The following is an 81,715-nucleotide window of genomic DNA, read 5'->3' as shown; positions in this document are numbered from 1 at the left end:
TGAACGTTTGGATGAATCGGCGACAAGAATTTTTAAGGAGCTGACAGGATTAGATGATGTTTATAAGAAGCAGTTTCGTACGTTTGGAAATCCGGAGCGAATAAAAAATGAGAAAGATTCTCTGTGGTTGAAAAGTTCGGGAGTTGATCCTCGTGTAATGTCGGTGGCCTACTACTTTCTATTGCCAACCGAAATGGTCGATTTGAGAAATGAAAATATCAATTGGTTTCCCATTAATGAGTTGCCAACTTTAGGCTTCGATCACCAAGAAATTATTGCTTTTGCTTTGGAAGATTTGAAAAATAAAGTAATGAGTGAAGCTGTGATCTTTGAATTTTTACCCGATAAGTTTACTTTGAATGAGTTGCAATTGGCCTATGAATCGGTACTAAATATCGAAATCGATAATCGAAATTTCCGAAAGAAGGCCATGAGTAAAACCTATATTGTTCCGCTAGATGAGAAACGAGTTGGAAATTCTAAAAAACCAGCTCGCCTTTTCATGTTTTCAAAAGATATTTATGAGAAAACCAGTAGTAAAAATCATATTATCAATATCTAAATCATTGACAAATAGCATTTTTTTTATTAAATACTATGAGTAGGTTCTAAAACTTCTAGTTTTAATTCTTCTGAGATTTCGTTAGCTAATTGACTAATATATTGGTCTTCGCCGCTAAGTAATTCAATTTTTTTCTGAGGCAGTACAAGAATGAGTTTGTAAACTAGATTGCTTTCGTTTCTAGCGATGGAAAGTACGGCCATTCCCGTGGTTTCACGCACCCGAATAATTTGAAGATATTTGGCTTGATCGATCGCTATCCATTTTCCTCTTTTAAAAACAAATAGTTGGATACAAGTTCGTAGTAATTTTCTTTGGCCATCAATTTGAAGGCCTGATCGTGTAAAAAGCAAGGGTGTTGCCAAAAGTAATGCTATAATGCCAATTGCTCCTTCCGTAAATAATGCGACTAAGCCTAGTAGCAATAAAAGAATGCCAAGCACGAAAAAATTGAGTGGTAGTTTTCCTGTGGTGTATTGTAGCATCGTTTGTGTATGATTTTATGCTGAAAAGGTAATTAATATATAAAAATTTCACCTAATGTAGTACAAACTATTTTCGGGATTAATTCGTTCGATGTTATCACAAAAGAATAACCCACCTCTTGGATTGAAACCAAAAGATCAAGTTAGATAAAGAGTAAACTGCGTGGTGACAAAGTAGATAAAGTCTACCGAAGTTATCTAAATTGAAAAGATAATTAATCGATTATCGATTTCGACTTTAGAAAATCCGAATTCTTTACCAATCCACTCCAATGTTTGTTTCTGATAGATAAAAACATGAGTAGGATCATTTTTATAGTACCAATTCGAAAAAGGAATGCTTTCATTGTAAACATGAGTCATACAATACAATTTACCTTTCGGGTGCAGTAAATTTTTTAATAGAGTGAATTCTTTATGTGGATGGTAAAAGTGTTCAATTACTTCACAGGATCCGATGTAATCGTATTTTTCTTGTAATAGTTTAGGATAATTGTGAAAGTAAGGATCGTATGTGAAGACTGAATATCCTTTGTCGCGCAACATTTTACTGAGTACCGGACCAGTTCCTGCACCAAAATCGAGCCCTTTGTGTTTGGTATTGAAATCGCGGAGAATGGAATCGGTGATGGGTGAAACAAAATTTTGATAGCCTTTGTCTTCAATATTGTTTTGATGTTGCTGATAATGCTTAACTTCATCTTCTTCACTGGGTCTTGAGTCAGTTGCAACAAAGATTCCAAAGCAGGTTTGACACTGATAATGTGCGTGGTTGTTGCTCTTGTGAAAAAGTGAAGATGTGTTGTTGCATAAAGGACATAAGTTTTGCATTTCTATCTTCTTTATTGATTTTATTTCAAAAAAAAACCTGAATTTGAAGAAACAAGCTATGGATGAAAAATTAGTGTTTTCGAACGCATTTTAAGTAAAGATCTTCTACTTTTTCGCGAGCCCAAGGGGTTTTACGAAGAAATTTTAAGCTCGATTTTATGGATGGATCGCTAGTGAAGCAGTTGATTCTGATCATGCTGCCCAATTCTTCCCAGCCATAGTAAGCCACTAAAAACTCTAAAATATCTACTAGCTTAACACCATGCAAAGGGTTATTTATTTGCTCTCTGCTGTTTGTATTTTCTTTGTTCGATTCCATATTTACTTTCTGTAAATTAACGACTACAAATTGGTAATTAATAATTTTTAATTCTTATTTCGATTTAAAGAACCAGCAATGAATGTTCGCGTAATTCATTAATTGGTTTCGAGTGCCAAAAAGGCTCAAAATCATCGAATTGAGTTTCAAAATCCTTTTTTAAATCAGCTAAAGTCAGTAATTTTTCTTTCTTTACGGATATTTTTTGCAGTACTTCCAATAGCCAATCTCCCTTTTCTTTTTCGAGTGATATTTCATAGCTTTCTGTTTTTTCATGAAAATACATTTTATAGAGTTCCCAGCTTCTACCTTTCTTCGATTTTTTGAGTCTGATTACTTCTGGTGTGCCACCTAGCCACACAATGTTAGCAGAATCTTTCGTTTTGCTATAATTTTCCATTTCCAAACAGTTCTGAATAAAATCAGATTTAATCTTGGTATTGGGGAGTCGAATGCCATCAGGAAGCGGATGAAACCAATCTCGCAGAGGAATCTCGAATCCGAGTCCGTGCATGAAATTGAAAAGGGATTTTTTTAATCCGTAGCTAAATAAATCATGATCGATGCCAGTTTTATCGGTAAATTCCACATCATTATTGGCAAAGGAGATCTCCTTGTGTTTGGGAGTTATGCCATATGCCGATGGGTTCAATCCAACTGGGCTATGAGCGGTGAGCGAAAATTGATGCCAATAGGCCGACTGCACAATTCCCAACTCGAAAATTTGGCGAACAACTTCCAGGCTATCAATTGTTTCTTGTACTGTTTCTGAGGGAAAACCATACATTAAATAGGCATGAACCATAATGCCTGTTTCGGTGAGATTTCGGGTTACTTGGGCTACTTGTTCGAGGCTTACTCCTTTGTTAATGAGTTTTAGTAATCGATCCGATGCAACTTCTAATCCTCCCGAAACAGCTATACATCCAGATGCTTGCAGAAGAGTGCAGAGATCTTTGGTAAAGCTTTTTTCGAAGCGAACATTCGTCCACCAGGTAATGTTCAGCTTTCGCTTGAGGAGTTCCAAAGCGAAAGATTTCATGAGGGCAGGAGGAGCTCCTTCATCTACAAAATGAAAGCCTTTTTCACCTGTTTGGGCGATAATCTCTTCCACTCGGTCTACCAGAAGTTTTGCGCTATTGGGTTCGAATGATTTGATGTAATTTAAAGAACCATCGCAAAAGGTACATTTTCCCCAGTAGCAACCGTGTGCCATGGTCATTTTGTTCCATCGTCCATCACTCCACAAGCTGTGCATTGGGTTGGCAATTTCAATCACCGAAATGTATTTGTCGAGTAGCAAATCTGAGTAATCGGGCGTACCCAATTCATGTTGTTTGTAATCAGCTTGCTTAGTTGTGTTTTTGTATATTACTTCGCCTTTTTCGCAAACAAATGTTCGTTTTAAAGCGGGCGTTTCCTTGGTCGGATGTAAAATATGATTCGCCAAAAGCTCCACTGGCAATTCTCCATCGTCAAGGGTAATGAAATCGATAAAGTCGAATACTCTGGCGTCGGTCAGGCTGCGAAGTTCGGTATTGGGAAAGCCGCCACCCATTACTATTTTTATGTGTGGATATTCTTTTTTTAGGAATTGTGCACAACGAAAAGTACTGTATAAATTACCCGGAAAAGGAACCGAAAAGCAGACTAGTTTGGGTTGGTGAGTTTTAATTTGCTGGTCGAGAAGCTGAATGCTCACTTCATCGACATGAGTTAGTTCTTTCTGTAAAATGTCATGCAATTCGTCGAAAGAGTTAGCGCTTCGTCCTAGTCTTTCCGCATAGCGACTAAAACCAAAATGTTCATCAATACATTCGGTTATAAAGTCTGATAAATCTTCCAGGAAAAGTGTGGCCAAATGTTTGGCTTTGTCTTGCATTCCCATCAAACCAAATGCCCAATCTAAGTCTTCAGGCTGATCGAAGCGAGAGGCTTCAGGAAGAAAATTCTCGGTGCAAATTTGTCGAGCCAGAGTCTGATTTTTCCCTTGCAGGAATTCAACTACATCATTAATAACCAATAAATAATAATCGCGCAGAGCATAAATTCTCTGAGCATTCTCCGAAATAATCTGGTTTTTTTGAAGGGCAATTTCAAATATTTTTTCCAGTCCTTTTTTAGAGAAAAGCTCCAGAATCACCTCTATTCCCAAATCCATTTGATGGGCGTTAATATTTTTCCGAGTTAAAAAGCCTTTGAGATAGGCAGTTGCCGGGTAAGGTGTATTTAGCTGTGTAAATGGAGGCGTTACCAGAAAAAGATCTTTCACAAGTTTTGGTTTAATGAATTGTTGTTTGTTGAGTAAATATACGGCTGCTTATTTTTTAAGCGCAATTTCGCTGTCGATAAGCTGAAGTCTTGTACCTGCTTTTTTCTGAATTACTTTAAAATGATGTTCGTCATTTTCAGTCACAAATGAAATTGCTTCTCCAGGAGACTCGGCACGACCAGTTCGTCCAATTCTGTGAATATAGTCCTTAGGTGATCGAGGTAGGTCGTAATTGACTACGTAAGGTAAAAATTCAATGTCAATACCTCGGGTTAGTAAATCAGTGGCTACTAAAACACGAAGTTTTCCAGTTTTAAACTTGCGTAGATTTTCAGTTCTGGCACCCTGACTTTTTTTGCTGTGAGTACTAGTGGCCTGAATTCCATTCTTGCTCAATTTGTAGGCAACAGCATCGGCTCGATGAGCCGAGGATACAAAAACTAGGACTTGTTCTAATTTATTGCGTTTTATAATATTGCGAAGGAGGGGGCCTTTTTTTTCTTCGGCAACCGAGTAGGCAATCTGATCAATTAAATCGAGAGTGTTTTCTTTGGCTTCTATTTTTATCACCAAAGGATCGCTCAACAGAACCTGTTTCACATCTTTTATGTCTTTGCTAAGTGTTGCTGAGAATAAAAGATTTTGTCGTTTTTTGGGTAGAAGTGCAAAAATGCGATTCATTTCATCCTGAAAACCCATGTTTAGCATCTTATCGGCTTCATCTAGCACTAGGCATTCAGTATCCGATAAGTGAACAGCATTTGAATCAACCAATTCCAATAATCGTCCGGTTGTAGCAATCAACACATCTACCTTGTTCATTGCTTTCATTTGCGGATTGATGGAGACTCCACCATGCACTGCTAAGCATCGAATAGGCACGGGGAGAGCGGACGAAAACTGTTGAAATACCTCTGCAATTTGCATGGCCAATTCGCGTGTTGGTACCAAAACCAAAGTTTTGATGTGTCTGTTTTTGGAAATACTTCCGCCTTGAAGCTTGCTGAGAATAGGCAAAACGTAACTGGCTGTTTTTCCTGATCCGGTTTTTGCAATTCCTAAAATATCTTTGCCATTTAAAATGGCTGGAATAGCTTCTTTTTGAATGGGATAGGCTTCGGTGTAATTTTGATCGGCCAAAGCTTTTTGCAAAGATGAGGATAATCTTAATGATGTAAACGACATATGTTTTGGTTCTGATTCTGTTTTTGAATGGTTTTCGGTTGTAAAGATAAGGGAAATAAAGCTCAATTACCTATTGCTGGGATAAACTCCATGTTTCAGGTTTGCCCGAGAACCATTGCTTTACCGTATTCCAGTTGCCTCGAAAAAAATCGGAATTGCGGTAATGGTTTAAAGCATTTTCCGAACTCCAATGGCTTAGGGTGAAGAATACAGAAGGATTGGATACATCCTGCATAACTTCCAAATGGGAACAACCCTCGAAATTTAGAATATCATCTTTTTCATTTGCAGTAAGATGTTTGAAATCCTGAATGTGATGCTTTTGTATTTCTAGTTTTACAATTCTAATGATCATGAAATTTTATTCTAATATCTGAGTTTATATCCAATTGCAACAGTTCGGCTAAATTTCCTTTGTTAATTGCTATTTCGAGCAAGCCAGAAGAATTGAATAAGGCTAAAAAATCACCTTCGGAGTTTTCGTGGTAATTTTGATTGATTTTGGAGATGCGGTATTGGTTGCTTTGTATCAAAATCTCAAAATTTCTTTCCTGACGGGCAGATTCGAATAATTCCTTGGAAATATTAGTGGTTGCATTTCCATAGGAATCAATGTAAATAATTTGTCCAGTAATGGTTTTTTTCTGGATTAAGGCTCGAATGGGTACCAATCGGAATAAAGATTTTTGTTTCGATCCCAATCCATCAATTCCATTGTTCTCGATAATGTAAGCAGCCGCTTTGGCAAAAACATTAAGTTCTGGAAAAGTATGATAGTTTTCTTCCTTCTCAATATTTTCGATGCGTACGATTTCTTCTGGATCACATTTCATTACCAAACTAAATATGCCATTATCGGCACCAATGAAATATTGATCTTTATATTTTACGGCCACATGAGGATGTTCGGCAGTTTCTTCCGATTTAACTCCTATGATATGAATCGTATTTTTTGGAAAATGAATAAAGGCATTTTTAATGATAAAAGATGCCTGTGATATATTGTAGTTGTCAACATTGTGACTTAGGTCGACCAATTGCACTTCTGGACAGATAGATAGCAATCGCCCTTTAATTGCACCAAGGTAGTAGTCGCGATGTTGCCAATCCGTAGTTAAACTGATAATTGCCATAGTTCGATTTTAAAATAAAAGAGAATTGAAATTATTAAATAGACTCGAAATCAGATTTCTCCTATTACTGTATTACAAATCAGAATTAATAATTAATTTGTAGCCTCAAAAGTAATGAATATTGAATGGAATATATGATCGAAAAGTGCATATCTTTAGGGGTGATTGATCCTCTTGAATTTTATGGGATTAATAATTCAAAATTGACGGTCCTAAAAGAGATGTTTCCTAAATTAAGTATCGTTGGCAGAGGGAACGAAATACTTGCCAGTGGCGAAAAAAAGATGCTTGAATTGTTTGAAAACAAAGTAAATCTACTTATTCAACATTATAATCAGTACAATGTTTTAACGCTAGCTAATTTGAAACGTATTGTTTTGGAAAATGCTACGGATATACAGAATCCTGATGATCCTAAAAGTGTGATTTTGTTTGGAAACAGTGGGAAGATTATTCGTGCACGAACCCCTAATCAGAAAAAATTGGTTGAAAAATCGGCTAAAAACGATATGGTTTTTGCTGTAGGACCAGCTGGTTCAGGAAAAACTTATACCGCTATTGCTTTGGCTGTTAAAGCATTGAGGAATGCAGAGGTGAAAAAGATCATTTTGAGTCGCCCTGCGGTAGAAGCAGGGGAAAACTTAGGCTTTTTACCTGGTGATTTAAAAGAAAAAATTGATCCTTATTTGCAACCACTTTATGATGCTTTGCTTGATATGATTCCTGCTCGTAAGCTGGAAGATTATTTGGAGCTGGGAATCATTCAAATAGCACCATTAGCGTATATGAGAGGAAGAACCTTGAATGATGCTTTTGTAATTTTAGATGAGGCTCAAAACACCACAACCAAACAGTTAAAGATGTTCTTAACACGAATGGGAACTAGTGGTAAATTTATGATTACGGGCGATATTACTCAAATTGATTTGCCTAGAAAACAGCAATCGGGATTGACTCAGGCCTTTCGAATTTTAAAAGATATCAAAGGAATTGCCATGGTTAAGTTTGATAAATCGGATATTGTTCGTCATCGATTGGTAAAGGAGATTGTGTCGGCCTACGAAATTGAGGATGAAAAGCAAGAAAAAAAGAGAGAGAAAAAGGAATAAAACAATTAACTTTGTTCAAAATATGAAAACATAAGGTTTACTATCTTTCTTATGAAAAGTAAGCTTATGTAAAAAGATGATTGGCTGTGAGTTATCAGCATAGTTGAATGAACCGTTTTATAAATTAGTAGAATTTTTGGAGCAATGAAAGAAGCAATTGTTAAAACAGATTTTAATTTCCCAAATCAAAAAAGTGTCTACGTAGGAAAAGTAAGAGACGTCTATAATATTAATGATGAATATCTTGCCATGGTTGTTTCCGATCGTATTTCGGCTTTTGATGTTGTATTACCAGAAGGAATTCCTTTTAAAGGACAAGTGTTGAATCAAATAGCAACTCGTTTTTTAGATGCAACTTCGGATATCGTTCCAAATTGGAAGATTGCAACGCCAGATCCAATGGTAACTGTTGGTCATTTAGCAGAACCATTTATGGTCGAAATGGTGATTAGAGGATATTTAACTGGTCATGCATGGAGAGAATACAAGGCAGGAAAACGAATGCTTTGTGGAATGCCAATGCCCGAAGGAATGAAGGAAAATCAGAAATTTGAAAAGCCTATCATTACGCCAACAACTAAGGCAATGGAAGGTCATGATGAAGATATCTCGAAAGAAGAAATTTTAAAGCAAGGAATCGTATCTAAAGAAGATTATGAAATGCTTGAAAAATATACTCAGGCATTGTTCGCACGAGGAACAGAAATTGCAGCCGAAAAGGGTTTAATTTTAGTGGATACTAAATATGAATTCGGTAAAAAAGATGGCAAGATTTATTTGATTGATGAGATTCATACACCAGATTCTTCTCGTTATTTTTATTCGGATGGATATGCAGAGCGTTTGGCTAAAGGTGAGCAGCAAAAGCAATTGTCGAAAGAGTTCGTTCGCGAATGGTTAATGGAAAATGGTTTTCAGGGTAAGGATGGACAGAAAATTCCAGAAATGACTGACAATAAAGTGAATGAAATCTCGGAGCGTTACATTGAATTGTATGAGCAAATTATTGGTGAAAAATTTGTGAAAGAAGATGCGAAAAGTGTAAATGCTAGAATAGAGAAGAATATTGCAGCTTGTTTAAAAGCATTATAAAATAAATCTTTACAAAGAGATTTAGAGGAATAAAAACAAAACCGAAATCTGTGATGGATTTCGGTTTTGTTTTTTGTAAATCTGCGTAGCAGACCTACTGCTGTTCGTTTTCAAACTTATTAATCATCCACCAACACGTTTTACTTGATAACCTTCAGCTTTTAAAAGATCCATAATTTTATCGCGATGATCGCCTTGAATTAAGATTTCTCCATCTTTGGCAGATCCACCGCCACCACATTTGGTTTTCAGTATTTTGCCTAATTCTTTTAGGTCATCTGAACTGCCAATAAACCCTTCAATTAGAGTCACAACTTTTCCTTTTCGCTGCTTTTTATCCAAAAGAACTCTTAGTTTTTGTTGCTTATTCGGAATTGTTTCCTGTTCTAATTCTTCGTCGTATTCGTAATTGTAATCAGGATTCGTTGAGTAAACGATATTTTTTTTCTTTTTTGCCATTTCTAATTGTTGTAATTCAATTTTATCTTTCAAAGATACCTATTTTCTGTATTTTATGCGATCGTAAAAATAGATAATAGAGCCAATGAATGGAACAAAGGCTACTAATAGTATCCAAATTAGCTTGTCTATCGCTAATAGTTTTCTTTTTAAGATGTCTATAATTGCAATTGCAGGGAGTAAAATGGCTACTATTTTTGTTAGCAGCCAAATGTCAAATATCATCGATGATATCATAAAGATTTTTTAATTTGTGATTGGATGTTCGCAAACTTAAATTAACGATTGGCGCAATTTACACATTTCTTACTTTCAGGCATAATCATGATTCGTCCAATGGGAATCATTTTCCCACATTTTATGCATTTGCCAAAATCATCAGAATCAATATTTTTCAGAGCATTTTTTAGAGCTGTGTATTGACTTTCTTTTTTCCGTAAAGCAGCCTCGTTCACACTTTTATTGTTTATCGCATCCATTCTGCTCACTCTACCAATGGCACAATCAGGAGAAATGGGTTGTGTTAAGTCTTTAAGAACAATAATTTCAGCCTTTAGTTTTTCTATTTTTTCTTTGATCTGATTTTTAAGATAGATTTTTTCGTCCTGTTTCATTTTTTGTTTGTCATTTTGGGATAATCAAAGATAATAGAAAATCTGAGGTTTGTTTATTTTGCGTTTAGGCAAGAAGATGCTGATCAATTTACTTTTTTTGTTCTCAAAATTAAGAGCTGTGGTTCAAGTTATTTGTTGTAATATCCAGACGCAATGGGGATTCTGAGTACCTCAATTCTTCAGTGTGGCTTTTAGTAAAAAAGTTGTTTTGGCAGATTTACTTTAGTTATACCTACACTTAAAGATTGCCAATAATCAGTGCACAAAGAATGAGAAATTGAAGTCACTAGTTTCAGTTGCGTCTTAATATATGTAAATCAATAAAACTAACAAAGTATTAGAAAACTACCCTTTTGCATATTTTTTAATTACATATTTGTAGTTCTATTTAGATTGATCCTAAAGTAATAGTTGAAGCTAATTTATATGTATTTGACTAGGCTAGCTACATACTTCTTTTTACATTTGAAGTGTTAAAGGTTGCTATATAATTAACGTGCAACCGATTGCACAAAATCGGTGCATTTCGAATAATCTTGATATAATTATATAGTATTTTATTCATTTATATTGCTGAAAGTAATGAACAAGATAGTTGAAAAAGAATATTTTTCAGAAAAGATAGTGAAAATGGTGGTAGAGGCTCCTTTAATTGCCAAAGCCCGTAAGCCTGGTAACTTTGTAATTGTAAGAGTTGGCGAAAAAGGGGAGCGTATTCCGCTTACCATATCTGGTGCAGATATTGCAAAAGGAACGATCACTCTTATCGTTCAGAAAATGGGAGTGTCTTCTACTAAATTATGTGATCTCGAAGTAGGTGAACACATAACCGATTTAGTTGGCCCTCTCGGAAAACCAACAGAAATACACAATGTTGGCACTGTGCTTTGTTGCGGTGGTGGTGTTGGTGTAGCACCTTTGTTTCCTATTGTTGAGGCTTATAAAAAAGCAGGTAATCGTGTTATTACTATTTTAGCAGCCCGATCTAAAGAACTTATCATCTTGGAAGATGAAATGCGCAAAAATTCCGATGAGGTGATCATTATGACTGATGATGGATCGCATGGGAAAAAAGGCTTGGTAACCGAAGGCATGGAAGAGGTAATTAAGCGTGAAAAAGTTGATGAGTGCATCACCATTGGTCCTGCTATTATGATGAAATTTTGTGCTTTATTGACCAAAAAATACGAAATCCATACTATGGCAAGTTTAAATAGTATTATGGTTGATGGTACAGGAATGTGTGGTGCATGCAGAGTAACTGTCGATGGGAAAACAAAGTTCACTTGCGTGGATGGTCCTGAGTTCGATGCTCATAAAATTGATTTTGATGAAATGATGTCAAGATTAGGTGGTTACAAAGAGGAAGAGAATGATAAAATGGATCATTTTCACGAGTAAATAGAGAATGATCATTGAGATTTTAAAAAGTAAGATGTGAAATTTTGCTGTTTAGATCTCTGCTGCAATATCTAAAAAAAAAAGACAATGGAAAGGTCTGAAGAATATATAAAGAACGAACGTAAAAAAGAGTGGAGAGTCGAACTCCAAAAAAAGACAAAAGCCAAAGATCGCATGTCGATTGAAAGGGTGGTGATGACAGAGATGGCTCCCGAAGAGCGAATTAAATCACAACGTGTTGAGGTGAATATGGGGTTAAGTAAAGAGCAGGCCATGTTGGAAGCAACACGTTGTATGGATTGTGTAAATCCAACTTGTATGGAGGGTTGTCCTGTAAGTATCAACATCCCAAAATTCATTAAAAATATTGAGCGAGGAAACATATTGGAAGCAGCATCGGTTTTAAAGGAAACCAGTGCTTTGCCTGCTGTTTGTGGTCGTGTATGTCCTCAGGAAATACAATGTGAGAAAAGATGTTTTTACGTTGAAAAATTGAATCTTCCTGCAGTGGCAATAGGTCATTTGGAGCGTTTTGCTGCCGATTTTGAAAGAGAGTCTGGCGTTATTTCAGTGCCTAGATTGGCTGAAGCAAATGGTGTTAAAGTAGCGGTAATTGGTTCTGGTCCTTCAGGCTTGTCTTTTGCTGGTGATATGGCAAAATCAGGCTACGAAGTAACAGTTTTTGAAGCTCTTCATGAAATTGGAGGAGTGCTTAAATATGGTATTCCTGAATTCAGATTGCCCAATGCAGTGGTTGATGTAGAAATTGAAAATCTACGCAAAATGGGTGTCAAATTCATCACCAATTACATTGTAGGTCAAACGGCAAGTCTTGAGGATTTAAAAAACGAAGGTTTCAAGGCATTTTACGTAGGTAGTGGTGCCGGTTTGCCTCGATTCATGAATATTCCCGGTGAAAATTCAAATGGAATATTATCTTCCAATGAATATTTAACTCGTGTAAATTTAATGGGTGCAGATTCTGAAGAATCGGATACTCCAATTTTGCGAGGTAAAAATGTGGTAGTTGTTGGAGGTGGAAATACAGCAATGGATTCGGTTCGTACTGCCAAACGCTTAGGGGCTGAAAGAGCAATTATTGTTTATCGTCGTTCCGAAGAAGAAATGCCAGCTAGAGGAGAAGAAGTTCACCATGCCAAACAAGAAGGCATAGAATTTCTTACCTTAACAAATCCTATTGAGTATATTGCTGATAAAAATGGACGAGTGCAGAAAATAAGAGTCCAAAAAATGGAATTGGGTGAGCCTGATGCTTCAGGTAGAAGAAGACCAATTCCTATGGAGGGATCGGAATATACAATTGATGCAACGGTGGTGGTTGTAGCTGTAGGAGTTTCTCCAAACCCATTGATTCCGAATTCAGTAGAAGGATTAGAGGTTTCGAAATGGGGAACCATTGAAGTTGTTAAAGATAAAATGCAATCTTCTATTCCTGAAGTGTTTGCAGGAGGAGATATTGTTCGTGGTGGTGCCACGGTTATTCTGGCAATGGGAGATGGTAGAAAGGCTGCTAAAAATATGAATCTCTATTTACAAGAAAAATATTTATCAAATAAGGTGGAACACTAAAAACTAGAAAAAATGAAAGAGTTTAATTCACTTGAGGATATTTTAGATTTTGCCATTAATGAAGAGCAAATGGCTGCTGATTTTTATACCGAATTGGCCGGTAAAATGAAGAATCAGGAGATGAAAAATACTTTTGAGCAATATGCTTTGGAAGAAATTGGACACCGAACCAAACTTGAAGCCATTAAAAATGGGAAAAAATATCAAGTTTCCGAACGTAAAATTGCTGATTTGAAAATTGCAGACTATCTAGTAGATGTAGATATTGAGAAGTCGAATATGACCTATCAGGAAGCATTAATTTTGGCAATGAAAAAGGAGAAAATTGCTTTCCGTTTGTATAACGATCTTGCCAAAGCGACGACTGATGAAGCCTCAAAAAAATTATTTTTGATGCTTGCTCAGGAAGAGGCAAAGCACAAACTTCGTTTCGAGGTGGAATACGATTCTAATATTCTTACAGAAAATTAGTGGGTAAATTTATTTTGAAAAGAGTCTTGAATGTTCGAGGCTCTTTTTTTTGTTTTAAAATTCTTTTGCGTTGATCCATACTATTTTGTAACTTTTATGGTTGAGCTGATAAGCATAGAATTGATGCTTTATTGACTAAACTGTTAATAAATAAAATAGGCGAAATGAAAATTTTTAGGACGTTTGAGGAAGTTATCGATTATGCTATTGACAAAGAGATGGATGAAATTAAGTTTTATTCGGATCTTGCAGATCGAATGAATAAGGTAAATTTAAAAGGACTTTTACGTAACATAGCCTTGGAAAAAACGGGTAGAATGCTCTGTTTAGAAAAAATGAAGGATGTAAATGTTGGTTTAAACTTAGATGAAATAGGTAATATGCCTTATGAGTTTTCCTCTTTAAATCAGGAAGATTCCCAAAAGAATTTAAGCGATCAGGATGTTTTGATTCTTGCTATGGAGAAAGAAAAAGTAAAATTTAAATTTTATATTGATATGGCTAATAGTGCTACTGATATAGAATGTAAAGAAACTTTTTTGACCCTTGCCGATGAGGAAGCTCGCCAAAAATTGAGATTTGAGCTCATGTATGATGAACATGTTTGTGTGGAAAATTAACAAAGAAAAAAGATTTGCTTTTGTCGTTTCGAGAAAGAACAAAATTAAAGTTCCTGGCAAGAATTTTAATTTTGTTTTTTTTATGGTTCAATTATTGTAGATATTTTGTTTTCCAAGCGGACTTTAGTATTTTTGTTAGCTATTGTGTGTAAACTATAAATATTTGAAATACAGATAATTAATGAATTATTTTTTTCGAAGTATTCTTCTAATAAGTCTCTTTTTAGGGACCGTAAATTTTACGAATGCTCAAACTTCTTCGATTGAGCTATCTAATAATAAGGTAGTTGTAGGTGGACAAACCTGCTTTCTACATCTTGTAAAAGAAAAACAAACTTTGTTTTCAATAAGTCGAGCCTATGGAGTCGATCTTGCAGTAATTATGCAAGTAAATCGAAAAACTGAGGCGAGTGTAAAAATTGGTGAGATTCTTAGGATTCCAGTAGTAGAGTCTGATGCTACTCTTTCCCCGGTTTTAGTGAAAAAAGAGGATGCGAATTTCTTCTACCATGTTGTGAAAAAAGGAGATACTTTGTATTCTTTGTCTAAGATATATGAAGTTGATATGTCTATGATTACGACTTCAAATCCTAATATGGGACCTAGTTTACGTCTGGGTACTATCATTAAAGTTCCTAAAGTCGAAAAAAAGAAAGTAATTAGCCAAGTGCCCAAACATGATAAAAAATATTACTATCATATCATTCAAAAAGGAGATACAGAGTCATCTATAGCTCGAAAGTTTTTCATGAATCTTCGTAAATTCAGAAAGCTTAATCCTCAAATTAAAGGAAAAGCTCTGAAAATTGGTGATTGGGTAAGAATTCCCCGTTATTTGGTGCCTCCGGAATATTTTGTGGAGAAAAAACCCATAAAGGATACCGTTGATCAAAAGCCGTTTGTTGATACTTTGTTTAGTAAATTGGTTGCAAAACCTGTTTCTCAGAATAAAATTCGAATAGCCTTGTTTTTACCTCTTTATTTAGAGGCGAATGATTCCATCAACAAAATACTAAGTCGCAGAGATACAATTACGATTATTAAAGAGCGTAATCCGAAAATCCTTTTCAATAAATCTCATGATTTTATTCGGTTCTACCAAGGCATACTTCTGGCTGTAGATTCTCTTCAAAAGGAAGGTCTATCAGTAGATCTGCATGTTTTTGATACGGAAAAAAATAGCACAACCGTTCGGTCTATTCTTTCAAGATTAGAAACAACTGAACTCGATTTTATTATTGGGCCAGTTTACCCGAATACTTATTCGCTTGTTGCTGATTTTGCCAAACGAAAAAGAGTTCCAGTAATTTCACCTCTTTCGCAAAGAAATTCCGATTTACAAACCAATCCTTTTGTCATTCAATTGAATACATCCATTCAATCAATTTGTAGAAAGATATCCGATTTTGTGAGTTACGATTTAGATGTAACAAATTTAATTGTAGTTCATCCCGATCGTTATGAGCATTTGAGTGAATATTCCTTGGTTACCGATATTGAACGAAATATGTTTGAAAAGGGAAGGTATTGGGAAAATGAAGGGATATCTTACCAAAAGATTTCCTTTGATGAATACGGAATTTTTGGGATAGAGCGATTGTTGCGCGATACTTGTGAGAATGTAATTTTGATTCCTTCAACATTACAACCATATGTCGAAAATATTATATCGAATTTAAATGTGTTAAGTCAGCATTATGATATTCGTTTAATGGGATTTCCGGTTTGGCAGCGCTACAACAGTTTGGATGCGGAATTATTCTACAATTTAAATTTGAGTGTAATAACGCCATACAATATAGATTATAAAGAGGATAAGATTGTCGATTTTGTAGCTGATTTTAGAGGTGAATTTAGTTGTGAACCAAACGATTTTAGTTTTAGAGCCTACGATATGTGTCGTTTCTTTTCTATAGCTGTAAGTAAATTTGGTACTAGTTTCCCAGATCATTTAAATGAAATCAAATTGGATCTTTTGCAATCGAATTATTCATTTAAAAGAGTGAATGCATTTGGGGGGATTGAGAATCAGGGGGTTCATCTTGTAAATTATTCTCGAGACTTTAAAATTAGACATTTCATTCCTAAATTTCAGGATACAACATCTTCCCATTAAAATTAGGAAGAAGTAGAATAGAATTCAGAGCCGAATCAAAAAAAATTCGGCTTTTTTATATCCGATTACGTAGATTATATCCATTATGGGATGTAGATTTTTGATTCTTTCAGACGGCCTAATGATCCAGACTTTCATGTAATTCTTGAAGATTTTATCCGTAATCGTAGATGTGTTCTACAATTTGACATGTTTGTATCAATCAGTATAGTAGCGTGTTGGAGGTGTTGGTGTGGATTTTGTTTGTAACTAGTTGTTAGTTACCTAAAGTCCTATCATTATGAAAAAATATTTACTCTTGGGAATCCTATGGGGTTTCTCTTTTTCTTTTTTACATGCACAAACTGCACCTCCTTCAATAGGTTCTCCTAGTAATGTAAGTGTTGACAATCCTTTTAGTTTGGAATTTGAGGATGTTGGAACTTGGCAAGATAGTATTTCTGAAATCCAATTTGGAGCTGATATTATTGATCCAATAGCTTATGCAGAAGATTCTATTGTTAATCAGATTTTCTTTTATCCATCTCAAACTGTTTATTTTCAAAACGACACAACTTTGGATTTAACCATTATTTCTAGTGGTTATTCAGATGCGGTTGTAGCAATTGAAATTAAGCATGGTATAGCTAATAAATTGGTTATTCAAATTCAGCCAACTGCACCTACTAGTAATGGAGCCGTTTTAGAAACTCAGCCTGTTGTGAATTTGCAGGATCAATACGCTAATCTTTGCACTGGTATTGATACTATTGATTTGGTGGCCAGCGAGTCTGGAGGAACTTGGTATTTAGATGGGGACAAGGAGATAAACGCATCTGCAGGAAAATTTATCTTTGTTGATCTGCAAGCTCGAAGCGATGCTGAAATTACAACGGCAACCATTACTTTTTCAAGTAGTGGTTTTGTTGATGTTGTTTCAAATGCTTTCACAATAGCAGCTTTGAAATCAGCTCCTGATTTGCTTGCCTCTTCAACGGCTACTGTTGATGCTCCATTTTCGATCAATTTTACAGCCGATTCGGAATGGCAATTAGCCATCGATTCAATTGCCTACGGAGATGAAATTCTTGATCCTGCGGCTTACGATGCAACTCAGTCGGGTGAAATTATTTTTGATCCAAGTCTTGATTCCAATTTACAAATTTCGGGAACAGCCACAATAATTGTTTATTCCAGAGGATATGAAAATGCTAGTGTTTCATTGGAAATAGGACATGGGGCGGCAAGTAGTCTACATATTTTATTGCAACCAACTGCTCCTGCCGAAAATGGTGGATTGCTGGCCAACCAGCCAGTTGTCAGCCTAAAAGATCAATACGATAATGATTGTAGTACCGAGAATGCAATAGTAATTTCTGCAGCAAAAGGGGATGATAACAATTGGACACTTGGTGGAAGTGTCGATCATCAGGTGGTAAATGGATCGGCTAGTTATTCTGATTTGACTGCATCAAGTAGTGTTGCTATAACGGGTGCTTTTATCGCCTTTTCGGCGGATGGTTTAGATACTCTTAATTCAAACACTTTTGATATTCCTGACCTTAATGCAGCTCCAATTTTGACAGCTGCAAGTGCTGCAAGTGTAGATGCTGATTTTGAAATTACTTTTACAGATAATTCAGAATGGAGAGACCAAATTACAAAGATAACTTACGGAGCAGACACTCTACCTTCCGAATCTTACGATACTTCGGCAGAAGGTGTAATAACTTTTAAACCAAGTGAATCTGTAATTTTACAAGTGCCAGCAAATGATTATTTGTATATTGAATCTACTTCTTTTCTTAAAGATTCTGTGCTTCAGGCAATTGGACATGGAGCAGCAGCATCAATAGTAATAACAGAACAGCCACAGGAACCTGAAAATAATGCAGGTTTATTGCAAACTCAACCAAGTGTAAAAATTCAAGATCAGTATTTAAACGATTGTTCTACTAATAATGAACAAACAATAATTGCAAGTGCAACAGGAGGAAGCTGGGTAGTAGAAGGAACTACTTCGTTAATGGTAACTAATGGGATTGTTGATTTTACCGATTTGACTGCCAGAAGTACAGATTCGGTTACCGATGCAACAATAACATTTTCTGGTACAGGACTAACAAGCCAGGAGTCTGAGATATTTACAATTCCAGCTCCTCTTCTTGCACCCTCTTTAATCGCTTCAACAACAGCCACTATAGATTCTTTGTTCGAAGTTGGTTTTACCGAAAATTCAGAATGGCGAAACGCAATTGATTCAATTTTCTATGGAGGAATTATTTTGAGTTCGGATGTTTACGATGCCAGTCAGTCTGGAAAACTTGTTTTTGATCCTTCGCAAAGTGGAGAATTGCAACTTGTTGGGACAAGTGAAATTTTGGTGTATTCTCGCGGCTACGAAAATACTGCTGTCGATCAGGAAATTAAACATGGTATTCCAGATACAATTGTGATTGAAACACAGCCAACAGCTCCTTTGGTAAATGGAGGAAATTTGGAAACACAACCGCAAATATCTGTTCGCGATCAGTATAACAATATCTGCACAAGCAATGATTCTTTTGAAATTGTTGCAGCAAAAGGAGATAGTCAGGATTGGTTATTAGGTGGAACTTTAACTCAAAATGTGACTTCTGGGGAACTAACATACACCGATTTAAATGCTTCTAGCGAATCAGCAATAAGTGGAGCAGTATTGCAATTTTCAGGAGAAGGAATTAGTTCTGCGAATTCTGATTCCTTCGATATCGTTGAATCGACTGAGGCACCAACCCTTACTTCGGATTCTCAGGCTAGTGTTGATGCGGATTTTGTATTGACCTTTACTTCTGATGATGATAATTGGTTGAATGGCATTACTCAAATCACTTATCAGGGAGATACCCTTCCAGCTTCCGCGTATACGCTTAGTACTGATACCATTGTTTTTCATGTTTCGGAAGAGGTGTTATTGCAGAAATCGGGAACTTTCGATATTCTGATTTTTTCCTTGGGCTATGCTGATGCTTTTGTGGAACAGGAGGTTGAGCATGGAGAAGTTTCTAGTATGGAAATAACTCAGCAACCCACTGCGCCTTTAACCAATGGCGATACACTTGCTCAACAACCTATCTTGCAATTTCTAGATCAATATGCGAATGTGTGCACTAGCGAATACGATAAAAGTATTAGTGTTGCTAAAAATGATAGTAGAGATTGGAATATTGCGGGAAGTACCGAAAAAAGTGCGTTTGATGGTATGGTAATATTTACCGACTTGTCAGTATACAGTTCAGGTCCGATTGATGGTGCTGAACTCTTATTTTCTTCAGATGAAATAGCAGATGTTGTTTCGGTATCGTTCGATATACCAGATGCTGGTGAAGCTCCCATATTAACAGCAGCAAGTAATGCAACGGTTGATAATTCATTCATATTAAGTTATACTGAAGACTCAATTTGGAGAAGTCGGATAAATGCAATTACTGTAAATGATAGTTTGCTAGTTGCCGATAGCTACAATGCAACACAGGAGGGTGAGTTGGAGTTGATTCCATCTGCCTCCAAATTTTTGCAAGCAAGCGGAACCTTTCAAATTATTGTTCAGTCTCGTGGTTTTGTGAATGACACAGTTCAACAGGAAATTTCTCATGGAGTAGCAGATAGTCTGTTATTTGTAAACCAGCCTTCAGCACCATTAGATAATGGCGAATTATTGGCTCAGCAACCAGAATTAAAATTGAGTGATCAGTATTTAAATGATTGCACAACAGACAATACAAGTATGGTGAGCGTTCAAAAGTACGATCAAAAAGCATGGGAATTAGGAGGAACTCTAGAACTGCAATCGCAAGGTGGTTCGCTATTTTTTACCGATTTAACCGCAAGTAGTGAAATTGCTATCGACTCGGCTTATCTTCAGTTTTCCTTTTCAAGAGATACAGTTATTTCAAATTTGTTTACAGTACCTGTTCCAGAAATTGAGTTAGTTGCAGCTGAAAATGTGACTGTGGATAGTGCATTTATAATTCAAGCGAGCGATAATGCAAGCTGGAGAGATTCAATCTCGTCAATTACTTATGCTGGAGAAACTTTAGTCGATTCTGCCTATCTAATAGAAGTGGGTAGTATCACATTTTATCCAGAAAAGGATCCGATACTTCAGGTTGCAAGAAATGATTATCTGCTTGTGATTGCAAACGGGTATGCAGATGCTTCGATTGAGCAAAGTATTGAACATGGTCTTGCTTCAGGAATGTTTATTTTAAATCAGCCTATTGGACCCGAGGATAATGGAGATACTCTTGCTCAGCAACCAAAATTGCAGCTGATTGATCAGTATGAGAATGATTGTGAGAATGACAATACAACCCAAGTACTCACCGATAAGTATTCTGATGGAAGCGATGGTGATGTAGTAGATTTATGGGAATTAGGAGGAACGAAAAGTATTACAGCGATCGAAGGAGTGGTTACTTACCTGAATTTGACCGCAACAAGTGAGAATCGAGTAGAAGGAGCACGCTTGTTATTTATTTCTGAAAATTTACCAAATGTAGTTTCGGATAGTTTCGATATTGTAATTCCTTTGGCTCCTGTTATTACGGGAGCAGAAAACGCTACTGTTGATGAAAGTTTTTATGTTGAGTTTACTGATAATGCTAGTTGGAGATCCCTTATTTCTGATATTCGCTACGGAATTAGAAGTTTGGAGGGAAATTATGATATTTCAGAACCAGGTAAAATTACATTCGATCCAAGCATTGTTTCTATTCTTCAACAGACAGGAGTTGATTCTATGTATATTTATTCTGGTAACTATGATACTGTTCGTTTTGAACAAGCAATTCATCATGGAGAATCAAAATATTTGAGTGTGGTGAAACAACCTTCGGCACCCGTGAACAATGGTGATGTTTTGTTAGTACAGCCTCAGTTGAGATTAGAGGATCAGTATCGAAATGATTGTGATACGGACAGTGAAACACCTATTACTGTTAAAAAAGGGGACAAGGGAGAATGGACTTTGGGCGGAACTTTAACACAAATACCAGTAAACGGCCTTATTCAGTATACTGATCTTACAGCAACAAGTGAGTTCGAAGTGGAAGGTGCTAGTCTTGAGTTTGAAGGAACAGGAATTGTTCCTGAAGAATCTAAAACTTTCACAATTCCTGAGCCAAAAGAAAACAGAGCAGGTACTGCTAAAGCAAATCCAGAGTTGGTTTGCTATGCTGCTAGTTCAACAATTACTTTGGTTGGTTTTGATGGGAATATTCAATGGCAAAAACACGATAATTCTACGGAAGCTTATGTGGATGTAGAAGGTGAAATTTCTGAAATTTTAATTACAGATAAAGTGGTTGAGAATGCACGATACCGAGCTATGGTTTCGAAAGACGGCTATGCAAGTCAATATTCTAATTCTGTATCAGTGAGCCCAGTTGACCCACCAATTGCTGATTTTATTTTTGAAATAAATTACAACCAGGTTGATTTTACTAACTTAAGTACTAACGCTAGTAGTATTGCTTGGGATTTTGGTGATGGAGTTATTAGTAGTGAATATGATCCAAGTCATTCTTACGCTTTAGATGATGCGAGTGGTACTGGTTATTTAGTAGTGCTAACAGCATCAAACGATGCTTGCCCAGATAGTGAAAAATCGCAGCAAATATTAATTACAACAGGTATCGAAGATGTAATCTCAGAAACAGATTTGCTTGTTTATCCTAATCCAAGTAGGGGCCAATTTTATGTTGAGATTTCAAATTCCGATCAGGATGCTATTTTGCGAATTTTTAATCAGGCAGGAAAGTTGGTTGCTAGTCGGAAACTTCAAGATAGTTTTCAAACCAATAGAATGTCTTTTGATTTGAGTAATTTGTCGAAAGGAATGTATTTACTAAGCATTCAATATTCCGATAAAATACTTAGAACAAAACTAATTATACAGTAAGAAGAGTTACTGCCAAACAAAAGAGGCTTTTTAATTAAAAAGCCTCTTTGTTTTTTAGATAAAGTTTTATTCGAATTCAGCCATTGTCTTTTTGATAATTTCGATGGCTTCTCTTAGTTGTTCTTCATTAATTGTTAAAGGAGGAGCAAAACGAATAATGTGTCCATGAGTTGGTTTTGCAAGCAAACCATGATCACGTAAACGAAGGCAAACATCCCAAGCTGTTTTTCCATTCTTAGGCTTAATTACAATGGCATTAAGTAAGCCTTTTCCTCGGACTAGCTCGATCATGTCCGATTTTACTCCTTGTAACTCTTCACGGAAAATTTTTCCCATTGCTTCGGCATTTTCAGCTAATTTTTCTTCCTTAGCAACAGTTAAAGCAGCCATGGCAACTGCGCAAGCTATCGGATTTCCACCAAAAGTAGAACCGTGTTCGCCTGGTTTAATGCATAGCATGATTTCATCATCAGCTAATACTGCCGAAACCGGCATAACACCACCCGAAAGAGCTTTCCCTAAAATCAATACATCGGGGCGAACGCCTTCATGGTCAACAGCTAAAAGTTTTCCTGTTCTGGCAATACCTGTTTGAACTTCGTCGGCAACAAACAAAACATTATTTGCTTTGCAGAGTTCCGAAGCTTTTTTTAAGAAACCATCTCCAGGAACGTAAACACCAGCTTCGCCTTGAATCGGCTCCACTAGGAATGCACATACGTTTGGATCTTTCAATTCTTTTTCAAGAGTCTCGGTGTCGTTGTAAGGGATTACGATGAATCCTGGAGTATAAGGACCAAAACCTTTGTAGGAATCAGGATCGGTTGACATGGATATGATAGTAATGGTTCGTCCATGGAAATTTCCAGCACAAACAATTATTTTTGCTTGATTATCGGGAATTCCTTTTACATCGTAACCCCAACGTCTAACCAACTTTAGAGCCGTTTCGTCGGCTTCGGCTCCGGTATTCATTGGTAACACCTTGTCGTAGCCGAAATATTTTGTTACAAATTCTTCGTATTTACCCAAATTATTGCTGTAAAAAGCACGAGAGGTAAGTGTTAGTTTTTGTGCTTGTTCAATTAAAGCATTTACAATTTTAGGATGACAATGGCCTTGGTTAATAGCTGAGTAGGCAGACAAAAAATCAAAATACCGTTTCCCATCAGTATCCCATACATATACACCTTCTCCGCGTTCAAGAACTACAGGTAGTGGATGGTAATTGTGAGCACCAAAGTTAGATTCCTTGTCCATATAATCTTTTGCAGTCATGGAGGTTGTTGTATTAGTCATAATTACAATATTTAAAAGGTTTCGTATTTCAAATAAAAGGCTGAAAATCTCTTGTTCTAAATTTGTAATTATTTTTTTATAAACCAAGTGTTTTGAGATCTTTTTTTTCTTTTTGATAGAGAAGTTAAAAATCTTTCATTGTAAAACATAAGTAGTAGTATTATTGTTTTGTAATTCTAATTGATGTGCGAAATTGTGTCTAACTTGTGATTATGGAAGAATTGAAGATGTAGGTAAGGTTGTGAATTAAGGAATTATTGCGAGGGATATTTTTATTTGAAGAAAAAATATTGTTAATAGAGAAGACCAATAGTTAGATTGTGGCTATTTATACTATTCTGTTTATCTTGTACTTAATAGCTATGTTAGAAAAATTTTCAGTTTGTTTTATTCGCGAATTATTTATTTTAATATTTATAGTTTCTGTTCGATTATTTTCAACTCAGTATTATATGTCTTTCGTTTTTTTTTTGAAATACCCATTTTTTAAGGTGCAATTGTAGTTGAATTCAGGTCTTGAACCCTTTTATTTAATAATAAAAGAAATAAATAGATTGTATTAGTTTGAAAATAAAGGTCTAGTTGATTTTGTTTAAGTTGTATGTATATGTAAAATATACGTTAAAAGTAAATTGCAAATCAATAGTTTATGATGACAACGTGTGGTTACTTATGTTGCTCTTCGAATCTGTAGATTTTGCTTCTACTTAGAAGGCCTTCTGCTGTGAAAAATAGGAGGCAGAGAATCAAGAAGAATTTCCAATATTGTTTGAAATTTGTTTCTTCGCTATACAATTGGGATAGACTTATTTTCACTGGAGAAATAATAGAAAAAGCTAAGGAGTTGGCTTTTATTTCTTCTTTGAGTTCCTCTAATGAATAGTAGAAAGGATCAGATTCGATTCTGGAGTAGTTAAAGGAACAGGAATTTACTATGTTATCATCTTGCACGATAAAATAGTTGCCAGCTTGTGTAATCTGATTTCGCGGATACAGGAGAGTACCTTGTTCAAATTTATTCTCCTGATCGGGAATAATATCAATTTGCTCGCTTTTGTTGATGATGTGAAATGGCTCGTTTTGAGAATTGGACAGAAAGGAGTTCGTTTTGATTATCTGTTGATCACCTAGAGTGTAGTAAAGGGGTTGGTTAGTATTTGCGCTATGCGTTAAATTAACGAGAGTTGGAACAAAAATAGGGTGACTTACCAAGTTGCTCCATTCAGAATTTAGCTGAATACCTAAAAGAAAAAATTGGCCTTTGCCGAAATTAGTTTGTATCAGTAGGGGATCACCAGCTTGTGTTTTCCAAATGTTTTCATCGAAATTATTGGTGGACCTTGTTAAGTTATAATGTTTGTATATGTTAGGAAGTCGAGCATCCTTTTTAATTTCTTCGAATACATTTTGGTACAGTTCAGAATTTAATTCGATGTAGGAAAGTTTCTGATGACTCGAATCAATTTGCATGAATTCAGGTGCTGATATTTCTTTAAGAAAAGAATTCACAGAAATTTTGTTTCGATTAGATGGAATAAATAATACGCGACCACCATTTGATAGATAATTTTTTACCATTTGATTAAAACCACTTTCCATATCTTCAATTTCATGTAAAATAATCAAAGGGTAGTTTGGGAGATTTTCACTGAAAAGGCCCGATTTATCAATGTTTTTAAAGGCAAAAGTCTCCGATCCTGAAAATAATTTAGTCAGGTACTTATTGGGCTCTCTTTGGTTGACAGATAAGACCTGAACTTGATTGCTTATTTGATAGGAGAAAAACAAGCTGTTATCATAGGTTATTGGAAAGTCATTTATTTCAAGTTTTCCCTGATATATTCCAGTCTTGGAATTGAGATATTTTAATCGAACAATTTGCTTAGAGTTTCTCGGAATATCAACTTTTGTAATGGATTTTGTGCTGTCGTTAATACTTAGTTTCAAAGCTATTTTTTCAAAGTCTTCGTTCGAAGTATTCCTTACTTGAACGAAAAGTTCCTGACTTTGTTTAAGTTGATGGTAAGGTTTCGCGAACCAGCAGGAATCAATAAGTAAATTGGATGGTTGCTGCACCGAAAGTGGCAAAAAAGTGATTGATCTACTGCTGTCTATTTGAATATTGGATATATCGCTCTGGTTTTTCTGAAAATCAGAGAATACATACAAATGGTAAGGACTTTTAGCACTGTTGATATCTATTTTTTGAATTTGTTTCGAAAGAGTAAAAGGAATTGGTGAAGGGTTTATTTCCATCACCTTAGAAATAGCTTGCTGCTTGTTTAAATAGGAGGAAAAGGCGAAAAAATTGTTGTCGTAGATTCTAATTTTAGAATCGTTTGGGTAGCTTTTTATAATTTCAATTGCTTTGTTTTTTGCAATTTCAAGAGCATTTCCAATTTCTGTTTCTGCATTCATACTAAACGAATTGTCTAGGTAAATGCTGAGATTTTTACTTGTTTTTTCAGCTGGATTATTGCTGTTTTCCTTAGGGATAAAAGGTTGTGAAAAAGCAATTATCAGGCAAGCTAGAGCAAGTAAACGTAAAGTTAGCACAAGCCATTTTTTTAACTTGGAATGACGTTTGTTCTGAATGATTAATTGGGAAAGAAACTGCAGATTGCTGAAGTGGATTTTTTTGTATCTCTTAAAATTAATGAGGTGGATGATAACTGGAAAGAGCAGTGCGAGTAAACCCCATAGGATATTTGGATGCGAAAATTGGAACATTTATAATTATTGTTTTTTCGTTACTTAATAGAAAACTCAAGTATAAGCTTTTTTATTAGAAATTAGCCGTGAGTTTTAGGTTTAATTTTCTTGATGTTAGGTAATTGGGAATGGCATATTGATTCCCAGAATTGTCAGATATCCATAAATAAGATATTGTGTTATTAATATCCAAAACATTAAATATTTCCAGGCTTATCCACATCGATTTAAAAGTATTGAGAAAGGCATTTTTGACTATTGTATTTTCTTCAATCAATGTTTTTGAGAAGCCTAAGTCAATTCTTTTGTAATTAGGCATTCGAAAGTTAGTTCCTGTTTTTCCTGTTTTGGGAGGCCATACAGGTAATTTTCCACCATAAAATAAGCTCAAATGCATTTTGTAAGATGGATTGCTGGGCAGATAATCCTGAAAAAACATTGAGAAATTTACTCTCTCATCAGTTGGTCTTGGTAAATAGGCAAGTTGGTCGCCATAAATGTCTTCTTCGGTTTTTAAAATCGATAAGCTTGCCCATGATTCGGTTCCGGGCACAAATTCACCATTTATTCGAAGATCGAGTCCTGCTGAATAGGCTTTTGATCGCAGATCTCCGTAGTATCGAATTCGAACATTCTCAACGTCGTAAGGGATTGCCGATTTGATGTCTTTGTAGTACAATTCGCTGGTGAATTTAAAGGGACGCCCCCAAGTCTGAAAGTAATATTCTTGTCCTAAAACGTAATGAATCGACTTTTGCTTTTTTAGATTATTACTGATTTGTCCATCGATGGTGAGCATTTCCCGATAGGAAGGAGTTTGTTGATAGTAGCCTGTAGAAAATCTGAGTTTGATTTTTTTTTCCCAGTTTGGAATGTAATTTATCGAAACGCGTGGCGAGATGAAATTCTCTTTGATGTAATCCCAAAAGTGATGCCTAAGCCCGCCGGTAAATTCAAATTCACCTTTGTTGCTTTTAAGTACATAGCTTGCTTGTAAAAAAGAAGATAGGTGTTTGCTGTCGATTTTGTTATCGGCATTTCGGGAATAGGCTAAGGCGACTTCTTCACTGGAAACAGGAATTGCGTAGCCTGCAGAATCTTGATATTGCCATTCGTTTATGTGATCGGTAATTTCTTCCTGCTTGCCCTTAATTCCCCATTGAAAAAATACATCGCCTAGATTATGATCGCCTTTTAGTTGAATGCTGGTTACCTCTTTTTCAAGTTTGTTTCGTGCATGATCGAGAAAACTGCCTATGCCTAAATTGGTAATGCTTTCGGCGGAACTTCCACCTTGCGAAACAAAAAGATCGCTCAGGTAATATTGTCCTAAAATATCAAATGTTTCCTTTTCGTTTGTTTGATATCGACTTGCAATTAATTGGTAAAAAGAATTGTTTCTAGGATGAAATTTAAAAGTGAGCGCCTGAATATTAGAGTTGTATTTGTCTTTTTCTTCGCCTTCGAAATAAATTTTTAATTGCAAAGCTTCACTGATGGTTCCAAAAGTAGTGTTTCGGGTTTCGGGTGTAAAATTGTATTCGTTTTGGCTGAAGCTAGTCCATAAATGCATGCTTATCGATGAAGAAAAATGATAATTTATAATGCTTTGAAAATCTGTATACTTAGGTTTGTAATCGCCTTCGGTGTCTAGCGAATTTAATAGATATTCGTTGGTTTTGTAGCGAAATCCTGCCATGTAGGAGAGTTTCTTGTTTGCACTTCGGTTGGCAAAGTGAAGGGAATATCCCAGTAAACTGGCTTCTGCAGATGCTTTAAATTTATTTGGTGTTTTGTATTTCACATCCAGAACTGAGGAAAGCTTATCACCATATTTGGCACCAAATCCTCCTGCAGAAAATTGAACCGAGGAAACTAAATCAGGATTTATGATGCTGAGACCTTCCTGCTGGCCAGAACGAATTAAATTAGGACGGTATATTTCTATGTCGTTGATGTAAACTAAATTTTCATCGAAATTTCCACCTCTAACCGAATATTGGCTACTTAATTCGTTGTTAGAATTCACGCCTGGCAGGCTTTTTATAATTTGCTCAATAGCTCCACTTCCGCTCACGGGAAGTTGTTTTGCTAGCTTGGCATCGATAATGGTGTTTGTGTTTTTTATGTATTGCGATGATTCGATGGTAACTTCGTTGAGTTGTTCTTCTTTTGGCTGCATTGTAACTGCTATGAACCTTTTTTCGCTTGTTTTTAATGTGATATTCGTTTCAAAATTAGTAAAGCTAATGTGTGTTATTTTTAGGCGAACACTTTTATTCTCAGGAATATTGATGCTGAACTTGCCAAGAGTATCGCTTGTGGTGTATTGCGATAGGTTTTCAATTTGAATGTAGGCACCATAAATGGCTTTCTGCTGATTATCGGTAATAGTTCCGGTAAGAATGGCATTTTGTTGTGCTCGCAATTGCATGGGAAACAATAGGAAAAGCAGAAAAATAAATCGAAATTGAACCATAATGCGAAATAGCCTGTTAGGTTTAGTGTTGAAAACTTTCATTCGAAAGTACTAAAATAGTAAGATAGAAAGCAAATGTAAATTAAGGAATAGTTTCAATTCATTATAAATAGGTCAATATGAAGCTTTTTTTTGAATTTGACACTTATCTTTATGCTTAGTTATAATCTGTAATTGCATAAAATATGAACAAAATTCGTCCCCTATTAATTTTTACTACCTTGGCTAGTCTTACCTTATCTTGCGAAAATATGGACCAAAAAGTTGCTAAAATTCACAATCACGCTTTTACTATCGACACACATGTTGATACTCCTTATCAGTTATTGGATGAAAATTTTGACATTGGAATTTCGCATTCTTTTGAGCCTGGAGGAAGTCGTGTTGATTTTCCGAGAATGAAAGAGGGCGGTTTGGATGGCATCTTTTTTGCCGCTTTTACTTCACAAAGAGAAAGAACTGTGGAAAATATACTTGCAGCGCGTAACAAAGCAGATGAACTAATTGATTCAATTTATTCTGCTTGTACTAAATATTCAAATTTGGCCGAAGTTGCGGTGACTGTTGAGGATGCTTACCGATTGGAAAAAGAAGGTAAAAGAGCGATTTTCATAGGAATGGAGAATGGTTTCCCCATTGGAAAGGAAATTTCGGAAGTGGAACGATACTTTAAGAGAGGTGTTCGTTACATCACATTGTGTCATAGTTCCAATAATGATATTTGCGATTCGTCTACCGATAAAAACGGGGCTGAGTTTGATGGTTTAAGTCCTTTTGGTGAAAAAGTGCTTGATAAAATGAACGAATTAGGCATTCTGGTTGATGTTTCTCATGTTTCAGATTCGTCTTTTTTTGATGCGGTTGAGCGCTCAAAAACGCCAGTTATTGCTTCTCATTCTGGCGCTCGCGCTATTTGTGATCATCCTAGAAACATGTCGGATGAGATGTTGAAAGCTTTAGCCAACAATGGAGGTGTTATTCAATTGTGTATTTTAGATGATTACATAAAAGCTCCTGATACAACAGCTTTGATCTTTAAAAAAGAGCAAGAATTGCACAATCGCTATAAAAATGCAGGCAGCATGTCAAAAGAGGATGAAGATAAAATGTGGGCCGAATGGCATCAACTTCAAATCGATTATCCTAAGGACAAACCTTCGGTAGCCGATGCTGTTGATCATATCGATCATATTGTAAGCTTAATTGGGATTGATCATGTTGGAATAGGTACTGATTTTGACGGTGGTGGAGGCTTAAAAGATTGTGTTGATGTAAGCCAGCTAAAAAACATTACTATTGAATTATTAAAGAGAAACTATAGCGAGGAAGATATTACTAAGATTTGGGGTGGAAACTTCATGCGAGTTTTTAAACAGGTTACCGATTATGCAAGAAATGAAAAATTGGCTTCAAATTAACCAAGTTTTCTGTAAGTTATTTCCTTTGTTGGCGTTGTTATACATTTGTTTCAAAAAATAGTAAAAGATTGAATTGTGAAGAAAGTATTGGTTATTAGTGATAAAAATGAGGCTCGTTCCCAAATGGCTGAAAAATGGTTGAACTACTATGGCAAAAAACATCTAAAAGTATGGAGCGCTGGTTTGGAAAAAGGAAGAATTCAGGTGATGGCTCAAAAAGCAATGGCCGAAGCTGTAATGGACATACCGGAATACAAGTCGAAAACAATTAGTGAGATTTCAGAAAAGGCTTTCGATTTTGTTTTATACCTCGACAAAGAACTTGAGAATCGAATTCCTACTTTTGAATGTGATCCTGAAATTGTTGGATTTGACCTTCCAAATCCTGCGAAATTAGAGGGAGAAGAGAATGTAAAACAGCAAGCCTATCATGCTGTTTGCAACGCAATTGATGATATTTGCTTTAGCTTTGTGCAGGATAGATTTCAAATTGTCAGCTAAACTTATCAATCTTATTGATTAGTTAATCGTGACAAAAAAGGAATAATTTTTAAAAAATACGATATACCTTACCTCCTTACGGGATTCAGAAATGAATCCCGTTTTTTATTGCATCAGAGTCGTGTGCAGTAGGTTTGGTGCATTTTTACTTTTTCTATATTCTCTATTTTTTTCATGTCAACAAATATTTTTTTTAAATCTAAGTGGCTGACTTATTATTGTATGAATAGCTTCTATACATAGAAACTAATATTGACAAGGGTGAAGAAATTTCGTAAATTTAGTCTAGATCTACTAGAATAAAACAGATCGAAAAATTTTGAACACTTTATGGAAGTTACACTTTACTATCTCATTCGATGCTGTTTTACCAACTAAAGTTAAATCACAGATTTTACTTACTCACATTTCATCTTTTCATCACATTTACGATTTTATTCAATTAAAAGGAGGCAATAATGAAAAAAAACATTGGAGTTTGGTTAGATACCGAAAAGGCTTATGTCATTACAATCCAGGATGCTAGTGCTAAGCTTGAAAAAATAGAATCAGGCATCGAATCACGAGCCCGATTCAAAGGAGAAACAAAAGCTTATTCCCGTATGGGCAATCAGTTTATTAATCCAGCCACAAAGTTAACCCAAAAACGACGTCACCAATTGAAACATTATTTTGAAAAGATTACTGATTGTTTAGTTGAAGCCGAAGAGATTTATCTCTTTGGTCCTGCCGAAACAAAAGTTCATTTAGCAAAACATATTAGTAAAGAAACAATGCTTAAGAATCGTATTCGTAAAATAGAGTCGGAAGATCATCTTTCCGAGAAACAGATGATTGCTTGCGTTAAAAAGGAGTTTGATCAGAGTCCCCTAAGAATGAATGTTCGCATTCGTCATTAGTGTTTGTGTTAGTTGGTAAGATTATTCCCGTGAGTAAATTATTCAGAATGAGTTTGATATTTTGCTTACGGGAATTTAACTGTTTTGTAGGATCTTCTTGAATGCATTATCTTGCACTATAATTTATTTAATACACACTTTATGATTCAACAATTTGAAATTCGGTTGCCAGCTTATAGTAGAGGTTACCATCTAATTGATTCGGAAATACTTGGGCATTTGCCTAATCTGCCAAAAACTGGAATTTTAAACTTATTTATAAAGCATACATCGGCAGCCCTAACGATAAATGAGAATGCTGATCCTTCGGTTCGTGTTGATTTTGACTCTATTATGGATTGTATTGTACCAGAGAATAAGTCGTATTACACTCATACTTTAGAGGGTTCAGACGATATGCCTGCTCATGTAAAAACTTCTTTACTAGGGCCCGATCTTAGTATTCCCATAACAAATCATCAGCTAAGTTTGGGTACATGGCAAGGAATTTATTTGTGCGAATTTAGAAATAGAGGTGGACGAAGAAATATTGTTCTTAGTATTTATTCATAAAAAAACGCCTCATTATTGAGGCGTTTCTTGTATTTATATTGCTTTTGTTTTTTCCAGTAGCCAAATTTGATGTTGTTCGTCTAGTTTGGGAGCTATTTTATCGTAAACTTCTTTGTGATATTTGTTTAGCCATTGTTTTTCTTCTGCAGTCAATAGTTCTGGAAGAATGCCTTTTGTTTCGAAATGACACAAGGTGATGGTTTCAAATCGTAAGAATTCACCAAATTGAGTAGTTTCATCATCACAACATAAAATTAGGTTTTCGTGGCGTATGCCGTAAAATCCATCGCGGTAAAAACCAGGTTCATCAGAAGTAATCATACCTGTAAGTATGGCTTGGTCTTTAATTTCTTGTCTGATACTTTGCGGTCCCTCATGAACATTCATAAAACATCCTACACCATGACCAGTTCCATGACCGTAATTTTTTCCTCTATTCCATAGAGCTTGTCGTGCCAAAATATCTAAATTGTGACCGCAAGTTCCCTTGGGGAATTTTGCCATGGCTAATTGAATCATTCCTTTCAATACAAGAGTGAAATCTGTTTTTTCCTCTTCGTTTAATTCTCCTAGTGGAATGGTTCGGGTAATATCAGTTGTTCCTTCGAGAAATTGTGCGCCTGAATCAATTAAAAGAAGTCCTTCTGCTTTTAATTCTACATCTGTTTCGGCGGTGGTGGAATAGTGAGGGTGTGCACCATGATCTTTATAGCCAACAATACTTCCAAAGCTTTCACCTTTAAAGTTTTCTTGAAGAGCTCTAAATTCTTTTAATTTTTTCATTACCGTGAATTCGGTAATTTTAGTTTTCCCAATGTTTTTTTCTAGCCAGTAGTAGAATTGAGCCAAAGCTACACCATCTTTGTTCATGGCCTTTTTCATGCCATCAATCTCAACTTCATTTTTAACACTCTTCAGCAATTGCGAAGGATTCTCCCTTTCGTGAATATTGGCACTTATGGAATTGAAAATGTTTAAATTGGTTCTGTTGGCATCGAGAAGAACACTCGACGATCCTTGTAACTCCATTAAATCATTACATATTTTCGAGTAATCAGAAATGTGAATTTCTTCGCTAGCTAATTTTTTAACCAAGTCATTGGAGATGTTTTCTTCGCAAAGGTAAAGAGTGGCCGATTCGGTGCCTATTAAGGCATAAGCTAGTGCCAGAGGGTTATAGTCAATATCACTTCCCCTAAGATTAAATATCCATGCGATATCATCTAAACTACCCACAAAATGAAAATTACAATCGTATTGCTTCATATAATTGCGGATTTTTAGCAATTTATCAGATCGGCTTTGGCCAGAATAGCGCAGTTCGTGATCGAAAATTAATTTATTGGGGAGTTCTGGTCGGTCGGTCCAAATTTCATTAACAAGATCGTATTCTTCAACAATATGAATGCCTAAACCTCCTAATTGTATTTTTAATTCTCTTGTTTGAGCAACCGAAAAACAAAATCCATCAAATCCTACATTTGGGTTCAAAGGAAGTTCTTTCGAGAGCCATTGGTGAAGAGAGGGCGTACCTGGAGTACCCATTTTATAGAGGGTGATGCCACTGCCAGCTAACTGTTCTTCTGCCTGAAGAAAATATCTCGAATCGGTCCAAAGACCAGCGTTTTCCTGGGTGATAACTAGTGTTCCAGCTGAGCCTGTAAATCCGGATAACCATTGTCTTGTTTTCCATCTGTCGGGAACATACTCACTCATGTGAGGATCCGAACTTGTAATTATATAACCATGAATATCTTTTTCATGTAATAAAGAACGCAAGGCGTTTACTCTTTCAGCAACAGTCATTTTAGTTTTTTATAATTCTGGATAAAATTACAATATTATGGATTATTTCGACCTAAAAAGGAACTTATTTTTTACAGGATAGGTCTTTTTTAATTAAAAAATCCCCCTTTGCTTGGCAAAGAGGGAACTGTATTTTGTTGATTTGTCTATTTAAGACTAACATTACCATATTCACTAGTGATTTGAACTTTTCCTTTTGGAGTACTTGAATCTCCTACAAGCACCTTAAGTGAAGTTTCTGATTTGTTCACTATTTTTTCAAGAACTTGTGCATTTTCGGGGTAACTGATGCCACAATATTTTGTTTCTGCTTCCAATGAGTAATTCGCACCTTCTTCAATGGAAATTTTGCTGGCAACGTATTGATTATCGATCTTAATGGATTCGAAGTTTCTAGACACATTCTCAACCTTACAGTTGCCGTAACGAAGGTTCAATTCTAAATTGTCGTTTATATTTTCAATTTTAAAATCGGAATATTGCGCCATACTAATAATAAAAGTATTGGTATTAAGAACATTAAAAGCATCATATTTGCTATCTGCAATAAGTGTTTCGTTGTTGTCCAAGTGCAATTTAGAGTAACGACTCACTACTACCAAAGCTTTGCTGCTTCCAATATTCATTTTGGAATACTTAAGGGTTAATTTTGTGCGATTGCATTCATCGATGCTTGCTTTTGCATAGCTTAGGTTAATTGTACTTACTGGTTTTTGTTCTGGATACAAAAAGCTTCCTCCCTGTAAATTTCCATAACTTAAATTGATGTTTGTGGTCGCACGCAAGCTGTTGATGTAAATATTTCCAAACTTATTCGAAACATCCATTTTAATGTAATTGGGCATTAAAATTTCATAATTGATATCGAATTTATGACCTGTTTTGAATTGATGTGACATCTCGGTAATTGCCTTTATTTTATCGCCGAATTTATTTAGTTTTATGCTGATATTGTTGAAGAGTGATTTGGCTTTATCTTCGCTGGAGCTTTCTACCGTAATGATCACATTAATTGATATAGAATCGGCATCCCAATTCTTGATATTGATATCTCCGTACTTGTTGCTGATGTTGAATTCGCTCGCTGTTGTAACAGGAAATACTTCTTTAATTTGTTTTTTGTAATCGTCTAAAGCAAAGGCGTTTGTAGCTGCTCCAAGCAGAAAAACAAATAGGAAAGTGGAAATTGAGAATTGTGATGTCTTCATGTTCTTTTATTTAGGCTGTATTTTTTGAATTTATACGATTTTGTTTCTTAGATTATTGTATTCAATTTATTTCTGTTTTCTTTTTTTATTTGATACAACTGTTCAATAATACGACTTAAAACGTCTGTTTTAACCTGATAGTATTCAATCATTGCATGAATAACTCTATCATCATCGGGATGTAATTTTAGCTCTTTTTTAAGTTGTGCATATCGGTTATCCATGTCTTTTAATTCCTCCTTTAGAATGGATTGATGTTGTTTTTTATCAAAACTTCCCATTTGCTCAAGCACTCCTAGTTGATTGTTAATGTTGCTTGTGTAAAATAGTTCAACTTCTTTATATTCAGACGATACAGCTCCTAGCCCGAAACGATTGTTTTGTTGGTTTCTGATTTGATAGCCTATGATTCCCGAAAAGAATACAAAAATAATGATTACTGCTACTTTTAAAAAGTTTGGAAGCCCTTCAAATACCTTCTTTTTTTTCTGATGATCTAATTTTGTAAGAAAACGATTAAAATGATCTTCTGACGGTTCTGAATCATCAAAGGTTTCGCGATGTTTCCTGAAAAAATCTTCCCATTCTTTCATAATTACATTTTTTGTTTTTCATTATCAGAAACAATTTGAATTAATTTCTTTTTTGCTCTTAAATATTGCGATCGGGAAGTGGAGGAACTAATGTGTAGTATTTGTCCTATTTCCTCATGATCGTATCCTTCCAGTAAATAAAGATTCAAAATAATTCCATAACCTCTAGGGAGCAAGTCGATTGCTTTTGTAACGAGTTTAATTTGTGCTTCGGAAAATTCGAAGTTCTCATCATTTGTTTCTTCGGATAACTTATAAATTTCGTTGTCAAGTGGAAATAAATCAAGCTTTTTCTTTTTTAAATGATCTAAAGAACGATTCACAACAATTTTTTTCAGCCAAGCTCCAAAACTAACTTCTCCTTTGTATTTTTTAATGTTTTTAAATGCTGATAGAAAAGCTTCTTGCATAATGTCTTCAGCTTCCGCAGGATTTTTTACAATCCGTAAAGATGAATTGTACATTGCTTTGTAGTACAATTTGTAGATTTTACTTTGAGCTTTGGCTTTGTTTTTTCGGCAAAGCTCAATTAAATCCTGATGAATGTTCTTATACAATGAGCTCATTAATCAATTTCTATTCTAATGACGAAAGCAGGAAACATGCGTTGCATCTGTTTTGAAATTATTCGTTGAAAGATAAGTAAAATGTTTGTGAGTGAACTTTTGCTCTATCTCTTGTCTAAAACAGAAAAACCACCAAGACTAATCTGGTGGTTCTTATTGGTGATCCCTCTGGGGTTCGAACCCAGGACCCCAACATTAAAAGTGTTGTGCTCTGCCAGCTGAGCTAAGGAATCGGTGAAATAACAATTCTAAATTTACAGAAAATAATTAGAATCTAAAAAAATCATTTTCACGAAATATTTCATCTCCACTGTTAATTGTAACTAAGCTGTGGTCTTCCATTAGAAGAATATGTATCTTTATAGTCTAGATATCGGAAATGCGACTTAAAGTGTTAATTGAGAAGATAATTGGTTATAGCAACGATTAAATAGGTTTTTAGGGAATAAAATACTACAGGTGAAAATATAAAAAAGTAAAGGTTTTATGTACTAGACTAAAAGTAAGTGCGTTTTAATTTCTTACTAGCTGATACGAATTGTTTGGAGATAAAATTATATAAGGATGAGCTTACTATTCATGAATAAAAAAATTCTAGTATTTCTTTTTGCACTATTAGCACAGAATGTTTTCGGACAACGACAACTTAAATTGATTGCTGAAATGCCTGATTGCAAGAAAGAGCAGTTTTTACTTTTGCGTGGCGATGAAGGTGGTGTTTATGTTGTTGATCAGGCCGAGGTTAATGAGAATGGATTGCTTAGTATTTCGTGGAACGGAGATTATGGTTTCTATCGATTATCAGGCAAACTAGGTAAAATTGATTTTTTAATATCGAAAGCAGATTTTCATTTTTCACTTATTGGGAAGCCTGAAGTTGGAGAGCTTCGTTTTCCTGAAGAAGATGAAAATAATCAATTTCAGTACTATCTGTCTGAATTTGAAATTAGGAACAGTAAAATGACTGAGATTAGGGAGACATTGGAGAAAATGAACGAGCAGGATTCTTCCTTTAAAGATTTGCACACTCAATTTGCCAAAGTGCAAAAAGAGAAAAGAAACCTCCTTAAAGAACTCTGGCGAAATCATTTCGATTCATGGTCGGTACGAATGGCTTTAGCACAGCAGGAATTGCTTCCCAATTTAAAGCAAAAAGGACTAAAATACGATGAGTACTATCAAAAACATTTTTTCGATTACTTTGCTTTTACAGATACAGTATTGCAGGCTACGCCTATTTACTACGAGAAAATTGGAAAGTATTTGCAATCGCAAAAAATCGATGAGCTGTTAGAAAACGAAAATTATAAGAAGATTAGCGATGCAATTGGAAAATTGTTTTGGCTCACAGAGTTGGAGCCTAGCTCTCAAAAATATCTGGCCAATTATTTAATGATTCGTTACCCCGAGCACGAATATCCGCAAATGCGCCAAATTGTTGTTGATTCCTATAAAGTACTAAATACTTGTGAATATGTTTTAGCCAATAGAATTATCCAAAATAGAATTCGAAATTCGCGCAATAATAAGGCGGGTTGGTTGGTTCCAGATGTTGACTTAAAGAATTCATTAGACATTCGTATTCAATCTTTATCGGATGTGAATAGCGATTTAACCTTACTAGTTGTTTGGTCGGGGACTTGTATTCATAGTAAAGAGATGCTTGAACAAATAAGAGATTTGTATCCTGAATATCATGATTTAGGCCTTGAGGTGGTTGCTGTATCTTTGGATAGTAACCTAAATTATTGGCGCGAAATGGTGTCTCAGAATTATTATCCATGGGTGAATGCTTGCGATACACAAGGGCTCAATGGTAGCCTCGCCAATCAGTTTAATATTTATGTAACACCTAGTATGTTTCTTATCGATCCTTCCCTAAAAACCATTGCTGTTCCCATTACTTTCTTTCAATTAGAGAATGAATTGTCACAGTATTTTAAGTAAATAAAATCGCGCTGAGTACTTGATTGGAATATCAGCTTAAAGAATGATTTTGCGCTATTACAAATTTATCTAATTCAACATTTGTAAAAAGTAAAACGAATTCCTGCATCTTGACTAAGATCGTAACACTAGGGACCTGAATTTATGTTTATCTAAAAAATCCAAATAGATGGCTACCTTTTGATTTTCAGCATTTAGCGTACCGTGGTATCTTCTATCGCAAGGTGCTTTATTTCATTTTTTTTTCAGTCAATTGTTAGTTTTTCTATTGTATGGGTGATGTTTTGACCCCTGATATCCTAGAGTTTTATTCTATTTTTTAATTTTCTATTTCAGCGATTAATTTTGACTGTTTAAATTCATTAATATTAAGCAGTCTTTTTTTGTTTTTTAATTAAATGCTGGTCTTGTTGCCATTTTTCATCTGGAGTAATTCTTCCTAGTAAACGATGTAGTCTTTCATTGTTATAAAATGGTACATATCGTTTAATGATCTGCTCTATTTCTCCAAATGTACGATAATCAACTCTATCGAATATATCCCTCTTTAAAGTACCATGATATGCCTCAATATGCGCATTTTCTTCAGGTGTTGCCACGTGAGTAAATTCTTGTTCAAAACCAACCAAATGAATGTAATTTCTCACATTACGAGCAATAAACTGACTTCCATTATCAGATCTAATTATAAGAGATTCAGGAGTTGGATATTGATCGACAATTGTTGATAGTAATTCAATCACCTCGTTTTGCTTTACATTGAATGCAAAAGTATAACCTAGTATTTTTCTTGTATGAACATCAATTACCGATAGAAGATAAGCGTTCTTTCCCATATTGGGAATCCAAATCATCTTAATATCCATTTCAAGACACTCCATAGGATGGCTTGTATAAACTTTCCTAAATCTTACAAATTTACGACTACCACCACTTCGTTTAATCCTAGAATTAGGCTTTAAAAGACCCGTATTACTCATTATTCGGTATACTTTCTTGTGGTTGATATGAAAACCTTTACGCTGAAGATACTTTGTCATTATTCTGTAACCACAATCAATAAATTCATGATCCAATATGCCCTTTATCGATTCTACAACAGTCGTTTAATTCCACGGTCATATGCATTATTAAAAAGTTTGTTGTTGGGATTTGACCTAATTTATAATACAATTATTTCATCTAATTTCATGAAAGCCTGCTTTCCTTCATTTACGTGATTTTCAGGAATTTCTTTGACTTTTATTACCTTCACTCTAAGGATAGTAACTCCTTTTGTCGGACAGTTTACCGTATTGCTAAACAGGTTTCGGCCCTGAATGATATTTTCATTTAAATAGCCAGAATCACCCACTTGTTTAAACCCATCTGTATCTTTTACAGATACCTCAATACGGTAAGCGGCATACAAAGTTTGCAAAGTATGTCTTAAGCTTCGGATGGTAACAGACTCGATATCGGTGGGTTTATCAAATGACAATTCAAATTCCACAGTATTATCAAATCGTTGCCAGCAGGTATCACCTCTTTCCAAAAGCTGACCATAACAAAGATCGGTTAGGGCATTGAGGTTTATTTTACTTTTGGTTTCATCCGTTTCAGAAACTATTTTTACGGGAACACCTGCGGCTTTATGTACAAAAAATTCTTTTTCTATCACATCACCTAATCGACTATCATTCTCGAATAAAGCAGCTTTTACGATGGCTGTTTTTTCAATAGTAAGGGTATCTGAAAATAAATTACTTTTTGCCGAAGGCTCGGAACCATCCAAAGTATATCGGATTTCTGGATTGCTTATTTCGGAGGTAAACCAGATTTTTATGCTTTTGCCATTTCCCTGATGATGTAGCCATGGGTTAAAAACACTCTTCGCAAAACGAAGCCCTTGCTTCTCCATTACTTTAAATTGAGGTTTTAAGCGTTCTGTAAAATTGTCCCAGTTCTTATTCTTTTGAGATGTCCAGGCATTTTCGGCCACCGCAAATAATCTTGGAAAAGTCATATAGGTTAACTTTCCCCAATCGGAAATACTCTCAGACCACAGGTTGGCCTGCGTGCCAAGAATGTATTTGGCTTCCTGTTGTGTTAATGTATCGGGAATAACCTTATAACTATAACACTTGCTCAATAGGGTTTGAGCATATCCAAGGTTGGGCTCAAAGTCAGATTGTCCCTGTTTAAAGTCGAGATATTGATAGGAGCTGGGCGACATAATTACATCGTGTCCCATTTTTGCCGATTCGATGCCTCCTTTTTCACCGCGCCACGACATTACTGTGGCGTTAGGAGCCAGGCCACCATCTAATATTTCATCCCAGCCAATGAGTTCTTTGCCATTGGCATTCACTATTTTCTCTAATTCGTGAATAAAATAGCTCTGCAAACCATGTTCATCTTTTAGATTGTGTTTTTTGATGAAATTCTGACATTGCGCATGCTTTTTCCAGTTAGATTTATTGCACTCATCTCCGCCAATGTGGATGTAGCCGATTGGAAATAATTCTGCTACTTCACTAATTACTGCTTGCATAAATTCGTAGGTATATGCATTGCTCGGACATAAAGTATTATTTTCTCTTACGGCACCCGTGGCTACATAGTATTTCTTTTTTTCGCAAGCCAATTCTGGGTAGGAAGCAATAATAGCTTGCGAATGACCTGGAACATCAATTTCTGGAAGAATTTCAATATTGCGCTCCTGTCCGTAAGCAATTAACTCTTTTACTTGTTCGCGGGTATAAAAGCCACCATAGCTTGCTACTTCGCCTTCTTGCTGAGGTAGACGTCCCCAAACAGCATTTATGTTTTCGTCTGTTGTGTTGCGATCAACTCTCCACGATCCTATTTGGTTGAGCTTGGGAAATTTTTTCATTTCCAATCGAAAACCCTGATCGTCAGAAAGGTGCCAGTGAAAACGGTTTAGCTTCAGTTCAGACATAAAATCTAAGACCTCCTTAATTTCTTTCACCGAATGAAAATGACGTGAAACGTCTAACATGTATCCTCGCCATCCAAATTCAGGACCATCCTTAATACTTAGTCCGGGAACAATAAATGACTTAGTTTGTTCTAAATTATTAATCTTGATTAGTTGCTTAAGACTTTGTAGGGCATAAACTGCGCCTCCATAATTACCTGCTTCAATTTTTATGTGGGTATTTGTGATATTTAGGTGATAGTTATCTGCTTTTAAATTATTGTCAATTAAAAAAACAATAAAATTTTCGGTAGGTGCATCAGTAACTGTCAATTGTAAACTAGTGCATTTTTCAATTTCTTGGAGCAAAAAGTTGGTATGCGTTTTTAATTCATTTCCAACCGATAAAGTGGTTTTTTCATTGATCAGAAAAGAAGTCTCTGTACGTTGTAAATCAACGGGTTTCGGAATAATGCTCACTTTTAAATCTTTTGTGGATGTTTGGCAACCAGATAAAATAATTATTCCAATTAAAAATATTACGAAGTAGTTTTTGATCAAGAATTTGAAATGCATATTAATACAATTAAATAGTAAACAAGAAAACAACAGGTTCCAGTATGGGGAAGATGAGCCCCTGAGATCCAATATAGATAGCAAATGTAGTGATTTAATTTAGTTGTTTAAGACCTATTACCAGATCTTGATATTCTGAGGAATTTAATTTCGATTCTTTTTAGGGGATAGAAATTTGTTTTTTTTGCTTTGAATTGTCATTTAAAAATTAGAATCCATTTCTCTTTACCATATAAAATATTCGTTAAGGGACATAGCTTTGCAAAATTAAAGATAGATGCCTATAGTAAATTGTATGAATAGTGGGAAAGAGTGTGGAATGTTTTTCAATCAACCAGACAGTTTGATCGGTATACAATTCTTAAGTTTAGTGCCATTTTTACCTATTTTGTATATAGATTGTGGTCAGTGTTTTTTATATTTTCTTCAAGTGTCCATTCTAAATCGGTTATAAAATCATGCTTACGATACTTACAATCAAATACCCTGCAATGTTCACATAAATCAGAATTACATGCGTCTGTATGAATTGTAAAATCAATTCTATTTTTATAATTTTTAGATATAATAGACATTATTGATTCGCTTTCTTTGTGCGCATCCAAAATATTCATATACCAGGGAAGAGTTATGTCGCAATCAATGTGCAGAGAATCACCATATTTCAGCAATTTTAAGTTGTGCAGATTAATCCAGCAATCTGATTTGTTTTTTGACAAAAGTTCAATTATCTCCTTTAACATTTTACTATCTGCCTGGTCCATTAAATTTGAAGTTGTTTCCTTCAATATTTTGTAGCCAGTGAATATTATTATGGAACCAAAGAGCAAAGCAATTGCACTGTCGAGCCATGCAATTTTTGTTATAAGCAGTAATAGTAAACCAACTACTAATCCAATCGTTGAATAAGTGTCAGATTGTAAGTGTTTTCCTCCTGCAACTAAAGCTATTGAATTGTATTTTCTGCCTGTTTTAATACCATAATATCCGAGTATGTAATTTACGATACCAGCTGCTGCGATAATAATTATTCCAATATCTAATTGTTGAATCTCAACTGGATGAAATAATCGTTTAACTGCTTCGAAAATAATTATTAATCCTGCCAATATTATAAGAAATCCTTCCACCGAAGCAGATATTGATTCTATTTTCCCATGTCCAAAGGGGTGACTAATATCTTTTGGTTTTAACGCAACTCCAATACTATAAAGACTAATGAAACCAGTAAGTACATTAACTGTACTTTCTAAGGCATCGGTCAATATTCCAACGGAACTAGTAAGTAAATAAGCGCCTATTTTTCCAACAAATAAAATGATAGAAATGATTACAATCCGTTTTTGAACCGTAAATTTTATAGCGCGGTTATAAGGTTTCATCATGTCATTTTTGGGTTATGTTACTTTGTACCAAAAGCTTTAGTCAATTTACAAACATTTGTTTATAAAACGATGAAAAGAAGGCTTTTGTGTGGATTAAAACTTCGGATTTTAATAGCTGCTTGTTATCCTGAATTTTCAAAATTTATTTCTTGGATTATTTTTTTCAGTTTCTGCGATCAAGCAATAAAAACCGATATCATTTTTATTTAGTTCTATTTTGATTCTGTTTTATCATTTTCCAAACTCTTGCTGCCAATGCTAAAATTTTTAATTAGTGCTAGTTTTAGAGTCTAAATTATGATCTTTATTGTGGATGGTTATGTCTAGACTAATCCATTACTATGTATGGGCTTAGCTGCTTATAAACTTTGCTCGAGAAAATTAGTTGGAAGTTTTTACTCTTAAAATGAAATATGTTAGGAATAAAAAATCATTATTATGAATAATATTATATTTTTGCATAGAATTAAATAAGCCTCTTTAGCTCAGAGGTAGAGCAGCTCACTCGTAATGAGCAGGTCGTGGGTTCAATTCCCATGAGAGGCTCTAGAAGGTTGGGGTGCTTCAGTGGCACATGGTTTTGCAGAACACTTAGGCTGCTTGTTTCACTTCAATTTTATAGAGAATGGTATAGAGGTTTAAGAAGAAAACTACTTATATTAATAAGTTAATTTAGGGATTCTCGATTTTTGAAAATATACGCTTATAGGTGAATTTTTTGAGTTTGCTGATCAGACTATTGTTGACTAAATCCCATAACTTTTCGACTTGATCCTTGATACGTATGGTGTAGAGGAGCAAAAAATTGTTTCTTTTTCAGATACAAAAAAACCACCAAAGTAATTTGGTGGTTTTTTGTGATCCCTCTGGGGTTCGAACCCAGGACCCCAACATTAAAAGTGTTGTGCTCTACCAGCTGAGCTAAGGAATCAACTTATTTTTGAAAGACTTTGTTTGTCTTATAGTGATCCCTCTGGGGTTCGAACCCAGGACCCCAACATTAAAAGTGTTGTGCTCTACCAGCTGAGCTAAGGAATCAACTTATTTTTGAAAGACTTTGTTTGTCTTATGGTGATCCCTCTGGGGTTCGAACCCAGGACCCCAACATTAAAAGTGTTGTGCTCTACCAGCTGAGCTAAGGAATCGGCTACTCTTTGTTTTTAAAAGCGATGCAAATATAGAGTGATTAAATTTAAATCGCAAACTGTAAATCCTGTAAACTTCGAGATTTTTAGAGTGTGATCATGCCATTTGGCTTTATTGTATTGGCTCGTAATTTGATAGTGAAATGAAATAAAAGTGAAAAAAATATTCATTTATTTATTTTCACCTCAATTTCCTTATGATAATGGACTTTTTTGGCACTTTAATTACGAACTTTAGCTTTTATATTGTTTTGGTTTGTTTTTACATTTTTCAAGGATGGAATAGATTTTACTACTTAAACATTTTAATGCACTAAAATAATTCTAAATTTGTAATCGAAAAAAATAGGACAGCTTCTTCTGCTCGTCGCTTTATTAAACCGTTAATATTTCTCTCTAATGAATCAAAAAATTGTTGTGATTACTGGTGCTTCTTCTGGAATTGGAAGAGCATTGGCTTTTGAATTTGCATCTCGTGGCTCAAAAATTGTTTTGGCTGCCAGAAATCTTGATAAGCTTAAAGAGATAGAAGCGAAAATTCAATCGATGGGGAATGAGGTTTTAGCAGTACGCACAGATGTTAGTATACAAGAGGATTGTGAAAATTTAATTGCAAAGACCGTTGAGAAATTTGGTAGCCTTGATGTATTAATAAACAATGCGGGAATTTCCATGAGAGCTCTTTTTGTTGATTTGGATTTATCTGTTCTTAAAAAATTGATGGATGTAAATTTTTGGGGTACAGTGTATTGTACAAAATTTGCAATGCCATACATTACCCAAGCCAAAGGATCGGTTGTAGGCGTTATATCCATTGCTGGTTATGTTGGTTTGCCTGCTCGCACAGGATATGCTGCTTCCAAATATGCAATTCGTGGATTTTTAGAAACCCTACGCGTAGAGAATCTGAAAACAGGTGTTCACGTTTTAGTGGCCGCTCCTGGATTTACAGCCTCGAATGTTCGTAGTGTTGCTTTAACAGCTGATGGCTCATCGCAGGGAGAAACACCACGCGATGAGAGCAAGATGATGAGTGCAGAGGAATGTGCTCGACTAATTGCAAACGCAGTGGTAAAGCGAAAGCGAGAATTAATTTTGACCTTTTTAGAAGGGAAATTTACAGTTTGGCTTAAAAAATGGTTCCCTTCTTTACTAGAAAAATTAACTTATAATCATATGGCCAAAGAGCCTGATTCTCCGTTAAAATAGAAGTTAGGTGTAATAAAGGAAATTTCTACACTGCTCGTTTTTGTCTTGTAACTTTTTTTTATGTGCTTAAAAGCCTAGCTTAACTGCGATAAAAAAAAACACTATTATCTAACTTAAAATGGATAAATCACATTTTAATACCTTTATTTTCTCTAATTCAGATAAGATTTACCACTACGTGTACTGTTTGGTCAAAGATCAGGAGGAAGCTCTTGATGTTGTTACTTTAACCATAGAGGAATGTTGGGAAAAACGCAAAATATTTAGTCATACCGATATGATTTTTGTGTTTAAGATAGCACGAAAATTAGCAAAATTACGAGTTGCTAAACGCAAAAGTAAAGAGTTTTCTGATTATGCCAATAATCTGGCAGATGCCAATCCCGTTTTGGCTCGCTTTTGCAGTTTAACTCGAGATTTATCTCCTTTACAAGCCGAGGTAATGTGTTTACGGGCCATGGTGCGACTTAGTATGGATGATATTTCTATTGTTGTGGAACAAGGTATCAATAATGTTCAATCCATTCTTGCGGTAGTTCGTAAGGCTATTCGTGCCAGAATAAATCCTACGAATGTAGTAGCCGATTTAAAAACCAATGAAGTCTTGTTTAAATATTATTCTGGAAAGTCTAGTTTGAAAGATGAAGAGCAGCTCCGTTTGTATTTTTCTCGTATGGATTTATCCGATGCAACGGGTGCCGATAGAGAGCTTTTCCAACTATTTATAAAAGTTGGCAATGCACCAATGCCAACAGTATGTTCCGACTATCTGCTTCAGAAAATAAAAGAAATACAAGAAAGAAATTGGTGGAGCTCCCTATTGAATATCTTTGGCTAGTTACAATGAATTAAATTTATTCTTTAGAAGACTCATCCTTTCTGTCGAAAAATTCACGACGAGGAGGAGTAGCGTTTAAATCGAGTAGTTTAGCCCATTCTATTGTAATTCTGAAAAAAGTTAAATTAGGATTGTCGCAAGTCTGGTAAATTTCATGAAGTGTTTTGCTGTTCTCAAAAATCTTTTCTTGCGTTTCTTTCGGTACATCAAAACTAGCCGTTCCAGCTATTCGAATCGAAACATTATTGTGCCAGCTTACCAATTCAACTTTCGGATTTTCTCGTAATTGAAAATAAACTTCCTTGTTTTTTGCAGTGGAAAAGAACAAATCGTTATCGTTCAATTGCATAATTTGAAAGATTCTTACCTTAGGACATCCCTGATCATTAACTGTCGCTAAGGCAATATCTTTGTGTTGATTGAGTATTTTTAGTAAATCTTTCATAAGTGCTAATTCTTTACGTTTGAAATTTAGATTAAATCATCATTCAAGGATTTAAATCCTTTGCCAAGAATTTCATTGGTTTCCATTACAGAAACAAATGCAACAGGGTCGATAGAATGAATGTAATCCTGTAACATGGCTAATTCTCTTCTGTTAACAACAATAAAGATGATTGTTTTTTCCTTTAAATCAAGTGTTCTGTTGCCTTTAATTATAGTACCATTTAAATTAAAATCTTTGGTTAGTTTTATTCTAATGTCTTCATATTTATCAGAGATAATAAAAAGAGCTTTTTCGTAGGTAGATCCCTGTAAGGTAATATCGGTAACTTTTCCTATGATAAAAAGAGCAATCCATGAATACATGGGAATCTGCCAATCCATTTTAATGTATAAACTGCTTAGTACAATAAGCGAATCAACGTAAATAACAAGTTGACCTAATGGTAGACCTGTATATTTAGCTCCAATCATCGCAACAATATCCGATCCTGTAGAGGTTGCTCTTGCTTTTATAATAAGCCCAAATCCAAAACCAATAAAAATTCCACCGAAAACACAAGACAGAAGCATGTCATCAACCAAGGGGATATATCCCCACCAAGCACTAATGATATCAATAAACAGGGCACTAAAAACAAAAGCCAGAAAGGTTTTGATGCCAAAACGAGGACCCAATAGTTTAATGCCAATAAAACTCAAGGGAAGAGCAATGGCTAAACTAGCTATCCCTACAGGAATACCTCCATTATATTTTCGGAATAAATCATTTGAATAATGCATAAAATGATACAATATATCCGCGAAAAATCCTTCGTAATCGGCAGGGTTTAAAGGGCCAAAAAGTCCCGTTGGAAACCATCCAATGCTTAATTGGTTAATAATAATACCAATACCATAAATACTGCCAGGAACAATCCCGTGAGGTATAATAAAAAATACAAACCCAGCAGCCATAATAAAGGCTCCAGATATTAAAATGGAATAATTGTAAAACCATTTACTTGAAAAAATTACGTCTTTTTGTAGAAAAGCCAAAATAATTATGTTTTATATAGTTGGAGTTGATTGTAAACATTCTCTGTTTTTTTACAAAATAATAGTTTTTATTGAGATTTATTGAGCTTGGGATATTTTTTTCTGTTAAAATATATTCCATTGCTGTTGTTTTGTATGCAAAGAATCGATTGTTTTGCAGGACGATTAATAATTATATTGGAAATTATGAAGGCTAAAATTAGTAAGTTACTCATGCAATTGTGTGGATGGAAATACATTGGAGATATTCCTCAGGTTAAAAAGGCTGTGGTAATCGCAGTTCCTCATACTTCTAACTGGGATTTTATATGGGGAAAGCTAGCTTTTTTATCACATAACATTCCAACTACTGTTCTCATGAAAAAAGAGATGTTTGTATTTCCGTTTTCCATTATCTTAAAATCATGGGGCGTGATTCCCGTAAATCGTTCGAAAAAAGGGAATATGACCGATGAACTAGCCAAAGAATTTGCTGCTCGGGAGTCCTTGTATTTATCAATGGCACCCGAAGGTAGTCGTAGTTTGCGTTCTGAATGGAAAAAAGGATTTTATTACATTGCTTTAAAAGCTAATGTTCCTATTTATTTGGCCGAAATCAATTATAAAGATAAAACCTTATCTTGTGGTGAGGCTTTTTATCCTACAGGCAATGTTGACGAGGATATGAAAAAGATCAAAAGTAAATACACCAATAGTAAACCTAAATATCCTGAGAAATTTACTACAGGATTATAAACTAACAGTAGAATGTCGGATCTTTTGAAAATTAGTTTAGTACAAATTGATTTAGTTTGGGGAAATGTAGAAGGAAATCTAAAGCGAATTTCAGATCTACTTTTGCCACATAAAAATCAAACTGATTTAATTCTTTTGCCAGAGATGTTTTCCTCTGGTTTTATGATGGAGAATAAACAAGCGATTGCTCCTAAGGCCGCTATAACATTAGATTGGATGAAACAGCAGGCGAAAGAAACAAATGCTGCTATATTGGGAAGCATCATAGTGGAGGAAGAGGGTGACTATTATAATCGTTTGTATTGTGTAGATGGTGAAAAAATACTCTGTTCTTACGATAAACGACATTTGTTCCGAATGGGAGAGGAAGATCATCATTTTGTAGGTGGAACTGAACGATTGATTTTTACTTTAGGCAAGTGGCGTATCTGTCCATTGGTGTGTTACGATTTGCGTTTTCCGGTATGGAGCCGCAATAAGAATGATTATGATATTTTGTTGTATGTTGCCAATTGGCCTGAGTCCCGAAGAGATGTTTGGAATACACTACTAAAGGCTAGATCGATAGAAAATCAGTCGTTTGTTGTGGGCGTGAATCGGATTGGACAAGATGAATTAGGACTTTCTTATGCTGGAGATTCTTCGCTTTTTGATGCAAAGGGAAAGCTAATGGGAAAGTGTGCCGATCATCAGGAAGAAATCATTACTTTGGAAATAAAATTAGAGGACTTAAATCAGTTTAGACGAAAATTTCCAGTTCACTTGGATGCAGATTCCTTTCGAATAATATAAAATACCGAGTAATATTCTATTAATTTCATACTTAATTGTCATATGTTGGTGGTAGTATATATGATGTTCTTGTAAAACTAAGCTTATAGTTATATATTTAAGCCTAGAAATGACCCAAAATTAAAATCAATGAAAGAGTTAACCCGAGCCGAAGAGCAAGTAATGCAGATACTTTGGAATCTTGAAAATGCATTTATAAAAGAGATAATAGAGAAAATTCCCGAGCCAAAACCAGCCTACAATACGGTGTCTACTATTACAAGGATTCTTGAGAAAAAAGGCTTTGTTAGTCATGTTGCTTACGGAAAAAGTCATCAGTATTTTCCTTTAATAGGAAAGAAAGAGTATACCAGAAAATTTATGAAAGGCTTTGTTCGTAACTATTTTTCCAATTCGTATCGCGATATGGTTTCATTTTTTGCAAAAGAAGAACATGTGAGTTTATCAGAATTAGAAGAGGTAAAGAAAATGGTTGAAGAACAAATTAAAAAGCAAAGCAGATAATCGATTAATTAAATGGTAACAAGCATCATTTTATATTTTTTACAATCGACAATATGTATGGTGTTTTTTTATGCCTTGTATTGGTTTTTTCTAAAAAGAGATACTTTTTTTAGAGTAAACCGTGTATTCCTTTTGCTAACCTTGCTTGCCTCCCTACTAATTCCTACCCTTGAAATCCCTATTCAGGCCGAACCTTAGAGTACAATCGAATCTCCATTGCATGTTATAGGTGCAATGGTAAAAGTTTCTCATCAGTATTTAAATAGCAATATGCTCGATGAGGTAGTTGTTACGGCAAGTATAAAAAAAACAGTAAGTTGGTACCAATATTTAGGAATCGTTTACCTTTTAGGGATTCTTCTTTTTATGATTCGGTTTCTTCGAAATTTGACTCAATTAATTCGCTGGACTAATAGCAGTGAAATTATTTACCACAATGGCTTCCGCTTGATAGTAATGGATGAAGATTATCCTCCATTTTCATTTCTAAACTCCGTGTTTATCAGTCGGGCTGATTATCAAAAAGCGAATTTTACATCTATAATAGCTCATGAGCATGTGCATGTTGAACAGTTGCATACTTTTGATCTGTTACTGATAGAAATTCTTACAGTTTTATTCTGGATGAATCCTATTGTTTGGCTTTATAAGTCTTCAATTCAGGAAGTTCATGAATATTTAGCCGACGATAAAGTTGTGAATGGAAGTGTAGATATAGATGAATACAAAAAGCATATTGTAAACCAATTTGCTGGTGGTGATTTGTTCCGTTTGGCAAATAACTTCGGTCAATCTACCTTAAAAAAGCGAATCTCAATGCTTGGGCGAATAAAAACACCGAGAATAGCATTGATCAAATTAATTCTGATTATGCCAATTGGCATGTTATTGTTGTCAGCATTCGCATTTACAATTAAAGAGGAAGAAAAATTATCTTCAGAATTTTCTTTCAAAGAGTTACTTCCCAGTGATTTGAACTTATTTTTTCCTTTACAGGATCAAGCAGACAATTTTAATACTGAAAATGAAACAAAACATCCATCATTTCTTTTCAGTCATAAAATAAGCAGTCTAGAATATAAAGAAAACACTAATTCTGAAGAAAGAAAGACCATTAGCGATCAAATGCCTGTTTTTCCAGGAGGAGTTATTGCTCTTCAGAACTACATGGAACAACACGTTCATTATCCTAAGCTTGCACGAAAAAATAAAATTGAAGGAAGAGTGTTCGTCTCTTTTGTGGTTAGCAAAGAAGGATATGTTAAGAATGTATCATTGGCAAGAGGTGTTCATTCTCTTTTAAATACGGAAGCTTTGCGAGTTGTTAAATCTCTTCCTAAATGGATGCCTGCTAAGCATGATGGTGAGTTGGTAAACATTGCTTATACTGTGCCTGTTAACTTCCAGTTGAATGGCTTTATCGAGAAGCCAGTTTCATTGCCAAAACCTATTTTATCAAAAATAAAGAATCCATCCGATTATCATCTCGATAAAGTGTTGAAGGCAAAAAATAAAATAAACAAACAGCATAACGTGGTTGAGAAAATGCCAAAATTCCTGGGTGTTAATGGTAGTTTGAGAAAATACATTGTACGAGAAATTCAATACCCGTTTTTAGCTGTAGAACAAGGTTATGAAGGATTGGTTTTTGTCCAATTTGTCGTTAAATCAGATGGAGGTATTGCGAACGCCAGAATAATTAAAGGAGCAAATGTTGAATTGAATCGGGAAGCTTTGCGAGTGGTTAATAGCATGCCAAAATGGATTCCTGGAGAGCAATCGGCAAAGAAAGTTGATGTTAATTATACAATTCCTATTCGTTTCTCGCTTAAATAATAATTTTTTTATTTACATTAACTAAGAATTTAGTTGACAAACTAAGTTCTTAGTAATAAGGTCTAGTTACTTTGTATTATTTAACCAAAAATCGTTATTATGGAAGTGAAAAAATACCCTCGCTATGATTTGGAATCGAAAAGAACTTTGTTTTTTCAAATCGGAATTTTATTGAGCCTTTTTTTTGTACTAATGGCCTTTGAATACAAGTCGCCCGTTAAAAAATCGGAAGACTTGACTTTTGACGCTCTAGAGGAAATGGATGAAATTGTGCCAATTACGGTTCAGGACAAACCCAGACCGAAGGAAATACCAGTTATTCAACCTATTGAGCTTACAAGTCTTATTCTTGCTAATGATGATGAGGACGTACCTGATCTTGAAATTAAAGATTCAGATGTGAGTGAGGATGATTCCTATCTAATTAAAGATGTTACTGAAGATTTGGAAGTGGTTGAAGATGTGCCTTTTGTTCTGGTAGAGCAGATGCCAATTTTTAATCCTTCAAAGAATAGTACCTACGAGGAAGGATTAAAGGATTTATTCATCAGTATGCAAAAAAGAACTAAATATCCTTTGATAGCACAGGAAAATGGAATTGAAGGTAAAGTGTATGTTCGCTTTGTTGTTACGAAAACAGGAAATATAGATCAAGTACAAGTAATGAGACCTGTTGACCCATCATTAGATCAGGAGGCCATACGAGTGGTTAAAAATTTATCAAAATTTAAACCTGGAATGCAGAGGGATAAGCCTGTAAGTGTTTGGTTTAGTGGTTATATTTCTTTTGTTCTGCACTAGATTTTTTATTTGAATACTATAACTAATTATTTAGTTTATTAAAGAGTCGTATAGATAATAGAAGGGATCGAAAAGCTTTACTACTTATCTTGTTCTAAAAATAGGGTTTAAAATGGGATTTAAAAGAATTTGATTGTACATAAGTCCTTTGTAGATTGAAACAAATACAAGTAAAATGCGTATATTACAAATACTAGACGTTCTTTGAACTCATCCTCTTATGAGGACTTTAATCTGAACATTATCAGGTTTTAAGGTGATGTTCGTTTATGGTCACTATTAAACTGCTCTTATAATCTATAAAATGTTTAGTTATGATTCCCAAAAAGAACCCAAATGCCGATTTAGAGAAACGTAAATCCTTGTTTTTTGAAATAGGATTGGCTTTGGCTTTGGCTTTGACATTAATTTCTTTTGAATGGCCAACAAAAGTACGAGAGGTGGTCGAAATAGGGGATTTTATTGATGTGAAGTTGGATGAAGAATTAGTTCCTATAACTCGACAGGAAGAAATTAAGGAAAAACCAAAGCTACCGCCAAAAATACAATTGACAGATATAATTACGATTGTTGAGGACAATACAGAATTGGAAACTGAAATTGAGATTGTTGAGGAAGCTTTTAATCAGGAAACTGAAGTTGAAATTGAACCACAGGAAGTTTTTGAAGAAGAAGAAGTAGATGAAGAAGCAAAAGTTTTTGTGATTGTAGAGGAAATGCCAATCTTCAGACCTGAAATTTGCAAGAATAAAACAGAAGGAGATTTGGAGCTTTACCGCTACATTAACTCAAGTATTCGATACCCTGTAATTGCTCAGGAAAATAATATTACAGGACGAGTGTTTGTTAGTTTTGTAGTTGATAAAGATGGAAGTGTAACAAAGGTACAATTACTTCGTGGAATTGATGCATCTCTAGATCAGGAGGCTATGAGGGTAATTAAGAACTTACCTAAATTCGAACCTGGCAGACAAAGAGGAAAACCAGTAAGAGTTTCTTATACATCAGTAATTAACTTTGTACTTCAGTAATTAAATTATAAAAATAGGGTCTGCCGTTTGTTCGGTAGGCCTTTCTATTAGAGCATTGTTTTTTGTATCTGTTCAGCTTCGGCATATTCTTTTAGCAGATTAATTGCTACATCCATGGCTTCAGTTAAACCATTTTCAGACTGAAAACTTATTATTATCATCAGAAAGTTGCTGCAGCTTTCATCAATCTGAGTTCGTAACGAATCGCTTGTAGGACTTCCAAAAGCTCCTTGTTGATCTCTGAAAATGGGTAATTTATCAATGTTTAATTTACCTCGCCCAATTCCTTGATAGATTTCGTCGGCTTTTCCAATTCCAAAGCGAACCGTTCCTTCTATTTTATCAGCATTGTATCCTCCTATTGAAAAACCACTTTTAATGGATGCCAAATTTAATAAATCCACTACATTATTGATTTTGTATAAGCCTTTTCCGTTCACAATTCTTCGTAAAAGGGATTCTGCCGATAGGCGATATCGACTTGGATCTTTTCCGATAGCTCGGTATGCTTTTTTAGAGCTTTTTATGGCAGGTATATCGGCTATAGCAGGAATAGCCAGGTTTTGTTGGATATTTATAGTGGTTTCATTAATCAATTGCCAAAGATTTGGGTTTTCTTCTTTAGTATTTACTTTACATTGAATAATTCCCAGTTGGAGCGAAGGGCAAATTTCTTGTAAACCCGCTTCGATTTCAATTTTTGTCATATTTATAATTCATTTGCGAAAGGATGCTTGGGTGCATTTTTTTAAATCAACATGCAAAATACATATTCTGATTATTTTATTTCAATTTTCTTCAGAAATTAATCGATTTGTTGAATCAAAAATAATTTATGGGAAACTTTTTATCAGCGCAGATATTCATTAACTTTAGAGTAAACCGTAGACTGTATGAGGAATAAAACCGCTTTGATAACGGGTGCTGCTAAAAGAATAGGAAAATCGATTGCTATGCATATGGCAAAAAATGGATTCGATATTGCGATTCATTATAATTCGTCTAAAAATGATGCAATAGCTTTGCAAGCTTTCCTGATGGAGACGTATCCTGATCAGAAATTTAAAATTTTTAAATGTAATTTAAGTCGCATTAATGATGTTGAGACTTGCATGGATAAGGTTCTTTTGCATTTTGAGAAAATAGATGTTTTGGTAAACAATGCATCGGTATTTGATTCGGGTGTAATTCAGGAAACGAGCGTAGAATTGCTACAAAATCAAATGAATGTAAATTTAATGGCTCCTTTTATTTTATGCAGAGATTATGCAATGAATAGCCAGATAGGGGTAATTATTAATTTATTGGATACACGAATTACGACTTATTCTAGTTCTCATGCTGCTTATAGTCTATCGAAAGTAGCATTCGCTCATCTTACGAAAATGTCGGCTCTTGAATTTTCACCAGCAATAAGGGTGAATGGAATTGCACCAGGAGCAACCTTGCCGCCAGAGAATCGGGGGCAATCGTATTTGAATAAAATGGCAGAACGGACACCAATGAAGGAGGCTGGTGGAATTTTGCCCATTCTGCAATCGTTGGATTACATATTGGATAATCAAAATCTTACAGGACAAATACTTTTTTGCGATGGAGGAGAACAACTCTTATAAATTTTAGCTTATGGCCATTATTCGTATAAAAAAATTATTGATAAGAACCTATATTGGTTTTAATAAGGAAGAACTGCGTAACAAACAAGATGTTTTAATTAATATGACCATTAAGGCAGATGTTGATAAAGCAATTGTTTCTGATGCTGTTCATAATTCGTACAACTACAAAACGATCACTAAAAAAGTGATTGCACTTGTTCAGGAAGGCAAATTTAAAATGCTGGAAAATCTTACCCAGCAAATTTTAGATTTAATTTTAAAGAATCCGCAAGTAGATTGGGCCAGAGTTGAAGTTGATAAGCCACATGCTTTGCGCTTTGCAGAATCGGTTTCCATAGAACTAGAATCATTCCAAAATGAAGAAATTGCAGATCGTCAAAAGCATGAAGTAAATTTGCAGAACAAATACTAATTAATTTTTAAGACCATTTGAAATGAATGATTGTATAATTGGTATAGGATCGAATATTAATCCGAAAGAGAACATTCGCAGAGTGTTGTGTCTTTTGTCGAAAGATCATGTGTTAAAAAAGCATTCGTCGTGGTTAAATACCAAGCCAATAGGAATTACCAATCAGGATGATTTTGTAAATGGAGCAGTTCGTTTGAAAACGCAGCATTGCAGAGAAGAATTCACGAATTATTTGAAACATATAGAAGATCGAATGGGGAGAGATCGAAGCCTACCAAAATATGGTCCTCGGGTAATCGATTTGGATATTGTAGTTTGGAATGGTGAAATTGTAGATGATGATTACCATTCTCGAGATTTTTTAAAGAAATCGGTTGATGAACTGTTGTGAAAGTAGTTTTGTTCGTAATTGCTCAGCTAACTTCACATCGGCAGGAGCCCAGTCAATTTTATCCAGTTCATTTATTGAAATCCATTGGTAATTTTCATGAACCTGAAGGGAGAAATCACCTGATAAGTGCTGCACAAGATATCCCACCAAGTGAATGTGCTTTTGTCCATAATCAAACCAGCTTTCGCCAAAAAAATCTAAAATTTCAGTATCAATTCTAAATTCTTCGAACAGTTCTCTTCTAAGACATTCTTTGGGACTTTCCCCAGCTTCTATTTTGCCTCCCGGAAATTCCCATTTACCTGCTAATTCATCCTCTCGGTTTCGTTGAGCGATAAATATTTTGCTATTACTGATAATTGCTGCGGCACTAACTTGAATGGCTTTCATAAATTTGTAGACGAGGATGGATTTATTTCTTCAAGCAGATCGGCTGTCAGTTTCACGAGGTTTTTACATGACATACCGTAGTTGAATCGAATATCGAAACAAGTAAGATGTTCCGATTTCTCCTGAAAACGCTTGCTAAATTCTTCTGTCAATTCAGGTTTGTCTTTCAATAATTCCAATGCGGCATAGTACGCTCCGCAATAACCACCTTTGGCTTTGCCATTCCCATATTTTGCGAATTCGCTTATCTCATCGTTCGAGATGTCAAACTCTTTCTGAAAAGCTTTGTAAATGGATTGAGCGCAGTTGTAAAAACTGGGTGGTTTGTGGAAATATGCTAAGGCGATATCTGTCTTTGATTTTTTATTTAATTGACTCATTCGTTAAAAATATTGCTTTGCTAAGTAGCAAAAATAGGCTTTTCTATAAAGTAATAATCGAAATAAACATGATATTGAATTAGTTTGTTTCGGTGCTTTATTTAATGGCTCTGGAAAATTATTTTTTTCGGCCTTTAATTTCTTCGGTTACAAGTAATTTTCTTTTAGAAACTACAAATAATATTGGCAATAAAGCAAATGGAACTACAAGTAGAGAAATTATTGGAGTATAATTTAGATTGATAAATATGGCGATTCCCAGTAAAACAATTAACAGTAAACCAAGTGCTATTGCTGCTTGATTAATTATTTGAGCTTCCTGATGAAGTTGTTCAGTACTTATTAATTTCAGCTCTGTTTCTTCAGTGCTGAGCTTCATAGCGTTTATTTTATTGTTTCGATTTTTTCTTTTAATTGTATCATTTTCGATTCTTTTGCTAATGAGAAGCTTTTCGAATTTTGTACCGTAAACTCCAAAAGAAGGTATGATTTTTCATAGTAATTTAAACTATTTACTACATCTCCCTTTGCGAAATTTAATTCGCCTTCGGCAAGGAACAATTCCGCCAAAATTTCCAAATGTCCATTGCCGTAATTGTGTTTTTCAAGTAAATCATGAGTGAGTTCCTCTTTGGAGAGTCTTCGGAAATAGGATGCGTCTTCCTTTAAAAAATCGCGATAAGCATTCTCTAGTAGCAGGGAAGCCTGTTCAGGATCACCACCTTTAATTAAGCCAATGATTCTTGCAATTACTTCTGCAATCATTTCAATCATTCGCATTATAAAATCTTTTTGAATCATACTAATCTATATTTTGTTCCTGTAAAATTAGAAAATATTAATATGTTTTATTTTAAAAGAGTGATTTTTTCAGTGATAATTTTGATTTGAAAAATCAGATCTTTTCTAAAGGAGCCCAGGCTGTGGCGAAGCTTTTTTTACCAAACTTACCAAATTCACAAATTGTGTCGTTAATAGTACAGCTATGAATAACACCCACGCCATATTTGGGATGTTTTACTTTAGTACCTTTGGGCCATTTGCCTTCACTTTCAATTTCAGATTTATTGGTATTTACATCATTGATTTGTTTACTTTCTTTTTCGTTTTCAATTCGATGCACAAGTGTGCTGGGAATTGAATTGAGGAAATACGAAGGGCCTTGCTGAGCGTTCCATGCAGCACTTTGTGTGTGCCAAGATATTTCCATGTGATTGCGGGCCCTGGTAAGAGCTACGAAAAGTAATCGTTTTTCTTCCTTCAAGTGGTCGTGGCTTTCCTTTTTACGATCGAGAGGAATTATTCCAGAATTGGCACCGCTCAAAAATACGTAATCGAATTCTAACCCTTTGGCAGCATGAATGGTGAGCAATCGAATGCCAGATGTACTCTTTTGCAAGCCGCTATTAATATTAAAATGTCCTTCTAAGCTCACTTGGCTCATGGCAGCCTGATAAATTTCGAGCCAGTTGCCAAAATAGTTTTTTTGGGTGTACCGATTCAATTCTTCAAGTGCATCTTTTACTTGCGAAACATATTCCTGATAATTTACCGATGTTGGCTTTAAAAATGAATCAAGTGAAAGAAAGTTATAAATATCTTGTTCTTCTTTTTTGCTTTCAAGATAGGATGGTAAGATTAATAATGCCTTTGCTAATGCAATGTGTTGCTGATATTTTGAAAATTTATGCTGTAAAAATGCAGTAAAAGCTTCTAATTTTGTGTCAAATGGGTTCTCAGAGCTAAACTTTTGATAGTTGTTGATTAATCTTTTTCCCGCTTTAACACAACCAAAATCAGGAGAAGAGAACACTTGGGTAATACTGTCCAAATCGTTGGGGTGAAAACTAGCAAGTAATACTTTTTGCAGCCAAAAGAGCACAGGTTGCTCCCTTAAACTAATTCTACGAACAATTTCACAAGGAATTCCTTCTTTGCTAAAAACAGATTCGAACAAATCTATTTGCTGCCTGGTGCGGAACAGTACAGCTATCTCTTCCCAAGCGCTTCCATTCGTATGTAATTCTTTGCATTTTTGAGCCAAATAGTAGGCTTCCTGATTGTCATCAAAATGATTACGAATAATCAGTTTTTTTCCTTCAGGACGAGTTGCCTGTAAATCGTTACTACCTTCCTGAAGCAGGCAGGATGCAGCACTTAGCAATTGACTAGAAGTGCGATAGTTTAAAGGCAAGCGCATCATGCAAACCGATGAGTCGGCGACATAATTTTGCAAAATTTTACTTGTGCTACCTCTCCACGAATAGATGCTTTGATTGGGATCGCCAACAGCGAAAAAATTAGTATTTTCACTACTGATGTGATTGATGAAATCAAGCTGATCTTTATTGCAATCCTGAAACTCGTCTACGATAATCCATTGTGGCAGAAAAGATTTATTGCGCTGAAGCAACCAATTCGCAATAGAAATCAGATCATCAAAATCCATTAGGTTGTTGGCTTGTTTTTCCTGGCGAGATAACTGAAGTAATTTCGGCAGGTCGTCAGGATTTTTCATGTTCCCGTAGAGAAGTTGTTTCTCGTGACGATACAATTTCAAACGCTTATCAAGCTTGTTTTTATATTTTATATCTAAGTTGTGGCTAATAATGAGTCGCTGCAGAAAATCATCTTTGCCTTCCTGATCCATGATGGAAAAAGAGGAGGTAAATCCTAAATCCTGTAATTTTGGATGTTCTTTGAGAAGCTGTCGGGCAATGGAGTGAAAAGTGCCAAAATATCTTAATTCCTGATTATTAGGAATGTTTTTGTTGGCATAAAAAGAGAAAATTCGTTCTTTAATTTCTCTAGCAGCCTTATTGGTAAAGGTAAGCACAGCCATCTGCGAAAGCGGTATGTTTTTTATAAAGTGCAGGTAAAGTAATTTATTGGTGAGCACAGTGGTTTTGCCACTTCCCACCATGGCGCTTAGCACCGTTTTTTGTTTGTTGTTGAATATAGCTTGGAGCTGATATGGATTCAAAGGCTTAAAAGCAGCAGCTAAAGTGGTATTTTTTTCTGCGAGTGAACTCAATTCTTGTTGGAAATCCTTATTGGGCTCGGTAAATCGTTCAGGTGGAATCAGGTTCTCATTTTTGGGCAAACCTTCCGATTCGAAAGCTGCAATAGGGTCGAATTCATTGCTTGTTGACTGATCAAGCCCTAATTTTCTATGTAGATTTTTTAAACTCAATTTCTTATTTTTATGGCTGCTAACTTTAATTTATGAATAAATTTCTCTTGTGTTTAGCTTGGCAGATGTCCTTTCCCATTGCTCATAATTCTTTGCAATTTTAATTGATTACGAAGATTGGCTTCCCCATCGTCAGGACGTAAAATTAATTCAAAATGTTCGGGCAAGGCTATAATTTTTGATAATTCAGATCGGATGCCTTCAATCACATCTGGTTTTTGGGCTAGTTTTAAGCTGCTGTCTGAAAAGTACAAAACTAATTTGCTGCCTTTTATTTCCTGAGAACTGCTTTGTTTTAAAAAACGTGCTCCAAAAAGCTTTTCGCGATCGAACCTCATGAGAACTTCTTGCCACTGATGCTCTATTTGTGTCCATTCTAATTTCTGAATTTGTTTTTTATGAAAATCAGACAGACCATCAATATTAATATTTTTAGGCAAAGGAATTTCCTTGTAAAAGGAGCGAAGTGCCCATAAAATAAGGTGTTTGTTAATTCTGTGGTCGCCAACGCAAGCCGGACAACCATCTTTGCACGGACAATCCTTTACTAGTTTGCCCGCATTTTGAATAATTTCACTTAGGTATTCGTAAGCTTTTTCTGAAAATCCTAAACCTCCGGGATATTCATCAAAAAGAATAATAGCGTGCTTGTGCTGATGTGATTTGGGATGCGAAAATCCGAAAATATCTCCCCCTAAATCCGAGTAGGTTGCCATCACTCGCATAGAGGCTGCAGCTTTTAAACAATGTACCAATCCTTCGGTGTAATCAAAACGAGGAATTGATTTATCTTCCGCCATTTCTTTTGGTGCTTCCAAACTTGGCGCTTTGCCTGTTGCTACAAAAACCTGAACTACATTATCGGGGATTTGAATCCAACAGGCCTCGGTATCCATTTGCGATTGCAAAATCTGCGATAAGCTTTCGTAGCCTAAATTTTGATGAGAATTGAACTGTATCATTTTGTAGCCCGAGACCAATACGCTTACTTTCACATCTCCAAAACAGGAATAAATGCGATGTTTTTCCTCCTGTTCGTGCTCCATTAAAATATCAATGTTGCCAGGTTTGTGTGGTTCGGTGTAGTAGTTCGATTCTACTTGCTTTACCCAAGCTGTTTTGCCCTCCAAGTCCAAATCGAGACTTTTGTACTGAACGCTGTCGTGCAAATAAATGGCTCCAGGGTAAAATTCCTTTTTAGCTTGTAATAAATCCACTGTTGTGATGGTGAGCTCCTTTTCCCTATCGACCACTTTTATGGTGTCACTAGTAATATTTCGAAGGCTGATTTCGTGAGCTGGCGATATTTGTCCACTCCATTGATATTGTGCATTGTGTTCGCTGAGTTCTCCTTCTTTTTGCAGTAAAGGAATGATTTCACCTAAATCGGGAAAACTGGAAATGTCATCAATACTCAGTGGCAATTCGGCCGAAGCAGCTCTAATGTGTGCCAATTGAATGTATAGGTTATTTTTATCGATAACGGCATTTTCAGAAGCCGATTCAAGTAACCAATTGGGATTCATACCTACGTATTGGTCCATTGGTTTTTCTTTAAGCATCAGTACTGCATGCGCTTTATTTCCTTTTCTACCAGCTCGGCCCAACTGTTGCCAAAAGCTGGCTCGTGTTCCCGGAAATCCACCCATAACTACCATATCTAAATCACCAATATCAATTCCCAATTCGAGAGCACTAGTGGAAACTACGCCGTAAATTTTTCCTTCTACCAAATCTTTTTCAATTCGTGCACGTTCCAATGGTGTGTAACCACCACGATAGGCGGATATTTTATCCGAGAAATCGGGTCCTAGTTTTAGTGGGTCCTGAGCCAAAATATCGCGACATTCTTTGGTTACTACTTCGCTTTCTCTTCTCGACATGCAAAAAGTGATGACTCGTGTGGCATTCTCAATTAAATTGGGAAGAAGTCCTTTTAGCTCTTCGGTTACCGATCGTTTTCGTTGAGCTTCTTTTAGGTACTCAGGCTGCCAAAAATGAATTTCTTTTTCGGGTGCGGGTGAGCCATCTTTTTCAATTAGTTCAAAGGGCTGATGACAAATGTTTTCTGCTAGTTCTGCCGGGTTGGCGATGGTTGCACTACTGCATAAAAATCGGGGAGTGTTGCCATGATATTGACAAATGCGCAACATACGACGCATAACGTTTGATACGTGAGAGCCAAAAGCGCCGCGGTAGGAATGAAGTTCGTCAATCACCATAAAATCCAGATTGGCAAACAGATGCGGAAAACCATAACGATTGTGATTCGGCAAAAAAGTCGCATTAATCATATCTGGATTGGTGAGAATGATATTGGCTTCCTGTCGGATGCGACTTCTCTCCGAAGCAGGAGTATCTCCATCGTAAATTCCTGCCTGAATGCGATGTTTTCCAAAGAATTCTACAAATTCCACAATGTTTCGAAGCTGATCTTTAGTTAGTGCTTTTGTAGGATAAATAAAAACGGCTCTTCGGCTAGGGTTTTCAAGAATCCGCTGAATCACCGGAAGGTAAAAGGAAAGCGATTTGCCACTGGCTGTTCCCGTTGTGATCACAAGATTTTTTCCCAGCATGGCACGTTTGTACATTTCTGCCTGATGTGAATACAACTGCTCAAATCCCATTTGTTTGATACAATTTTTTAGTTCGGGATTCATATCTTCGGGTATGGGCGCAAAAGTGGCTTTTCGAGCAGGAATCTTTCGGGTTGACAGAATGCGTTCTTTGTAGCTTTCCAGTATATCTTGAATTGTTTGCATATTTTCTTGTGTGAACTTGCAAAGTTAATCCAATTGCGATTTTTTTGCGAGTTTGCAGCCTAAAATCTTATTTTTGAATTAATGAGATAGAAAATTTACTTTTTTATTTTGTTTGGGAATCTTATCTGGAATTTTGTTAATAAAAATCAATTTGATAATTTCGCTGTAATGAATTTTTATTCCCGAAAATATTCAATAAATAAAGACTTTCATTTTGATAATAGTTTTATCATTTTTATTTATTGTTAGTCTTTATTTTCCGATTATAAAAATCAGATTAGCCTTAAAATGGCAAGGAAGTAAAATGCTACTATGTTGATAGGTAGGTGATTTACTCGATTTTGTTTTTTCTTTGTTGATTCTTGCTAAAAAGATCAATACATAATTATTTTCGTATGAGTTATTCCGATCGCTTTTCAGAATTGAAAGAGGCGTTTATAAGTAAAGAGTTAAAAACCGATTTGGGTGATGTGGAAGTATATTCTTTTCCTTTCCATTCCAAGTCTCATGATATTTTGCCCGGTAAGCCTGCCTATTATTGCATGCAGCACAAGCAACACTTTCATGAGAAGGAAGATCCTTTCTATGACATTGGGTCCATAAAGGATGATGTTTACATAAAGGACACAATGGTAGAAGAGAATCAGAATTTTAATTATCACATTTTAAAACCAAAAGATAAGGAGAAGATCAAAAAACTGACTTTCCTTTTTCATGGTTTCAACGAGAAGACTTGGGATAAGTATTTACCTTGGGGACAAGCTATCTGCGAAAAGACGGGAAGTGCAGTGCTGTTTTTTCCTATTGCTTTTCATATGCAACGAGCACCCAAGCATTGGAGCGATAAAAAAGCTATGTTCGAGTTAAGCCGAAAGCGAAAGGCTCAATTTCCGAATGTAATAGCTTCCTCTCTTTCGAATGTGGCTATTAGTATGCGGCTTCACTCTATGCCACAACGTTTTATTTGGTCAGGTTTGCAGACTTATTACGATGTAATTCAGTTTATTGATGAGTGCAAGTCTGGAAAACATGAATTGATTGATCCAGATTTTTCGTTTGATATTTTTGCTTACTCTATTGGAGGAATGCTCTCGCAAATTTTGAAATTAACAAATTATAAGAATTGGTTTAGTGAAAGCAAATTGTGTCTTTTTTGCAGTGGTGCTGTTTTTAATCGTTTGTCGCCTGTTTCAAAGTTTATTTTAGATAGTGAAGTTAACGTGACATTGTATTCCTATTTGGTGGAACATTTAGACTCTTTTATAAAGAAAGGAAATCATTTACAGCATTATATGGGAGAGGAACATCAGGAAGGAAAGGTATTTCGTACCATGCTTGATTATAAGATGATGAGAGAATTTCGGGAGTCTTTATTTAAAAATGTGGAGCATCAGATTTATGCCATTGCTTTAAAAGGAGATACTGTTTTTCCAAGTTACGAGGTTGAAAATACCTTAAAGGGAGCTGCACGAAATATTAATATTATTGTTGAAGAAATCGATTTTGATTACAATTACACTCACGAAAATCCATTTCCTACAGCTAGAGTAGATCAAGAAAAGGTAAAAGCCTGCATGGATGAGGTATTCGAGAAAGTAAGTGATTTTTTCAATCGGTAAGTTTTTTTAAATCGAATTCGGAACTTTTTTGTGTAAATTGAATAGAAAATAGAGAACTTTGCATTATGGAAATTACTAGTAATACGGCTCTTTTGCTAATTGATCTTCAAAAAGGATTTGTGGATATTGATTATTGGGGTGGTGGAAGAAACAATCTGCAGGCGGAAGAGAATGCTGCTAAAGTTTTGGATTTGTGGCGGAAAAATAACATGCCTTTGTTTCATGTTAAACATTGCTCAACAACACCGAATTCTCCTTTGTTAGAAGGCAATCCGGGTAACGAATTTCTCGATGCTACCCATCCAAAAGCAGGAGAACCTGTAATTAAGAAAAATGTAAATTCGGCTTTTATTGGCACCGATTTAAAGCAACAATTGGATGGACAAGGCATTCGGAAATTGGTGATTGTAGGTTTAACTACCGATCATTGCATATCAACCACCACACGAATGGCCGGTAATTTAGGTTACGAAACTTATCTGGTTGCTGATGCTACAGCAACTTTTGATAAGGTTGGAATTCATGGAGAAAAATATTCAGCAGAATTAATTCACGATACAGCCTTGGCAAGCTTGCATCAGGAATTTGCTAGGGTAATTAGCTTGGCAGATCTTGAGAATTTCTTTGCTTAGTTTCAAGTTTTCGTTTTTAAAGCTTCAAACAATATTTCAACAGGATGCCTGGCCTCTCGGTCGGTTTCATCCTTAATCTGATGGCGACAGGAAGTTCCCGAAGCAGCAAGAAGGGTCGTTGTTGGCGTTTTTCGTACTTCAGGTAAAAGAATTAACTCACCAACTTTTCGGCTCAAATTGTAATGTTCCTTTTCGTAACCGAAAGAGCCAGCCATGCCGCAGCATCCCGATTGAATTTCAACGGCTGAATAGTTTGCTGGAAAACTAAGTATTTCTTTAATTGGAAGGGATGAGGCCAAAGCTTTCTGGTAACAATGGGTGTGGAATTTCACCTCTTTTTTTTCATCCGTAAATTGTTCTTTTCGGATATTTTCCGCATTCATTTCCTGATACAAAAACTCCTCGATTGTAAGTGTATTTGTAGCTAAATTCCTGGCATTTTTTTGCATTGAAGCAGGAACCAATTCTGGATATTCATCACGAAAAGTAAGAATTGCTGATGGCTCAATACCAATTAATGGAGTGTTTTCAGAAATCAGATATTTAAGTAAGTTTACATTTTTAATGGCTAATTGTTTGGCCTTTTTCACCAAACCTTTTGAAAGGTAAGTTCGCCCACTTTCAACATGCTTTGGAATTATTACTTCATAGTTTAAAGCTTGTAATAGTTGCACGGTTTTTATTCCGATTGGTGTATCGTTGTAGTTGGTAAATTCATCGGCAAAAAGATAGACTTTGCGATTACTAGAAAATTTGGCTTGCTGAGAATACCATTTTCGTAGCGTTGTTTTATACAGTGAAGGAATGCTTCGTTTGGGAGCAAATCCTAGACTTTTTTTTACCATTTTACCGACAAATGGATTTTGATTCACAAAGTTGAAAAGTTTTGGAGCATAGCTTCCCAGTTGGTTTATTTGTGTGATGTTTGCGATTAATCTACTCCGGAAAGGCATCCGATTGGATTCATAATACTGTTGCAGAAATTCGGCTTTTAATTTAGCCATATCAACATTTGATGGACATTCCGATTTACAGGCTTTACAAGATAAACATAAATCTAAGATATCGTATAATTCCTTGTGATTGAAGGGGTTATTCTTGTTTGAATTGGTGAGAAATTCCCGAAATAGATTGGCTCGAGCGCGTGTTGTAAGTTTCTCATCCAGTGTAGCTTGGTAGCTTGGACACATGCCTTTGCCAGTGAGATGAGTATTGCGGCAATCGCCTGATCCGTTGCAACGTTCTGTGGCTCTTATAATTCCTAAGTCCTTCGAAAAATCGAAATGGGTTGTCAGTTCACGGGTTTCCTGATTAGGTAGATAGCGCAAATGTGTATTCATTTTGGGCGTGTCTACAATTTTTCCTGGATTAAAAATATTGTGTGGATCCCAGCATTTTTTAATGTCCCTTAAGAGCTGATAGTTTTGTTCTCCAATCATGATGGAAATAAATTCACCACGAAGTCTTCCATCTCCATGTTCTCCACTCAATGAACCTTTGTATTTTTTTACCAATTTAGCTGAATCGAGCCCGATTTGGTGAAATTTTTCCTGATCGGATTTGTCTTTTAGATTGAGCACCGGACGCAGATGAATTTCACCTGTTCCAATGTGAGCATGAAAAACACAATCAATTTCATGCTTTTTCATCAATACTTTCACATCTGCAATATAATCGAACAGTACTTCCGGAAGAACAGAAGTATCTTCAATCAGGGAAACAGGTTTTGCATCTCCTTTCATGTTCGATAAAACGCCCAGAGCAGACTTTCTTAAATCCCATACTTTGGATGTATTTTCTGCTCCAGAAACAAGTGGAAAGTGATATCCTAGATCTTTACGGTGGAATTCGGCTTCCATTTCTCGGGCAATTTTCTCTATTTCTTCTTTTGATTCGCGAGCAAATTCAATGATTAAAATAGCTCCAGGATGCCCTTTTATAAAGAAGCGATTTTTTGCTTGAGTAATGTTTCCTTCTGTCAATTTCAAAATCTGATCGTCCATTAGCTCTACTGCCCCAGGTTGGTATTGTAAAGCAATTAGATTTCCTTGAACTGCTTCTTCTAAACTCTCAAAATGGGCGCAAATCAGTGCTTTTTCTTTGGGTGGAAGAGGAATTAGACTCAATTTTATTTCCGTTGTGAATGCAAGTGTGCCTTCCGATCCTGCCAAAAGCTTACAGAAATTAAAGGCTTCTCCATTGGGTGTGAATGGGGAAGAGTTAGCCAGTAGGTCAATTGCATATCCAGTGTTTCTTCGTTTTATCTGAGGATCAGGAAATTCTTTTTTTATGGATTCTCTTGTCTCTACAGAAGTAAGTATATTTTGTATTTGTTGATAAATTTTTGATTCTAAACCTGTATTCTCGGAACATTTCTGAGCAAATTGGTCATTGTTTACTTCGCTGAATTTGGCTTTGCTGCCATCGCTTAAAATGCATTTTACTTCCGAGGTATGATCGCGGGTACTTCCATAAATGAGTGAATGTGCTCCGCACGAATTATTTCCCAACATACCACCAATCATGCAACGACTACTTGTTGAGGTTTCGGGACCAAAAAACAAACCGAAATCTTTTAAATATAGGTTCAACTCATCGAGGATGACGCCAGGTTGAACTCGAACCCATTTTTCTTCTGCATTAAGTTCCAAAATTTTTGTGAAGTATTTAGAAATATCCACGATAATTCCATTGCCAACCACTTGTCCTGCTAATGAAGTTCCAGCTGCTCGTGGAATAAGTGGTATTTTTTCAGAAGAAGCAAATTGAATCAAAAGTAATAGGTCATCTTCAGTTTTTGGATAAGCTACTGCCAGAGGGAGAACTTTGTAGGCCGAAGCATCTGTGGCATAAATAAGGCGTGTGCTCGTGTCTTGAAATAATTCGCCTTGCATTTTAGCGCAAAGGTTTTCAATTAAAATGCTTTGTTTGTTCGATTTCATGGATAAATTGATCTGTTTTGTTGAAAATCAGTAGTAGTAAATTACGTTTTTATTTTAAAAGCAATCTTATTGAGAATGAATATTTATAGAAATTTTTGGAAAAAAAAGACGAAAAATTATTCATTTAGGAATCTAAAGTTTACGTTTTATTCCTATTTTTGCAAAGTCGAGATTACAAAACTGATTAAAATACTGAATACCAATGGACTTATTGCAGAAAATAAAAGAGAATGCACGTTTAAACAGTAAAACAATTGTTTTACCTGAAGGAACTGAAGAAAGAACTTTACAGGCAACTGATATTCTTTTAAGTGAGAAAATTGCTAAAATAATATTGATTGGAAATCCTGATGAAATTGCATCGGAAGCTGCTCGTTTAAACCTGAAAAATATTGACAAAGCAACGATTGTTGATCCTAAAAATCATGCCAAAATGGAGGCTTATGCTGAGATTTTAGTAGAATTAAGAAAGAAAAAAGGAATGACAATGGAAAAAGCCATGGTATTGGTTCAGGATCCATTGTATTTGGCAACTCTTATGATTAAAGCAGGTGATGCTGACGGAGAAGTAGCCGGAGCAATGAATGCTACTGGTGATGTATTGCGTCCTGCATTTCAAATTGTAAAAACAATGCCAGGTATTTCTGTGGTATCGGGTGCTTTTATTATGCTTTTAAAAGATAAATCATTTGGCGATAATGGAATGATGGTTTTCGCTGATTGTGCAGTACATCCTAATCCTACAGCAAGTGAATTGGCAGAAATTGCAGTTGCAACTGCAAAAACAACCAAAGCAATTGCTAAAATGGAACCTCGTGTTGCCATGTTAAGCTTTTCTACAATGGGATCGGGTAAACATGAAATGGTTGATAAGGTTGTTGAGGCAACTCGTTTGGCAAAAGAAATGGCTCCTGAATTTCAAATCGATGGTGAATTGCAAGCTGATGCTGCAATTGTAGAAGCCATAGGTGCTCAAAAAGCTCCTAACAGTAAGGTTGCTGGTAAAGCTAACGTTTTGGTATTTCCAACTTTGGAAGTAGGAAACATTGCTTATAAATTAGTTCAACGTTTGGCTGGTGCAGAAGCTGTAGGTCCTGTTTTACAGGGAATGGCAGCTCCTATCAACGATTTATCAAGAGGGTGTTCGGTAAGTGATATTGTGAATTTGGTTGCTATTACAGCAAATCAAGCTGCAGGATTATAATTAAATAGATAACAAACTAAATATAATTTCTTATGAACGTTCTAGTTTTTAATTGTGGTAGTTCTTCTTTAAAATACCAATTGTTAAGCATGGATAGCGAAGCTACTTTGTTGGCAAAAGGTCTTGTTGAACGAATTGGTCTTAAAGAAGGTAATCTTATTCACAAACCAGAAGGGAAAAGTAAATTTGAGCTTGTTCAAGACATACCCAATCATAGCGTAGCTATTGATCTTGTTTTAAAAGCACTTGTTGATAAAGAACATGGTGTTATTTCTAAGATAAATGAAATTGATGCTGTTGGTCATCGTGTTGCACACGGAGGAGAGTATTTTAAAGATAGTGCCATTGTTGATGAAGATGCTAAAAAGAAAATCGCTGCTTGTTGCGAATTAGCTCCACTTCATAATCCTGCTAACTTAGAAGGAATTCTTTCTATGGAAAAATTAATTCCTGGAATTAAGCAGGTTGCTGTTTTTGATACATCATTTCATCAAACATTACCTCCTGTGGCATTTATGTATGGTTTGCCATATGATTGCTACGAAGATCTTCGTGTTCGTAAATATGGATTTCACGGTACTAGTCACAAATTTGTTGCTCATAAAGCTTGCGATATTTTGGGATGGCAAATCGAAGACAAAAAGATTGTTAGCTGTCATTTGGGTAATGGAGCATCTGTTTGTGCAATTAAAGGTGGAAAATCAGTCGAAACTTCAATGGGATTTACTCCAAATGAAGGTCTGTTAATGGGTACTCGTACAGGTAGCCTTGATTTAGGTGCGCTTCTTTATATTTCTGAAAAGAAAAATTTGTCGATTGAAGAGGCAAACAAGATGATTAATAAGCAAAGTGGATTAGCTGGAGTTTCAGGTGTTTCTTCTGATATGAGAGATTTAGAAGCTTCTGCTGAAGGAGGAAATAAAAGAGCACAATTGGCATTGGATATGTTTACTTACAGAGTGAAAAAATTTGTGGGTTCTTACATTGCATCAATGGGTGGTGTTGATTTGGTTATTTTTACTGGTGGTATTGGTGAAAATGACATCCTTTCACGAGAAAAAATTGCTGGAGATTTTGGATACTTAGGCCTTGATTTTGATTTTGAAAAGAATAATGGTTTACGAGGTAAAGATGCAATTATTTCAAAAGAAGGATCAAAAGTAAAAGCAATGGTTATTACTACAAACGAAGAATTAGTAATTGCTTCGGATACGCAACGTATAGTTGAGGCTTTGAGCTAATGATATATTTGTAATATGTATAGTATATGCCCTGTCGGAAGACAGGGCTTTTTTTATTTTTAATTGTATTTTTTGAACTTTTTTTGTTAAATAATTCTTAAACGGTAGTTTTTTGGGAAAGTAATGGTTCTCCTATGAAACAAAAAGCTGTCGTTGTCGTTAAGGCCCTTATTAGTACATATTGAATTTAATTTAATGTTTAGAATGATATCCTTACTGTTTCGTTCCTTTTTTATTTTACTACTTTGTTCGGTTTCTTTTTTTTCTAATGGACAGAGAACGAATTTTCGTTTTTTTAATTACAATAAAGAGAATAAACTGAACGAAGAATTGGTTAAGTCTTCGCAGCAAGATTCCTTAGGGGTGTACTATTTTGCTACCGATGGCGGTGTTCTATTTCTTGAAAATGACCATTTTATTTTAGTGGATATACCTCAAGGAAAATCACGGTATTTTAAGGAAATATTTCGAAGAGATAATGGCGATCTTTTGGCCGTTTCCGATGATGCTATTTATCAAATTAAAAGGGAGTCAGGAAAAATAATCCTAAAATTGTTTATTGAATGCAACACCGATAACTCAAAACCCAAATACCCAAAGTATTTATTCGAAGATCAAAATAATAATTTATGGATTACGGATTATAATGATATTTTTCGTTATAAAAATGGATCGATTGAAAAATTTGCAATGGATGAAAAGAACAGAACTTCATCTTATGCTCGGTCATTTCAGTTTTTGGAAAGTGATAGTGGACGTTTACTTATTGTATCGCAACAAGGATGGTTTTATCAATTCGATGAAAATAAACATGAATTTGTCGAATCAGACCTGCATTTGATGCGTTTGGTATTTGCTTCCATTAAAATTGGAAAGAATGAATTTTTGTTGGGTACCTCTCAAGGAATTTTAAAAATTACTTATGATGAAAAGAATGGTCAATTAGTAAAGGAAGAAATAAAGCCTTCTATTTCAGCCTCTTGTTTTCATAAATTATCCGATAGCAAACTATTGGTGGGAACTTGGTTCCAGGGATTGATCGAGGTGGATCTTTCGGATGATTATAAAATCTATCCCATTGGTGGTTTTCCTTATTTTACCATTAATGATATACTTTTTGATCAATATGGTAAATATTGGGTGTCGACCAATTCGGGTATTGTTGTGATGGAAAAGAAATTTTTCTCCTATGAATTTCAAACATCTAACGCTGAATATATTTCCAGCATTAACCTTACTTCAGCAGGAAAACTTCGTTTTTCAGGACGAAATCAAGTTTTCGAACTTGATGAAAAAAGAAATATTATAAGTCTGGATTTTAATTTTGAGGGGGCATTGGATGTATGCGAGTTTTTTGGTGATTTTACATTTTTGGGGACCGAACAGGGTGATTTATTTGTGTATAAGGACAAGGAATTGATATCAAAATTGTCGATTTCCAATCATGCAATTACAAGCATAAAAATATCTTCGGAAGAAAGAATTTGGGTGGTTGCGAATAAAGAATTGTTTAAGTTTAACCTTAAAACAGGAATTGTTAAGAGTTATTTGAAAGAATTCAACGGTAAGCGTATCATTCAAAATATTCAATTAGATGATGAGCAAAATCTTTATATTGGCGCCGAATATAAGCATTCTTACTTGTTTAAATTTGATTTTATTACCGATAAAATTACAGATCTTTCTGTGCCAACGCCCTTCGAAATTAGTGAAGACTTTTGGGTAAGAGATATGAAATTTGATGAGGATACTCTCTATATGGGTACATCAGGAGGTTTGTTGAAATATAGTAATAAGTCCATCGAGAAGATGGATTTGGACGATATGACAAATAGTGAAGTGAATTCTTTGGCAATAGATAAAGACCATTCCATTTGGCTGACCACAAGTAAAGGAGTGATTCGAAAGCGGAAAAGTGATATTTCTTTGTTTACTCCTGATCAGGGTTTGCCATCGAAAACATTTACAACACGTAATTTGCTTGTTGATTCTTCTGGCTATTTATGGGTTGGTACTTCTAATGGCATTGCCTATGCACCAATTTTAGACTCAATTTTGTCAACTCCGACACCGGTGGTTTACCTAACAGACAGTGAAGGAGAATTGATCGGTCAGAATGATCTTATGTCCATAGCGGCAAATTCAATGTTACTATTGGATGTTTCAGCAAGTATTTACCCTCAAAAACAAAATCGTTTTGAATATTGTGTAATTCAGGCTTCACAACCGATCATCAAATGGAAAAAATTGTCGTCCAAAAATCAAATACTAATTTCGAAGTTAAAAGCGGGAAAGTATAAAATATGTATCCGTGGAAAACATGAAGGAAATTATAAATGGAGCGAGGCAAAAGTGATCCATCTAAAGGTTTCTCGAATTTGGTATTTTAGATGGTACGCAATTCTTTCAGGATGTTTGATTATATTATTACTGATATTTCTTACCAATCAATACAGTAAAAAAAGAACACAAAAAAATCTTCTTGAACTAGAGAAAATTGTTTCCGATCGAACCATTCAATTGCAAAATATAAATGATGAACTGTCCAATGCTAATATGGCTAAAGATAAGTTTATGTCGATAATTGCTCACGATTTAAGAAATCCGTTCAATGCCATTCGTGGTTTTTCACGCATTCTTTTGCAGGATAAAAATTTATTATCAGCCGAAGAGCGAAAAGAATTGGTGGAAACTATTTACAGAAGTTCAAATGATACCTATAAGCTTTTGGAAAGTCTGTTAGAATGGGCCAATGTTCAGAAAGGAAATTTCAAATTGAAGCCAGAGACATTTGATTTGAAAGAGTTTTTGGATAAAAATGTTGGTATTCACAAAAGTTTAGCTTCCCTAAAAGATTTGCATGTGAGCGGAGAATTCGATACTGCTATGGTGAAAGCCGATAAAGCAATGATTGACACGGTAATTAGAAACTTGTTATCCAATGCAATAAAGTATTCGTTCCCAAAGCAAACTATCAGACTAAAATGCAAGTTGGATAAGGATTTTGTTGTGGTGAAAGTAAGTGATGAGGGTGTAGGAATGAGCGATAAACAGTTGGAAAAACTTTTTAAAATCGATATGGTTTCTACAAGTGAAGGGACTGCAAATGAGACAGGAACAGGATTTGGTTTGATGTTAAGCAAAGAGTTTGTAGAACTGAACGGAGGTAACATTTGGGTTGAAAGTGAAAAAAATAAAGGAACGAGTTTTTACTTTTCGATTCCCAGAGGTTAGGTTTAAGTGAAATTTATTATAAATTGATAAATTGCCATACTTGCAATTCGTAACTAAATATATTTAATATTAAACAATTGTTTGTTTTTGATTTGTTTTTGAATGCAAATCATTATTAATTTTCTATTTTTGCCTTACAATACAAAGATAATATCCTTTCACAACGTCTAAATACAAATTGAAGATGATAACAGCCTTGGATCAAATTATTGATGTTCTTAAAAACAATCCGCGAAAGCGATTGGTTGCTGCCTATGCGAACGATTCGCATACCATAAGTGCGGTATATGATGCCATTCAGCATGCTATTATTTATGCCACTTTGGTGGGGGATCGCGCTGAGATTAAAAAGGTATGTGATGAGCATAGTTTTGATATCGGTAAATTTACCATTGTGCATGAACCCAATGAGATGAAAGCAACTGAAAAAGCGGTTGAATTGATCAATAAGGGAGAGGGTGATATGATTATGAAAGGATTGGTGAGTACTGATAAGTATATGAAAGCCATATTGAACAAAGAAAAAGGTTTGATGCCTCCCAAAGCTATTTTGAGTCATGTAGCGGTGATGCAAAATCCAAACTATCATAAATTATTGGTAGTGAGCGATGTTGCTGTGATTCCTCAGCCCGATTTGAATCAGAAAATTACTTTATCAAACTATGTGATTAATGTTGCCCGAGCTTTAGGTATCGACAAACCAAAGGTTGCATTAATTGCCGCTTCGGAACAGGTATTGCCTAAATTGGAATCTTGTGTTGATGCCGCAATCATATCTAAAATGGCCGATCGCGGACAAATTAAAAATGCATATGTTGATGGTCCTTTGGCTATTGATGTGGCTATTGATAAGGAATCTGCGGAAATCAAGAAATTGGATTCACCAGTAGCTGGCGATGCTGATTGCATGGTATTCCCAAATATCGAAGCCGGAAACGTATTTTACAAAGTAAATACAAAAATGGCCAATACTGAATCGGGAGCAATGGTTGTAGGAGCAAAATGTCCTGCCATTCTTTCTTCTCGTGGCGATAGCGTGAAAACCAAATTGTATTCTATTGCTTTGGCAGCTTTGGTAGCTTCAAAATAGGAATGGATAATCACAATAGACTTTAAAGCGTAGAAAAAGTCAATAACTGATATTTCATTCAACTAGTTTTTTAAGTTTTGCATTCTAAATCTTACACCAAATATAAAAATATGTCTCCAATACGTTCTCTCGATCAAATGGTTGAGCATCTTCGCGAAAGTGGGAAAAAGAAAAAAATTGCAGTGGCTTATGCACAGGATTCGAATACAATAGGTGCCATTGCAAAGGCGATTGAAGAAGGTTTTGTAGAGGCAGTGATGATTGGCGATGAGCAGGAAATTCGCTCCAAAGCAGAAGAGGAGGGAATTGATCCGGAAATTTTTACAATTGTTCATATTCCTAACGATGTGGCAGCAACAGCAGAAGCAGTTCGTATGGCACGTGCTGATGAAGTAGATGTGGTGATGAAAGGTTTGGTTGGAACTGATAAATTTTTGAAAGCTGTACTGAATAAAGAACATGGTTTACTGCCACCAAAGGCGGTGATGAGTTATGTGTGCGCATTGGATTTGCCAAAATACAATAAACTTCTCTTTGTTTCTGATACAGCAGTATTGCCCTTTCCGGATTTGAATCAGAAAATTGCCATGCTAAACTATTCGGTGAAGATGGCTCAGAAATTTGGAATTGAAAAACCAAAAGTGGCCTTGATTTCAGCAACAGAGAAACCAAATTCTGTTTTTCCTTCGAGCATTGATGATGCAATTATCTGCAAAATGGCTCAGCGAGGACAGATTAAAGATTGTATTGTTGATGGACCTTTGGATGTTTTCTTAGCTTGCGATCCTGCTTCAGTTGAAATCAAAGGGATTACCACTCCTATTAATGGAGATGCAGATTGTTTGGTGTTCCCATCATTAGAAGCTTGCAACTCGTTTTACAAAGGATTAATGTTGTTTGCAGGTGGCGAATTGGGTGGCTTGATTCAAGGAACAACAAAACCAGTTGTGGTAATGTCGAGAAGCGAAAGTGAAAAATCGAAATTCTATTGCATCGCATTATCTGTATTAATGGCAGACTAAGACGGTTAAGAATAATCAATTATTCATTAAAAGAGATGCGAGTTTTCGTGTCTCTTTTTTTGTTGCAAGCCCAGTAGTTGTTTAGATTTCATCTTAATCATCTTAATCATCTTTAATCTTAAAGAATCTTAAGGATATGCGTCTAATTTGTAACTTTGCAAAATGACAAATTCAAAACCATACTGTCTGATGCCTTGGATTCACTATCATGTAGGAAATGCAGGACGAGTAAAGGCTTGTTGCCTAGCGAACATTCCTTTGGGTGACTGCAATAGGCAATCTTTTCAGGAGATATGGAATGGAGACCCTATAAATGAACTAAGGGCGAAATTTGCCAGAGGCGAAAAAGATTCTCGCTGTGCTGTTTGTCAACGCTTGGAAAAGGCAGGAGGAAAGAGTGTGCGACAGGAAACTCATGAGAAATTTGGAGCAGATTTTATCAATACCAAAATCAGTTTGCCAGTTTATTTTGATATCCGTTTTTCGAATGCCTGTAATTTTGCTTGTCGTACCTGTTGGCATGGTGCCAGTTCGGGCTGGTTTCCAGAGGCCAAGCAGATGAAACGTAATTTGGGAGAGAAGGCTTTGCTGCAAAATGTTAAGGATTTTGATTCTTTCATTACCCAAACCGGAGAGGCTTTACTGCAGGCCAAAGAAATTTACTTTGCAGGTGGTGAGCCTTTGGTTACCAAAGAGCATTATCAGTTGCTACAATGGCTGGTTAAAAACAAGGCAACCCAAATGCGATTGCGCTACAATACTAATTTCTCACAACTAAAAATGGGTGATCAGGATGTTTTGGAGTATTGGAAACATTTCCGTGAAGTAGAGATTATGGCTAGCATCGATGCGCATGGAAAATTGGGCGAATACATCCGAAAAGGATTTAATTGGGAACAATTTCGAGCGAACAGAGAATTGATTCGTTCGCACAAGCACATTCGATTTGTAATTGCTCCAACCATTTCGGTTTTCTCCATTTTAAATTTACCAGATTTGTACCAGACTTGTCTGAAGGAGCAGATTATCGAGATATATGGATTGTACATTAATATGCTCGACCGACCCTTGCACTACAATACCAAAGCTTTGCCCGAAGCGTACAAACAAAAAGTGGTGAATAGATATCAAAAATTTTACCAATGGGCAAATAGGAAAGGCATTCCCGAAACTGTGATTGCACAGTTTAAGGAGTGTGTTACTTACATGCTGAGTGAGGACTTAAGCAAGCAGTGGAAAAATTTTGAAAAGGAAACGGCACTATTAGATGAAATGAGAGGGGAGAGTGTTGACGAAATGCTATTTGGCATTATAGAGAGATAAGAGGCGAGGTAGCCTTTTTAAAAAGCTGCCAAACGTTATGCTTACGCTTGGCAGTATAATAGGGAATATTCTAATTTTCTATTTTCAGCAAATGGTTTTTCCATTGCCAACTTTTGCATGTCAATCATCATTTTTATTTATTGTTAGTATTAAGTTTACATAATAGTTGATCTAAACACTGCTGAATCATAATAAAATAATTCACTAAATACACGTGATGATACCTAGTGGATGTATTGTTGTTGGTTAATTACAAATACTGATTTGTTTTATTAATTGTATTGATCAAAGGGTGTGGTTAGTGTTTGTTTTTTTGGAGGCTGGTAGCGACGAAAACACGGTTTCGAGTAGGTTGTAAGTATTCTTCCAAAGTTAGAAGATTCTGACAGCTTTGTATTTGGAAGTGGTGATAGGTGTTATTGTATTTAAGAGCACTGTGAAGCTCTATGCTCTCTGTGGCGAATACTTTTCGTTAAGGCACATCACAAAGGTACACCTAGGAAAAGGTCTGTATTTACTGCTAACTGTTCACTAATTGCTCTTCTTTAGTTTCTGTAAACCCATTAATTGCCTCATAAACTTCTTCAGCATTGCTAGTTGTCATTAGGGCATTGCGAAGGGCGGCGGCCTCATGAAATCCGTTGGTGTAAATCTTGAAAAATCGGCGCAGAATAGCAAAGTTTTTTTCTCTTGCCCAAGTTGCTTCAAATAGGCGAGTGTGTTCTTTTAGCATCGCTATCTTTTCTTCTTTACTTACGTTCACTTTATCGGGATGAAAGAAGTATGGATTTTTAAAAATACCACGACCAATCATCACTCCATCAACGCCATATTGTGCAATTTTTTGCAAGCCTTCTTCGTAACTTTCTACGTCGCCATTACCAATAATTTTGATGTGTGGAGCTTGTTCATTTCGCAATTGTACTGCTTTTGTTATTTCGTCCCAATCGGCCATTCCGTCTGACATTTGTGTTTGAATGCGACCATGAATGGTTAAAGCATCAATGGGCATTTTTAAGAGGTGAGAAATCCACTCTTCGGTAACTACTTTTTTATAGCCAATTCGGGTTTTTACACTTAAGGGAAGTTTGGTGGCTTCGCTAGTGGCCAGAATTATTTCTTTGGCAAGATCTGGTTGTTCAATTAGTGCAGAACAGCAACCATTTTTCACCACATTTTTTACCGGACAGCCCATATTAATATCAATGCCATCAAAATCGGTTTCTTTGGCTATGTATTGGGCAGTTTTGTAGTATTTATCCGGATCTTTTCCCCAAATTTGGGCAATCAGCTTCACATTCTTTTGTTTTAGCAGCATTTTCTCCGATTCATTAATTCGCAATCGGTGTTTTACCTTATGGTGGCCCACCGAATGACACATGCCTTCTACCGAGGTAAATTCCGAAAAAAGTAGATTCAGTTTACCTTCTTGCATATTCTTCAAAACCATTTCTCGAAATGACGTGTCGGTGACATCCTCCATGGGTGCTAGAGAGAAATTAGGGATTTGTATGTTGTGCCAAAAATTGTTCATGTTTATTAATTTTAGATGCTTTCACTGAATGAAGCAAGGCTTAAATGATAATTTAGTATGTTTATCGTTTTTTGGATGGCGTGTATTTATATTGAAAATTCTTAATTACTCATTTATAATTGAGAAAGCTTTGGTCTGATTCGCTGTCGGTAAATCTGGCTTTTACTGTATTTGTCGTGAAATTTAGAACGAAGTTTCACTCGTTCTTCCATGGGAAGCTGAATAATTTCGTTACACTCATCGGTACAGCAGCCATGGTAATGCTCACGACATTCGTCACACTGAATAAAGAGCAGATGGCAATCATCGTTGGCGCAATTGGTATGCGTATCGCAAGGTTTTCCGCACTGATGGCATTTGGCAATGACCTCATTATTGATGCTCTCGCCCAATCGTTCATCAAACACAAAATTCTTTCCTCTGAATTTCGAATCCATCCCGAGCTGTTTTATTTCCTGAGCGTAAGCAATAATGCCGCCGTGCAATTGATTAACATCTTCGAAACCATGATGCTTAAGGTAGGCACTGGCTTTTTCGCAGCGAATGCCTCCAGTGCAATACAACAATACTTTCTGATCTCTTTTGTCTTTCAGATTGTCAACCACCAAATCGATTTCTTCACGGAAAGTATCAACATCAGGACAAATGGCATTTTCGAAATGACCGATTTCGCTTTCGTAATGGTTTCGCATATCTACAACAATGGTATCGGGTCGGCTCACTTGCTCGTGGAATTCGAGTGGAGAGAGATGATTTCCTACATTGGTTACATCAAAGGCATTGTCGTTTAAGCCATCGGCTACAATTTTTGGTCGTACTTTTACAATCAGCTTGTAGAATGATTTCCCATCATCTTCTACGGCCCATTTTATTGGCATGTCTTGTAGTTCAGTCAGACTATTCATGTGAGCAAAAAAAGCTTCCATATTTTGCTTAGGGATACTCATTTGTGCATTAACACCTTCGCGGGCTACGTATATTCGTCCTTTGCAGTTCAATTCGTACCATTTAAGATACAAGTGATCGCGAAATGCTTGTGGGTCTTCTAGTATCACATATCGGTAAAAAGAAAGGGTTTTCCGGCTAAAATTTTCTTTTTCAAGTTGTTTCTTGAGTTCTTCTTTGCTAAGTTTATTGTGAAGTAGCATTTTGTTATTCTAATTTAGAATTAATAAACATTGTAAAAGTAAATGTTTTTTGCATTCAAACAACAGACTTGAGAAAATATAAAGATAATTTGGTCTGAAATAGCTAGCTTTGCATTCATATTTTTAATAGGAGTTTATGGAAAAACAATTTCTGATTGTTGGACAGGGGATAGCAGGATCCTTGTTGGCTTATAACATGTATAAGGCTGGATTAAATTTTACGATTATTTCGAGTCCTCATAAAAGCAAAGCTTCTGATGTTGCTGCAGGGATGTTTAATCCTCTTGTTTTTAAGAGACTAACCAAAAGTTGGATGGTAGATGAGGTCTTGCCTGTGATGATGGAGACTTATGGTGACATAGAGAATGAGCTTGGTCAAAAATTCTTGTTTCCTATGGATATCATTAAGCCGTTGGCCGACCATGAATTAAAAATGTGGAAGGAACGCATTGAACAAGGGCAATTTTCGGATTACATTGTTGAAATTGGTAAAAATTCTGTGGGTAAAGGAATTAAAGGTTTTGATTTTTATGGACGAGTAACAAATTCGGGTTATGTACACTTGGAAAAAATGCTAAATAGTTTGCGAGATTTTTTCTTAAAGGAAGGACTTTTGATTGAATCGGAGTTTAAATACAAAGATCTGGGTTTTATTGATGGTGAGATTACCTGGCATGGAATATCTGCCGAGACTATTGTGTTTTGTGAAGGGCATCATGCATCAGAAAATCCTTATTTTAAAGGAATTGGTTTTAATCCTACCAAAGGCGAATTACTCGAAATAGAATGCGAAGGATTAGCTGAAGATTACATTCTCAATAAAAATTTATTTGTGATGCCTCTGGGCAATCATCGTTTTAAGGTGGGAGCTACTTACGACTGGAAAAACTTAGATGTGGAGTTGACTTTAGAAGCTCGAAAGGATCTTCTTTCACGTTTGGAAGGTTTGATTGAATTGCCATATAAGGTACTAAATCATTGGGCAGGAATTCGGCCAACGGTAATCGATAGACGTCCTATCTTGGGAACTCATCCTTTGCATAAGCAAGTAGCCATTTTAAACGGATTGGGTACCAAAGGAGTGATGTTGGCACCATATTTTGCTCGTGAAATGGTGCGCGTTCTCTCGGTAAATGGTTATCCTTTGGCAAAAGACGTAGATATTCGCCGATTTTTGTAGATATAAAAAACCTCTGCCTTTTGCATTGTAATGCTAAAACAGAGGTTTTTATCAATTTAAATTTGATTTTATTCTTTTTCTAATCTTATTTTTGCGACTTTTTCTTCTAGGGCTTTAACTCTGTTTTCTACAGAATTGATTTTTTCAAGTTTGGCCTTATACATTTCGTCGGTAGTTTTGCCTTGGCTTTTTTCGAGTTCTAATTTTTCTCGGGCATTTTTAATTCTTTCTTTAGCCATTTTAATTTTCTCATCCGATTGGTTCACCGTTTGATCCAATTCATTTTTGCGTTTTTCTCGCATCATTTTCACTTGTTCGGCTCTTTCTTGACCAAATTCTCTTCCTTTTAGGTCTTTATCCTTGCCATAAGCATTGCCTTTTTCTTTCATTTCAGATTTCATGGCAGCACCTTTTTCCATCATATCCTCTTTTTTGCCTTGCATATCACCTTTGGCATCCTGCATCTTTTCTTTATTTCCTTCGCGATGCATTTCCATCTTGTCTTTTCCATCTTGTCCTTTTTCTTTGAATTCCGATTTTTTGTCCTTCATCATTTTTTGGATGGAATCCTTTCTTTCTTGTTGTACTTTCTCAAGTTTGTCTTTTCCCTGCTTTTCCAGGCCTTTTTGGGCAAGAAGTAACTGACTAGTGCACATCATCATACACAGGCATAGCAGACTTATTGTAAATTTTTTCATCTCGTTTAGTTTAGGCTTATAAATCTTCTAACATTTCATCGATTTCCTCTTCGGCATCTTCAATTTCTTCTTTTGCCTTTTCCATAGTGGTAGAGAGAGAATCAACAATCGTAGTTTCCATTTCATCTACTTCTGTTTCCATTTCTGTTTTTAATTCTTCTGTTTCGATTTTTGGTTTTTTGTCAGCGCAAGCCACAAATAGGAAAGAGAAGAGTACGAGTAGTAAGCTTAATTTTTTCATCACATTAATAAGTTTAAGTTAGATAATAGGAATTGCAAAGAACAGTA

68 protein-coding genes and 5 tRNA genes are annotated in these 81,715 nt (G+C 35.5%); 35 read left to right on the top strand and 38 right to left on the bottom strand.

Features of this window, described 5'->3' with window-relative positions:
• A partial coding sequence (locus tag ABYT26_RS05400; protein WP_372751870.1) for an NUDIX hydrolase occupies window positions 1-562 on the top strand: 562 nt, incomplete at its 5' end.
• A gap of 26 nt (window positions 563-588) precedes the next feature.
• Here the strand turns inward: ABYT26_RS05400 and ABYT26_RS05395 are convergent.
• The 7 genes from ABYT26_RS05395 to ABYT26_RS05365 form a co-directional block, all read right to left on the bottom strand.
• Window positions 589-1,047, bottom strand: a complete 459-nt coding sequence (locus tag ABYT26_RS05395; protein ID WP_372751868.1) for a hypothetical protein — start codon at window positions 1,045-1,047, stop codon at window positions 589-591.
• Window positions 1,048-1,245: 198 nt separating this feature from the next.
• Window positions 1,246-1,878: a class I SAM-dependent methyltransferase gene (locus tag ABYT26_RS05390; RefSeq protein ID WP_372751867.1), complete on the bottom strand. Its 633-nt coding sequence runs from the start codon at window positions 1,876-1,878 to the stop codon at window positions 1,246-1,248.
• A 70-nt stretch (window positions 1,879-1,948) separates the two neighbouring features.
• Window positions 1,949-2,197 carry a VF530 family DNA-binding protein gene (locus ABYT26_RS05385; protein ID WP_372751866.1) on the bottom strand — a complete coding sequence of 83 codons (249 nt, stop codon included), beginning with the start codon at window positions 2,195-2,197 and terminating at the stop codon, window positions 1,949-1,951.
• 64 nt (window positions 2,198-2,261) lie between these two features.
• Window positions 2,262-4,469 (bottom strand): radical SAM protein, encoded by a 2,208-nt coding sequence (locus tag ABYT26_RS05380; RefSeq protein ID WP_372751865.1) that lies wholly within the window; start codon window positions 4,467-4,469, stop codon window positions 2,262-2,264.
• 48 nt (window positions 4,470-4,517) lie between these two features.
• Window positions 4,518-5,654: a DEAD/DEAH box helicase gene (locus ABYT26_RS05375; protein ID WP_372751864.1), complete on the bottom strand. Its 1,137-nt coding sequence runs from the start codon at window positions 5,652-5,654 to the stop codon at window positions 4,518-4,520.
• Window positions 5,655-5,724: 70 nt separating this feature from the next.
• The gene (locus ABYT26_RS05370; RefSeq protein WP_372751863.1) at window positions 5,725-6,009 is read right to left on the bottom strand and encodes a putative quinol monooxygenase; all 285 of its coding nucleotides are present in this window, start codon (window positions 6,007-6,009) and stop codon (window positions 5,725-5,727) included.
• Complete coding sequence (locus tag ABYT26_RS05365; RefSeq protein WP_372751861.1) at window positions 5,999-6,787, bottom strand: S-adenosyl-l-methionine hydroxide adenosyltransferase family protein; 789 nt, start codon at window positions 6,785-6,787, stop codon at window positions 5,999-6,001. Before ABYT26_RS05365 ends, ABYT26_RS05370 begins: the two co-directional genes overlap by 11 nt.
• Before the next feature lie 125 nt (window positions 6,788-6,912).
• Between ABYT26_RS05365 and ABYT26_RS05360 the strand changes: the two genes are divergently transcribed.
• Together ABYT26_RS05360 and ABYT26_RS05355 are read left to right on the top strand one after the other, a co-directional pair.
• Entirely contained in the window at window positions 6,913-7,896 is a 984-nt protein-coding gene (locus ABYT26_RS05360; protein ID WP_372751860.1) for a PhoH family protein, read from the top strand.
• 144 nt (window positions 7,897-8,040) lie between these two features.
• Window positions 8,041-8,988, top strand: a complete 948-nt coding sequence (locus ABYT26_RS05355) for a phosphoribosylaminoimidazolesuccinocarboxamide synthase (protein WP_372751859.1) — start codon at window positions 8,041-8,043, stop codon at window positions 8,986-8,988.
• Between the two features lie 123 nt (window positions 8,989-9,111).
• On the opposite strand, the gene ABYT26_RS05350 is transcribed toward ABYT26_RS05355, so the two are convergent.
• The 3 genes from ABYT26_RS05350 to ABYT26_RS05340 are packed head-to-tail and all read right to left on the bottom strand — an operon-like array spanning window position 9,112 to window position 10,061.
• The gene (locus ABYT26_RS05350; protein WP_372751858.1) at window positions 9,112-9,480 is read right to left on the bottom strand and encodes a translation initiation factor; all 369 of its coding nucleotides are present in this window, start codon (window positions 9,478-9,480) and stop codon (window positions 9,112-9,114) included.
• Between the two features lie 6 nt (window positions 9,481-9,486).
• Complete coding sequence (locus ABYT26_RS05345) at window positions 9,487-9,672, bottom strand: PLDc N-terminal domain-containing protein (RefSeq protein ID WP_372751872.1); 186 nt, start codon at window positions 9,670-9,672, stop codon at window positions 9,487-9,489.
• 53 nt (window positions 9,673-9,725) lie between these two features.
• Complete coding sequence (locus tag ABYT26_RS05340) at window positions 9,726-10,061, bottom strand: TraR/DksA family transcriptional regulator (protein WP_372751857.1); 336 nt, start codon at window positions 10,059-10,061, stop codon at window positions 9,726-9,728.
• A gap of 582 nt (window positions 10,062-10,643) precedes the next feature.
• Between ABYT26_RS05340 and ABYT26_RS05335 the strand changes: the two genes are divergently transcribed.
• The 6 genes from ABYT26_RS05335 (at window position 10,644) to ABYT26_RS05310 (ending at window position 22,179) form a co-directional block, all read left to right on the top strand.
• Entirely contained in the window at window positions 10,644-11,462 is an 819-nt protein-coding gene (locus ABYT26_RS05335; RefSeq protein ID WP_372751856.1) for a sulfide/dihydroorotate dehydrogenase-like FAD/NAD-binding protein, read from the top strand.
• Window positions 11,463-11,549: 87 nt separating this feature from the next.
• A complete protein-coding gene (gene gltA, locus ABYT26_RS05330; RefSeq protein ID WP_372751854.1) occupies window positions 11,550-13,052 on the top strand; it encodes an NADPH-dependent glutamate synthase in 1,503 nt (500 codons plus the stop codon).
• A gap of 12 nt (window positions 13,053-13,064) precedes the next feature.
• Window positions 13,065-13,523: a ferritin family protein gene (locus ABYT26_RS05325; RefSeq protein ID WP_372751853.1), complete on the top strand. Its 459-nt coding sequence runs from the start codon at window positions 13,065-13,067 to the stop codon at window positions 13,521-13,523.
• Between the two features lie 164 nt (window positions 13,524-13,687).
• Window positions 13,688-14,143 carry a ferritin family protein gene (locus ABYT26_RS05320; protein WP_372751852.1) on the top strand — a complete coding sequence of 152 codons (456 nt, stop codon included), beginning with the start codon at window positions 13,688-13,690 and terminating at the stop codon, window positions 14,141-14,143.
• 181 nt (window positions 14,144-14,324) lie between these two features.
• Window positions 14,325-16,259 carry a LysM peptidoglycan-binding domain-containing protein gene (locus ABYT26_RS05315; protein ID WP_372751851.1) on the top strand — a complete coding sequence of 645 codons (1,935 nt, stop codon included), beginning with the start codon at window positions 14,325-14,327 and terminating at the stop codon, window positions 16,257-16,259.
• 280 nt (window positions 16,260-16,539) lie between these two features.
• Window positions 16,540-22,179: a T9SS type A sorting domain-containing protein gene (locus ABYT26_RS05310; protein WP_372751850.1), complete on the top strand. Its 5,640-nt coding sequence runs from the start codon at window positions 16,540-16,542 to the stop codon at window positions 22,177-22,179.
• Between the two features lie 66 nt (window positions 22,180-22,245).
• Here the strand turns inward: ABYT26_RS05310 and rocD are convergent, their stop codons facing one another.
• The 3 genes from rocD to ABYT26_RS05295 all read right to left on the bottom strand — a co-directional run bounded on the left by rocD (window position 22,246) and on the right by ABYT26_RS05295 (window position 28,669).
• Window positions 22,246-23,478, bottom strand: coding sequence for an ornithine--oxo-acid transaminase (gene rocD, locus ABYT26_RS05305; RefSeq protein ID WP_372751849.1), 1,233 nt, complete (start codon window positions 23,476-23,478; stop codon window positions 22,246-22,248).
• 666 nt (window positions 23,479-24,144) lie between these two features.
• Window positions 24,145-26,208 carry a BatA and WFA domain-containing protein gene (locus tag ABYT26_RS05300; RefSeq protein WP_372751848.1) on the bottom strand — a complete coding sequence of 688 codons (2,064 nt, stop codon included), beginning with the start codon at window positions 26,206-26,208 and terminating at the stop codon, window positions 24,145-24,147.
• 55 nt (window positions 26,209-26,263) lie between these two features.
• Entirely contained in the window at window positions 26,264-28,669 is a 2,406-nt protein-coding gene (locus ABYT26_RS05295) for a carboxypeptidase-like regulatory domain-containing protein (protein WP_372751847.1), read from the bottom strand.
• Between the two features lie 185 nt (window positions 28,670-28,854).
• On the opposite strand from ABYT26_RS05295, the gene ABYT26_RS05290 reads away from it, so the two are divergent.
• The 4 genes from ABYT26_RS05290 to ABYT26_RS05275 all read left to right on the top strand — a co-directional run bounded on the left by ABYT26_RS05290 (window position 28,855) and on the right by ABYT26_RS05275 (window position 32,039).
• Window positions 28,855-30,087 carry a dipeptidase gene (locus ABYT26_RS05290; protein ID WP_372751845.1) on the top strand — a complete coding sequence of 411 codons (1,233 nt, stop codon included), beginning with the start codon at window positions 28,855-28,857 and terminating at the stop codon, window positions 30,085-30,087.
• 75 nt (window positions 30,088-30,162) lie between these two features.
• The gene (locus ABYT26_RS05285; RefSeq protein WP_372751844.1) at window positions 30,163-30,588 is read left to right on the top strand and encodes a hypothetical protein; all 426 of its coding nucleotides are present in this window, start codon (window positions 30,163-30,165) and stop codon (window positions 30,586-30,588) included.
• A gap of 458 nt (window positions 30,589-31,046) precedes the next feature.
• Window positions 31,047-31,487: a hypothetical protein gene (locus ABYT26_RS05280; protein WP_372751843.1), complete on the top strand. Its 441-nt coding sequence runs from the start codon at window positions 31,047-31,049 to the stop codon at window positions 31,485-31,487.
• 141 nt (window positions 31,488-31,628) lie between these two features.
• Window positions 31,629-32,039, top strand: coding sequence for a secondary thiamine-phosphate synthase enzyme YjbQ (locus ABYT26_RS05275; protein ID WP_372751842.1), 411 nt, complete (start codon window positions 31,629-31,631; stop codon window positions 32,037-32,039).
• A 33-nt stretch (window positions 32,040-32,072) separates the two neighbouring features.
• On the opposite strand, the gene ABYT26_RS05270 is transcribed toward ABYT26_RS05275, so the two are convergent.
• From ABYT26_RS05270 to ABYT26_RS05250, 5 genes are all read right to left on the bottom strand, one after another.
• Entirely contained in the window at window positions 32,073-33,845 is a 1,773-nt protein-coding gene (locus ABYT26_RS05270) for an aminopeptidase P family protein (RefSeq protein WP_372751841.1), read from the bottom strand.
• Between the two features lie 146 nt (window positions 33,846-33,991).
• Window positions 33,992-35,053: a hypothetical protein gene (locus ABYT26_RS05265; RefSeq protein WP_372751840.1), complete on the bottom strand. Its 1,062-nt coding sequence runs from the start codon at window positions 35,051-35,053 to the stop codon at window positions 33,992-33,994.
• A 47-nt stretch (window positions 35,054-35,100) separates the two neighbouring features.
• The gene (locus ABYT26_RS05260) at window positions 35,101-35,646 is read right to left on the bottom strand and encodes a hypothetical protein (RefSeq protein ID WP_372751839.1); all 546 of its coding nucleotides are present in this window, start codon (window positions 35,644-35,646) and stop codon (window positions 35,101-35,103) included.
• A 2-nt stretch (window positions 35,647-35,648) separates the two neighbouring features.
• Window positions 35,649-36,212, bottom strand: coding sequence for an RNA polymerase sigma factor (locus ABYT26_RS05255; protein ID WP_372751838.1), 564 nt, complete (start codon window positions 36,210-36,212; stop codon window positions 35,649-35,651).
• Between the two features lie 157 nt (window positions 36,213-36,369).
• Window positions 36,370-36,445: transfer RNA gene (locus tag ABYT26_RS05250), tRNA-Lys, on the bottom strand.
• Between the two features lie 331 nt (window positions 36,446-36,776).
• On the opposite strand from ABYT26_RS05250, the gene ABYT26_RS05245 reads away from it, so the two are divergent.
• A complete protein-coding gene (locus ABYT26_RS05245) occupies window positions 36,777-38,159 on the top strand; it encodes a peroxiredoxin family protein (RefSeq protein WP_372751837.1) in 1,383 nt (460 codons plus the stop codon).
• A 368-nt stretch (window positions 38,160-38,527) separates the two neighbouring features.
• Here ABYT26_RS05245 and ABYT26_RS05240 read toward each other — a convergent pair whose 3' ends face one another.
• The 3 genes from ABYT26_RS05240 to ABYT26_RS05230 all read right to left on the bottom strand — a co-directional run bounded on the left by ABYT26_RS05240 (window position 38,528) and on the right by ABYT26_RS05230 (window position 43,037).
• Entirely contained in the window at window positions 38,528-39,247 is a 720-nt protein-coding gene (locus tag ABYT26_RS05240; protein WP_372751871.1) for an IS3 family transposase, read from the bottom strand.
• Window positions 39,248-39,321: 74 nt separating this feature from the next.
• Window positions 39,322-41,559 (bottom strand): beta-N-acetylhexosaminidase, encoded by a 2,238-nt coding sequence (locus ABYT26_RS05235; RefSeq protein ID WP_372751836.1) that lies wholly within the window; start codon window positions 41,557-41,559, stop codon window positions 39,322-39,324.
• 479 nt (window positions 41,560-42,038) lie between these two features.
• Window positions 42,039-43,037: a cation diffusion facilitator family transporter gene (locus ABYT26_RS05230; RefSeq protein ID WP_372751835.1), complete on the bottom strand. Its 999-nt coding sequence runs from the start codon at window positions 43,035-43,037 to the stop codon at window positions 42,039-42,041.
• A gap of 477 nt (window positions 43,038-43,514) precedes the next feature.
• On the opposite strand from ABYT26_RS05230, the gene ABYT26_RS05225 reads away from it, so the two are divergent.
• A tRNA-Thr gene (locus tag ABYT26_RS05225) sits at window positions 43,515-43,586 on the top strand.
• Window positions 43,587-43,898: 312 nt separating this feature from the next.
• On the opposite strand, the gene ABYT26_RS05220 is transcribed toward ABYT26_RS05225, so the two are convergent.
• The 3 genes from ABYT26_RS05220 to ABYT26_RS05210 all read right to left on the bottom strand — a co-directional run bounded on the left by ABYT26_RS05220 (window position 43,899) and on the right by ABYT26_RS05210 (window position 44,185).
• Window positions 43,899-43,971, bottom strand: a tRNA-Lys gene (locus ABYT26_RS05220).
• 34 nt (window positions 43,972-44,005) lie between these two features.
• Window positions 44,006-44,078 (bottom strand) — tRNA-Lys (locus ABYT26_RS05215).
• 31 nt (window positions 44,079-44,109) lie between these two features.
• Window positions 44,110-44,185, bottom strand: a tRNA-Lys gene (locus ABYT26_RS05210).
• Window positions 44,186-44,584: 399 nt separating this feature from the next.
• On the opposite strand from ABYT26_RS05210, the gene ABYT26_RS05205 reads away from it, so the two are divergent.
• Entirely contained in the window at window positions 44,585-45,394 is an 810-nt protein-coding gene (locus tag ABYT26_RS05205) for an SDR family oxidoreductase (RefSeq protein ID WP_372751834.1), read from the top strand.
• Between the two features lie 118 nt (window positions 45,395-45,512).
• Window positions 45,513-46,232, top strand: a complete 720-nt coding sequence (locus ABYT26_RS05200; protein WP_372751833.1) for an RNA polymerase sigma factor — start codon at window positions 45,513-45,515, stop codon at window positions 46,230-46,232.
• Window positions 46,233-46,248: 16 nt separating this feature from the next.
• Here ABYT26_RS05200 and ABYT26_RS05195 read toward each other — a convergent pair whose 3' ends face one another.
• Together ABYT26_RS05195 and ABYT26_RS05190 are read right to left on the bottom strand one after the other, a co-directional pair.
• The gene (locus ABYT26_RS05195; protein ID WP_372751832.1) at window positions 46,249-46,677 is read right to left on the bottom strand and encodes a pyridoxamine 5'-phosphate oxidase family protein; all 429 of its coding nucleotides are present in this window, start codon (window positions 46,675-46,677) and stop codon (window positions 46,249-46,251) included.
• Window positions 46,678-46,703: 26 nt separating this feature from the next.
• Window positions 46,704-47,714 carry a YitT family protein gene (locus ABYT26_RS05190; RefSeq protein WP_372751831.1) on the bottom strand — a complete coding sequence of 337 codons (1,011 nt, stop codon included), beginning with the start codon at window positions 47,712-47,714 and terminating at the stop codon, window positions 46,704-46,706.
• 186 nt (window positions 47,715-47,900) lie between these two features.
• On the opposite strand from ABYT26_RS05190, the gene ABYT26_RS05185 reads away from it, so the two are divergent.
• The 6 genes from ABYT26_RS05185 to ABYT26_RS05160 all read left to right on the top strand — a co-directional run bounded on the left by ABYT26_RS05185 (window position 47,901) and on the right by ABYT26_RS05160 (window position 53,413).
• Window positions 47,901-48,449, top strand: a complete 549-nt coding sequence (locus ABYT26_RS05185; RefSeq protein ID WP_372751830.1) for a 1-acyl-sn-glycerol-3-phosphate acyltransferase — start codon at window positions 47,901-47,903, stop codon at window positions 48,447-48,449.
• A gap of 12 nt (window positions 48,450-48,461) precedes the next feature.
• Window positions 48,462-49,241, top strand: coding sequence for an amidohydrolase (locus ABYT26_RS05180; RefSeq protein WP_372751829.1), 780 nt, complete (start codon window positions 48,462-48,464; stop codon window positions 49,239-49,241).
• A 129-nt stretch (window positions 49,242-49,370) separates the two neighbouring features.
• Window positions 49,371-49,745 (top strand): BlaI/MecI/CopY family transcriptional regulator, encoded by a 375-nt coding sequence (locus ABYT26_RS05175; RefSeq protein WP_372751828.1) that lies wholly within the window; start codon window positions 49,371-49,373, stop codon window positions 49,743-49,745.
• A gap of 234 nt (window positions 49,746-49,979) precedes the next feature.
• A complete protein-coding gene (locus tag ABYT26_RS05170) occupies window positions 49,980-51,581 on the top strand; it encodes a TonB family protein (protein WP_372751827.1) in 1,602 nt (533 codons plus the stop codon).
• A gap of 99 nt (window positions 51,582-51,680) precedes the next feature.
• A complete protein-coding gene (locus tag ABYT26_RS05165) occupies window positions 51,681-52,382 on the top strand; it encodes an energy transducer TonB (protein ID WP_372751826.1) in 702 nt (233 codons plus the stop codon).
• A 314-nt stretch (window positions 52,383-52,696) separates the two neighbouring features.
• Window positions 52,697-53,413 carry an energy transducer TonB gene (locus ABYT26_RS05160; RefSeq protein ID WP_372751825.1) on the top strand — a complete coding sequence of 239 codons (717 nt, stop codon included), beginning with the start codon at window positions 52,697-52,699 and terminating at the stop codon, window positions 53,411-53,413.
• A gap of 47 nt (window positions 53,414-53,460) precedes the next feature.
• Here the strand turns inward: ABYT26_RS05160 and ABYT26_RS05155 are convergent, their stop codons facing one another.
• Window positions 53,461-54,120 (bottom strand): B3/4 domain-containing protein, encoded by a 660-nt coding sequence (locus tag ABYT26_RS05155; protein WP_372751824.1) that lies wholly within the window; start codon window positions 54,118-54,120, stop codon window positions 53,461-53,463.
• Between the two features lie 186 nt (window positions 54,121-54,306).
• On the opposite strand from ABYT26_RS05155, the gene ABYT26_RS05150 reads away from it, so the two are divergent.
• From ABYT26_RS05150 to folK, 3 genes are read left to right on the top strand one after another with little or no spacing between them, the layout of a single operon-like run.
• Window positions 54,307-55,029 carry an SDR family NAD(P)-dependent oxidoreductase gene (locus ABYT26_RS05150; protein ID WP_372751823.1) on the top strand — a complete coding sequence of 241 codons (723 nt, stop codon included), beginning with the start codon at window positions 54,307-54,309 and terminating at the stop codon, window positions 55,027-55,029.
• Between the two features lie 10 nt (window positions 55,030-55,039).
• Window positions 55,040-55,444 (top strand): dihydroneopterin aldolase, encoded by a 405-nt coding sequence (locus tag ABYT26_RS05145; RefSeq protein WP_372751822.1) that lies wholly within the window; start codon window positions 55,040-55,042, stop codon window positions 55,442-55,444.
• A 22-nt stretch (window positions 55,445-55,466) separates the two neighbouring features.
• Window positions 55,467-55,835, top strand: coding sequence for a 2-amino-4-hydroxy-6-hydroxymethyldihydropteridine diphosphokinase (gene folK / locus ABYT26_RS05140; RefSeq protein WP_372751821.1), 369 nt, complete (start codon window positions 55,467-55,469; stop codon window positions 55,833-55,835).
• Here the strand turns inward: folK and mutT are convergent.
• The 6 genes from mutT to ABYT26_RS05110 form a co-directional block, all read right to left on the bottom strand.
• Window positions 55,806-56,225: an 8-oxo-dGTP diphosphatase MutT gene (gene mutT / locus ABYT26_RS05135; RefSeq protein WP_372751820.1), complete on the bottom strand. Its 420-nt coding sequence runs from the start codon at window positions 56,223-56,225 to the stop codon at window positions 55,806-55,808. The genes folK and mutT overlap by 30 nt on opposite strands.
• Window positions 56,222-56,605, bottom strand: a complete 384-nt coding sequence (locus tag ABYT26_RS05130; protein ID WP_372751819.1) for a C-GCAxxG-C-C family (seleno)protein — start codon at window positions 56,603-56,605, stop codon at window positions 56,222-56,224. The genes mutT and ABYT26_RS05130 overlap by 4 nt, the downstream gene beginning before the upstream one ends.
• Window positions 56,606-56,723: 118 nt before the next feature.
• Window positions 56,724-56,984: a hypothetical protein gene (locus tag ABYT26_RS05125; RefSeq protein ID WP_372751818.1), complete on the bottom strand. Its 261-nt coding sequence runs from the start codon at window positions 56,982-56,984 to the stop codon at window positions 56,724-56,726.
• A 5-nt stretch (window positions 56,985-56,989) separates the two neighbouring features.
• On the bottom strand, window positions 56,990-57,406 hold the full coding sequence (locus ABYT26_RS05120) for a hypothetical protein (protein WP_372751817.1): 417 nt from the start codon (window positions 57,404-57,406) through the stop codon (window positions 56,990-56,992).
• A gap of 94 nt (window positions 57,407-57,500) precedes the next feature.
• The gene (locus ABYT26_RS05115; protein ID WP_372751816.1) at window positions 57,501-59,798 is read right to left on the bottom strand and encodes an ATP-dependent helicase; all 2,298 of its coding nucleotides are present in this window, start codon (window positions 59,796-59,798) and stop codon (window positions 57,501-57,503) included.
• Between the two features lie 53 nt (window positions 59,799-59,851).
• Entirely contained in the window at window positions 59,852-62,560 is a 2,709-nt protein-coding gene (locus tag ABYT26_RS05110) for a DEAD/DEAH box helicase (protein WP_372751815.1), read from the bottom strand.
• Window positions 62,561-62,955: 395 nt separating this feature from the next.
• Between ABYT26_RS05110 and ABYT26_RS05105 the strand changes: the two genes are divergently transcribed.
• Entirely contained in the window at window positions 62,956-64,179 is a 1,224-nt protein-coding gene (locus ABYT26_RS05105; protein WP_372751814.1) for a DUF6051 family protein, read from the top strand.
• Window positions 64,180-64,244: 65 nt separating this feature from the next.
• Complete coding sequence (locus ABYT26_RS05100) at window positions 64,245-64,811, top strand: cysteine hydrolase family protein (RefSeq protein ID WP_372751813.1); 567 nt, start codon at window positions 64,245-64,247, stop codon at window positions 64,809-64,811.
• A gap of 2 nt (window positions 64,812-64,813) precedes the next feature.
• On the opposite strand, the gene ABYT26_RS05095 is transcribed toward ABYT26_RS05100, so the two are convergent.
• The gene (locus ABYT26_RS05095; RefSeq protein WP_372751812.1) at window positions 64,814-67,753 is read right to left on the bottom strand and encodes an FAD-binding and (Fe-S)-binding domain-containing protein; all 2,940 of its coding nucleotides are present in this window, start codon (window positions 67,751-67,753) and stop codon (window positions 64,814-64,816) included.
• A 202-nt stretch (window positions 67,754-67,955) separates the two neighbouring features.
• Here ABYT26_RS05095 and pta point away from each other — a divergent pair, with 202 nt between their 5' ends.
• The 6 genes from pta (at window position 67,956) to ABYT26_RS05065 (ending at window position 76,867) form a co-directional block, all read left to right on the top strand.
• Window positions 67,956-68,957 (top strand): phosphate acetyltransferase, encoded by a 1,002-nt coding sequence (gene pta, locus ABYT26_RS05090; protein ID WP_372751811.1) that lies wholly within the window; start codon window positions 67,956-67,958, stop codon window positions 68,955-68,957.
• 32 nt (window positions 68,958-68,989) lie between these two features.
• Window positions 68,990-70,198, top strand: a complete 1,209-nt coding sequence (locus ABYT26_RS05085; RefSeq protein WP_372751810.1) for an acetate/propionate family kinase — start codon at window positions 68,990-68,992, stop codon at window positions 70,196-70,198.
• A gap of 195 nt (window positions 70,199-70,393) precedes the next feature.
• A complete protein-coding gene (locus tag ABYT26_RS05080; protein WP_372751809.1) occupies window positions 70,394-73,432 on the top strand; it encodes an ATP-binding protein in 3,039 nt (1,012 codons plus the stop codon).
• Window positions 73,433-73,616: 184 nt separating this feature from the next.
• On the top strand, window positions 73,617-74,522 hold the full coding sequence (locus ABYT26_RS05075; RefSeq protein WP_372751808.1) for a bifunctional enoyl-CoA hydratase/phosphate acetyltransferase: 906 nt from the start codon (window positions 73,617-73,619) through the stop codon (window positions 74,520-74,522).
• Window positions 74,523-74,632: 110 nt separating this feature from the next.
• The gene (locus tag ABYT26_RS05070) at window positions 74,633-75,544 is read left to right on the top strand and encodes a phosphate acyltransferase (RefSeq protein ID WP_372751807.1); all 912 of its coding nucleotides are present in this window, start codon (window positions 74,633-74,635) and stop codon (window positions 75,542-75,544) included.
• A 162-nt stretch (window positions 75,545-75,706) separates the two neighbouring features.
• A complete protein-coding gene (locus ABYT26_RS05065) occupies window positions 75,707-76,867 on the top strand; it encodes a twitch domain-containing radical SAM protein (RefSeq protein ID WP_372751806.1) in 1,161 nt (386 codons plus the stop codon).
• Between the two features lie 520 nt (window positions 76,868-77,387).
• On the opposite strand, the gene ABYT26_RS05060 is transcribed toward ABYT26_RS05065, so the two are convergent.
• Together ABYT26_RS05060 and ABYT26_RS05055 are read right to left on the bottom strand one after the other, a co-directional pair.
• The gene (locus ABYT26_RS05060) at window positions 77,388-78,401 is read right to left on the bottom strand and encodes a tRNA dihydrouridine synthase (RefSeq protein ID WP_372751805.1); all 1,014 of its coding nucleotides are present in this window, start codon (window positions 78,399-78,401) and stop codon (window positions 77,388-77,390) included.
• A gap of 113 nt (window positions 78,402-78,514) precedes the next feature.
• Window positions 78,515-79,549, bottom strand: a complete 1,035-nt coding sequence (locus tag ABYT26_RS05055) for a rhodanese-related sulfurtransferase (protein WP_372751804.1) — start codon at window positions 79,547-79,549, stop codon at window positions 78,515-78,517.
• A gap of 136 nt (window positions 79,550-79,685) precedes the next feature.
• On the opposite strand from ABYT26_RS05055, the gene ABYT26_RS05050 reads away from it, so the two are divergent.
• Window positions 79,686-80,729, top strand: coding sequence for an NAD(P)/FAD-dependent oxidoreductase (locus tag ABYT26_RS05050; RefSeq protein ID WP_372751803.1), 1,044 nt, complete (start codon window positions 79,686-79,688; stop codon window positions 80,727-80,729).
• Window positions 80,730-80,797: 68 nt separating this feature from the next.
• Here ABYT26_RS05050 and ABYT26_RS05045 read toward each other — a convergent pair whose 3' ends face one another.
• Together ABYT26_RS05045 and ABYT26_RS05040 are read right to left on the bottom strand one after the other, a co-directional pair.
• Window positions 80,798-81,427: a hypothetical protein gene (locus ABYT26_RS05045; RefSeq protein WP_372751802.1), complete on the bottom strand. Its 630-nt coding sequence runs from the start codon at window positions 81,425-81,427 to the stop codon at window positions 80,798-80,800.
• Between the two features lie 16 nt (window positions 81,428-81,443).
• Complete coding sequence (locus ABYT26_RS05040) at window positions 81,444-81,668, bottom strand: hypothetical protein (RefSeq protein WP_372751801.1); 225 nt, start codon at window positions 81,666-81,668, stop codon at window positions 81,444-81,446.
• Between the last annotated feature and the right edge of the window lie 47 nt (window positions 81,669-81,715).

The sequence above is a fragment of the Labilibaculum sp. genome, from assembly GCF_041595635.1.
Classification (GTDB): Bacteria; Bacteroidota; Bacteroidia; order Bacteroidales; family Marinifilaceae; genus Labilibaculum.
This window is presented reverse-complemented; position numbering and strand designations above follow the sequence as displayed.

Excerpts from the sequence above, each read along its gene's own strand:
- ABYT26_RS05395 (WP_372751868.1), bottom strand. The coding sequence starts at position 1,047 with ATGCTACAATACACCACAGGAAAACTACCACTCAATTTTTTCGTGCTT.
- ABYT26_RS05390 (WP_372751867.1), bottom strand. The coding sequence starts at position 1,878 with ATGCAAAACTTATGTCCTTTATGCAACAACACATCTTCACTTTTTCAC.
- ABYT26_RS05385 (WP_372751866.1), bottom strand. The coding sequence starts at position 2,197 with ATGGAATCGAACAAAGAAAATACAAACAGCAGAGAGCAAATAAATAAC.
- ABYT26_RS05375 (WP_372751864.1), bottom strand. The coding sequence starts at position 5,654 with ATGTCGTTTACATCATTAAGATTATCCTCATCTTTGCAAAAAGCTTTG.
- ABYT26_RS05370 (WP_372751863.1), bottom strand. The coding sequence starts at position 6,009 with ATGATCATTAGAATTGTAAAACTAGAAATACAAAAGCATCACATTCAG.
- ABYT26_RS05365 (WP_372751861.1), bottom strand. The coding sequence starts at position 6,787 with ATGGCAATTATCAGTTTAACTACGGATTGGCAACATCGCGACTACTAC.
- ABYT26_RS05360 (WP_372751860.1), top strand. The coding sequence starts at position 6,913 with ATGGAATATATGATCGAAAAGTGCATATCTTTAGGGGTGATTGATCCT.
- ABYT26_RS05355 (WP_372751859.1), top strand. The coding sequence starts at position 8,041 with ATGAAAGAAGCAATTGTTAAAACAGATTTTAATTTCCCAAATCAAAAA.
- ABYT26_RS05345 (WP_372751872.1), bottom strand. The coding sequence starts at position 9,672 with ATGATATTTGACATTTGGCTGCTAACAAAAATAGTAGCCATTTTACTC.
- ABYT26_RS05340 (WP_372751857.1), bottom strand. The coding sequence starts at position 10,061 with ATGAAACAGGACGAAAAAATCTATCTTAAAAATCAGATCAAAGAAAAA.
- ABYT26_RS05335 (WP_372751856.1), top strand. The coding sequence starts at position 10,644 with ATGAACAAGATAGTTGAAAAAGAATATTTTTCAGAAAAGATAGTGAAA.
- gltA (WP_372751854.1), top strand. The coding sequence starts at position 11,550 with ATGGAAAGGTCTGAAGAATATATAAAGAACGAACGTAAAAAAGAGTGG.
- ABYT26_RS05325 (WP_372751853.1), top strand. The coding sequence starts at position 13,065 with ATGAAAGAGTTTAATTCACTTGAGGATATTTTAGATTTTGCCATTAAT.
- ABYT26_RS05320 (WP_372751852.1), top strand. The coding sequence starts at position 13,688 with ATGAAAATTTTTAGGACGTTTGAGGAAGTTATCGATTATGCTATTGAC.
- ABYT26_RS05315 (WP_372751851.1), top strand. The coding sequence starts at position 14,325 with ATGAATTATTTTTTTCGAAGTATTCTTCTAATAAGTCTCTTTTTAGGG.
- ABYT26_RS05310 (WP_372751850.1), top strand. The coding sequence starts at position 16,540 with ATGAAAAAATATTTACTCTTGGGAATCCTATGGGGTTTCTCTTTTTCT.
- rocD (WP_372751849.1), bottom strand. The coding sequence starts at position 23,478 with ATGACTAATACAACAACCTCCATGACTGCAAAAGATTATATGGACAAG.
- ABYT26_RS05300 (WP_372751848.1), bottom strand. The coding sequence starts at position 26,208 with ATGTTCCAATTTTCGCATCCAAATATCCTATGGGGTTTACTCGCACTG.
- ABYT26_RS05295 (WP_372751847.1), bottom strand. The coding sequence starts at position 28,669 with ATGGTTCAATTTCGATTTATTTTTCTGCTTTTCCTATTGTTTCCCATG.
- ABYT26_RS05290 (WP_372751845.1), top strand. The coding sequence starts at position 28,855 with ATGAACAAAATTCGTCCCCTATTAATTTTTACTACCTTGGCTAGTCTT.
- ABYT26_RS05280 (WP_372751843.1), top strand. The coding sequence starts at position 31,047 with ATGAAAAAAAACATTGGAGTTTGGTTAGATACCGAAAAGGCTTATGTC.
- ABYT26_RS05275 (WP_372751842.1), top strand. The coding sequence starts at position 31,629 with ATGATTCAACAATTTGAAATTCGGTTGCCAGCTTATAGTAGAGGTTAC.
- ABYT26_RS05270 (WP_372751841.1), bottom strand. The coding sequence starts at position 33,845 with ATGACTGTTGCTGAAAGAGTAAACGCCTTGCGTTCTTTATTACATGAA.
- ABYT26_RS05265 (WP_372751840.1), bottom strand. The coding sequence starts at position 35,053 with ATGAAGACATCACAATTCTCAATTTCCACTTTCCTATTTGTTTTTCTG.
- ABYT26_RS05260 (WP_372751839.1), bottom strand. The coding sequence starts at position 35,646 with ATGAAAGAATGGGAAGATTTTTTCAGGAAACATCGCGAAACCTTTGAT.
- ABYT26_RS05255 (WP_372751838.1), bottom strand. The coding sequence starts at position 36,212 with ATGAGCTCATTGTATAAGAACATTCATCAGGATTTAATTGAGCTTTGC.
- ABYT26_RS05245 (WP_372751837.1), top strand. The coding sequence starts at position 36,777 with ATGAGCTTACTATTCATGAATAAAAAAATTCTAGTATTTCTTTTTGCA.
- ABYT26_RS05230 (WP_372751835.1), bottom strand. The coding sequence starts at position 43,037 with ATGAAACCTTATAACCGCGCTATAAAATTTACGGTTCAAAAACGGATT.
- ABYT26_RS05205 (WP_372751834.1), top strand. The coding sequence starts at position 44,585 with ATGAATCAAAAAATTGTTGTGATTACTGGTGCTTCTTCTGGAATTGGA.
- ABYT26_RS05200 (WP_372751833.1), top strand. The coding sequence starts at position 45,513 with ATGGATAAATCACATTTTAATACCTTTATTTTCTCTAATTCAGATAAG.
- ABYT26_RS05195 (WP_372751832.1), bottom strand. The coding sequence starts at position 46,677 with ATGAAAGATTTACTAAAAATACTCAATCAACACAAAGATATTGCCTTA.
- ABYT26_RS05185 (WP_372751830.1), top strand. The coding sequence starts at position 47,901 with ATGAAGGCTAAAATTAGTAAGTTACTCATGCAATTGTGTGGATGGAAA.
- ABYT26_RS05180 (WP_372751829.1), top strand. The coding sequence starts at position 48,462 with ATGTCGGATCTTTTGAAAATTAGTTTAGTACAAATTGATTTAGTTTGG.
- ABYT26_RS05175 (WP_372751828.1), top strand. The coding sequence starts at position 49,371 with ATGAAAGAGTTAACCCGAGCCGAAGAGCAAGTAATGCAGATACTTTGG.
- ABYT26_RS05170 (WP_372751827.1), top strand. The coding sequence starts at position 49,980 with ATGGTAAAAGTTTCTCATCAGTATTTAAATAGCAATATGCTCGATGAG.
- ABYT26_RS05165 (WP_372751826.1), top strand. The coding sequence starts at position 51,681 with ATGGAAGTGAAAAAATACCCTCGCTATGATTTGGAATCGAAAAGAACT.
- ABYT26_RS05160 (WP_372751825.1), top strand. The coding sequence starts at position 52,697 with ATGATTCCCAAAAAGAACCCAAATGCCGATTTAGAGAAACGTAAATCC.
- ABYT26_RS05155 (WP_372751824.1), bottom strand. The coding sequence starts at position 54,120 with ATGACAAAAATTGAAATCGAAGCGGGTTTACAAGAAATTTGCCCTTCG.
- ABYT26_RS05150 (WP_372751823.1), top strand. The coding sequence starts at position 54,307 with ATGAGGAATAAAACCGCTTTGATAACGGGTGCTGCTAAAAGAATAGGA.
- ABYT26_RS05145 (WP_372751822.1), top strand. The coding sequence starts at position 55,040 with ATGGCCATTATTCGTATAAAAAAATTATTGATAAGAACCTATATTGGT.
- folK (WP_372751821.1), top strand. The coding sequence starts at position 55,467 with ATGAATGATTGTATAATTGGTATAGGATCGAATATTAATCCGAAAGAG.
- mutT (WP_372751820.1), bottom strand. The coding sequence starts at position 56,225 with ATGAAAGCCATTCAAGTTAGTGCCGCAGCAATTATCAGTAATAGCAAA.
- ABYT26_RS05130 (WP_372751819.1), bottom strand. The coding sequence starts at position 56,605 with ATGAGTCAATTAAATAAAAAATCAAAGACAGATATCGCCTTAGCATAT.
- ABYT26_RS05125 (WP_372751818.1), bottom strand. The coding sequence starts at position 56,984 with ATGAAGCTCAGCACTGAAGAAACAGAGCTGAAATTAATAAGTACTGAA.
- ABYT26_RS05120 (WP_372751817.1), bottom strand. The coding sequence starts at position 57,406 with ATGATTCAAAAAGATTTTATAATGCGAATGATTGAAATGATTGCAGAA.
- ABYT26_RS05110 (WP_372751815.1), bottom strand. The coding sequence starts at position 62,560 with ATGCAAACAATTCAAGATATACTGGAAAGCTACAAAGAACGCATTCTG.
- ABYT26_RS05105 (WP_372751814.1), top strand. The coding sequence starts at position 62,956 with ATGAGTTATTCCGATCGCTTTTCAGAATTGAAAGAGGCGTTTATAAGT.
- ABYT26_RS05100 (WP_372751813.1), top strand. The coding sequence starts at position 64,245 with ATGGAAATTACTAGTAATACGGCTCTTTTGCTAATTGATCTTCAAAAA.
- ABYT26_RS05095 (WP_372751812.1), bottom strand. The coding sequence starts at position 67,753 with ATGAAATCGAACAAACAAAGCATTTTAATTGAAAACCTTTGCGCTAAA.
- pta (WP_372751811.1), top strand. The coding sequence starts at position 67,956 with ATGGACTTATTGCAGAAAATAAAAGAGAATGCACGTTTAAACAGTAAA.
- ABYT26_RS05085 (WP_372751810.1), top strand. The coding sequence starts at position 68,990 with ATGAACGTTCTAGTTTTTAATTGTGGTAGTTCTTCTTTAAAATACCAA.
- ABYT26_RS05080 (WP_372751809.1), top strand. The coding sequence starts at position 70,394 with ATGTTTAGAATGATATCCTTACTGTTTCGTTCCTTTTTTATTTTACTA.
- ABYT26_RS05075 (WP_372751808.1), top strand. The coding sequence starts at position 73,617 with ATGATAACAGCCTTGGATCAAATTATTGATGTTCTTAAAAACAATCCG.
- ABYT26_RS05070 (WP_372751807.1), top strand. The coding sequence starts at position 74,633 with ATGTCTCCAATACGTTCTCTCGATCAAATGGTTGAGCATCTTCGCGAA.
- ABYT26_RS05065 (WP_372751806.1), top strand. The coding sequence starts at position 75,707 with ATGACAAATTCAAAACCATACTGTCTGATGCCTTGGATTCACTATCAT.
- ABYT26_RS05060 (WP_372751805.1), bottom strand. The coding sequence starts at position 78,401 with ATGAACAATTTTTGGCACAACATACAAATCCCTAATTTCTCTCTAGCA.
- ABYT26_RS05055 (WP_372751804.1), bottom strand. The coding sequence starts at position 79,549 with ATGCTACTTCACAATAAACTTAGCAAAGAAGAACTCAAGAAACAACTT.
- ABYT26_RS05050 (WP_372751803.1), top strand. The coding sequence starts at position 79,686 with ATGGAAAAACAATTTCTGATTGTTGGACAGGGGATAGCAGGATCCTTG.
- ABYT26_RS05045 (WP_372751802.1), bottom strand. The coding sequence starts at position 81,427 with ATGAAAAAATTTACAATAAGTCTGCTATGCCTGTGTATGATGATGTGC.
- ABYT26_RS05040 (WP_372751801.1), bottom strand. The coding sequence starts at position 81,668 with ATGAAAAAATTAAGCTTACTACTCGTACTCTTCTCTTTCCTATTTGTG.